General features: G+C 44.6%; 94 protein-coding genes, 4 tRNA genes and 2 pseudogenes (1 of these 100 running past the window's edge). 44 read left to right on the top strand and 56 right to left on the bottom strand.

Translation table 11 applies throughout. The features are described from left to right. From PBAL39_RS12760 to PBAL39_RS12780, 5 genes are all read right to left on the bottom strand, one after another. A partial coding sequence (locus PBAL39_RS12760; RefSeq protein ID WP_039866550.1) for a TraB/GumN family protein occupies positions 1 to 288 on the bottom strand: 288 nt, incomplete at its 3' end. Positions 289 to 431: 143 nt separating this feature from the next. Further along, positions 432 to 3497 (bottom strand): efflux RND transporter permease subunit, encoded by a 3066-nt coding sequence (locus PBAL39_RS12765; protein ID WP_008242053.1) that lies wholly within the window; start codon positions 3495 to 3497, stop codon positions 432 to 434. A gap of 17 nt (positions 3498 to 3514) precedes the next feature. Next, positions 3515 to 4549: an efflux RND transporter periplasmic adaptor subunit gene (locus PBAL39_RS12770; RefSeq protein WP_039866551.1), complete on the bottom strand. Its 1035-nt coding sequence runs from the start codon at positions 4547 to 4549 to the stop codon at positions 3515 to 3517. An 18-nt stretch (positions 4550 to 4567) separates the two neighbouring features. Then, positions 4568 to 5905, bottom strand: a complete 1338-nt coding sequence (locus PBAL39_RS12775; protein ID WP_008242055.1) for a TolC family protein — start codon at positions 5903 to 5905, stop codon at positions 4568 to 4570. A 183-nt stretch (positions 5906 to 6088) separates the two neighbouring features. Next, positions 6089 to 6703, bottom strand: a complete 615-nt coding sequence (locus PBAL39_RS12780) for a TetR/AcrR family transcriptional regulator (RefSeq protein WP_008242057.1) — start codon at positions 6701 to 6703, stop codon at positions 6089 to 6091. Between the two features lie 384 nt (positions 6704 to 7087). Between PBAL39_RS12780 and PBAL39_RS12785 the strand changes: the two genes are divergently transcribed. The 3 genes from PBAL39_RS12785 (at position 7088) to PBAL39_RS12795 (ending at position 10085) form a co-directional block, all read left to right on the top strand. Continuing rightward, positions 7088 to 7525 carry an AraC family transcriptional regulator gene (locus tag PBAL39_RS12785; protein ID WP_008242060.1) on the top strand — a complete coding sequence of 146 codons (438 nt, stop codon included), beginning with the start codon at positions 7088 to 7090 and terminating at the stop codon, positions 7523 to 7525. Between the two features lie 99 nt (positions 7526 to 7624). Beyond that, positions 7625 to 8386 (top strand): SDR family NAD(P)-dependent oxidoreductase, encoded by a 762-nt coding sequence (locus PBAL39_RS12790; protein ID WP_008242062.1) that lies wholly within the window; start codon positions 7625 to 7627, stop codon positions 8384 to 8386. 244 nt (positions 8387 to 8630) lie between these two features. Beyond that, the gene (locus PBAL39_RS12795) at positions 8631 to 10085 is read left to right on the top strand and encodes an RtcB family protein (protein WP_039866552.1); all 1455 of its coding nucleotides are present in this window, start codon (positions 8631 to 8633) and stop codon (positions 10083 to 10085) included. Between the two features lie 126 nt (positions 10086 to 10211). Here PBAL39_RS12795 and PBAL39_RS12800 read toward each other — a convergent pair whose 3' ends face one another. After that, positions 10212 to 11132 (bottom strand): AraC family transcriptional regulator, encoded by a 921-nt coding sequence (locus PBAL39_RS12800; RefSeq protein WP_008242066.1) that lies wholly within the window; start codon positions 11130 to 11132, stop codon positions 10212 to 10214. A 96-nt stretch (positions 11133 to 11228) separates the two neighbouring features. Then, complete coding sequence (locus PBAL39_RS12805) at positions 11229 to 11741, bottom strand: hypothetical protein (RefSeq protein ID WP_008242067.1); 513 nt, start codon at positions 11739 to 11741, stop codon at positions 11229 to 11231. 321 nt (positions 11742 to 12062) lie between these two features. Here PBAL39_RS12805 and PBAL39_RS12810 point away from each other — a divergent pair, with 321 nt between their 5' ends. From PBAL39_RS12810 to PBAL39_RS12820, 3 genes are all read left to right on the top strand, one after another. Beyond that, entirely contained in the window at positions 12063 to 12440 is a 378-nt protein-coding gene (locus PBAL39_RS12810) for a nuclear transport factor 2 family protein (RefSeq protein WP_008242068.1), read from the top strand. A gap of 70 nt (positions 12441 to 12510) precedes the next feature. Further along, complete coding sequence (locus PBAL39_RS12815; protein WP_008242069.1) at positions 12511 to 14253, top strand: ABC transporter ATP-binding protein; 1743 nt, start codon at positions 12511 to 12513, stop codon at positions 14251 to 14253. Positions 14254 to 14287: 34 nt separating this feature from the next. Next, on the top strand, positions 14288 to 15862 hold the full coding sequence (locus PBAL39_RS12820; protein ID WP_008242070.1) for a Na+/H+ antiporter: 1575 nt from the start codon (positions 14288 to 14290) through the stop codon (positions 15860 to 15862). Between the two features lie 36 nt (positions 15863 to 15898). Here the strand turns inward: PBAL39_RS12820 and PBAL39_RS12825 are convergent, their stop codons facing one another. Next, a complete protein-coding gene (locus PBAL39_RS12825; RefSeq protein ID WP_008242071.1) occupies positions 15899 to 17032 on the bottom strand; it encodes an SGNH/GDSL hydrolase family protein in 1134 nt (377 codons plus the stop codon). Positions 17033 to 17145: 113 nt separating this feature from the next. Then, positions 17146 to 18033 (bottom strand): SDR family NAD(P)-dependent oxidoreductase, encoded by an 888-nt coding sequence (locus tag PBAL39_RS12830; protein WP_008242072.1) that lies wholly within the window; start codon positions 18031 to 18033, stop codon positions 17146 to 17148. A gap of 237 nt (positions 18034 to 18270) precedes the next feature. Here PBAL39_RS12830 and PBAL39_RS12835 point away from each other — a divergent pair, with 237 nt between their 5' ends. After that, entirely contained in the window at positions 18271 to 18822 is a 552-nt protein-coding gene (locus tag PBAL39_RS12835; protein ID WP_039866553.1) for a hypothetical protein, read from the top strand. A 35-nt stretch (positions 18823 to 18857) separates the two neighbouring features. On the opposite strand, the gene rnhA is transcribed toward PBAL39_RS12835, so the two are convergent. Beyond that, positions 18858 to 19331 (bottom strand): ribonuclease HI, encoded by a 474-nt coding sequence (rnhA, locus tag PBAL39_RS12840; RefSeq protein ID WP_008242086.1) that lies wholly within the window; start codon positions 19329 to 19331, stop codon positions 18858 to 18860. Between the two features lie 177 nt (positions 19332 to 19508). Between rnhA and PBAL39_RS12845 the strand changes: the two genes are divergently transcribed. From PBAL39_RS12845 to PBAL39_RS12855, 3 genes are all read left to right on the top strand, one after another. Further along, positions 19509 to 19584, top strand: a tRNA-His gene (locus PBAL39_RS12845). A 416-nt stretch (positions 19585 to 20000) separates the two neighbouring features. Then, complete coding sequence (locus tag PBAL39_RS12850) at positions 20001 to 20531, top strand: hypothetical protein (RefSeq protein ID WP_008242087.1); 531 nt, start codon at positions 20001 to 20003, stop codon at positions 20529 to 20531. Between the two features lie 60 nt (positions 20532 to 20591). Beyond that, positions 20592 to 22766, top strand: a complete 2175-nt coding sequence (locus PBAL39_RS12855; protein ID WP_008242089.1) for a TIM-barrel domain-containing protein — start codon at positions 20592 to 20594, stop codon at positions 22764 to 22766. 60 nt (positions 22767 to 22826) lie between these two features. On the opposite strand, the gene fbp is transcribed toward PBAL39_RS12855, so the two are convergent. The 5 genes from fbp to PBAL39_RS12880 all read right to left on the bottom strand — a co-directional run bounded on the left by fbp (position 22827) and on the right by PBAL39_RS12880 (position 26984). Continuing rightward, positions 22827 to 23882: a class 1 fructose-bisphosphatase gene (gene fbp / locus PBAL39_RS12860; RefSeq protein ID WP_008242093.1), complete on the bottom strand. Its 1056-nt coding sequence runs from the start codon at positions 23880 to 23882 to the stop codon at positions 22827 to 22829. Between the two features lie 22 nt (positions 23883 to 23904). Continuing rightward, positions 23905 to 24396: a metallophosphoesterase gene (locus PBAL39_RS12865; RefSeq protein ID WP_008242095.1), complete on the bottom strand. Its 492-nt coding sequence runs from the start codon at positions 24394 to 24396 to the stop codon at positions 23905 to 23907. Between the two features lie 241 nt (positions 24397 to 24637). Next, the gene (locus PBAL39_RS12870) at positions 24638 to 25291 is read right to left on the bottom strand and encodes a tRNA1(Val) (adenine(37)-N6)-methyltransferase (RefSeq protein ID WP_232282948.1); all 654 of its coding nucleotides are present in this window, start codon (positions 25289 to 25291) and stop codon (positions 24638 to 24640) included. A 65-nt stretch (positions 25292 to 25356) separates the two neighbouring features. Next, on the bottom strand, positions 25357 to 25971 hold the full coding sequence (locus PBAL39_RS12875) for a hypothetical protein (protein ID WP_008242098.1): 615 nt from the start codon (positions 25969 to 25971) through the stop codon (positions 25357 to 25359). 167 nt (positions 25972 to 26138) lie between these two features. Continuing rightward, a complete protein-coding gene (locus PBAL39_RS12880) occupies positions 26139 to 26984 on the bottom strand; it encodes an energy transducer TonB (protein WP_008242101.1) in 846 nt (281 codons plus the stop codon). 261 nt (positions 26985 to 27245) lie between these two features. On the opposite strand from PBAL39_RS12880, the gene PBAL39_RS12885 reads away from it, so the two are divergent. From PBAL39_RS12885 to PBAL39_RS12895, 3 genes are all read left to right on the top strand, one after another. Then, positions 27246 to 29432, top strand: coding sequence for a glutamine synthetase III (locus PBAL39_RS12885; RefSeq protein ID WP_008242103.1), 2187 nt, complete (start codon positions 27246 to 27248; stop codon positions 29430 to 29432). Between the two features lie 133 nt (positions 29433 to 29565). Next, on the top strand, positions 29566 to 30747 hold the full coding sequence (locus PBAL39_RS12890; protein WP_008242104.1) for an AIR synthase related protein: 1182 nt from the start codon (positions 29566 to 29568) through the stop codon (positions 30745 to 30747). Between the two features lie 650 nt (positions 30748 to 31397). Then, positions 31398 to 32618: an ROK family transcriptional regulator gene (locus tag PBAL39_RS12895; RefSeq protein WP_008242116.1), complete on the top strand. Its 1221-nt coding sequence runs from the start codon at positions 31398 to 31400 to the stop codon at positions 32616 to 32618. 30 nt (positions 32619 to 32648) lie between these two features. Here the strand turns inward: PBAL39_RS12895 and PBAL39_RS12900 are convergent, their stop codons facing one another. Further along, on the bottom strand, positions 32649 to 33869 hold the full coding sequence (locus tag PBAL39_RS12900; protein ID WP_008242118.1) for an MFS transporter: 1221 nt from the start codon (positions 33867 to 33869) through the stop codon (positions 32649 to 32651). Positions 33870 to 33974: 105 nt separating this feature from the next. Between PBAL39_RS12900 and PBAL39_RS12905 the strand changes: the two genes are divergently transcribed. Then, positions 33975 to 34847 (top strand): LysR substrate-binding domain-containing protein, encoded by an 873-nt coding sequence (locus PBAL39_RS12905; protein ID WP_008242120.1) that lies wholly within the window; start codon positions 33975 to 33977, stop codon positions 34845 to 34847. A 20-nt stretch (positions 34848 to 34867) separates the two neighbouring features. Here PBAL39_RS12905 and PBAL39_RS12910 read toward each other — a convergent pair whose 3' ends face one another. Both PBAL39_RS12910 and PBAL39_RS12915 read right to left on the bottom strand, forming a co-directional pair. Next, on the bottom strand, positions 34868 to 36247 hold the full coding sequence (locus tag PBAL39_RS12910) for an MBL fold metallo-hydrolase (RefSeq protein WP_008242123.1): 1380 nt from the start codon (positions 36245 to 36247) through the stop codon (positions 34868 to 34870). Between the two features lie 266 nt (positions 36248 to 36513). Beyond that, positions 36514 to 39654 (bottom strand): carboxypeptidase regulatory-like domain-containing protein, encoded by a 3141-nt coding sequence (locus PBAL39_RS12915; RefSeq protein WP_008242124.1) that lies wholly within the window; start codon positions 39652 to 39654, stop codon positions 36514 to 36516. A 319-nt stretch (positions 39655 to 39973) separates the two neighbouring features. Between PBAL39_RS12915 and lpdA the strand changes: the two genes are divergently transcribed. From lpdA to PBAL39_RS12935, 4 genes are all read left to right on the top strand, one after another. Then, positions 39974 to 41362, top strand: coding sequence for a dihydrolipoyl dehydrogenase (gene lpdA / locus PBAL39_RS12920; RefSeq protein WP_008242126.1), 1389 nt, complete (start codon positions 39974 to 39976; stop codon positions 41360 to 41362). 108 nt (positions 41363 to 41470) lie between these two features. Further along, positions 41471 to 42310 carry an MBL fold metallo-hydrolase gene (locus PBAL39_RS12925; protein WP_008242127.1) on the top strand — a complete coding sequence of 280 codons (840 nt, stop codon included), beginning with the start codon at positions 41471 to 41473 and terminating at the stop codon, positions 42308 to 42310. A 546-nt stretch (positions 42311 to 42856) separates the two neighbouring features. Beyond that, on the top strand, positions 42857 to 43717 hold the full coding sequence (locus PBAL39_RS12930) for an RNA polymerase sigma factor RpoD/SigA (RefSeq protein WP_008242129.1): 861 nt from the start codon (positions 42857 to 42859) through the stop codon (positions 43715 to 43717). 107 nt (positions 43718 to 43824) lie between these two features. Further along, complete coding sequence (locus tag PBAL39_RS12935) at positions 43825 to 45273, top strand: glyceraldehyde-3-phosphate dehydrogenase (protein ID WP_008242130.1); 1449 nt, start codon at positions 43825 to 43827, stop codon at positions 45271 to 45273. Between the two features lie 87 nt (positions 45274 to 45360). Here the strand turns inward: PBAL39_RS12935 and PBAL39_RS12940 are convergent, their stop codons facing one another. Further along, entirely contained in the window at positions 45361 to 46344 is a 984-nt protein-coding gene (locus PBAL39_RS12940; protein WP_008242133.1) for an aldo/keto reductase, read from the bottom strand. A 183-nt stretch (positions 46345 to 46527) separates the two neighbouring features. Between PBAL39_RS12940 and PBAL39_RS12945 the strand changes: the two genes are divergently transcribed. Then, positions 46528 to 47469 (top strand): M20/M25/M40 family metallo-hydrolase, encoded by a 942-nt coding sequence (locus PBAL39_RS12945; protein WP_008242135.1) that lies wholly within the window; start codon positions 46528 to 46530, stop codon positions 47467 to 47469. 2 nt (positions 47470 to 47471) lie between these two features. Here the strand turns inward: PBAL39_RS12945 and PBAL39_RS24680 are convergent, their stop codons facing one another. Genes PBAL39_RS24680 through PBAL39_RS12965 form a run of 4 tightly spaced genes read right to left on the bottom strand, consistent with a single transcriptional unit; the run spans position 47472 to position 50915 of the window. Further along, a complete protein-coding gene (locus PBAL39_RS24680) occupies positions 47472 to 49082 on the bottom strand; it encodes a S41 family peptidase (protein WP_008242136.1) in 1611 nt (536 codons plus the stop codon). A gap of 36 nt (positions 49083 to 49118) precedes the next feature. Then, complete coding sequence (locus tag PBAL39_RS12955) at positions 49119 to 49727, bottom strand: HAD family hydrolase (protein WP_008242138.1); 609 nt, start codon at positions 49725 to 49727, stop codon at positions 49119 to 49121. A gap of 26 nt (positions 49728 to 49753) precedes the next feature. Continuing rightward, positions 49754 to 50251 carry a hypothetical protein gene (locus tag PBAL39_RS12960; protein WP_008242139.1) on the bottom strand — a complete coding sequence of 166 codons (498 nt, stop codon included), beginning with the start codon at positions 50249 to 50251 and terminating at the stop codon, positions 49754 to 49756. A 13-nt stretch (positions 50252 to 50264) separates the two neighbouring features. Further along, complete coding sequence (locus PBAL39_RS12965) at positions 50265 to 50915, bottom strand: ABC transporter ATP-binding protein (protein ID WP_008242141.1); 651 nt, start codon at positions 50913 to 50915, stop codon at positions 50265 to 50267. Positions 50916 to 50980: 65 nt separating this feature from the next. Here PBAL39_RS12965 and sucC point away from each other — a divergent pair, with 65 nt between their 5' ends. After that, positions 50981 to 52171 (top strand): ADP-forming succinate--CoA ligase subunit beta, encoded by a 1191-nt coding sequence (gene sucC / locus PBAL39_RS12970; RefSeq protein WP_008242143.1) that lies wholly within the window; start codon positions 50981 to 50983, stop codon positions 52169 to 52171. 532 nt (positions 52172 to 52703) lie between these two features. Here the strand turns inward: sucC and PBAL39_RS12975 are convergent. Beyond that, the gene (locus PBAL39_RS12975) at positions 52704 to 53990 is read right to left on the bottom strand and encodes a sensor histidine kinase KdpD (protein ID WP_157274016.1); all 1287 of its coding nucleotides are present in this window, start codon (positions 53988 to 53990) and stop codon (positions 52704 to 52706) included. A 185-nt stretch (positions 53991 to 54175) separates the two neighbouring features. Between PBAL39_RS12975 and asnS the strand changes: the two genes are divergently transcribed. After that, positions 54176 to 55624 carry an asparagine--tRNA ligase gene (asnS, locus tag PBAL39_RS12980; RefSeq protein WP_008242148.1) on the top strand — a complete coding sequence of 483 codons (1449 nt, stop codon included), beginning with the start codon at positions 54176 to 54178 and terminating at the stop codon, positions 55622 to 55624. 302 nt (positions 55625 to 55926) lie between these two features. Here the strand turns inward: asnS and PBAL39_RS12985 are convergent, their stop codons facing one another. Next, complete coding sequence (locus tag PBAL39_RS12985) at positions 55927 to 57600, bottom strand: FMN-binding glutamate synthase family protein (RefSeq protein ID WP_039866554.1); 1674 nt, start codon at positions 57598 to 57600, stop codon at positions 55927 to 55929. 79 nt (positions 57601 to 57679) lie between these two features. On the opposite strand from PBAL39_RS12985, the gene PBAL39_RS12990 reads away from it, so the two are divergent. After that, positions 57680 to 58300 (top strand): L-threonylcarbamoyladenylate synthase, encoded by a 621-nt coding sequence (locus PBAL39_RS12990; protein WP_039866556.1) that lies wholly within the window; start codon positions 57680 to 57682, stop codon positions 58298 to 58300. Between the two features lie 84 nt (positions 58301 to 58384). Here PBAL39_RS12990 and trpA read toward each other — a convergent pair whose 3' ends face one another. The 7 genes from trpA to recR all read right to left on the bottom strand — a co-directional run bounded on the left by trpA (position 58385) and on the right by recR (position 64757). Further along, on the bottom strand, positions 58385 to 59152 hold the full coding sequence (gene trpA, locus PBAL39_RS12995; RefSeq protein ID WP_008242151.1) for a tryptophan synthase subunit alpha: 768 nt from the start codon (positions 59150 to 59152) through the stop codon (positions 58385 to 58387). Positions 59153 to 59160: 8 nt separating this feature from the next. Continuing rightward, the gene (gene trpB / locus PBAL39_RS13000) at positions 59161 to 60345 is read right to left on the bottom strand and encodes a tryptophan synthase subunit beta (RefSeq protein ID WP_039866557.1); all 1185 of its coding nucleotides are present in this window, start codon (positions 60343 to 60345) and stop codon (positions 59161 to 59163) included. 27 nt (positions 60346 to 60372) lie between these two features. Further along, complete coding sequence (locus tag PBAL39_RS13005) at positions 60373 to 61092, bottom strand: phosphoribosylanthranilate isomerase (protein ID WP_232282949.1); 720 nt, start codon at positions 61090 to 61092, stop codon at positions 60373 to 60375. A 46-nt stretch (positions 61093 to 61138) separates the two neighbouring features. Further along, on the bottom strand, positions 61139 to 62128 hold the full coding sequence (trpD, locus tag PBAL39_RS13010; protein WP_008242154.1) for an anthranilate phosphoribosyltransferase: 990 nt from the start codon (positions 62126 to 62128) through the stop codon (positions 61139 to 61141). A 193-nt stretch (positions 62129 to 62321) separates the two neighbouring features. Then, a complete protein-coding gene (locus PBAL39_RS13015) occupies positions 62322 to 63182 on the bottom strand; it encodes an alpha/beta hydrolase (RefSeq protein WP_008242155.1) in 861 nt (286 codons plus the stop codon). A 135-nt stretch (positions 63183 to 63317) separates the two neighbouring features. Further along, complete coding sequence (locus PBAL39_RS13020) at positions 63318 to 64133, bottom strand: SDR family oxidoreductase (protein ID WP_008242159.1); 816 nt, start codon at positions 64131 to 64133, stop codon at positions 63318 to 63320. A 6-nt stretch (positions 64134 to 64139) separates the two neighbouring features. Further along, positions 64140 to 64757 (bottom strand): recombination mediator RecR, encoded by a 618-nt coding sequence (gene recR / locus PBAL39_RS13025; RefSeq protein ID WP_008242161.1) that lies wholly within the window; start codon positions 64755 to 64757, stop codon positions 64140 to 64142. Positions 64758 to 64840: 83 nt separating this feature from the next. Here recR and PBAL39_RS13030 point away from each other — a divergent pair, with 83 nt between their 5' ends. Beyond that, the gene (locus PBAL39_RS13030; protein WP_008242162.1) at positions 64841 to 66319 is read left to right on the top strand and encodes a sodium:solute symporter; all 1479 of its coding nucleotides are present in this window, start codon (positions 64841 to 64843) and stop codon (positions 66317 to 66319) included. Between the two features lie 190 nt (positions 66320 to 66509). On the opposite strand, the gene PBAL39_RS13035 is transcribed toward PBAL39_RS13030, so the two are convergent. From PBAL39_RS13035 to PBAL39_RS13045, 3 genes are all read right to left on the bottom strand, one after another. Further along, positions 66510 to 66594: transfer RNA gene (locus PBAL39_RS13035), tRNA-Leu, on the bottom strand. A 49-nt stretch (positions 66595 to 66643) separates the two neighbouring features. After that, positions 66644 to 66716 (bottom strand) — tRNA-Gly (locus PBAL39_RS13040). 131 nt (positions 66717 to 66847) lie between these two features. Then, complete coding sequence (locus PBAL39_RS13045; RefSeq protein ID WP_008242164.1) at positions 66848 to 67405, bottom strand: regulatory protein RecX; 558 nt, start codon at positions 67403 to 67405, stop codon at positions 66848 to 66850. A 47-nt stretch (positions 67406 to 67452) separates the two neighbouring features. Here PBAL39_RS13045 and PBAL39_RS13050 point away from each other — a divergent pair, with 47 nt between their 5' ends. Continuing rightward, positions 67453 to 69927 carry a bifunctional UDP-N-acetylmuramoyl-tripeptide:D-alanyl-D-alanine ligase/alanine racemase gene (locus PBAL39_RS13050; RefSeq protein ID WP_008242165.1) on the top strand — a complete coding sequence of 825 codons (2475 nt, stop codon included), beginning with the start codon at positions 67453 to 67455 and terminating at the stop codon, positions 69925 to 69927. A gap of 9 nt (positions 69928 to 69936) precedes the next feature. Continuing rightward, positions 69937 to 70527 carry a DUF502 domain-containing protein gene (locus tag PBAL39_RS13055; protein WP_008242166.1) on the top strand — a complete coding sequence of 197 codons (591 nt, stop codon included), beginning with the start codon at positions 69937 to 69939 and terminating at the stop codon, positions 70525 to 70527. A 7-nt stretch (positions 70528 to 70534) separates the two neighbouring features. Here the strand turns inward: PBAL39_RS13055 and PBAL39_RS13060 are convergent, their stop codons facing one another. From PBAL39_RS13060 to PBAL39_RS13075, 4 genes are all read right to left on the bottom strand, one after another. Beyond that, positions 70535 to 71257 (bottom strand): LytTR family DNA-binding domain-containing protein, encoded by a 723-nt coding sequence (locus tag PBAL39_RS13060; protein WP_008242167.1) that lies wholly within the window; start codon positions 71255 to 71257, stop codon positions 70535 to 70537. Between the two features lie 107 nt (positions 71258 to 71364). Beyond that, complete coding sequence (locus PBAL39_RS13065; protein ID WP_008242168.1) at positions 71365 to 72018, bottom strand: hypothetical protein; 654 nt, start codon at positions 72016 to 72018, stop codon at positions 71365 to 71367. Between the two features lie 86 nt (positions 72019 to 72104). Further along, complete coding sequence (locus PBAL39_RS13070; protein WP_008242169.1) at positions 72105 to 72860, bottom strand: hypothetical protein; 756 nt, start codon at positions 72858 to 72860, stop codon at positions 72105 to 72107. Between the two features lie 78 nt (positions 72861 to 72938). Beyond that, positions 72939 to 73688, bottom strand: coding sequence for a hypothetical protein (locus PBAL39_RS13075; RefSeq protein ID WP_039866560.1), 750 nt, complete (start codon positions 73686 to 73688; stop codon positions 72939 to 72941). A gap of 305 nt (positions 73689 to 73993) precedes the next feature. Between PBAL39_RS13075 and PBAL39_RS13080 the strand changes: the two genes are divergently transcribed. Further along, entirely contained in the window at positions 73994 to 76258 is a 2265-nt protein-coding gene (locus tag PBAL39_RS13080; protein WP_008242171.1) for a tetratricopeptide repeat protein, read from the top strand. On the opposite strand, the gene PBAL39_RS13085 is transcribed toward PBAL39_RS13080, so the two are convergent. The 4 genes from PBAL39_RS13085 to PBAL39_RS13100 form a co-directional block, all read right to left on the bottom strand. Further along, positions 76245 to 76913 carry a DNA-3-methyladenine glycosylase gene (locus tag PBAL39_RS13085; RefSeq protein ID WP_008242172.1) on the bottom strand — a complete coding sequence of 223 codons (669 nt, stop codon included), beginning with the start codon at positions 76911 to 76913 and terminating at the stop codon, positions 76245 to 76247. The genes PBAL39_RS13080 and PBAL39_RS13085 overlap by 14 nt on opposite strands. A 112-nt stretch (positions 76914 to 77025) precedes the next feature. Further along, positions 77026 to 77760: a TIGR00730 family Rossman fold protein gene (locus PBAL39_RS13090; RefSeq protein WP_008242174.1), complete on the bottom strand. Its 735-nt coding sequence runs from the start codon at positions 77758 to 77760 to the stop codon at positions 77026 to 77028. Positions 77761 to 78052: 292 nt separating this feature from the next. Further along, positions 78053 to 79159 (bottom strand): NADH:flavin oxidoreductase, encoded by a 1107-nt coding sequence (locus PBAL39_RS13095; RefSeq protein WP_008242180.1) that lies wholly within the window; start codon positions 79157 to 79159, stop codon positions 78053 to 78055. A gap of 128 nt (positions 79160 to 79287) precedes the next feature. Continuing rightward, complete coding sequence (locus PBAL39_RS13100; RefSeq protein WP_008242181.1) at positions 79288 to 79587, bottom strand: helix-turn-helix transcriptional regulator; 300 nt, start codon at positions 79585 to 79587, stop codon at positions 79288 to 79290. A 200-nt stretch (positions 79588 to 79787) separates the two neighbouring features. Here PBAL39_RS13100 and PBAL39_RS13105 point away from each other — a divergent pair. The 10 genes from PBAL39_RS13105 (at position 79788) to PBAL39_RS13150 (ending at position 88771) form a co-directional block, all read left to right on the top strand. Further along, positions 79788 to 79860 (top strand) — tRNA-Gly (locus tag PBAL39_RS13105). 106 nt (positions 79861 to 79966) lie between these two features. Continuing rightward, complete coding sequence (locus PBAL39_RS13110) at positions 79967 to 80779, top strand: methyltransferase, TIGR04325 family (protein WP_008242185.1); 813 nt, start codon at positions 79967 to 79969, stop codon at positions 80777 to 80779. An 11-nt stretch (positions 80780 to 80790) separates the two neighbouring features. Next, on the top strand, positions 80791 to 81798 hold the full coding sequence (locus tag PBAL39_RS13115; protein ID WP_050784344.1) for a hypothetical protein: 1008 nt from the start codon (positions 80791 to 80793) through the stop codon (positions 81796 to 81798). After that, the gene (locus tag PBAL39_RS13120; RefSeq protein WP_008242190.1) at positions 81782 to 82165 is read left to right on the top strand and encodes an FdtA/QdtA family cupin domain-containing protein; all 384 of its coding nucleotides are present in this window, start codon (positions 81782 to 81784) and stop codon (positions 82163 to 82165) included. Before PBAL39_RS13115 ends, PBAL39_RS13120 begins: the two co-directional genes overlap by 17 nt. A 28-nt stretch (positions 82166 to 82193) precedes the next feature. Then, positions 82194 to 83240: a DegT/DnrJ/EryC1/StrS aminotransferase family protein gene (locus PBAL39_RS13125; RefSeq protein ID WP_232282950.1), complete on the top strand. Its 1047-nt coding sequence runs from the start codon at positions 82194 to 82196 to the stop codon at positions 83238 to 83240. 87 nt (positions 83241 to 83327) lie between these two features. Next, entirely contained in the window at positions 83328 to 83777 is a 450-nt protein-coding gene (locus PBAL39_RS13130) for a hypothetical protein (RefSeq protein ID WP_157274018.1), read from the top strand. 1 nt (position 83778) lies between these two features. Continuing rightward, complete coding sequence (locus PBAL39_RS13135; RefSeq protein WP_008242193.1) at positions 83779 to 84363, top strand: RNA polymerase sigma factor; 585 nt, start codon at positions 83779 to 83781, stop codon at positions 84361 to 84363. Positions 84364 to 84371: 8 nt separating this feature from the next. After that, positions 84372 to 85394, top strand: coding sequence for a FecR family protein (locus PBAL39_RS13140; RefSeq protein ID WP_008242194.1), 1023 nt, complete (start codon positions 84372 to 84374; stop codon positions 85392 to 85394). After that, positions 85300 to 87936: a TonB-dependent receptor gene (locus PBAL39_RS13145; RefSeq protein ID WP_232282951.1), complete on the top strand. Its 2637-nt coding sequence runs from the start codon at positions 85300 to 85302 to the stop codon at positions 87934 to 87936. The genes PBAL39_RS13140 and PBAL39_RS13145 overlap by 95 nt, the downstream gene beginning before the upstream one ends. A gap of 28 nt (positions 87937 to 87964) precedes the next feature. Next, entirely contained in the window at positions 87965 to 88771 is an 807-nt protein-coding gene (locus PBAL39_RS13150) for a hypothetical protein (protein ID WP_232282952.1), read from the top strand. A gap of 87 nt (positions 88772 to 88858) precedes the next feature. On the opposite strand, the gene hxlA is transcribed toward PBAL39_RS13150, so the two are convergent. Both hxlA and hxlB read right to left on the bottom strand, forming a co-directional pair. Beyond that, on the bottom strand, positions 88859 to 89491 hold the full coding sequence (gene hxlA / locus PBAL39_RS13155; RefSeq protein ID WP_008242198.1) for a 3-hexulose-6-phosphate synthase: 633 nt from the start codon (positions 89489 to 89491) through the stop codon (positions 88859 to 88861). A gap of 54 nt (positions 89492 to 89545) precedes the next feature. Continuing rightward, on the bottom strand, positions 89546 to 90130 hold the full coding sequence (gene hxlB / locus PBAL39_RS13160; protein ID WP_008242201.1) for a 6-phospho-3-hexuloisomerase: 585 nt from the start codon (positions 90128 to 90130) through the stop codon (positions 89546 to 89548). Positions 90131 to 90335: 205 nt separating this feature from the next. Between hxlB and PBAL39_RS13165 the strand changes: the two genes are divergently transcribed. From PBAL39_RS13165 to PBAL39_RS13200, 8 genes and pseudogenes are all read left to right on the top strand, one after another. Then, positions 90336 to 91196, top strand: a complete 861-nt coding sequence (locus tag PBAL39_RS13165) for an AraC family transcriptional regulator (RefSeq protein ID WP_008242203.1) — start codon at positions 90336 to 90338, stop codon at positions 91194 to 91196. Positions 91197 to 91343: 147 nt separating this feature from the next. Beyond that, a pseudogene (gene sufB, locus PBAL39_RS13170) lies at positions 91344 to 92788 on the top strand (Fe-S cluster assembly protein SufB). Between the two features lie 30 nt (positions 92789 to 92818). Then, positions 92819 to 93580: a Fe-S cluster assembly ATPase SufC gene (gene sufC / locus PBAL39_RS13175; protein ID WP_008242208.1), complete on the top strand. Its 762-nt coding sequence runs from the start codon at positions 92819 to 92821 to the stop codon at positions 93578 to 93580. A gap of 24 nt (positions 93581 to 93604) precedes the next feature. Then, positions 93605 to 94912 (top strand): Fe-S cluster assembly protein SufD, encoded by a 1308-nt coding sequence (gene sufD, locus PBAL39_RS13180; protein WP_008242209.1) that lies wholly within the window; start codon positions 93605 to 93607, stop codon positions 94910 to 94912. A gap of 1 nt (position 94913) precedes the next feature. Then, a complete protein-coding gene (locus PBAL39_RS13185) occupies positions 94914 to 96131 on the top strand; it encodes a cysteine desulfurase (RefSeq protein ID WP_008242212.1) in 1218 nt (405 codons plus the stop codon). Then, entirely contained in the window at positions 96131 to 96571 is a 441-nt protein-coding gene (locus tag PBAL39_RS13190; RefSeq protein WP_008242213.1) for a SufE family protein, read from the top strand. The genes PBAL39_RS13185 and PBAL39_RS13190 overlap by 1 nt, the downstream gene beginning before the upstream one ends. Positions 96572 to 96637: 66 nt before the next feature. Continuing rightward, positions 96638 to 96955, top strand: coding sequence for an iron-sulfur cluster assembly protein (locus tag PBAL39_RS13195; RefSeq protein ID WP_008242215.1), 318 nt, complete (start codon positions 96638 to 96640; stop codon positions 96953 to 96955). 12 nt (positions 96956 to 96967) lie between these two features. After that, the gene (locus tag PBAL39_RS13200; RefSeq protein ID WP_008242218.1) at positions 96968 to 97438 is read left to right on the top strand and encodes an Rrf2 family transcriptional regulator; all 471 of its coding nucleotides are present in this window, start codon (positions 96968 to 96970) and stop codon (positions 97436 to 97438) included. Between the two features lie 11 nt (positions 97439 to 97449). On the opposite strand, the gene PBAL39_RS13205 is transcribed toward PBAL39_RS13200, so the two are convergent. From PBAL39_RS13205 to PBAL39_RS13255, 11 genes and pseudogenes are all read right to left on the bottom strand, one after another. Next, complete coding sequence (locus PBAL39_RS13205) at positions 97450 to 97833, bottom strand: VOC family protein (RefSeq protein ID WP_008242220.1); 384 nt, start codon at positions 97831 to 97833, stop codon at positions 97450 to 97452. A 4-nt stretch (positions 97834 to 97837) separates the two neighbouring features. After that, a complete protein-coding gene (locus PBAL39_RS13210) occupies positions 97838 to 98860 on the bottom strand; it encodes a YCF48-related protein (protein WP_008242222.1) in 1023 nt (340 codons plus the stop codon). Next, positions 98861 to 99298 carry a DUF2147 domain-containing protein gene (locus tag PBAL39_RS13215; RefSeq protein ID WP_008242224.1) on the bottom strand — a complete coding sequence of 146 codons (438 nt, stop codon included), beginning with the start codon at positions 99296 to 99298 and terminating at the stop codon, positions 98861 to 98863. A gap of 64 nt (positions 99299 to 99362) precedes the next feature. Beyond that, positions 99363 to 101101, bottom strand: a pseudogene (locus PBAL39_RS13220) (sensor histidine kinase). A gap of 135 nt (positions 101102 to 101236) precedes the next feature. Then, positions 101237 to 103042, bottom strand: a complete 1806-nt coding sequence (locus PBAL39_RS13225) for a RagB/SusD family nutrient uptake outer membrane protein (protein WP_008242230.1) — start codon at positions 103040 to 103042, stop codon at positions 101237 to 101239. 5 nt (positions 103043 to 103047) lie between these two features. After that, positions 103048 to 106416: a TonB-dependent receptor gene (locus tag PBAL39_RS13230; protein ID WP_198139819.1), complete on the bottom strand. Its 3369-nt coding sequence runs from the start codon at positions 106414 to 106416 to the stop codon at positions 103048 to 103050. Positions 106417 to 106656: 240 nt separating this feature from the next. Further along, entirely contained in the window at positions 106657 to 107778 is a 1122-nt protein-coding gene (locus tag PBAL39_RS13235) for a FecR family protein (RefSeq protein WP_008242235.1), read from the bottom strand. Positions 107779 to 107918: 140 nt separating this feature from the next. Then, positions 107919 to 108497: an RNA polymerase sigma factor gene (locus PBAL39_RS13240; protein WP_008242239.1), complete on the bottom strand. Its 579-nt coding sequence runs from the start codon at positions 108495 to 108497 to the stop codon at positions 107919 to 107921. 125 nt (positions 108498 to 108622) lie between these two features. After that, positions 108623 to 113473: a chemotaxis protein CheB gene (locus PBAL39_RS24685; RefSeq protein WP_008242241.1), complete on the bottom strand. Its 4851-nt coding sequence runs from the start codon at positions 113471 to 113473 to the stop codon at positions 108623 to 108625. Positions 113474 to 113482: 9 nt separating this feature from the next. Further along, positions 113483 to 115012, bottom strand: coding sequence for a GAF domain-containing protein (locus tag PBAL39_RS13250; RefSeq protein WP_008242243.1), 1530 nt, complete (start codon positions 115010 to 115012; stop codon positions 113483 to 113485). 216 nt (positions 115013 to 115228) lie between these two features. After that, on the bottom strand, positions 115229 to 115343 hold the 3' portion of the coding sequence (locus PBAL39_RS13255; protein WP_008242245.1) for a GNAT family N-acetyltransferase. It continues 344 nt past the right edge of the window; the window shows 115 of its 459 coding nt (coding positions 345–459); its start codon lies beyond the right edge, outside the window; the stop codon is at positions 115229 to 115231.

Raw genomic sequence — 115343 nt, forward strand, 5'->3', positions numbered from 1 at the left:
CACACCATATACCGGCTGCAGAAGAAGCTTACTGATCTGTGTTATCGCAAAAGCGGAACTGGTTTCCATGGCAATCAGCACAGAGTCGCTGAAATTAAAAGCACGTCTGTCTTTTACATGCATGGAGCCAAAGAGGTAGGAGCTTTTTTTTAGGCCATTTCCGCTGATCTCCCACAACAGATTATAAGGTTTCTTATCCTGGGCAGTGCCAGTAAGGTGTAAAGCGGCAAATATCAGTAAGAATGCGTAGTGTGTCCAGCCTCGGCTGGAGAAAAGAGAGAGATTCATCGGGCGTAAAATTTAGGCATATTATGCAGGCGCTAAGATAGAATTATTTTACAGCTCAGTCCCAGATAAACATAAAAAGGAACATGAATATATGTTCCTTTTTAAATTTGCATGGTGCTCCGCAACCTAACGAGTTGCTTTCACTATCCCGCCTCTTCCGGAAGGGGTACAACTGCCGGTGGCAACAGTTTGTACATCACCGGAGTAACCAGCCTTGACAATAACGTCGAACTGATCAGTCCGCCAATCAGTACCAGTGCCAGCGGCGAATACAGTTCACTATATTCGATAACGAGTGGCAACAACCCTCCGATTGCCGTCAGCGATGTCAGCAAAATAGGCACAAACCGGATTTCTCCAGCCTCAATGATCGCTTCTTCAATGCTCCTTCCCTGCTGCCGCAGCTGATTGGTAAAATCAACCACCAACAATGAGTTTTTAACCTCAATTCCCACCAGTGCAATGAAACCTATCGTTGCGGTGAAGGATAAAGTCTCTCCGGCAAGAAACAACATGATCAGTCCGCCGACAATCCCCAGAGGGATCACTGACAACACAATGAGAATGCTCTTAAAGGTTTTAAATTCCAGGATCAGCACCCCAAGAAATCCGAAGACGGTAACAATGAGGATGATCCCGAGATTGCCAAAACTTTCCTCCTGACTTTCTTTCTCTCCTGCCACCTTAAAAGAAAAACCTTTGGGAAAATTAAAGCTGTTGAGCTGTGCCGTGATGGACTCATTCAGTCGCTGCACATTGTAGCCAGGCTTTACGAATGCGGATATCGTGACGTAACGGTCTTTATCATAGTGTCTGATCTGGTTCGGAGAGCTTTCAAACCCTATATCTGCCACACTCTTGAAAGGGATGGCCCTGCCGTTTGCGGCAGGTACATAAAGGTGATCAAACATCTGTTCATCCTGGATCTTTCCCGGGCGGGCAATGGATACATTCACATTGTAGTTATCGGCTTTGCCGACATCTTCTCTATAAGTAGCGACATTCAGACCAGCGGCGCCGAGACGCACCGCCATGTCGATATCTCCCGAGGCAATGCCCAGCAGACCCGCTTTTTCCCTGTTGATGTTTACTTTTAGGTCTGTAGGTTTTACCAGCAGCGGATTGTTGACATAAATGGTACCATCTACTTTCCCAATCATTGCAGCGATGTCAAAAGCAGTTTTCCGGAGGGCGATAAGGTCATCAGAATAGATGCGGTAGGCCAGCGGTGCCTCCACCGGCGGCCCCTGTTCAAAATCCTTCACCCTGATGGTGGCGCCGGGATATCCCTCAAGATCTTTTCTCAGCCGTTCGATCACCGCTACTTTCTCTCTTGTTTTCAACCCTGCCACCTGCACGAATACCTGCGCATAGTTCTCACTTTCATTGTGAGGGACCACATTGTAATAAATCCGCGGGTTACCCTTGCCCACATTACTGGCAAAAGAACTGATTTCCGGAACCTTCTTCAGCACAGACTCCACATAACGTGTGACCTTATCTGTAGCCGCAATATTGGTACCCTCAGGGGTTTCAATCTCCACCAGGAACATCGGTTTTTCAGATTTCGGAAAAAGGCTGCTGCCAATTACCGGCACCAGGGCCAGGGAGGCCAGGAAGATCCCCCCAATGACCAGCAGGGTCACCAATGGTTTGCCCAGCGCTAATGCCAGCACTTTTCCATACGTCGTATGAATGCCTTTTTTCATTGCCCGAAGCAGGAAGTTTCCCTCTTCACTCTGATGAGGCTTCAGAATGATGCTTGCCAGAAAAGGAACTACAGTCAGCGACACAACCATGGAAGCCAGGATGGTCGTGATTACCGATAAAGGAAGACTTCGGATGAAATCTCCCGCCCCTTCAGGAAGAAATACGATGGGTAAAAAGGCAAAAATCAACAATACCGTGCAGCCTACCACCGCAATACCGATCTGCGAAGTGGCCTTAATGGAGGCTTCCAGCTTCCCGTATCCCATCCGGAGATACCTTTCAATATTTTCCACGACCACGATGCTGTCGTCGACCAGGATGCCCAGTGCGACAATCATGCCGACAATACTGAGCTGGTTGATGTTGTAACCAAGGACATTCATGAGGGTCAGCCCGATGGCCAGCGACAATGGGATAGAGATCATCACTACGACAGAGGCGCGGGTGCCCAGGGGAAGCAGGGTGACGAGCACCAGCAGGATGGCGATGCCAAAGTCCCTCGTGAAGTGTGAAAGCCTGACATCCACGCTTTGTGCCTGGTCAAAAACCTTGATCAGATCGATGTTCGCAGGGAGATCCTTTTTAAAATCTTCAATCACGGGCGCAATCTTGTCCTGCACACTGATGATGTTTTCCTTATCTTTCAGACTTGCATTCACAAAACTACAGCGATAGCCGTTCAGGCGTGTGAGGTGCGTTTCCTCTTCATAACCGAGACGGACATCCGCAACGTCCTTGAGGTAAACAATTTTGCCGGCACCAGAATACACCACCGTATTGCGCACTTCTTCAATGTTGGTGAAGTTACCACTGGTTTTCACATTCAGCTTCTTATCGCCGATGCTGATGCTACCCCCCGGGATGTTTACATTTTCACTGCGCAGGGCATTGATCACCTGGTTCTGTGTGAGCTGCTGCTGAGCAATCTTCTCCAGGTTCAGTCGCACGTTGACCTGGTGCTCCGGCAGACCAACATAGTCTACTTTTTTTAATGCAGGAATCTTTTCAATCTTTTCTTTTAGCGCCTTTGAGTATTTCTTTAATACCCCGTAAGACGCATTTTCACTGACCAGGGCATATTGATAAATACTCACATCAGATGGGCTGAACTTCTCTATCCTGATGTCGGCAATATCTTCAGGAAGTGCGGTTTTAAGGGCATTGATCTCCCGAACCACTTCCTGGTATTTATCGTCAGGATCCGAAGCATATTTATAAATGATCTGTATGACCGCCAGGCCGTTGCTGATGTCGGTGGTGATGTGCTTGATGTCATCAAGCTCATGTATTTTCTTTTCAATAGGGTCTACCACCAGCTGCTCCATGTCTTTCGGGTTGGTACCGGGATAAACGACGACCACGGAAAACTGGGGTGAATGTACTTCGGGGTCTTCACTACGGGGCATGGTAAACAAGGAATAAAGCCCAAGGGCAAAAACCGCAACAAATACAATCAGCGTAAACTGGTAATTTTTAACTGCGAATTCAGGTAATTTCATCTCTGCAGGTCTTTAAGTTATTTAACAATTCTGAGGCTTGACCCTTCACTGAGGTAAGCTGAGCCTTCCCTGATGACCCGGTCCTGTGAGCTGATCCCTGAGGAGATAAAAGCTTTGCCATCTTTCATATAGGCGACCCTTACGGTCTTTTTTGCAGCCTTCTGATTCACCGCGGTAAATACAAAGGCACTATCGTTATTGCCTTCCACAATGGCATCCATTGGTACAGATAGCAGTTCTGTTTTTCCAGAAGGGAAGATTTTCACTTTCGCAAAGAGACCAGATACCAGTTTCACACCTTCCGGCTCCAGCCTGATCTCCACCTGGTAGAGGCCCGACCCGGCATCACTGCCCTGGGCAATAGACTTCACCTTACCACGGACCGTCTGCGGAAGAACATCAAAATGAAGCTCAGCATTTTCATTCCCATGGATCCTGCTGCGTTCCTTGTCGGTAATGCCACATTTGATCACCCAGTCTTTGCTGGCAATGCTGCTGATGTAAAGAACAGGTGTTCCACCGGTAACCTGCTCGCCTTCATTCGCCAGTTTCTTCAATACCACTCCATCCGTATTGGCAATGATACTGGATTGGGTCGTGTTGAACCGGGCAATGTCGTATTGTTTCTTTGCGATGTCCAGGGCCGTCTGACTATTTTCCAACTGTTCACGCGTACTCACACTGTCGCGGTACAGGTTGGCAATACGCTGGGCATCTCTTCTAGCCTTCTGGTACTGTGCTTCCGCCTGTCCCAGGTTGGCGTTCACTTCGGTCATGTTCAGCAGTGCCAGCACCTGACCGCGGCGCACATGGTCGCCTTCTTTCACTTTGATCGCATTGATGATACCACCTGTTTTAAAGGATAGGTTGCTCTGTTGCTCAGAGGAAAGCAGCCCAGAGCTCTGGATGGCTTCCGTTTCCTGAAGTTCATCCGCAGAAATCAGTTTTACAGGAATGGTGGTATCCGTTTTCTTTACAGGTTCTGGCTGATGACAACCTACTGTAGCCATACACGTAGAAATCAGGACGGCGTAGTATTGAATATGTTTCATTTTCGAGGTATTTTAAGGTTAATATTGATAGCTGGCATTGGCGCGTTCCAGCTCTGTCTGCCGGGTTTGCACATTGAGGTAAGCGATGCTTTGCTTCTGCTGATCGTTGATGAGCCTGGTCTGCGCGTCGAGCAGCTCCAGGTAAAGTGCCTGTCCTTCCTTATAGAGGCGCTGCTGGTCTTTGAAATATTGTTCAGACAGAGACACCTGACTTTGTGCAGCAGAAAAGGCCTGATTAGCAGCCTCCAGCCTGTTTTTCGCTGTCAGCACTTCCATCTGCAGCTGTTGTTCTACCTGCTCCAGTTGTGTATGTGCAGACCTGAGCTCCAGCTGTGCCTGCTGAATTTTATTGTTGTTGCGGTTTCCGGAAAAGATGTTCCAGGACAGGGTGACTCCAAAAAGATAATAGGGTGTTTCTCCATTCACTTTTATAAAATCCCCCTGCGAGCCAAGATCCAGGAAAGTGGAAAGTTTCGGCAGCATATTGGATTTGGTCATACGCAGGGAAAGCTCATTGAGCTGAGTGGCAGAGGCCATGGCAGCAAGCTCTTCACGTTGTCCTCCCGCAGTCGTGTCTTTCACAAGCGGTTGCTGAAAATCTGCTTCAATGGCTGCGTCCAATGGCCTGTTTAGCAGGAAATTGAAGTAGGCCGCAGCGTTGAGCGAAGTTGCCTTCGCATCGCCAAGCTGCGCCTGTAGACCTGCAACTTCGTTTTCTGCGCGACTGACGACGGTCCTGATGGCTTTGCCATTTTTTACCATGGATTGGTTGATGCGCAGGTTTTCATTCGCGAGCAACAGTCCGTTTTCCAGGATCTTCAATGACTGTAAAGATTGCTGATAGCCGTAATAGCCCAGTTTCACCTGCTTGACCAACTCTCTTTTATACACGCTGAGCTGTGCCTGCTGATAACTGATCTGCTCCTTTTTAATCCGGCTGTTGTAAATCACCTCTGCATTGTAAAGCGGCATGGTGGTGTGCAGCTTGGCATCGTAATAATTGGTAGGGTTAAAAGCCTGACTGACATTCTTTACCTGTGGAAAGCGGGAGGAATTGGTGAGGTTGTTCAGGGTGCTGTACACCGGGTTCAGCAAATCGCCGATAGGGATTTCTATTTTACGACCTCCGCCGGAAGTAACATAAGAGGTATTGAACTCCACCTCAGGCAGGAAAAGGCCTTTAGCTTCTTTCAGCGCATAGAGGCTTTTCTGCAGCGCGAAGTCCTGCTGCTTCAGGCCAAGATTGTTGCTGATGGCTTCCGCGATATATTTGTCGAGCGGCTCTTGTGCCTTCAGGTCTCCTGGTAGCCATAAAGCCAGAAGAAGACAGCAAAAGATGGTTAAGTTTGTTTTCATTACATATTGATTTACTGTGGTCTACAATTTATTTGAGTATGGAAGAGCAGGTTTAATTATTCGACGTTCATAAACTAAACACTGTTCATATAGATGGGTGATTTTGCGTATTGTTACATGTTCCACTTTAAAAAATGATTGATGGTTTTTTAATAAACACTGTTCATGTCAGTGTAATTTTTTTTAGTGTGCCAGGTTTTTGATAAAATAATTCATGGCGTGTTTGAGGATCTCTCCATCACTATCTGAACCTATGCCCATAGATTTAAACCGTTCGCGGATATGCAGCGAAACCAATCCATGCGCAAACGACCAAACAGTAACTGCAATGACATTGACGTCTCCAGGCACGATCAGCTTCTGGTCAAGGCATTCCTGTACCGTATTCAGCAGAAACTGGAAGGCGTGGTCACCTGCATCCCATTTATCGTGACAGGCAATCTGACCAAGCGGCGCTCTCATGATGAACATAAGGTCATAATAATCTGGATTATTAAGGGCGAAATTGATGTAGGTACTGCCCAAGGCATGCAGGCGCTCTAAGGAGTTAGCGATTTCAAGGAGGGGCTGAAACTCCTGATGAAGTAATGCAAATCCCTGCTCATGGATAATAAAAAAGATTTCATCTTTCTCTTTAAAATAAAGATAAATGGTTGCCGGGCTGTATTCGATATCATCGGCAATATTGCGGATAGAAGTTTTATCATAACCCTGCTCTAAAAACAGTTTGGTAGCCGATGCGATGATCAACTTCTGCCTATCCAGCTTGTCCCGTTCTTTTCTGTCTTTAATTGCCATAATTTTATAACACCGCAAATATACTAAACACTGTTCATAAAAATCAAATATTATTCAATATTTAAATAATGGATCAAGTGTGATGCTAATGTTATGTTAACCAGCCTATCATTAATCCTGCCTCAGTCAGCTGCTGGTGGAAATCCTTGAAGTTAATTGCGGTTGTTTTAATTGGCGTTAGTTATTGTCCTCAATGTGCGAAGGTCATAAATACCATTTCATAAATGACCTGAGGGTGTTTAAGTTTTTGGTAAAAGATTGATATTTTTGATTGATAGAATACATTACCGCAGCGCGGACTGAAAATTATTGCAGCCTTAACAGCATACATAGATCAGCATAGCGCAGCATGAAAACACTATTGCAGCAAAGACAGCATACATTATGGCAGCAAAGATTCCCAAGAAAATACTCGCCAGGCAGCATGAAATCACTGGTATTTTTTTAGCAGAGGTCGATAAACACCTATCTGACATTGTCAACCAGCGTGCTACGGAGATGTTTGAGATCCGGGACATTGCAAACCTGATGTTTATACATCCGACACACCTGAGCAATACCATCAAACTGGCTACAGGAAACTCACCATGTTTTTTCTTTGAGGAAAAGATCCTTGACATTGCCAAAGCAATGCTGGAAAAGAACGACAGGTCAATCAGTTCCATAGCGATGCTGCTGACCTATGATCCTTCCAACTTCACGAAATTTTTCAAACGTTTTACCGGAATGACACCAAAACAATACCGGGAGGCTGCCTTGGGACCTGTCACTCAGCAGGGAAGCGTCGCCTTAAATAAAAATACTGTACTACTCACCATTTAACAGGAAGCTATCACCATTTTCCGGAACCTTTCAACGCTACTTTTGTATTGTTAATTCAACAATAGAATGTGTTTTAAACATTCCATAAACTTTAAACATATGAAAAGTAGTCACATTGCATTAGTAACAGGCGGAAGCCGCGGACTCGGTAAAGACATGGCTTTAAACCTTGCAAAAAAAGGGCTGGATGTCATCTTAACTTATAACAACGAAAAAGAAGCAGCACTTCAGGTATCGGAGGCCATCGAGGCCCTTGGCCAGAAGGCGGCTGTAATTCAGTTAAATGTGGGCGAAGCAAAATCTTTCGACAGCTTCTTCCTGAACCTTAAAAACACCCTTACAGAAACCTTTCAGGCAGCGCACATCAATTTTCTGATCAACAATGCAGGTATAGGGCTGGAATCTCATTTTGAAAAAACATCCGAGGAAGATTTTGATACCTTAATGAATATCCATTTCAAGGGTGCTTTTTTTCTTACCCAAAAGGCATTGCCTTTTCTTGCTGACGGGGGTGGGATTGTAAACATCTCCACAGGCTTATCTCGTTTCGCCTTCCCTGGCTATGCTGCCTATGCATCTATGAAGGGGGCGATCGAAGTGCTGACAAAATATCAGGCAAAAGAACTTGGGGAAAGAAGGATCCGTGTGAACGTAGTGGCTCCCGGTGCTATCGAAACAGATTTCCGCGGTGGCGCAATACGCGATAATGCTGCTGCAAACAAAGCCGTTGCGTCGATGACAGCGTTAGGAAGAGTCGGACTGCCAGAAGACATTGGCGGCGTAGTGGCCTTCCTTTGTACTGATGAAGCCCGATGGATCAACGCACAGCGCATCGAAATATCAGGCGGTATGATGTTGTAATAAGGCAACATCACATTGTTTCCATGCGGTGTACCGCTGCAACAGAAATTGAATCATGTCCTACCAGAAAAAGGCATTCCTGAATAGTTCAGGAATGCCTTTTATCGATGCGAAGCAGGAAAGCCTCAGGAGGTCATTCTGAAGGCAAATAAGCAAGACGACGAATAATTTTCTTTTTTTTTCACTGCGCAGATAGACTGCGCAAAGGCTATATTTCTTTGTATCATTAAATAATATAATGATTATGGAAAAGCTAAAAGTAAGCAACACTGAATTAAGGGCATTGGGCGTCAATGACGATGAAATGCTGGAGCGCTTTAGCCGGGTAGCCAATGGCCTGCTGAAACACGAAGTAATGGGTAAGCAAGAAATCCTGTCCAATCTGGAAGCCCTGATTGACGATCCCATGCCTTACGCGATGAAAAAGGGAGGCAAATTCAAAAATATTGCCGAAACCATCATTCAAATGCGAAGTGAGGGAAGATTTATTAAACAACCCCGCAGCATTTATGCCTTAAAACAGGAGATTGCTGATTTCCCGGTATACGGAATTGAAAATATTGAGGTCGGCGCTTTGTCTCAAATGAAAACTGCAGTGAAACTACCGATATCTGTGGCTGGGGCGCTGATGCCGGATGCCCACCAAGGTTACGGCTTGCCTATTGGGGGTGTGCTTGCCACTACCGCAAACACCATTATCCCCTTTGCTGTGGGCGTGGATATTGCCTGCCGGATGTGTCTGAGCATCTTTGAACTGCCTGCAACTACGGTGGATGATGATAAGAATAAGCTCAAAGGGATGCTGATGGACCATACCTATTTTGGGATGGGTTGTAGCACAAAAAGCTATTTTGACAGTTCTTTGTTCGACAGCAAGACCTGGAGTGAGACCAAGGTGATCCGGAGCCTTAAGGACAAGGCATATGCACAATTAGGTACCTCCGGTACAGGGAACCACTTTGTAGAATGGGGAGAGCTGACTATTGCTGAGGGTGCATTGGAGGGCGTTCCTGCGGGTGCATATCTTGCATTGCTGTCTCATTCCGGATCACGTGGTTTCGGCGGGAACATTGCCGACCATTATTCAAGGATTGCCATGAACAAAACCCGGCTGCCGGCAGAGGCGAAACACCTGGCATGGCTGGATCTTGATAAAGAGGAAGGGCAGGAATACTGGATTGCCATGAACCTTGCCGGAGAATATGCTTCCTCGAATCACCATGAAATCCATAACAAAATTGCAAGAGCCTTGGGGATACAACCGATGGTCCGCATTGAGAACCATCACAATTTTGCATGGAAGGAACAACTTGCCGACGGCACAGAAGTAATGGTACACCGTAAAGGGGCCACCCCTGCCGGAGCAGGTGTCCTGGGTATTATTCCAGGCAGCATGAGTACTCCGGGATTTGTAGTGCGTGGTAAAGGAAATGAGACATCCATCAACTCAGCTGCACATGGTGCCGGCCGACTGATGAGCAGAAGTGCCGCATTCCGGACGATTGATAAAGATCTGGTGGCCGCAAACCTGATAGAGAAACGGATCACGTTGATTGGCTCAGACCTGGACGAAGCCCCGATGGTGTATAAGGATATTCATACCGTCATGGCAGCTCAGGAGGATCTGGTTGAGGTCCTTGCAGCATTTCAGCCGAGAATTGTGAGGATGGCGGATCCAAAAGAGAAACCTGAAGATTAAGCGATGATAGCTTAGAAGTCCTGATGTTCCTGCAAAATATAAGCGCCCTTCATCCTGATGACATTCAGAACCAAGGGCGCTTTTAGGTGATGTGATGTACCGGCTTTCTATAGTTAATTCCAATCATCAACTGAACATTGTACGAAATTTCAAAGGTGAAATGTTGGTCTTGTTTTTGAAAAGTTTGTTGAAGGACTGCGGATATTCAAATCCGAGCTGATAAGCAACCTCACTCACCGAAAGTGTCGTTGTGGAGAGTATTTCTTTGGCTTTTTCGATCAGTTTGTTATGAATGTGTTGCTGTGTGTTCATTCCTGTAAGTGAGCGCAGCATTGCGCTTAAATAATTTGGCGATACATTAAGCTGCTCGGAAACATATTGTACAGTCGGCAGCCCTTTCTCCTGCAACAATGACCCTTCAAAATATTCAGAAAGCAGGTCTTCCATCTTTACCAGCAGGTCGTGATGCATGACCTTTCGAGTGATAAACTGCCGGTTATAAAAGCGGTTAGCATAGTTTAACAGGACCTCGATATGAGAAATGATGACATCCTGACTAAAAGGATCAATTGTTGAGTGGTATTCTTCTTCAATGTGATGGAGTACACCTTCAATCATACCCTCCTCTTTTTTTGAAAGATAGAGGGCTTCTGTTACACTGTAGGAGAAAAACTCGTAGTTTTTAATGCTTTTTGCAATTGGATAGCCCCTCAGAAAATCAGGATGGAAAAGGAGCATATAACCTTCCAGAGCTTTATCATCGGCTACGCTTCGGTAACACAGCTGGCCAGGGGCGATGAACGACAATACGCCTTCATCAAAATCCAGATAGTTCTGTCCGTATTTTATTTTTCCTTTAAAGTCTTTTTTGATACAGATCATAAAGAAGTTCAGCAGAAAACCTCCGGCAAATACCTGATCATCATAATCTATCTTATTAAAATCTACAATGCTCACCATGGGATGCTGAGGTTCAGGAATGTGCAGTATCCGGTGCAGTTCAGAAATGGATTGTACGGTAAGCGGCAGATGGTTTGTCTTTTTCATGGTGATGCAGGAAATAAATTGAGGAATATTCAACAATGAAAATTATCCATATCAACCGGTATTGTATCCAAAACAGTAAGTGAAAATGCCCGGGGATCAGAGGTCGCCCAGCTCAATCGTCTGGTTTCGGTCGGCCCCTGCGGGGCGCCAGTAAAGTGTGCCCTGAAGTTTGGCAGGTATAAAATAACCGATCCGGAGCTGTGTAGTTTTGCCGGATTTCAGCAGTTCCGGAGTTGGAGGCTGCTTACCCGCAGTCACCAGCTGTGCCTGATCAAATACCATGTCTTTTTTGCCATCATTGACCAGCAATTCACCATAAGTGATACTCCTGTTTTCCGCACCCGTGTTTTTGAATGTTGCAGTAATGACAATCAGCATTTTCCCGGCACTATCTACCCTGGCCATATCCGTTGCCGTAACCTCAAAAAATGAAGTTGCGAGCGTAGTACCAATCGGAGTCCGGATTGCAATCTGCTTCTGAAGATAGGCCTCTGCTGTGGGGTTGGTCTGATCATCGCCACTGAAAACAACAATGACCGCCAGTATGCAACCTATAATTGCGACAGCATAAAGAAGTCCTTTAACGACAGATGATGTTGATTTTTTCATGAGTGACGAAAATAAAGATGCAGGTACACAAAGATAAATATAAACAGCTGACTGACAACAACCATAATATGGTAAAAATAGTTATGCGCTCATTGACATTGGCTATTCGGGCAATCTGAATGATCCATCACGCGCGTTAAGCGTTTCAGGCCCGGGCGAGTGTGGACACACAGGAAAATAGGCTACAAATTTATACCACATCATTTTCCGCAAGAATATCTTGCAGGTCCGGACAGAATAAATTACCATTTGATAAACTTTCGGTCAACCGGATTGTTTAAATTTACTGAGCATCAACCTATAACATTAACAGCTTTTGTGATGACCAAAATTAACGTACTTACTGATTGCGGCAACTCACCTAAAAATACCTTTATCAGGGATTTCAACATCGCCTTTGCTGCAGGGGATCTTGCCAAACTCAGCGCAATGGTAAGCGACGACGTCACCTGGGAAATTATCGGAGAACATATTTATTCCGGGAAGCATACATTTATCGCCGCCGTTGAAAAGATGAAATGTCAGGAGTTACTTGAGTTTACTCTTGATACCGCCGTTAGCCATGGGACAACGGCCTCAGCAAGCGGCAGTATGGTGATAAAAAACGGCATCCAGTTTCTTTTTTCTGACGTATATGAATTTTCCTCAGTAAAGGGAGATCAGATAAAAGTGATCAAATCATACGTAATCAGTGCTTAAAATAGATCAAATACCTTTCAAAACCATTCTACGTCTCTTGCGTTTATAAATCAGGCACATTTACACCTCCATGAAGATCCTTTTAAAATACCTTGCACCGCACAGATGGCTTATTGTGACGTCACTTCTTCTTGCAGCATCGGCACAACTGCTGAGTTTACTGGATCCGGTTATTTTCGGAAAGATCATTGATGACTATTCAACAAATAAACACCAGCTCAGCGAACGGGAACTTATATCGCAGGTCTCCTATTGGTTACTGATTGCACTCAGTATCGCACTTGTTGCACGGTTATGTAAGTCGGTACAAGAGTTCATCACCAGAAAGGCCGTGGCAAGATTTGGGATGAACATATTTAATGATGGACTGAAACAAACATTACGCCTTTCTTTCCAGGAGTTCGAAGAGAGCCGCAGTGGCACAACACTTTCTGTATTGCAAAAGGTGAAAACAGATGCTGAGCGTTTTATCAATGCCTTTATCAATATTCTTTTTTCCTCTCTTGTTGGTGTCGGTTTTTTATTATGGTATAGCCTCAATAAAAATTGGCTGCTCGTACCTGTATTTTTTGTGGGTGTTCTTGTTTTAGGCTCTCTTACTGGTCTTGTCTCGAAAAGGATCAAGGCAATTCAGCGCTCCATCAACCGTCAGGCGGACCAGCAGGCGGGTGTCATCACTGAAAGTCTGCGCAATATAGAGCTGGTCAAAAGCCTTGGACTCACCTTTGCCGAAATCAGGAGGCTGAACAAGCAGACGCTCAAAATATTTGACCTGGAGATGGTGAAGGCCAGGAAAGTCAGCATGCTCTCTTTTTTACAAGGAAACATGCTCAACCTGCTTAAACAATCTGTATTGTTCATATTACTGTGGCTCATTTTCCGAAAGGTATTGAGTACTGGAGAACTTATCGCCATGCAGTTTATCTCTACCGCGATCTTTACACCCCTTCAGGATCTTGGCAACATGATCATTCTTTACCGGGAGGCCGATGCCTCACTGAAAACTTTCGACAGGCTGATGCAAAAACCCATAGAAACACGTCCCGAGAACTCTATAGAGCTGGACGATCTTGAGAAACTGGAATTCCAACAGGTAATCTTCAGACATAAAACAGCGGGATACAATGCCATCGACGGCATTTCCTTTCAAGTTCAGCGTGGCCAGACGGTGGCTTTTGTGGGGCCTTCAGGCTCAGGTAAATCGACCCTTGTCAAGCTACTCGTCGGCCTGTACCTTCCTGGTGGTGGTGACATTTTCTTCAACGGCACAAGCTCGACCCGTATCCGCTACAATCCCTTGCGCCGGCAAATAGGTTTTGTAACCCAGGATACCCAGTTGTATGCAGGAACGATCAGAGACAACATGTTATTTGTAAAACCCACAGCCACTGAGGCCGACATCATCGAAGCCCTTAGAAAAGCCTCAGCTACAGGACTTATATCAAAAGCTGAAAAAGGAATTGATACTGTGCTTGGTGAAAACGGAATGAAACTCTCCGGAGGAGAAAAACAGCGGATATCCATTGCCCGTGCACTACTTCGAGACCCCAGGTTGCTGATCTTTGATGAGGCCACCTCTGCCCTCGACTCCCTAACGGAAGAAGAAATCTCAGGGACCATACGTGAAATCTCTGCCCGAAGAGATCAGATGACGATATTAATTGCCCACAGGCTATCCACTGTCATGCATGCTGACAACATCTATGTGCTGGAGAAAGGAAAAATTTCAGAAATGGGCAGTCATGAAGAACTTCTGAAAAAGAAAGGATTATACTATTCTATGTGGCGCCAGCAAATCGGGGAGCGCAGATAAATTCATAACTTAGTATTCTAAATTCCCGAATTTCATGCTCGAATACTTCCCATTCTATCTGGGGCTGATCGTTACCATTCTATTGCTGATCATGCTCGCGAACAAAATAAAGGTAGCCTATCCTGTACTGCTCGTACTTGCCGGGCTGGCCATCAGCTTCATACCCGGAATCCCTACGGTACACATCGATCCGGAACTCCTCTTCATCATCTTCCTGCCGCCCTTGCTTTATGAAGCCTCCTGGGCCATCTCCTGGAAAGAATTGTGGAAATGGCGGCGCATCATCGGCAGCTTTGCTTTTGTTGTTGTTTTCCTCAGTGCGCTATCTGTCGCCTTTGTAGCCAACCATTTTATTCCCGGCTTTTCACTGGCATTGGGATTTCTGCTTGGAGGCATCGTTTCTCCTCCCGATGCGGTGAGTGCAGGTGCCATATTAAGATTTGTAAAAGTACCAAAACGCATGTCGTCCATTCTGGAAGGAGAAAGTCTGCTGAATGATGCTTCTTCTCTAATTATCTTCAGGTTTGCAGCAATTGCCGTGGCTACAGGACAGTTTATATGGACTGATGCAGCATTGAGCTTTTCCTGGATGCTTATTGGGGGCGTTGGCATTGGCCTTGCCATCGGGATGATTTTCATGAAGCTGCATAAATACCTGCCCACAGACACAAATATTGATACCGCCCTGAGCATCATTACCCCCTACCTGATGTACATTGCTGCAGAAGAAGCCCACACTTCAGGTGTATTGGCTGTGGTAAGCGGTGGATTGTTGCTTTCCAACAAAAGGCATCACTTCCTCAGCAGCGGCTCAAGGCTCCGTGGTGTGAACGTTTGGGAAAGCTTGGTATTCATTCTGAATGGACTAGTGTTTACACTGATTGGCCTGGACTTACCCGAAATCACCTCTAGCCTGGGGCCGGTAAGCATTACATCCGCAATCGGATATGGCCTGCTGATCTCGGCAGTGCTGATTGTCGGCAGGATACTGGCGGCATACGGAGCAGTTGTTGTGACGCTGATTGCACGAAATTTCATCAGCGTTGCCGACACAAGGAACCCGGGCATTAAGGTTCCTTTTATACTCGGCTGGACAGGCATGCGCGGCGTTGTATCTCTTGCTGCTGCCTTGTCCATCCCTGTTCAGTTGACTGACGGCACCGCGTTTCCGCAACGCAACCTGATCCTCTTCATCACCTTCATTGTCATCCTTGTCACCTTGCTGCTGCAGGGCCTGACTTTACCTTACCTCATCAAAAAAATCGGACTGCCTGATGTCGACAATATCCTCCCGGAAGAAGAAGCGGATGGACTGATCAGAAAACAGATGGCGGAACATGGATTACTGCACCTGCGTACAAATTATGCGGCTCAACTCAGTGCCCAGCCTTTTCTGCAGCAAGTTGCCAGTAAATGGGAAAATACGGGGCAACTGGTAGATGAAACCGATATGGCACGGGAATCCAAAGCTGTATACCTCGACCTGCTCGACCACCAGCGACAATGGCTCCTCAACAAGAATAAACAAGAAGAAAGCCTGGATGAGGACATCATCAGGAAACACCTCAAGTACCTGGATCTGGAAGAAGAAAAACTGCGTTTTACCTGAACATCACTACACGGTTGCCTGAAACTGATAACGCCACTATTGGTCGGAATCCTGCCCCAGCAACCGCTGAAAAAAGGGCTTAAGCTCATCGGCAAGCACAAGGTGATCTGCAACACTCGGGTGCCCGGTACAGCCATGGGCATCCATAGGCTCAAAAAAGAATGTCCGCACCGCGGGATCATCGGGGTAAAGCGCATCTACTTGTGCCTTTACTGCCCGGAGGCATTCCTGTAACAACTCCCTGGAGTCGCCTTTGATCATCGGACTGCTCAACAATACCAGTTGTGCTTTCGGATATTTTTTTTTGATAAGTTTGACAAAATCCACATATGCTGAGGTAAAGATCTTCTTGTTAAAGGGATCACGTGGCGTTTTTCCATCACCGTTACTGAGATCATTTGTTCCCAGGGCAATGCTGACAATCCGGGGGCTATAGGTATTGAAGTTCCATTTTGTTGTATTGCGCTCCTGAAAGTCAATATTTTCATATACTTGAGGCATTGAGGGGGATGGCTTGTTCCAGGTGCGGTAGATACCAATGCCACTTACACTGCTCAGGAAGTAGTTAACTCCCAGCGCCCTGGCCAGACGTGGGCCATAAGCCATATATGCATTGTGCTGGTCGTGGTAATCACCAGTACCACAAGGAACATCCGTAGTATCTGATGCAGCGCCACAGGTAATGCTGTTGCCAATAAATTCAATAACAGGCAACGTTCCGGCTTCAAGCGCCCTAACTCCCTGAGCTGCGACCTTCGAGACCACTACTGCACCGGTATGCGCTTCGGTTGCTTTATAAATCCAAATCTGATGTTCACCTGGCCCGGCAGCATCGATCAGCACCGGACCAGGATCATTACCATTGATTCGGATTCTCTTTTGATAAACCCCGTCCAGCTCATATTGAATGTAGTTGTGGCCTTTCACATCATTTAAAGAGAGATACAGTGCACACTGGCTTCCTTTGAACTTCAAACCAAAGTGCATGGCAGAACTGATCATCTCCAATCTGCCCTTCTCATCATAAGCGTATCTGCCAAAAGGCTTTAATTTAGTTGCATATAAAGTATCCGTTTTAAGGAACCGTTGCGGATTGCCGCTACGTATTGCAAATCCTGAAGACTGTGAACCGAATAGAATGGTAAAAACTAGAAGAATACTGACTTTCATGATGATGGAACAATGGTTATTTTTGTTCCAAGATAGCAAACAAAGATATGCCTGTTTGCGATCGTCGGAAAACTATCATAAAAAGATTAAAAAGTATATGCTTTGAGGCAGCATTACTTTCGTTTCGGCTTATCCGTATACGATTTGCCTGCGGCGGTATTCAAAAAATCTTCCGCCTCTGCATGATCAGTGGACAAACTGACTTCCAGCCATTCTTCCATTTCAGCATCTCTGGAGGCGTTTGCACTTTTCAATATGCCAATGGCTTCACTTCCCAGTACAAGATGTGTCGGTGGCGCAGGATGGGCCGCCAGTATAACCATTACTTCGGCCGCCTTTTCAGGATCACCAACAGGTATAAATTTCCCGCTCTTAAATAGATCTGTTCGCTGATTCACCATGTCATAACCCTCGATCTCCTTTGCGTAAGTCATGGATGCACCAGCCCAGTCTGTACGGAAGCCTCCAGGCTCTACACTGGTTACAAAGATTCCCAGTGGAGCTACTTCCTTCGCCAGGGCCTCTGTAAATCCTCCAAGTCCAAACTTGGCCGCCTGATACATTGTCAGTCCCGCATTTCCTACCCTTCCACCCACAGAACTGATCTGCAAAATCCTGCCTGCAGCCTGTTTACGCATGTAAGGTAAGACAGCCCTAGTCAGCGCTATGGGGGCATAAAGATTAGTTTCCAGCTGACTGCGCACCTGATCATGTGTGTATGCCTCGGCAGCCCCGATGATACCAAATCCTGCGTTGTTGACCAGCACGTCAATTCTTCCAAAATGTTCTATGGCAACAGAAACCGATTGGTAAACCTGCTCATGATCCGTAACGTCCAATCCGATTGGCAGAATCTGCTCAGGAAACTGTGTAACAAGATCATCTAATTGTCTGACGTCCCTCGCTGTTGCGGCAACACTATCGCCATTTTTTAGTACTGCAGTGGTAAGGCTGCGTCCTAAGCCCCGTCCACTACCTGTAATGAACCATATCTTTTTCATCGTCGTATTTTTAAGTTGAAACAAAGATATGCTCAGTACAGCGCGGAATGCTTTGTTGAGAAGTTCAAAGTAATTTGTCAGGAAGCTCAGGCCGGCTTGCTACTTAGAATTTGAAAAAACTAGCATCTGAATTTACGACTAATGGTGGTCATCTCTGTAATATTCTGATTAGAAAACTATATGATGATTTTATTATTGTATTTATTTGTAAATTAAGCACTTAAACACATATCAAATATGAACCTTTTATTAACCTCTATGTTGGCTTTAGCGCTCGGCAGCCAGCTCCCCGCCTCAGCGGCAAGTACAGACACTACAATCCCGGGTAACTTTGATCAAAGTTCGTTATCAGACACCACGAAAAAAGCCATGTCTGCAAAAGACTGGAAAAAGATGGAAAAGGAAATCAAGAAGAGTATGCCAAAGGACATGGCTAAAATCATGATCAAACAGCTAAAATCCGTTGACCCCAATAAAATGGGTGATTTCAAGGTGAAGTCAGGAAATGCTGCGCTTACGAATTACGACCTGAGCTCTTCAGATATGGAAGAAGCTTTTGACAAATCCGAATATAGGGAAGAGCGAAAGGACATCATTGACGATTTCAAAAGCGAATCTTTTGACAGTGGTTCGGAACGAAGAGAAGCCAGAAAAGAAATGAAGCAGGAATTGCGCGAACTCAGAAAAGAATTTAAGAGAGAACAAAAAGATACGAAAAAAGAAAGCAAACAAGACCAGAGGGAAATGAAGCGCGATCTTAAGGAGGCAATGCGGGACATGAAAGGATGATCATTGCCCTCCCAGCCTATTAACGATAAAAGTGATTAGAGGAGTCTCTGGCTATTTTTCTCCGCTTCAAAAGGAGCATCAATCGCCAGGGCTGCTTTATTTTTTGATGCTGCCACGGCAAGCACGTCACACCGCTCATTTTCGGGATGGGCATTGTGTCCTTTGATCCAGGTAAACCTGACCTGATGTAATTTATAAACCTCTAGGAAACGGAGCCAGAGGTCTTTATTTTTTTTGTCTTTAAAGCCCTTTTTCACCCAGCCAAATACCCATTTCTTTTCAACAGAATCCACTACATATTTCGAATCAGAAAAGATCATTACTTCCTGTCCAGGTGTTTTTAAGGCATTCAGCCCAACGATCACCGCCAACAGCTCCATACGGTTATTGGTGGTCATTCTAAAACCTCCACTCAGTTCTTTGTAATGGTTTCCTGAACGCAAAATCACGCCATATCCACCAGGACCTGGGTTTCCACTAGCTGCACCGTCGGTATAAATTTCAATCATAACTGAGACAAATCTATGTTTTTAAGCTTTAAAAGCAATTTATGTAAGGCAATTTAAATTTTATTCAAAATTCAATTCGCTGAATTTTAATTGATTAAAAGAAATTTGCATTTTGGAGGTTAAAAATATTTGCGGGGAATGATTTAAATCGTACTTTTGTGGCGTTGCAAAACATACGGTGGTTTTAGCTCAGTTGGTTAGAGCATCGGTTTGTGGTACCGAGGGTCGTGGGTTCGAGCCCCATATTCCACCCGTATTTTGAAAGCAGTCTGAAAAGACTGCTTTTTTTTGTTTTCGGGAAAATTATTAAAAATGAATTTTGATATTTATATATCATGCTTAGCATTAAGTTCAACACTTGGTATCATTGTGCTCTCAACATCTCTCCATCCCTATCCAAATACTACCACTTCGCAATGCTATTACTTCAGACTGATATAGATTAGCTTTTTACATTTCAATAGACCTTCCAAAAATATTATACAGAAGCCGACAACAAGTCTTCCCGTCATTAAAACGATCAACCTCTACACCTGGTTGTCGTTATGATTTCCATATGGGCTTAGGCAAGCTGAATAGAACAGTGATAAAACGCATCTTTTATCACGCTCATTATGAGTACTAAAACAAAAACCCAGTACTCTCCGTTTACTAATTAATCATTTGCAGATGGAATTAAAAAAAGCGCTAAAAGCAATATTTTTTGCGATGGCAATGTTCTGGCAACTTGCTTGCCTCGTACAGAAAAAAATGGACTTAGCACAAATCAACTTTTCTGAAGATATAAAAGAGTTAATCGATAATATGCCCGACCTTCATCAAGGAAAATTGGGTAACAGGCAAGATATGACCTCTTACGGTTTCGACAACGATGGTAGATTTACTTTTACCGGATTGGTTCCATCACACATAGAGTTGATATCCTGGAATGGTAAATTAGTGAGCTATGCTTTCAAGATCAGATCCTTCGCTGACCAGCAAAAAATTGAAAACTTTTTTAAGGTGAAGTATAAGAATGCCAATCTTCAAACCTCAAAATTCATAAACATTTACCAGTACAAGGACGATAAGATTACTGCAGAACTAAGGACAGTCATTGAAGAAAAATTCCAAGACGGTGCCAGCGGGTATTTTGATGTGAAGAGCATAGATTTTTCGAAAGCATTTGAAGAAAAATACCCAATTTTAATTCAGAATTGAGATGGCAATCATTTTTTTTACCATCCATAAGTTCGATGTTTATAAAAAAAGTATGCGCTTATGTCTAAAATTGCCAGGTTTCTGAGTCTGATCACAATTTTATTATTGTTCCACCCTTTATTTACTGAGGCACAGCCTGTCGCCATTGCCCGTTCCGGAATGGTAGGCAAATCCATTGCACAGTTTGTACCCGAGGGGTTTGACGCGAACAAGACACCATCTCTCATCCTCAAGAGCACGCCAGTCATAAGTGGGCGCCTGCCATCCCACTGGAAGATTTATCCTGAGTTCTCGGTAACCGAAGGGAAAGCAAGTGCGATCATACATCTTAAAGGTAAGGTTAGCCTATACGGAGGTGGGGAGGTAACGGGTACGCTTCTGAGGAATGGGCAGACCATCAGGCTATGGAATACGGACAGCGGGGCTTATGGCGTTGATGGTGGTTCGCGTCTTTACCAGTCCCACCCATGGGTGATGGGCTTACGGGAGGATGGAACTGCCTTCGGGGTAATTTTTGATAGCTTCTGGAAGGCCGAGCTACGTACAGATGATGACAAGATTGAATTCAATACTGAAGGAGCACTTTTCAATGTATATGTGATCGACCGCAATTCGCCCCAGGAAGTATTGCAAGGTCTTGCAGAGCTGATCGGTACTATAGACTTGCCACCGCGCTGGTCACTTGGTTACCAGCAATGTCGGTTTTCCTATGGTACTGAACAGCGGGTAAGAGAAATTGCGAGTACCTTCAGGGCGAAGCAACTCCCCTGCGATGTCATCTGGATGGACATCGACTATATGGACGGCTATCGGGTGTTCACCTTCAACAAAGCTACTTTCCCTAACCCGAAACAGTTAAATGCAGACCTCCATGCAAAGGGTTTTCGTTCTGTATTTATGATTGACCCAGGCGTAAAAGTAGATGCCGGTTATGATGTCTATAACTCTGGAACAAAGCAGGATGTTTGGTTGAAGGATCCTTCCGGAAAGGAATACCATGGCAAGGTATGGCCGGGCGACTGTGCCTTTCCTGATTTCACCATGCCCCGTACTCAACAGTGGTGGGCAGATTTATACAAACCCTTTCTTGCCAATGATATTGATGGAGTTTGGAACGACATGAACGAACCAGCGGTGAACGACAATGAACTGCCTGAGGCAATGCGACTGGGGACCATTCCTTACGACATCCCCCATCGCGGTGGAGCCAACCTTCCTGCCGGCCCCCATCTGCTTTATCACAATGCTTACGGCAGACTCATGGTAGAAGCAACAAGAAAAGGTGTCCTGGCAGCAAAACCGGATAAACGACCCTTTGTCCTTACCCGCTCCAACCTGCTGGGCGGCCAGCGTTATGCTGCAACATGGACCGGCGACAACTATGCTGATGAAAAATTCATGAAGGTTACCCTGCCCATGTCGGTGACACTCGGTCTTTCGGGGCAGCCATTCAGCGGCCCTGATATCGGTGGTTTTCTGGGAAATACAAGTCCGGATTTATGGGGACAGTGGATTGGTTTTGGTGTCTTCCTGCCTTTTGCACGTGGACACGCCTGTGCAGGGACTAATGATAAAGAACCCTGGGCCTTTGGGCCTGAGCTGGAGAGAACGTCGAAGATTGCACTTGAACGCCGATATCGCCTGTTGCCGTATCTATACACTTTATTCTACAATGCACACAAGACAGGATTACCGGTCATGTGTCCTGCATTTTTTGACGATCCAGGAAATACTGCGCTTAGAAGTGAAGAGCAGATCTTTCTATTGGGCAAAAACCTGCTGGTTGTTCCAGCCTTTGCCAAAAGCCCCAACTTACCTACCGGTATCTGGGAAACACTGAACCTGGTTGATGGTGACCAATCTGACCGGTATCAGGCAAAATTACTGGTAAAAGGCGGAGGCATTGTTCCCGCAGGTGAAATTATCCAGAACACGACCGAAGAGTCATTAAGACAACTCACCTTATACATTTGCCTGGATGCCAAAGGTAAGGCTGGAGGGGAACTGTACTGGGATGCCGGTGAGGGCTGGGATTTCAAAAAGAACGGTTTTAAACTGCTGAATTTTCAAGCCAGCAGGAGCAAAAACCTGGTTAGCGTCTCTGTCAAATCTGCATTGGGCAATTATGATCTTAGTCCGGAAATCCGCAAGGTTAAAGCCATTGTCCTGCATCAGGGAAAACAGTATGAAGGTATTGGCAGCCTTAAAGATGGTGTTCAGGTGAATATGCATTAATAAGTCAAGCTATCCAGTCAAAGTATTTAGAGGGCGTCTTCTAACACCCTCTGAAATTCTTCAAGCTTGAAACACTTTACCCACGACAGCGCCATAATGTTTGTCCTGCTCTGACGAATATTCTGCCATCATGCCCTCTGCCATGGTCACCATTTCCCTGGAGCCGATAAATATGGAGCTGCGTTCATGTAGTTCTGACGGTTCGATTTCCATGATCCTTCTGAAGCCATCGGATGCAATGCCACCAGCCTGTTCCACAATAAACGCCATTGGATTACACTCATAGAGCAGTCGCAGTTTTCCATTCGGTGAGCTAGCGGTAGTTGGATAGATGTAAATCCCCCCTTTGATGAGGTTCCGATGGATGTCGGCCACCATAGATCCAATGTAACGGGAGGTATAAGGCCTGTTTGTTCTTTCATCATGTACCTGCACATATTTAAGGTATTTCTTTACACCTTCCGGAAAATGCACATAGTTACCCTCATTGAGCGAATAGATATTCCCATGTTCAGGAATTTTCATGTTTGGGTGAGAAAGACAAAATTCTCCAATTGATGGATCAAGGGTGAAGCCATTTACGCCCTTACCTGTAGTATACACCAGCATGGTGGACGAGCCATAGATGACATAGCCTGCTGCCACCTGCTCCGTGCCTTTTTGCAGAACATCGGAAAGCACCGCCTCTCCTTCTGTCGATTTTCTTCTATAGATTGAGAATATGGTTCCCACCGCTACGTTGCAATCGATGTTTGACGAACCATCCAGCGGATCAATACAGACGATGTATTTGGCGTTTTTAGAAACCGGGGAATCTATCCTGACGAACTCGTCTTCCTCTTCTGTTGCCACAATACAACACTCCCCACCACTGGTCAGGGCACTGATAAACTGAAGGTTTGCAAACACATCCAGCTTCTTCTGCCCTTCTCCCTGGATGTTTACTGTTCCTGCCTCCCCGAGAATGTCCACAAGCCCCGCCTTGTTCACCTCCCTGTTGACGATTTTTGATGCAATTCCAATGTCTCTGAGCAGCCTCGAAAGCTCTCCTTTTGCATATGGAAAATCTGCCTGTTTCTCAATGATAAACTGGCCTAATGTTTTGATACCTGACATACTACTTAGTGTACTTAATACGTTATCTATTGCCTATTTCTATGGCTTCTAAGGTATGTATTTTTTCTTCTGAAACACAAAATCTGATCAATGTTTTCACCCGATGCCAGCCGGAATTACCCGCCGAACCGGGATTTATATGCAGACAATTGATTTTTTTATCAAATAAAACTTTAAGGATATGGGAATGTCCGGAGATGAACAACATCGGGGGCTTAGTGTATATTTCACGCTTTACCTCCGGCGCATAACGGCCCGGGTATCCGCCTATATGTGTCATCCATACATCTACATTTTCACAGTGAAAACGAAGGTGTTCCGGGAAAGCACTTCTGATGGTTTTGTCGTCGATATTACCATATACGCCTTTTAATGGTTTAAAGGCTGCCAGCTGATCAGCCACCCCGGGACCGAAGTCGCCGGCATGCCAGATTTCATCACAGCCATCAAAATGTTTAAAAACAGCATCGTCCAGGAAACCATGCGTATCAGAAATGAGCCCTATTTTTTTCAAGATGTCAAGTATATATAAGGTACAAAGTTAGCCATTCCTGAACTGGTAAACCAGCATTGCAAGCAATCCCATTTGATTCGATTGATGAGATACTCCTTTCAAATAGCCGCTCACCTGTCCATTGAAAGAATAATGCATATCTGATTTCAGAGCGTTTGGGCGAGAGCAGAATGTTTGTTACAGGCAAGAGTAAAATATCCCATAAAAAAGACATTCATTCCTTAAGACGGACACGAATGCACTAAAAAGCCAGGAAGAAATCTTTTAAAAGGGATCGGTAGGCATCTGTATATACGCCCTGGGATTGATAGATGTAAAAAGTCTCTTTTTTGATTGATGAGAGATGAGGAGAAAGACACAGGATGCGTCTGATAACTGGTTTAGATTCATCAGAACAAACATCTATCTGATGGCGGAGAAACAAATTGAAACTGGCAGCAGAATTCAGCATCCAATCTGCCTGTTTCACAGGCAAAATTAACCAGAAGACACCATCAGAAGCTAATAATTCTGCAGCTTTCGTCAGTAATCCATCAAAAAACTGCTCATCGGCATGCCTGGCAATTCCTTTTCTGACTTCCGGGTTTTTAAGGTCATTGACAAAAAAAGGAGGATTGGAAACAATGAGGTCATAAGGATGAGTACTTTCATAGTCCATAATTGAAGTATGATGAGCTGTTGTACGCGATGAAAAGTCTGACGACCGGAAGTTCAGCCCTGCTCGTTCAGCAGCAACGCCATCAATCTCAACAGCATCTACCTGAGCCAATGGAAAACGCTGGGCGAGCATGAGTGCAATCACACCTGTACCCGTACCGATATCCAATATTCTTCCGGAATCCATATTAGCCGTAGCAACCGCAGCCAGCAATACTCCGTCTGTATTGATTTTCATGGCACAACCAGACTGATCTACTCCGAATTTTTTAAATCTAAAGACATTACCCATATCACAATCTGCTAAAAGAAATGAGTAATACCATTGTAGCCGGCATTGAATACCTCAAAAAGATGGAATAGCTGCAGAAGGTTCTTTTCATCACCAAAATCTTCTACATCGTCCACCACGCTAAGCAGCGTATCCATGTTCCAGCGCTCTTCATACAACTCCGCATCCATTTCAGCACCTTCCTGTATGTACAGCTGCGCGGCGGAATACATGACAAATCTTAAATTGAGGTACATATAATGAATGCCGTGTACAATGTTCTCATAACCATCCTCTTCCCAGTTGCTGATAAAATTATTGAAAATATGAGAAGCCAGTTTGTTTGCGTCGTCATCATTCATGACTTCAAAATCGTCCATTGAATTGATCATCAGGTAAGTGGCGATGGTCTCATCTATTGCTTTCACGGATTTCATCAGCATCTTCACCAAGGGATCTTCTGACGCCTCCAGCAGGTCGAACTCCACCCCGGTAAAGGTCTCAGGATCCACTGTACCTTTGAGGTCGGTCATCTCCTTTTCCAGGATGACCATCATGCCATACTTGCAGATCTCAAACGAGCTGAAGCTCATGAGTTGTGCAATAGCAGCCCGAAGGGTATGATCGGAAAAATGTTGGAATGCCATACAGCGAATTTGTGATAATTATCCAAATTAGCCTAATTATTTGACAACATTTATTGCAGCCGTTGCACCTGATATTGCAACTTACAATACCTCAGTGCCTTCGAAAAACAAAAAAGCCCCGATCCTGAACACATCAGAATGGGGCAGAACAGATCAAAACTACCTCCCTACTGTGGCATCGCGAAACCAATGGGAATCGTATACCGCACCCGCACAGCCTGATCATTTTGCCGTCCTGGTTTCCACTTTGGTGATTTAGCAATTACACGGGCGGCCTCCTCATCGCAACCTGCACCAATCCCATTCACCACGGTAACATTGGAAACCGATCCATCTCTTTCTACCACAAAGCTGATCAGCACCTTTCCCTGTACGCCTTTTTCCTGTGCCTGATATGGATACCTTAAATTGCGCTGGATAAACTTGGCCCAGGCTTTCATTCCTCCATCAAACTCAGGATAGACCTCTACGCCACTACTATTATATATAGTATTGTCTACCGTCGTTCCATTACCTGTGCCAGTGCCTACCGCACCATTGCCATCACCTGTTATCGGCAGCGACTGCAGATTTGTCTCCTTGCCTTCCTGTGTCACTGGCCCAACAATGGCGTTGTCGAGGTCCTTCAGCATGGGAGGCTCTGCAGTGGTGTGCTCAACCACTACCACTTTCGACGGGATTTTCACCATTTTCAGTTTTTCTTTCGGCGCTTCAGCTTTTGCGGCGGCAGGCTCTTCTTCTTTTTTCAGCGGGAGGTCAATCGGCGGAGGCAATGGCGCAATCTCTACAGGCCCCTGATCAAATATTGCGACAACTTCATGAGGTTTCAGTTTCTGATAAATCATTGGTACCACAAATGACGATATGAACAAAGCTGAAGCAATCCACAAAGCTTTCATCTGAATGTTACCAGACTCTGCCCTTAACAGATAAGCGCCATAGTTTTTATTTCTTCCTTTGAATACAAGGTCGAGCCACTCAGCCTTGTAAAGATTTGATGAATTGTTCAGCATATTTTTTTAGGTTTTATTTCTCTCATGATGTGAGCAATCCATCAATTCCATAAACAAAATCGTGTTCATATTCACATTAAACCCTTATTGTCGAAAATACACCAAGATCAGCGAAAGGTCATTTACCTGACACTCATCACAAAATGTTTTAAAAACCTCAAATATTTCTTTGATTATTTATTGACATTCGTATTTTTACAAACAATTCGGGACCAATTCCAAACGAAACTTATATTTTTGACCAAATTATTAATCAAATAAATGAAAAGCTTAAGGACAATTGCATTAAAAGAGGCGCAATCAAGAATTTCACCAGAAGTAAAGTCTCCTTCGACTAAGATTTCTGACTTTTTTGGCGCTAATGTTTTTGATAAGAGAAAAATGAAAGATTTCTTATCTAAGGAAGTTTATGAAAAATTAGTGTCATCAATTGATCAAGGTGAGCTGATTAACCATGAAGATGCCAACCACATTGCTACGGCAATGAAAAGCTGGGCAATGGGTAAAGGTGCTACACACTATACACACTGGTTCCAGCCTCTGACTGGCTCAACTGCCGAAAAACATGATTCATTCTTCGAACCAAGCAGCGACGGTGCAATTGAAAAATTTGCCGGCAGCGCACTTGTTCAGCAAGAGCCTGATGCATCAAGCTTCCCTAATGGTGGTATCCGCAACACTTTCGAGGCACGCGGTTATACTGCATGGGACCCTTCATCTCCAGCTTTCATCATGGAAAGCAAAGCAGGTAAAACCCTTTGCATCCCTACAGTATTTGTTTCTTACACAGGTGAAGCCCTGGATTATAAAGCTCCTTTATTAAAAGCCCTTTCTGCTCTTGATAAAGCTGCTGTTGATGTTTGTCAGTATTTCGACAAAAGCATCTCTAAAGTAAATGCATCCCTTGGTATCGAGCAGGAATATTTCCTGGTTGACCTTGCTTTATACAATGCACGTCCGGATCTTGCTTTAACAGGCCGTACCTTATTTGGTCACATGTCTGCTAAAGGTCAGCAACTGGAAGACCACTATTTCGGATCAATCCCTGAGCGTGTTTTCACTTACATGGTGGATTTCGAAAATGAAGCCCTTAAGCTTGGTATTCCTTTAAAAACCCGTCACAATGAGGTTGCTCCTTCTCAATTTGAGTGTGCTCCTATCTATGAAGAAATCAACCTTGCAATTGACCACAATCAATTGTTGATGGACTTAATGGAGAAAGTTGCCCTGAGACACAACTTCAAAGTGTTGTTACATGAGAAACCTTATGCAGGCATCAACGGTTCTGGTAAACACAACAACTGGTCGTTGATCACTGATACTGGTAAAAACTTATTGTCTCCAGGAAAAACACCTAAAAACAACCTGATGTTCTTAACGTTCTTCGTTAACACCATCAAAGCTGTTCATGAGCATGCTGACTTATTAAGAGCAAGTATTGCTTCTGTGAGCAACGATCACCGTCTTGGTGCAAACGAGGCTCCACCAGCAATCATCTCTATCTTCTTAGGTTCTCAGCTTGCTGAAGTTCTTGATGAGATCGAATCTTCAAGAAGCATCATCAAAAAAGTAAAAAGCGAAGATTCACTATGGTTAGGTATCCCTAAGATCCCTCAGATCCTGTTGGACAACACCGACCGTAACCGTACTTCTCCTTTCGCATTCACAGGTAACAAATTTGAATTGAGAGCGGTAGGTTCTTCTGCCAACTCTTCTGCGCCTATGACCGTGTTGAACACGATCATGGCTGATCAATTGAACAAATTCAAAGTTGAGGTTGATAAGCTGATCAAAAAAGGTGAGAAAAAAGATGTTGCCCTGTTAACAATCATCAAAAAATACCTTAAAGAATCTAAAGACATCCGTTTTGAAGGAAATGGTTATAGCCAGGAGTGGGAAGATGAAGCAGCTAAACGCGGTTTGTCAAACATCAAAACTACCCCTAAAGCACTTGATGCTTACGTAACTGAGAAGTCTACAGAGCTTTTTGTAAACAATAACATCTTCAGCAAACGCGAGCTGCATGCACGTCATGAAATCCTATTGGAAAGCTATTACAAAAAACTTCAGATCGAAGCAAGGGTAATGGGCGAAGTAACCAACAGCATGATCATCCCTGCAACCATCGCTTACCAAAACACTTTAATCACAAATGCTAAAGGTCTTAAAGATCTTGGTGTAGCTAAAGAATCTCTGGATGCTCCTGTTAGCATCATTAACAAAGTTTCTGAGCACCTTGGTATCCTGAAAACCAACATCGATGCGATGCTGGAAGAACGTAAGAAAACAAATACCATCGAAGATACACGTGAAAAAGCGATCAGCTACGATGAGAACGTAAAATCTTACTTCGACAACATTCGCTACCATACTGACAAACTGGAGCAGATCGTAGACGACAGCGTTTGGCCTCTGCCTAAGTTCAGAGAGTTATTATTCTTGAAATAACCTAAACCAAAATAACCATGTTAAGTCAATAACCCTTCAATTCATTTTGAAGGGTTATTTTTTTGCAGTTCCCCCTGTAATTTTTTTCCCTTAACGCTTTAACATTCGGGGGTTTCCCTATCTTTGCAGCAACATGAGTGATAACAGGTACAACCAACGTGGCGTTTCTGCGTCGAAAGAAGATGTGCACCAGGCCATCAAGAATATAGATAAAGGTATTTTTCCGCAAGCCTTCTGTAAAATCATCCCCGACATCCTGGGCAATGATGAAAATTTCTGCGACATCATGCATGCCGATGGCGCCGGAACAAAGTCATCTCTTGCCTACGTGTACTGGAAAGAAACAGGCGATATCTCCGTATGGAAAGGAATCGCCCAGGATGCTATCATCATGAACATCGACGACCTGATCTGCGTGGGTGCTACCGACAATATCCTCCTGTCTTCAACGATCGGACGTAATAAAAACCTGATCCCCGGAGAAGTGATTGCAGCCGTCATCAATGGTACTGAAGAAATTCTGGCTGAACTTCGTGACCTTGGCATTTCCATCTACTCCACAGGTGGCGAAACTGCTGATGTTGGCGACCTTGTTCGTACCATCATCGTAGATTCTACAGTAACCTGCCGCATTGAACGTGATAAGATCATCAGTAATGATCAGATCCAGGCTGGTGATGTCATCGTTGGCCTCTCCTCTTCTGGTCAGGCAACTTATGAAACTGAATACAATGGTGGCATGGGCTCTAACGGGCTGACTTCTGCCAGGCATGATGTATTTGATAAATCAGTTGCAGACAGCTATCCGGAAAGCTTCGATCCTTCAGTTCCTTACGACCTCGTATTTTCAGGTGGTAAGAAATTGACAGATACTGTCCGCATAGATGAAAATACTGAAATCACCGTGGGTAAGCTGGTGCTTTCTCCGACACGCACTTATGCGCCTGTGATCAAGCAAATCCTGGAAGGCTTCAGAAGCCAGATTCATGGTATTGTTCACTGCAGCGGTGGTGCGCAGACCAAGGTGCTTCACTTCGTTAATGATGATGTGCATATTATCAAAAATAACCTCTTCCCTGTTCCACCATTGTTTCAATTGATACAGGAACAGTCTGGTACAGATTGGAAAGAAATGTATAAGGTATTCAACATGGGACACAGAATGGAGCTGTATGTCCCTGAAGCGATTGCCCAGGAGATCATTGCAATTTCTAAAAGCTTTAACATCGATGCCCAAATTATTGGACGTGTAGAGGCTGCTGCTCAGAAGCAAGTGACAATTGAAAGCGAAAAAGGTACTTTTGTGTATAATTAAAAGCATTGATTACAAATTATTTAAGCCTGTGTCTATTCAGATACAGGCTTTTTTGTTTTTCTCTTAAAAAGAAAGCCATTCTATTCAAGGCTGGAATCCTTTGCCCTGAAGTAGGGCAAAATATTCCTAGGCCTTTCACAGAAGGCATTCTTTTTTTGAACACCATTCATTAGCAAATTGCCGTTTTACCGGGGCTGGTTTAATTTACAAAGCAGGCCTAGTTTAGTGTGCAAAGAATGTGTAATTACATCAGACGAGGCGTTAACGATTATTTGAAGAGTGGTTTAGGTCATAATTAAGCGAAAAATGCCATTGAACGATTTAATAAGACATACTGTCGATGCACACCGTTTAATGCGTTTCAGTCGACAGATTGTGAGACTTCCTGGTCAAGGTAACGGTAACTCGCAGCCTTTTACGCATTTTCTTAATCATCCTTGTTGGCGATCTTTGGCATCCATTTTTTTACGCTAAAACAAGATGGAACAACCGGCATTTTTTTCCTGAAGAATGGCAGTAAGAAAGGATCATCTCATTTTTTCTGTTACCTTTGAAAAACAGCCCGCTTTTCGCATCGGAACAGGCAACTTTATTATTTTTTTTAAGAAGTAAATATTAAGAATTAACCTCAACGCTTACCAGGAACTCCAATGAGAACTACCTTTTTTGATGACCACGATAAGAACATCACCGGTGTTGCTTACAAGAATATACACATTAAAAAAACCATCATCCTCTATTTTGCAGATAAGGGAAACACGACAATTACAGAATTGTGTAAAGAACTTAATTTAAGTGTTCCTAAAGTGACCACACTGGTCCTTGATCTTATTGCTGACGGACTGGTAAAAGATTTCGGAAAGACAGGTTCTACTGGAGGGCGCAGGCCCAACATATACGGACTTGCGCCTGATTCGGTATTTTTTCTAGGTGTCGATGTAAAATATAACCACATCAACATTGGCCTTACTGACCTTCGTAAGAAACTGATCAGGATCTCCAAAGGGGTGCCGTATGACTTACAGAACAGCGAGGCTTCTTTAAAAGAACTTTGCCGGCTGATCCTCAACTTCATCAAGGAAACTGGCGTCCCCAAAGAAAAGATCCTGGGCATCGGACTCAATATGTCGGGCCGCATCAACTACCTTACGGGATATAGCTACAACTTTTTTCACTTTAATGAGGAGCCACTTAATAAAGTGATAGAAAACGAACTCGGACTAAAAACCTATCTGGAGAACGACTCCAGGGCAATGGCTTACGGTGAGTTCAATTCGGGTGCAGTGGAGGATGAGAAAAATGTACTGTTCCTTAATTTGGACTATGGTCTGGGAATGGGCATGATGATCAATAAGGAAATATATTACGGCAAATCGGGCTTTTCTGGAGAACTAGGGCACATTCCGCTGTTTAACAATGAACTCATCTGCAGATGTGGTAAAAAAGGATGTCTGGAGACAGAAGCCTCAGGTATGGCCATGGTAAGAATGTTTAAAGAGAGTATCAGCAATGGTTCCTCCAGTTCATTAAAAAAAGGCCCAAATGATGAAATTCAAATGGAGGAGATCATTGACGCCGCCAATAACGACGATGTGTTATGTATAGAACTGATGGAAAAGATAGGTTATAATCTGGGCCGTGGCATCGCGCTACTTATTAATATTTTTAATCCTGAGCTGATCATCTTAGGGGGAGCACTAGCCACAACCGGCGAATACCTGCATCTTCCAATAAAAAGTGCATTGAATAAATTGTCACTAAGCCTGGCTAATAATGATACTCAAATCAGGATTTCCAGTCTTGGGGAAGATGCAGGTGTAATAGGCGCCTGCCTGCTTGCCAGAAAAAGGTTATTGGAAGATACGCTATAGCAACTATATTGGCCGACTACCTTCGTTACATCATATACTCACCGCTTTTTCCTGAGTGTGCCTGCTCCTGTAGAAAACAAAGGCGGCCGTTGCAGTGATGGCAATTAAACCTTCGATAAAAATTGCTGGTCTTGGCCCGATGGCATGCGCAGCCCAGCCAATCAACAGACTACCTACCGGAATAATTCCTTGATAAGCCATTACATAATAGCTGATGGCCCGTCCACGCATTTCAGGAATTGCATGTGTCTGAATATAGGTATTGATTGCTGAGGTCTGTGCCATCATCCCTACCCCTGTCAGTGTCATAAACAACAGCGCAACCGGTAGCTGGGGAGCATAAGCCAGCAGCAGTAAGCTACCCCCAAAGACACCTCCTGCAATCATGATCAGCTTCATCAATGTGTTGCTGTTTTTAAGGTTTGCGAGATAGATGGCACTAACGATAGACCCAAGGCCGGCAGCGCTTTCAAACCAGCTGAAGGTACGCGCATCACCGTTGAAGATGTCTTTGGCAAAAATTGGCATCAGTGTATTGAAAGGGATGACGAAGAGGCTGCTGATGGCAATCATGATAATCAGACTACTCAGGTCTTTGTCGCCGGATACATATCTAAAACCTTCCTGCAATTCTGTCCAGATGCTTTTCTCTGATTTCTCAATGATGCTCACGTTCAGTTTCATCATGAACAAACAGATCAGCACGGGAATATAACTCAGGAAGTTACCAATAAAACAGAAGTCGGTACCAAATGCACTTAGGATGATCCCGGCTACTGCGGGCCCTGCAATACGTGCAAAGTTGGCCATTGTGGAGTTCAATGCGATTGCATTTGGCAAATCCTCCTTCTTATCTACCATTTCGATCATCAGCGACTGCCTGCAGGTTACGTCGAAGGCATTGATGATCCCCTGTATCAAACTGAGCAGGATAATGAGCAGGATATTATTGAAACCAAAAAATATGATCCCTGCTAATGCACCCGCCTGTACCATCGAGGCAATCTGAGTGATCACCAGAATATGATACCTGTTGTGTCTGTCGACCAAACTTCCGGCATAAGGTGAAAGAAACAATGAAGGGATCAGACTCACAAAACCAACTACTCCCAGTAACACGGCAGAACCTGTCAGCTGGTACACCAGCCAGCTTACCGCTGTCTTCTGCATCCAGGTGCCCACCAGGGAGATAGACTGTCCGTAAAAAAAGAGTTTGAAGTTTCTTGACTTGAGTGATCTGAATAATGCCATTTGTTATTGATATAGGTATCGATGTGATGGTACAAATGTCGGCATTAGCCGTATATTTGTAAAATTGATAGTTTTAATGATATTGATTAGTTTAAACGATTGATTATGGAATTCAGACAGCTGAACTATTTTATAAAGGCGGCCGAATTACTCCACTTTACGGAGGCCGCAGCAGCGTCTTTTGTCACACAATCGACGCTTTCGCAGCAAATCAAACAGCTGGAAGAGGAATTGGGAATGTTGTTGTTTGACAGGATTGGAAAACAGGTACGGCTTACAGAGGCCGGTAAGTTATTTCTCAGTCATGCAAGGCAGATTATGTTGGATATCAAGAAGTCTAAGCAGGCCATTTTTGAGCTCAATAACCTCATCAACGGAGAACTTAAGATTGGCGTAACTTACGCGTTCAGTTCCCTGCTCCTGCCGGCCCTTCGTCCTTTTTCAAAAAAATACCCAGGCATCATGATCCATATTGAATATGGCATTGCCGGCGAGCTGGAGACCAAGCTGCGCAGGGCAGACCTGGACTTCATCCTGGCCTTCCATGAGCAGTCTCCGAATGAAGATCTGGAGATGCAGCATTTGTTTTCCTCGCGTATCAAAATGGTCGTGGCAAAGAAAAATCCGCTGGCACAGATGAGTAAAATTTCCATCAAAGAATTAGGCCAGGTAGAGATGATTTTGCCAAACAAGGGCTTCAGCTCCAGGGACCTGATTGATGAGATTTTCAAAAAGAATAAAATTAATCCGCAGATCAAGATTGAAATGAATGATACCCACTCGTTACTCTCACTTGTTGAAACCGGCAATTGGGTGACCATCATTAATGAAAAGGCTATTGGAAACTGGAAAAACCTGGTAGCAGTGCCGATCAGCGGGAAAGAGCTATACAAACAAGCTTATATATTATGGCAGAAGGATGTATTCAGAAAAAAATCTGCAACTCTTTTTATCGAAGAGTTGCTGAAAATTATGTAGAGGGATAATTAAGGGTATACTTAGCGGATCACGACGTTATGCAGGTTTTCTACAGGAGCTACCCTGCGGTAATCGAGAATGGATTCACCAAAATCATACACCTGTATCTGGTTGCCGACCAGCGCATTAACAATGCTGCTTCCCGCAGCACTGCGATACCCGCCTGCACAATGTATGGCAACTGGTTTTGTTAATGGAATCTCCCCGATCCTTTCTCTAAGCGCTGCGAGTGGAATATGAAGTACATCCGAAAATATCGGATTGTCTCTCACTTCAGTCTCATTCCTGACGTCTACGATCGTAAAATCATCAGGATGATACCTAAACTGCAACAGTGGCATTTCAAGGATTTTCGCTGGTCCCTTTATCGCCACAAAAGCCGCTTGTATATAGGCTTCATAACCGATGCTTGCGCTGCGGCTAATGAGTTCATCCAGCTCTTCCGGGGTACTTGCAGCAAGATAAAAACGTTCTCCAGGATTGACGACACTCCCCAGCCAGGTTTCAAACTTCATCCCGTTCATGATGTTGACCGAATTTGGAAGATGTCCCTTCTTAAACTCCTTTTCCGGACGCGTGTCAACAATGAGTACTTCTGGATCAAGCTCAGGAGGTTGCTGCATCACCGAGATCTTGTCCAGCTGGTCTTCATATTCTGAAGCACCAATTCTGTTGAGCTCCACATCGAAGCCGAAGTATTTGGGCACAAATGGCTGGTCAGTATTTAGCTCTTTTACAAACTGTGCTTCGTCCATTGGCTGAAGTGCCCAGTTCATGATTCTTTCCCTTCCAATGGTGCTTAGGTTATCATGGCTCAACGCTCGTCCGCACAAGCTGCCGGAACCGTGTGCAGGATAGACCAGCACTTCGTCTTCCAGTGCCATCAGCTTTTCACGAAGTGAATAGTACATCTGGGCCGCCAACTCATCTCTTTTTGCGGTGAGATTGCCTACAGACTCTCTCAGATCCGGTCGTCCGCAATCGCCTATAAACAAGGTATCGCCGGTAAATACAGCTTTATCATTGCCATTTTGTTCAAGAATAATACAGATACTGTCGGGTGAATGTCCAGGGGTGTGTATACTTTTCAATTTGAGTTCGCCAAGGACAATTTCGGCACCTTCATCAAAAGGTGTTTGAGGATAACTCACCCCTGTAAGTGTATGGGAATAGATTTTTGCACTGGTGGTCATGTGGATCTCCAGATGGCTGCTGACAAAATCTGCATGCGGATGGGTTTCTATCACCCCAACAATGGTGGCGCCATGTTTTGCTGCGAAGTCATAATAAGGTTGTGGATTGCGTGCGGGATCAATCAGGATCACCTTTTTCTCACTATTGCTTAAGATCGCATAGCTGTAATGCGACAGGTATTTATCTTCAAATTGTTCTATGATCATTAGGATGGTTTTAAAATGCTCAGATTTATTTAACAGATATCACATATTGAGTAAATCCATTATACAAATCTGAGCATTCAAGAAATCTTAATTAATGACCAAGGTCACACTTAGCTAAATCTGACATATACATACATATAGTTTCATCAAACCTTGCGATTTTCAGGTCATATTTAAGAAAAGCAGACCTCCGGCAGTGGAAAACACCAAAACAAAAAAGCCTTGCTTCCTAAGAAACAAGGCTTTAATATCGAAATTATAATATTCTAATTGAAGATGTACCTTACACCAAACTGAGCAGCCCAGCGGGAAGGAATTTGATCCACTCCATAAGCAGTGCCACTTGTAGGTGCTCTGAAAGTATAACCACCTCCGCCTGCACTGTTGTAACCAATTAAAGAACTGGCATTATTGCTTAAGAAATAAGCCCTACCCCAATCTTTGTTTAACAATGCGCCCACGTTAAAGATGTCAACTGACAATTGGATTTTGTTAGAAGTACCTTTAATCATGCCACCTAAATCCTGGATGAATTTTAAGTCGAATGAATGTTGCCAAGGTAGACGGGCACCATTTCTTTTAGCATATTGACCTCTGATGGTACTTAGATAAGAATCGCCCTCAATGTAAGCATTTAAGGCAGTCCATTGATCAGCAGCAGTAATTAGAGGAGTTGGATTAGCTCCTGTTGTAACAGCAGGAATATCTACCAATTTGATATCAGCAGCACTTATTGGTACAAAAAGTAAGTCGTTTCCATTTGAACCATCACCGTTCAAGTCACCATTATACAAATAAGTGAAAGGACTTCCAGATCTTCCTGCGTAGAACACAGCAATTGAAGTACCGAACAGCTTATTCTTGCCATAATGAATACCATAGTTTAAGCTACCAACAATGCGGTGTCTTGTATCAAAAGTTGAATAAGCAAGAGGTGTATTGTTAGGGTCTAAAACGATCTGGTTAAACTGCCAGTTAGATACTGCAGTAGAGCTTGTTCCACTATTTACGTCTTTAGCCTCACCATAAGTATACGCTACCATAGCACCCAAACCGTTTGCAAAAGATTTTTGCAACTGAGCTGTTAAGCTGTAGGCAGATCCGTTATTGCTGTTTTCAAGTAAAATTGCATTGGTAACTTTAGAATTAACTTTACCACCGTAAGTAGGCCTGTTATCCTGACCACCAGACAATGCAGGATTAAGAGTACCTGTTACGCCAGCAATATTGATGTCTTTGTAAGTAATGTTGTTTAGCGTTTTGCTGTAGATAGCCTCTAAAGTTGCTGAGATACCGGCAAAAAGTTTAATATCACCAGCAAAGTTAGACCTGAATACTTGAGGAAGTCTGAAGTTTGGATCAATTAAGTTCAACTGATAATTACCAGGAGTACCTACCGAAGACTGAAGATTAGGATCAGGCTGGAATCCACCTGGAATTGCCGCGGCACTTGTCAGCCTTACCTCGCCAGTTAACAAACCGTTGTTAGAAAATTGGTTAGACAACCATACAAATGGAACACGACCTGTGAAAATTCCCGTTCCACCACGTAATTGAAGTGTTTTATTTCCAAATACATCATAGTTAAATCCAATTCTTGGAGAAACCAAAGGTCTGCTTTTAGGAGTGATGTCAGTTCTGTAACCAAAAGATGAAACGGCAACTGGATTAGCTAAAGGCGTATCGAAGAACAAAGGAACATCAACACGTAGACCAGCTGTAAATCTCAGTTCTGGAGTTACCTGAATATCATCCTGTCCATAGAATCCAAGTTGAGCAGCACCAAATTTCGCTTCCCCAGGATTGTCACCGATAGGGAAAATTACTTCTAATCTAGATGGTCTATTAGCCTCAAAATCAGCTAAGCTATTGAATTGCCAGTAACCATATCTGTTGTTTACGAAAAGGTTTCTGAATTTATAGAACTCATTGTGTGTACCTACAGTGAATGTATGGTTACCTGCAAAAATCTTAAAGTTGTCGGTTACCTCAAAGATATCCTGATCTAATTGATTCGCAGTACTACTACGCTCTGAACCGAAAGCAACTGTGTTTCCAGAAGCGTTAAAGTTCCTGATTTCTACATGAGGAAATAATGAACCTGATGTAGATCTCGCATCTCTTACTCTTGAATAACCCAATAATAAGTTGTTAGACAAACTTTCAGAAATTGTGCTTCTTAACTCTAACACAGAGATGTTCTGCTCACTATTATTTCTACCACCATTGTTGCCAAAACGAAACGCCGAAGAAGAGCGGGATAGTACATCATCATAAGCTTTGATATAGTTATGACGCAACATCAATTGATTCTTCGAATTAATGTTCCAGTCTAACCTGGCGAAAATTTTATCATTTTGTGTCTCGGCATCAGTACCAGCACTTGAACCTACGTCATAACCATATGTATTTCTTACATAAGTAGACAGTGCATCAGCCTGCGCAACCGTTAAAACTGCTCCAGGATCACCGGCATTATTAATGGTGGGTTGTTTTTTCCTTCCCATCTCGCCGTTTACGAAGAAGAACAATTTATCTTTAACAATAGGTCCACCTACTCTGAATCCATACTGGTAATCTGTAAAATCAGCTGATTTCAACCCATTTGGAGTTTTACCTACAGTGGATTGGTTACGCCCAAAACCATAAATAGAGCCTTCAACTCTGTTCGTACCTGAGCGGGTGATTGCATTTACGCCAGCACCGGTGAAGTTACCATAAGTAACATCATAAGGAGCTAACACGACTTGAATCTCCTGAATTGCATCCAAAGAAATTGGCTGAGTATTCGCACCGCTTCCTGGAGTGATCGCAGAACTTGAAGCAGCAAAAACGTCATTATTTACAGCTCCATCAATTGTGATGCTGTTAAATCTTTGGTTAGCACCGCCGAAAGAGTTACCATTAGCCTGTGGTGTAACACGATAGAAATCAGACAATGAACGATTCAATGTAGGTAAAGTTTCCAATTGTTCTTTACTGATGCTGGTAGACGCACCATTCTTTTTACTATTGAATATTGCATCACGTGTACCAACAACCTGCACCTGCTCCAGAGTTACGCCCTCATCTTTCAATACAATGTTCAATGAAAAAGGCTCGCCTAATTTCAAAGTGATGTTATCAAATTCCTGAGGCTGGAAACCTACGAATGTGACGACAACTTTGTAAGTTCCACCAACACGCATGTTTGCGATGTTAAAACGACCTTCAGCGTTCGTTCCTGCCGTATAGGTTGTTCCTGTTGAGATTTGCGTTGCTTTAACGCTGGCACCAGGTAGCGGGCCTTTTGCATCTCTGACTGAGCCTGTCATACTGGAAGTCGTTACCTGTGCATAAGCACCAGATAATGAACCAACAAAGGCAAAGACAATTACTACGATTTTTAATAGTAAAGATTTCTTCATACTTTTTTATGTAAGTTTTTATTGTTTTTGATATTTAATTTTAAAATATCGCCACAAAAATAAATATTAATTTGTGTCCGGGAACGTTTCCAATGTTAAATAATTATTAAATACGTCATTTCTTTTCAACATTTAACACCAGATTGAAATATCTAACTTACAGTTTACCAGTAATTTGAAATCAGTCTAAACAGCCCTTTCCTTCATCCCAATGTAACATAATGATGAAAACAGTAATTGGAAAATCATAGAAGCTTTATTAATGAACATTTTTTTTAATTTTGGCAATTACTATAAGACTAATTTCCTTTAATAAGATATGAACTACGATGTAATTGTAATAGGCAGCGGTCCTGGTGGATATGTAGCTGCAATCAGAGCTTCTCAGCTAGGTTTAAAAACAGCAGTGATAGAACGTGAGTCTTTAGGCGGCATCTGCCTGAACTGGGGTTGTATCCCGACAAAAGCTTTGTTAAAAAGTGCGCAGGTTTTTGAATACATCAACCACGCTGCTGAATACGGCATCAAGACTGCTGAAGCAGAAGCAGATTTTGCGGCAGTCATCAAACGTAGTCGCGGTGTTGCCGACGGAATGAGCAAAGGTGTTCAGTTCTTAATGAAAAAGAACAAGATTGATGTCATCATGGGTACTGCCAAAGTGAAATCTGGAAGTAAGGTCGAAGTTAAAGGTGCTGATGGCTCACAAAAAGAATATACAGCCACCAGCATCATTGTCGCCACTGGCGGCAGGTCAAGAGAATTGCCTAACCTCAAACAGGATGGTAAAAAAGTGATTGGTTACAGACAGGCAATGGTATTGCCGGAGCAACCTAAATCTATGGTTGTTGTCGGATCAGGCGCCATCGGTGTAGAGTTCGCCTACTTCTATGCTACTTTAGGCACTAAAGTAACAGTGGTTGAATTCATGGACAATATCGTTCCTGTGGAAGATGAAGACATCTCAAAACAACTGTTACGCAGCTTCAAAAAAGCAGGCATCGAAGTGATGACTTCTTCGAGCGTGGAATCTGTAGATACCAGCGGTGCAGGCTGCAAAGTGCAGGTAAAAACAGCTTCGGGAATGCAGACTATTGAATGTGACATCGTCCTTTCTGCTGCTGGTGTAGTAGCCAACATCGAAAATATCGGTCTGGAAGAAACAGGCATCAAAACTGAAAAAGGTAAAGTAGTGGTAGATCAGTTTTACAATACGTCCGTAAAAGGATACTATGCAATCGGTGACATCGTTGGCGGACAGTCCCTGGCTCACGTTGCTTCAGCAGAAGGCATCATCTGCGTGGAGAAAATTGCAGGACACCACCCTGAGCCTTTAGATTACAACAACATTCCTGGATGTACTTACTGTACTCCTGAGATCGCTTCGGTAGGTTACACTGAAAAAGCAGCCAAGGCGGCAGGCTATGAGTTGAAGATCGGAAAGTTTCCATTCTCGGCATCTGGTAAAGCAAGTGCTGCAGGTGCTAAAGACGGATTCATCAAAATGATCTATGACGCCAAATATGGTGAGTTACTGGGCGCACACATGATTGGTGCAAACGTAACCGAAATGATCGCTGAAATCGTTGTTGCCCGTAAATTGGAAACTACTGGTCATGAAATCCTGAAAGCGGTTCACCCACACCCGACCATGAGCGAAGCCATTATGGAGGCTACAGCTGATGCTTACGGCGAGGTTATCCACTTATAATTTATATACTTTCTGTATTGCAGAAAGTATCTATTTCGAAAAACCTGTTGAATCTCTTCAACAGGTTTTTTTATACATTTACCTTTTTCAAACCCAATTTTCAAGAAGATGAATTTACATACGATCGATACCGGATTTTTCAAGTTGGATGGTGGTGCCATGTTTGGTGTAGTACCTAAAACCATCTGGCAAAAAACAACCCCCGCAGATGAGAACAACCTATGCACCTGGGCCATGCGCTGTCTACTGATAGAAGACGGTGACCGGTTGATCCTTATCGATAATGGAATTGGAGGCAAACAGGATGCAAAGTTCATGGGTCACTACTACCTGCACGGTGATGCTACACTGGACTCCTCTCTTGCGGCAAAAGGTTTCTCGAGAGATGACATCACCGACGTATTTCTCACACACCTGCACTTTGATCACTGTGGCGGCTCTATCGTGCGCAAGAACGGCCTTCTACAACCTGCATTCAAAAATGCGCTATTCTGGAGCAATGAGAAACATTGGGACTGGGCCATACATCCGAATGCAAGGGAGAAAGCTTCTTTTCTTAAAGAAAACATCATGCCGATCCAGGAAAGTGGCCAACTTCGTTTTATACCGGATCAGGAAGGGGTACACTTCCGCGAAGACATCAACATCAGGTTCGCTTATGGTCATACAGACGCAATGATGCTTCCTCAAATCCAGTACAAAGGAAAAACCATCGTTTATATGGCTGACCTACTCCCTTCTGTCGCGCACATCCCTCTACCCTATGTAATGGGTTATGACATGTTCCCTATGCAAACCCTGAAGGAAAAACAGGCCTTCCTGGAAGAAGCAGCAGAAAAAGAATACATCCTTTACCTGGAACATGATGCAGTGCATGAATGCTGTACTGTTAAGCAAACAGAAAAAGGAGTCAGGCTCGACCAGACCTTCGACCTAGCCCATTTATAAAGCAGATCGTTAAAATTTGTAAGGTTAGAACCGGGCTTGAAGGTGCACTTGAAACACAAGCAGGAGTAAGTACGGCCCACTAATACTGCATTATGCAGATCATAAAGCACTGAACTAAACACCTAGAGAGCCATGTAAATACTGCTGAGTTTCCGGAAAACTGAAAAAATAAATGCCTGTCAATCTTTCCGGAAGCGTTTTGACTTCCTACTGACTACAATTATCGGACGCTATTATAGTCATAAAAACGGGACGAACCTGTCAGTCCCAAAATCCTACAAAAATAAGACAAATCATTTTTTTACTTAAACTTCTTGTGATTGTGATTAATATTCAGCATTATATATTGTTTTACAACAAATTTATTCGTAGCAGCAAAGGTGCTTTAAAGCACTGACAAAAGTGTTTTGGAATAATTTTTGCTACTCTGACATTGTATAAATAACAGATGTAAAGTGTAACGTTTTCAGGAATTTATGTATATAAATTGCCTTTAAATTCTTACTTTTGCACGTTCAACACATAAAAGAGTACCAAAGTATATAAATGAGACAACTCAAAATCACGCAATCAATTACCAACCGCGAAAGTCAGTCCCTGGATAAATACCTTCACGAAATTGGTAAAGTCGATTTAATCACCGCAGAGGAAGAAGTAATACTAGCAAGGAAAATACGCGAGGGAGATCAGGCAGCATTAGAACGTTTAACTAAAACCAACTTGCGCTTTGTCGTCTCTGTGGCGAAACAATATCAGAATCAAGGACTGACATTGGGTGATTTGATCAACGAGGGTAACCTGGGTCTGATTAAGGCAGCCAAACGCTTTGATGAGACTAAAGGTTTCAAATTTATATCCTACGCAGTATGGTGGATCCGTCAGTCTATTCTTCAGGCCATCGCAGAGCAAAGCCGTATCGTTCGTTTACCTTTGAACCAGGTAGGCTCACTCAGCAAAATCAGTAAGGCCTTTTCTAAACTGGAGCAGGAATATGAACGTGAGCCTTCTCCGGAAGAACTGGCAGATATCCTGGAAACTACGGTAGACAAGATCTCTGACACACTGAGCAACTCTGGCCGTCACGTATCCATGGATGCACCATTTGTTCAAGGTGAGGAAAACACCTTATTGGATGTATTGGAAAATCACGAACCAAATACGGATAGCAGCCTGATCAACGAATCTTTATCTGAGGAGATCAAACGTTCCCTGTCTACATTGACTGAACGTGAGCGTGAAATTATTGTACTCTTCTTCGGACTGAGCACCAATCACCCACTCTCCCTGGAAGAAATCGGCGAGAAATTTAACCTGACACGCGAACGTGTACGCCAGATTAAAGATAAGGCACTGCAACGTCTGCGCCATACCTCAAGAAGCAAAATCTTAAAATCATACCTTGGATAAACATCAATTCCAGCCCCGGGTTTCCGGAGACAAATTATAATTAAAAAGATTGGGTACTCACCCAATCTTTTTTACTTTTGTGGCATTCTAACCAAAATATCCTTAGTATGTTACAGAAATACCAATCCGAGTTTCAAAGCTGGATTGAAAAAGAAAAAAAAGCCATTGAATTGATCAATGTGGTGGGACAGCTTTGGTTCGACCGGTCAATTGAACTCGTGCTCTTCCGTAAACCTTTATTTGACATTGGCAGCAGCGAGATCCTCGCCCACCACCAGTATGCCAAGGAAGTCAGCGGCAAAGACATCGGGATCTATGAAACACTCGAAATTGCCACCACCATCGCCAAATGTAACCTCGCCCCTTCAAGGGTAGATATCGGCAGGCTCACCTCTGAATGGCTGGAAGAATACCACAACTTCCCTACCCTGCAGGATTTCGTCATCACCAAACTGGGTAACCACATCGGCAAAGATAAAATCAGTCTGAACCCTAAAGATGTGGTCTTGTTTGGCTTCGGAAGAATCGGCAGAATTGCAGCAAGGGAGCTCATCCTCCAAGCTGGTAAAGGCGAACAACTCCGTCTCCGGGCAATCGTTACCAGGAGTTACAGTGATGAAGAACTGATCAAAAGAGCAGAACTCCTGCGCACCGATTCTATCCACGGCCCCTTTAACGGTACCATCACTGAGGATTTTGAAAATAAAGCACTCATCATTAACGGTCAGACGATCTATTTTATTCTTGCAGAAAACCCCGAAGAAGTCGACTATACTGCATATGATATTAATGATGCATTGCTCATCGACAACACAGGCATCTTCCGCGACCGTGAGGGCCTTAGCAAACACCTAAAGGCAAAAGGAATTAGCAAAGTACTGCTGACAGCCCCTGCTAAAGGCGACATCCCCAATGTTGTGGCAGGCATCAATGACATAGACATTGACTTCAGTAATGCCGACGTCATTTCAAATGCCTCCTGCACCACCAATGCCATTGTGCCTGTACTTAAATTGATGGACGATGCTTTTGGCATCGAAAAAGGACACATTGAAACCGTGCATTCTTATACCAACGACCAGAACCTGCTGGATAATTATCATAAGAAATACCGGAGGGGAAGGGCTGCAGCACTTAACCTTGTGATTACGGAAACCGGTGCTGACAAAGCCGTGGCCAAGGTCATCCCGCATCTTGGAGGCAAATTAACTGGAAATGCAGTTCGTGTACCTACGCCGAACGTGTCACTGGCCATCTTAAACCTTTCTTTAAATACAGTAACCTCCAAAGAAGAAGTGTCAGAAATGTTGAGGAATGCTTCTCTTTTCGGCGATCTGTCTGAGCAAATTGAATATTCCATTTCCAATGAACTGGTGAGCTCCGACCTCATCGGCAACAGTCACGCTTCCATTATTGATGGCCCTGCAACCATTATCTCCAGAGACCAAAAGTCTGTCGTCCTTTACACCTGGTACGACAATGAATACGGCTACACCAGGCAGGTCATCCGGGTAGCAAAAAAGCTGGCTGGTGTGGTACGGCTGACTTATTATTAAGCTGTCCAATAAAATATCATAAAGAGGCCGGCAAAATAATAATCCTACCGGCCTTTTTTAATGTCATGCATCAATGAAAGCTGAACATTAAAACTGCGAAAGTTTTGGTTTGCTTTCTACAATATCTTCTATACGCAGCAGCAACTCAGTTGTCAGCAAAGGCAGGACCTCCAACGCTGTCAGATTTTCCTTCAATTGTTCTGGTTTTGAAGCGCCCAGTATCACTGTACTTACATGAGGATTCGTCAGACACCAGGCAAGGGATAACTTTGCCAATGGCACATTCAATTCATCTGCAATTTTCTGAAGCGCTGCAGCCTTTTTCAATTTATCGTCCGTTAGCAGTGCATCTTTCAACCACTCATTACCTTTCACATCAAGACGGGTATCCTTCGCTTTACCGGAGGTATATTTCCCAGATAAAACTCCTGAAGCGAGCGGCGACCAGATGGTGATGCCTAGTCCATATTCATTTAACAATAACAAGTAATCATTTTCAACCTTATTGCGCTCAAAAAGGTTGTACTGTGGCTGCTCCATCGTCGGGCCTATCAAATGATATTGTTTGGCGACGCGGATAGCTTCCATAATTTCGACCGCACTCCATTCAGAGGTTCCCCAATAGAGAATCTTTCCTTGCTGTAAAAGTGTATTCATCGCCCATACGGTTTCCTCTATTGGTGTATTTTTATCAGGACGATGGCAAAAGTAAAGATCCAGGTAATCTACCTGCAACCGTTTTAACGCCGCATTACAGGCCTCAATAATATGTTTACGCGACAACCCAATCCGGTTGGGGCCTTTCTGTGCGGTTCCGAAAAACACTTTACTGGACACGACAAACGACTCACGTTCCCATTTTTTTGCTTTGAGGATTTTCCCCATTACTTCTTCCGATTTCCCCTCTGCATAACCTTCCGCGTTATCAAAAAAATTCACTCCTGCATCATAAGCCAAACCCATTAATTCATCTGCAGTTTTGTCGCTGATTTGTGCACCAAAGGTCAGCCAGCTACCCAGCGAAAGGGAACTCAGCTGTATGCCTGATTTCCCAAGTCTTCTATATTCCATAAGTTATGATTATTGATTTTCATCTATTATGAATTGATTCCAACATAAATTAATCCAACAAAGCCTGCATCGCACAGACTGGAGAAGTTTTGACACAGACATGTGATAAAGACAGCGTATGATAAATACCAACGAGATGAATATATTCAATATATTTACGTTATCTATTAAAATCCACCTGATATGAAATCTTACCTGGCCCTCCCCCTCGCCCTGATGTTAGGCTGCAGTTCTGTAAAAAATGAAACAACGGCACAGACCGACCATAAACTACTGAAAGATGTGGAAATACTTTCATCTGATGCCTACGAAGGTCGAAAAACCGGCACTAAGGGCGCAGAGATGAGCAGGGCTTACCTTAGCAAAAGATTCGAGGAAATTGGCTTAAAACCCATTTCTGTATTGGGTGGATATGAGCAGCTGTTTTCTTTCAACAATAGCGCGGGCGAAAAAGTATATGGCAAAAATATGCTGGCTTATATCCCGGGCAAAAGTGAAGAAATCATTGTAATTTCTGCACATTATGATCACATTGGCATCATCAACAATGAGGTGTATAATGGAGCTGACGACAATGCATCAGGCGTGGCTGGCCTACTTAAAATTGCCGCTCATTTCAAAAAACAGCAACCCAATCACAGCATCATCATTGCCGCGTTCGACGCAGAAGAAATGGGTCTTCGCGGATCCAAAGCTTTTATTGCAGATCCTGCCGTCCCACTTACAAAAATCAGACTGAACATCAACATGGACATGATCAGTCATAATGATAAAAACGAGCTTTATGCCTGTGGCACGTTTAAAAACCCGGGACTCAAAAAGTACTTCATTTTCAACAATAACCGGATAAAAGTGCTTTTCGGACATGATGACCCCGCCACAGGGCACGAAGACTGGACCAACCAAAGCGACCAGGGTTCATTCAATGCCGTTAATATCCCTTTTATTTACTTTGGCGTGGAGGACCATAAAGACTATCACAAAGCTACAGACGAATATAAAAACATCAATGAAACCTTCTTCAACGATGCTGTATCTGCCATATTGCAGGTGGCCAGCAACATTGATAAAGAGAGGGATATCCAACAGATTTTCCGGGAAAAGTTACAAATGAAAAAACAATAAGACTAGTTCCTGATGTTGTGCCTGGTTTCGATCATTCCCTTGAAACTACGATCCTCAGACACGCCCTCAAGTACTTTACTCGACGCAGCTTTAGATTTTATCCCTGAAATACTCATCAATGCATTTTTTGAAACCACACCTGTCGCTCTTGAGCCTGGTGCCAACACTTTAATTGCGGCCGCCAGGTATTCATCTGACGGATTTCCAAAATCAAAATCACCATAATCGTAGCCCGCATCTACATCCGGGGTAAAACCACTATAATAGTTACCCTCACCAAGGGAATTTTTCACTTCAAACATCGCATACAACACATCGTATCTGTTTTCTATACGTATCGGAAAAAATCCTACTGGTTTCCCATAAGTCTGCTCTCCTACCAGCTTCACGTTCATCTTTGGCTTCAGGCTATTGATCAACATTTCGCTGGACGAAGCAGTACCGCCACTTACGATAAATACCACATTCTGAACCGTTGTTAACCCAGCCACCTTTTTAAACGGCCGCGTATTTCCGGTTACTGAATAGTCAATATCAGCAAAAGTCAACATTTTACCGTTCTCATATTGAATGACATCATTGGCATCTGTAAAGGGCTGATGCGAAAGGATGGTTGCATCAGTAGATTTCCTGTTTTTGAGTTTGTTATTGTAATGCTCAACATACATCGTCCCGGTAGTACCTTCCGGGGCGATTAAATTCGCGAGGTGCTCGGCTGTACTGATATACCCACCACCATTGTACCGCAGGTCAACAATCAGGTCAGTAACGTTTTTGACTTTAAAATCGTTAAAGATATTGGTTAGCTCCTCTTCAGAGTTCTCCGCATTTGAAAAACGGGCATAAGCCACATAACCGATAGTTTTGCCACTTACGGTAAGCACATTCGTTTTATAGATCGGACTGCTCTTATAAGAAGTTTTATTGAGTGTTACTTTGAAACTACTTCCATCGGTACGCACCCCTTCAAGATACAAAGTGTTCGGATCTCCATAGATGGTAGAATTGATTACCGTACGTTCTCTATCAAAATCACCTCCAATAGCGGTAGTGTTGATCTTTGTGATGTAAGCACCGCGCGTTAATCCATTTCGGTCTGCAGGAGAGTTCTGGCTCACGGCTAGTATAAACAGCTTATAGGTGATATTGTCCTCAGTGACCGGACTTATGGCGTAGATACCTACATCATTTCCATTACCTTCCAGATCCACAGATGCCCGGGTCAAAGGAACGGCACCTGTAGCTGCAGGATTTCGGTCACGGATGTCTTCTATATAGGAATACTTGGTGGAATTACTGGCACTCAGGTAATCCGCAGAACCACTGACTTTTGCAATATTGATCAGGTTGGTCTCATAATTTAAAATGTCGGTTCCCGCTTTGGTAAACTGCCGTGGATTATAGGCATCATAGCTCGGCAATGATTCATTCCAGAAGTAAACTTCCTTAGCATATAGGAACAGTGAATCGTTGGTCAGCGCTACACGATCGGTAGTACTGGTCTGCGTTGTATTTTCCGCATCTGGAGTGGACTTATTCTTTTTACAGGAAGTCAGGGAAACAGTCACACTTAACGCCAGGGAGAGCATGACAAAACGATTTATACTTTTCATTTACAATAAATTACGATGATATTAACGCATTAATGGTTACAATAGTTTATCAACGCTAAAAAAATCGATCCCCGCTGATCCAGCGCAAATGCGGTCGTTTTCAGTGTGGCCAATCAGCACTACTTCTTCGGGCCTGAAATTATGCTTTTCCATGATCAATTCCAAGCCTTTGGGATCTGGTTTTGGAGCGGACTCTTCCGCAAAATAAACCACCAGGTTCTTTTCCAGTCCATTCCATTCGACCTGTCTTATTTTATTCAACTGCATCTGTGGGTGACCATCAGCAAATAGAAAAAGTTGTTTTGCCTGTCCGACAATTTCCTGCAGCAGGTTCAGCACACCTTTATATATCAGGAGTTTCAAAGGCAAGCGTGCATTCTGCAGTAGTAGGTCAAAGTTCAGCTTATATTTTAGGGGGATATCAAACTTTTCAGCGGTACGTTCAAAGATACCCTCCGCTCCCTCTTCCAGATAAGCAGACTGCATGAAGGCCACGATTTCCGCGGCGTTGATCTGCTCGCCATATTCGATGAACTGGGCAAAAAGATAATATACCTGCAACAGGTAGTCTTTTTCGGGATACAGCACATTGTCGAGATCAAAGACAAATGCCCGCTTCTCACTTAGTATAGATTGAAAATCCATGATGGTATTTTTGGATGATGCGATTTTTAATCGCCGATAGTATACAATACAGGGCGGATCCCTGTTGAGGTTTCCAGCAGGTGAAAAACACCATTCAGCCGTTCGGAATGTTCAATAACGGGAACCTTCCCTGCCTGAGCAGCATACAAGAGCTGTCCCTCCTGATATACTGCCCATGCAGCTACAGTTTGTGTTCCTTCCTGCAGCAATTCCGGCAGAACAGACATCTCCGGTAAAAGCACGCGAATGCCAAATTCTTCAAAGAGCACCATCGACCTGGATACAGCCGCAACTTCAAAATAATGGATGGGTATCAGTAGCTCTACCTGGCGATCCAGGCAGACATTCAGCAGCTGATGTGCGGTAATGTCATCGTTCCGTTCTCCAAACGAGATCATGGTATACGCGGCTGAAGCAAAAGAGGGTACGTCTCCGTAGTCGCCTAAAATGACCTGATCCTGAGAAAAAGCCTTAATGAGCTTAAATGCGGCTGCAGACTTGCCTCCGGTAATTAGTATTTTCATTGGGTACTATATATTATATGATGAGGCCATCCTTCATTGTCACCACACGATCGCTGATCTGAGCCAGGTCTTCATTATGTGTGACGATGATAAATGTCTGTTTAAAGTTGTCGCGAAGGGTTATAAAAAACTCATGGAGTGCATTTGCATTTGCAGAGTCCAGATTTCCCGACGGTTCATCAGCAAGGATGATGGAAGGGCTGTTGATCAGTGCTCTTGCGACAGCAATCCGCTGCTGTTCACCGCCGGACAATTCGTTAGGTTTATGCATCGCACGGTCTTTCAATCCGAGCAAATCGAGCAATTCCAACGCCCGCAGTTCAGCCTGTCTCTTGCTTGTCTTGGCAATGAATGCCGGAATACAAATATTTTCTAACGCTGTAAACTCGGGAAGTAAATGGTGGAATTGGAACACAAATCCAATATTTTTGTTACGAAAGACACTTAATAATTCTCCTGACAGTTTACTGACTTTCGTCCCATTTAGCTCCACGATGCCCTCATCGGGCTTGTCTAAAGTACCCAAAATATGTAGTAAAGTGCTCTTACCGGCACCTGAGGCACCTATAATACTCACGACCTCCCCTTTCTGGACTTCAAAATCGACTCCCTTAAGGATGGGTAAACTCCCATAAGCCTTCTTAATACCTGTTGCTTTCAGCATAAATGCAAACTTACTGTTTTTAAAACCAATCTGAAATTGTAGATTTGGACAAAATATTTCAGCAAATGAATATCCACGAATACCAAGGTAAAGAAATTCTGAAAAGTTTCGGTGTAGCTGTGCAAGAAGGCATTGTTGCCGAAACTGTTGACCAGGCTGTAGAAGCAGCAAAAAAAATGAAAACTGACTTCAATTCTGATTGGGTTGTGATCAAAGCACAGATCCACGCAGGAGGTAGAGGTAAAGGCGGCGGCGTAAAGCTGGCGAAGAACCTGGATGAAGTCAAGGAAAGAGCAACCGCTATTTTAGGTATGCAATTGGTGACGCCACAGACAGGACCAGAAGGAAAAAAGGTTAACAAAGTATTGGTAGCACAGGACGTTTACTATCCTGGTGCATCCGAAACGAAAGAGTTCTATGTGAGTGTACTTTTAAACCGTGCAAACGGCCGTAACATCATCATGTATTCTACCGAAGGTGGAATGGACATTGAGGAAGTTGCAGAGAAAACACCTCATTTGATATTTAAAGAAGAGATCGATCCTAAGGTAGGCCTTCAAGGCTTCCAGGCACGTAAAGTAGCCTTTAACCTTGGACTGAGCGGCGCAGCTTTCAAAGAGATGGTAAAATTTGTTACCGCACTTTACAAGGCTTACGACAGTACAGATTCTTCGATGTTCGAAATCAACCCTGTATTGAAAACTTCTGATGACAAAATCATCGCTGTTGATGCTAAGGTGGATTTAGATGAAAATGCACTTTACCGTCATCCGGACTACGCAGCGATGCGCGACAAACTGGAAGAAGATCCTACAGATGTAGAAGCAAGTGAATCCAACCTTAACTATGTTAAACTAGACGGAAACGTTGGTTGCATGGTAAACGGTGCAGGTCTTGCAATGGCCACCATGGACATCATCAAAATTGCAGGTGGTGAGCCGGCTAACTTCCTGGACGTTGGGGGTACAGCAAATGCACAAACTGTAAAAGCTGGCTTCAACATCATCCTTAAAGATCCTAACGTAAAAGCAATCCTCATCAATATCTTCGGTGGTATTGTTCGTTGTGACCGCGTTGCGCAAGGTGTAATTGATGCCTACAAAGAGATCGGTAATATCCCTGTTCCAATCATTTGTCGTCTTCAGGGTACCAACGCTGCTGAAGCAAAACAACTGATCGATGATTCAGGATTAAAGGTATATTCTGCCATTGCATTGAAAGATGCGGCTAACCTGGTTACTGAGGTACTGGCGTAGTATCAATTTTCTTAAAGAAAAGGGCCAATTGTTCAAACAATTGGCCCTTTTTATTTTCAATCCATCCCAGATAAAACTCGTCATTCCATTATTGCCCGACAGTTATTAAAAGACATAAAAAAAGCAGCCTCCGATCATCCAATCGGAGGCTGCTTTAACCAAATATAAATTAAACGAGCAATACAAATATAGAGTTAAAAACCAAAAAACACAATTTATTTTTGATAAAATTCAACATAAAGCAATAAATAACGATAGATAATTCAAAAAACCATACTTAAAATACATAAAACAACAATAAAACGACTTATAAATCACATAAAAACACATAAAACACGTAAAAACAAGCAATTAAAACTAAAAAACAATATAATTTCATAATAAAAACAAAATAAATCGACAAAAAAACCAATAAATACAAAAAAAAGACCAAAAAAAAACCAATATACCCATCGCAACTGATGAATAGTAAGGTCATGCTAATTACTGGAGATACAATAAATATGACGGAAGATAGCAGAACTTGGAGGGTTTAGACACCTTCTAGGCGAAACGCCACTTGAAAGACAGATCCGGTACCCGAACGGCTCTCATACCAAATGGAACCTCCCTGCTGTTCTGTAAACTCTTTACATAGCAGCAATCCGAGGCCTATGCCTTTTTCATTATTGGTACCATAAGTCGCAGATGCCTTGAGGTTAAACAAAGTCTCCTGTTTATCCTTGGCGATGCCGATTCCGTTATCGGAAATCACAATCACCCCATTGGATTCCCTGTACCTGGTAGAGATGACCACCTCTCCTCCTTCTGGTGTAAATTTCAAAGCGTTAGAGACCAGATTCCGCACCACCAGGTGCAACATATCATGATCAGCCATAATATTAAGCTGTCCTGCGGTTAATATGGCCAGCCGAATGCCCTTCTTAGCGGCGATAGACTTTTCCACCTTGAGCCAGTCCCTTAGGGTAGCATTGACATCCATGGGTTTCAATTTGATGCTCATACCGTTAAGCTGAGCTTTAGACCACGACAAGAGGTTCATCAGCATCTCAGAAGTATCACGGGTGATCTGCAGCAACTGACCTTCAATCAGTTGTTTTTCTTCTTCTTCCAGGCCGATTCCGTTCAGAATTTCCAGATAACCTTGAATGGAACTCAAAGGCATCCTTACATCGTGTGCAACAATCGAAAACAAGCGGTCTTTTTCACTGTTTGAGGCCTCCAGCTCTGACTTCTGCAGTAAAATCTGTTCATTCTGCTCCCGAATAGCTTCATTGCGTTTTTCTACAGAAAGGCGCTCATGCTCATAATTTTTTCTCAGATAACTGATGGAGAGAAAGATCAGTACAATGGTCACAAAGTAAGTCATGGCAAAATCAATGGCCCTGGTAGGCACATCTACATACAACATCGGGACCAGATGCGGATATTTCAGCTCTATAAATATCAATGATAAGACGACTACAATATTCAAAGGAACCCAGATGATGTATTGTTTTTTCGGGATGATGGTGATCATCACAAATATCGAAAGTGCAAACAGCAGTGCATTAGGTCCATTGATACCTGAATTGTAGAAGTAATTATAAATGAAGGCCACATTATTGCCTATGCAAAACCAGGTAATGGCCGGCTGGGGCTTCCTTCTGATCTTCGAGTAATAATAGAGCACAAGGATCACAGCTGAAGACACCAGGCAAAGCCAGCCAAGTTCTGCCAAACCAATTGCAAAATTATAGGGTGCCTGCAATAAAAAGGCAATAAACGTAAACACACACACCGTATTGAATATGCGTTCTTCGAGCGTGAACTTATCCACTTCGCCTATTAATTTTTTCCAGATTGAAAGCTGTTTACCTGTTACCACCGTTATAGCATGAATTGGAATAACAAACTTAACATAATCCGGCGCATAAAAAAAAGAATATACATCCGATATAAGGTATATTTAGCTATTAATTATTCCAATAAATCGCTATTTTTGAGCCGCTCCACGATAAAATCATGATAAAAAGAGAAAAAATAAAAAGCCTGCTGGAGACCGAAGAGTTCAACAGAGCAGTTAGAGTTATGGGTTGGGTACGGACTTTCCGCAACAACCAGTTTATCGCTATAAATGATGGTTCCTGCATGGGTAACATCCAGATTGTTGTTGATTTTAATCAAACTCCTGAGGAACTATTGAAAAGAATCACTACCGGCGCAGCCATTGCGGTTACCGGCGAGATCGTTGAATCTGTAGGTAAAGGCCAGCGTGTTGACATTAAAGCAACGGAGATTGAGATCCTTGGCGACAGTGATCCAGAGAAATTCCCTTTGCAGCCAAAAAAACACAGCCTGGAATTTCTGCGTGAGATTGCACACCTGCGTTTCCGCACGAATACTTTCAATGCAGTATTTAAGATCCGTCATGCCCTGGCCTTTGCCATCCATAAATTTTACAACGAAAGAGGTTTTGTATACATGCATACTCCGGTGATCACGGCATCAGATGCCGAGGGTGCTGGTGAAATGTTCAAAGTTACTACACTTGACTTCGACAACCCGCCACGTACTGACGATGGAAAAGTAGACTTCTCTGAGGATTTCTTCGCCAGAGCTACCAACCTCACCGTATCCGGACAACTGGAGGGCGAGCTGGCCGCTATGGCTTTTGGCCAGATTTACACCTTCGGACCTACCTTCAGGGCTGAAAATTCAAACACCACAAGGCACCTGGCAGAATTCTGGATGATTGAGCCGGAAATAGCATTTGCCGACCTGGAAGACAACATGCAACTGGCAGAAGACATGATGAAGTTTGTAATCAGCTATGCATTGGAAAACTGTAAGGAAGAGATTGACTTCCTCAACAACAGGTTACTGGAAGAAGAAAAATCAAAACCTCAAAATGAGCGTAGTGAGCTTTCCCTAATTGAAAAACTTAACTTCTGCCTGGACAACGACTTTGAGCGCCTGACTTATACAGAGGCTATTGCTATTTTAAGATCATCAAAACCGAATCAAAAGAAACAGTTTAAATACCTGATTGACGAATGGGGAGCAGACTTGCAATCTGAACACGAGCGTTACCTGGTAGAAAAACACTTTAAAAAACCAGTGATCCTGACAGATTACCCTGCGGACATCAAATCATTCTACATGCGTCAGAACGAACCTGATTCCCAAGGTAGAAAAACCGTTGCCGCGATGGACATTCTGTTCCCTGGTATTGGCGAAATGATTGGCGGTTCGCAGCGTGAAGAGCGTCTTGACAAGCTGACTACAAGAATGGAGGAGCTGAACATCCCTCAGGACGAGCTGTGGTGGTATCTGGATACCAGAAGATTCGGATCGGCACCACACGCCGGATTCGGACTAGGCTTCGAGCGTTTAATCCTGTTTGTTACCGGCATGACCAACATCAGAGATGTTATTGCCTTCCCGCGTTTCCCTAGAAACGCAGAGTTTTAATCATTTCAGCAGGATAATGCAAAAAAACTTACCCTATTCAACGAGGCTGCATAAATAACAAATGTAGCCTCGTTTCATTCTATATCGTAACAGCGCTTTCAACATCACCAAAAACACCAAACCTGTTATAATAAAAACAGACAATAACCTCAAACTCTTTTTATTGTTTGCGGAGAGAAAATGCTCGGTCAGAAAAACACAAGTTCCTTTGAAGACCTGCAAATGTTCGCCCCTTCAGCGAAAATTTGAGGATGAAAAGGAACTTGTGTTTTTTTAGTATAAGAACTTTAGAACGGAGTCGTTTATATCTGGGTTGAAGAAGCACCACTACCCAGCTGGTCACTAAAAGAATTCGCATGGGCATAGTCAATCAACGAAACTTTATAATCCGTAGGCACAAAGCTTTTAGCCGTACTCAATGCCATACCGAGCTCGAATCGCAGCGGATAAGGTGTATGCAGCAAGCTTCCCTCAGGAATATAGGGAAAGCTCTCCATGTAAGACTGAGTCACGTTAGGCGCAACACGTCTATTGATATAAGCTCGGGTCAGCTGGTGCGGATGTTTCAAACCCGCTGCACCAAGCAGCTCAACAGCGCTGCCTACTGTCAGACGATGAAAGTTAAAAACCCTGACCTTCTTATCCTCCACGACGAGCCCTTTCATGAGGCTTTGATCCTGCGTAGCCACACCGGTCGGACAAGTATTGCTGTTACACTCCAAAGCCTGGATACATCCGAGGGCGAACATCATGCCGCGTGCAGAATTACAAAGATCTGCACCAAGAGCAATATTTTTAACGAGGTCAAAACCAGATGAGATTTTCCCTGAGGCAATAATCTTGACATGTTGTTTCAGGTTAAAGCCGCTGAGCACATCATACACAAAAGCTACTGCTTCCCGCAGAGGCATACCCACCGCATTCGAAAATTCTTGTGGTGCAGCACCCGTACCACCTTCACCACCATCAACAGTGACAAAGTCAACCGTATCGCCAGTTTCCGCCATGGCCTTACATATCGCAAAGAATTCACTCTTGCGACCTATGCAAAGCTTTATGCCTACAGGTTTTCCACCAGACAGTTGTCTTAACTTTTTCACGAAGGCTACCAGCTCCAGGGGAGTTGAGAATGCGGCATGCGCAGGTGGTGAGATCACATCGAACCCTTCCTTCACCAGCCTGATGCGGGCAATTTCGGGCGTCACCTTTTTGGCCGGAAGGATTCCCCCGTGACCAGGCTTGGCACCCTGAGAAAGCTTGATTTCAATCATCTTGACCTGTTCCGTGGCAGCGCGTTCCGCAAAAGCATCGAAGTTGAAACTACCATCATGATGCCTGCAGCCAAAATACCCAGTACCAATCTGCCAGATGAGGTCGCCTCCGGGGTTGGCGTGGTAATCGCTGATACCACCTTCACCTGTATTATGGGCAAAGCCACCTAACTTAGCACCTCCATTGAGTGCCAGGATTGCATTCTGACTTAAGGAACCGAAGCTCATGGCAGAGATATTATAAATACTTGCAGCGTATGGTTTTGTACATTCCGGGCCACCAACCAGGACACGTGGATTCTCATCCAGCTCATGGTGACTGATGGCAGCGATGCTGTGGCTGAGCCATTCATAACCATTTTCATAGACGTCTAGCTGAGTACCAAAAGGGATGGTATCATTCTCCCGTTTCGCACGCTGATAGATGAGTGAGCGGTTCAACCTACTGAAAGGTTTACCGTTGGTGTCACTTTCCACAAAGTACTGATAAACCTTAGGCCTGAGGTCCTCCATAAAATAACGCAGGCGCCCTACTACAGGATAATTTCTGACGATACTATGTTTAGGCTGATACAGGTCATAGATACCCAGAAGCACCACGGGGCCTGTAAATATAAATGCCCAGATAAATGGAGGCCAGGCCAGGCTGATCATGACTGTTGCAGTCACCAAAAACGCAGCAATTGCAATAAATGCTTTTCTCATAGGTATTAAATTAATAAAAAAGATCACAAAGAGAGCAATAATTCAGCTAATTCAGATCAAAGATTTTGTAATTTTACATATGCTTATCAAAATTTACCCTGAGAATCCGAACCCAAAAGCAATTGAACAGGCTGTTGAGGTATTAAAAAAAGGAGGAATCATCATCTATCCTACTGATACCGTGTATGGTCTGGGCTGCGACATTACAAATCAGAAAGCGATCGAGCGCATCTGCAGGATTCGGGGCATCAAGCCTGAAAAAGCAAACTTCTCCTTTGTATGCTCCGATTTAAGGCACATTTCCGACTACATCAAGCCAATAGACACAACCACTTTCCGTGTGTTGAAAAAAGCACTTCCAGGCCCATTTACCTTTATCCTGAATGCGAACAACAACGTGCCCAAGCTACTCAGCTCCAACAAAAAGACTGTAGGTATCAGGGTACCCGATAACGACATTGCACGGGAGATTGTACGTTTACTAGGCAACCCAATCCTGTCGACCTCCATTAAGGATGATGATGAGGTAATTGAATATTCTACCGATCCGGAGTTAATACATGAGAAATACGAAGATCGTGTAGATCTGGTGATTGATGGCGGTTATGGTGATAATGAGCCATCTACAGTTGTCGATTGTACCTCCGGCGAATTTGAAGTTATCCGTGAGGGTAAGGGAATACTGGATGACTACCTCTAACCACCCGGCAACGAGATACCCGCCATCATCCTGAATAAATTACAGTATAACGACGGGTAGTAAATCACATTGAGTAGTGCTGAGTCAGCCCCTGATCTTTTCTACGAAACGGTGGACACTTCCTTTTAGGTCTTGTGGATCCAGACTTTTCACAAAAGCGCTACCGATGATACCACCGTTAGCAAACTTACAGGCTTTATCGAATGTTTCCCCGCTGCTGATGCCAAAGCCGATCATCGTTGGATGGTCAAGCTTCATTGCAGCGATTCTGGAAAAGTACGCCTCCGTCTGGTCAGACACCTGCAGGTTCTGCCCCGTCGTAGCCGATGAGGACAACAGGTAGATGAAGCCGGTAGTCAGTCCGTCAATTTTGCGGATGCGTTCATCAGAAGTCTGTGGCGTCACCAGAAAGATATTAGTCAACCCATGTTTTTTAAAAACGTCCATATAAAGCTCCTCATACTCTACCATTGGCAGGTCTGGAACAATGCAGCCATCCACGCCGACCTCAGCGCAGGATTTACAGAAATTGTCGACCCCATACTGCAGCATTGGGTTCACATACCCCATCAGCAATACCGGAATGTTAACTGTCTTACGCAGTTCCTTTAACTGACCAAAAAGCAGCTGAAGAGTCATCCCTGCATCAAGGGCCTCCTTACTGCTTGCCTGGATCACCGGTCCGTCCGCAACAGGGTCAGAATATGGGAAACCTATTTCCAGCAAGTCTGCACCGGCAAGCTCCAGTTCTTCTGCAATCTTCAGCGTATCGTTAAGACCGGGATAACCGGCAGTATAATAAATGGATAATATGTTCTTTTTTTCCTGGAATAACTTATTTATTCTGTTCATTGTAGCTGTTATAAATCAAAATATTTCATGTAGGTATCCATGTCTTTATCACCCCTTCCGGAAAGACATACCACTACATTTTCATGGCTTGTAAATTTCATTTTCTCCAAATAGGCAAGTGCATGGGCGCTTTCAATTGCCGGAATGATGCCTTCAAGCTGCGTAAGCAGTAGCCCTGCCTGCAGCGATTCATCATCAGTTACGGAGACATACTCGCCACGTCCACTTTTAAAAAGGTGAGCATGCTGGGGTCCGATACCCGGGTAGTCCAGTCCGGCGGAAACAGAGTAAGGCTCTACCACCTGTCCATCCGGGGTCTGCATCAGGATACTTCTGCTACCATGCAACACACCCTCTTTACCAAGCGCTGTTGTCGCCGCAGAATGACCACTATCCACCCCTTTTCCAGCAGCTTCCACCGCTACTAGCTTCACTTTTTCATCGGCCAGAAAATGATAAAACATCCCCATGGCATTACTTCCACCACCTACGCAGGCCAGTACATAGTCCGGTTGATCACTTCCCGTCTGTTCCAGCAATTGTTTTTTCGTTTCTTCAGAAATGATGGACTGGAAGATGGCCACCATGTCAGGGTACGGGTGTGGTCCTACCACTGAACCAATGATGTAGTGTGTATCCACGGGGTTATTAATCCAGTCGCGCATGGCTTCATTCGTCGCATCTTTCAGCGTTTTACTACCTGAAGTGGCTGGGACCACCTTAGCACCGAGCATCTTCATTCTCGCTACGTTTGGTGCCTGTCTTTTGATGTCGATCTCCCCCATATATACTACACATTCCAAACCGCGCAAGGCACATACCGTGGCTGTAGCTACACCATGCTGGCCGGCACCGGTTTCGGCAATGATCCGCTTTTTGCCCAGTCGCTCTGCAAGCAGAATCTGACCGATGGTATTGTTGATCTTATGCGCACCGGTATGGTTCAGGTCTTCTCTTTTCAGAAAGATATTTGCATTGTATTTCTGGGACAATCTTTTCGCAAGATACAATGGCGAAGGCCTGCCTACATAGTCTTTGAGCAGCTCATGAAATTCCTTTTGAAAATTCTCATCGGCGATAATTTTCAGGTAGCTGTTCCTTAGTTCTTCCACATTTGGATAAAGCATTTCGGGGATATATGCCCCTCCGAAATCACCATAATATCCTTTTTCATTCACAAAATAACTCATCATCTCTTTTTTTAAATTATTGTACAGGAATCAGCCCTGTAACTTATTGTGATCAAGCCTGCTTTTAAAGACCTTCAGTTTATTTACATCTTTTAGTCCGGGGGCAGTCTCGAACTTACTGTTCACATCTATTGCTGCAAGCCTTGGGTCATTAATCTCCAATATGGCAGCTGCACTGTCCAGGTCCAGTCCACCGCTTAAAAAGTAGGGGGCGCTGAGTTTGTAGCTATCCAGTAATGACCATTCAAACTTTCTCCCTGAACCACCATGATCCGGTGTCTGGGTGTCAAAAAGAAAAAAATCAACCAGACCTTCGTAAACGTCCAGCGTACTGAAGTCAAATTGTTCATCAATACCAAACGCCTTGATGATGACAACTTCAGGCCTCAATGCTCCTGCTCCTGCTCCTGCTCCTGCTCCTGCTCCTGCTCCTAAGCCAACATTTTTTTGTAGCAACTGTTTCAGTGCATCGCAAAAATCAGCACTTTCACGGCCATGCAGCTGGATGGCATCAAGCTTATATTTTGCTTGTGTTGTCAATATCTGCTCCAGCGTTTCATCGACAAAAACACCAGTTTTCTGTATTTTCGAAGGTAATCCCCTCAGTACCATCGGATCAAGATTGCCGACATCCCGTTTTGATGCAGGATAGAAGATGAATCCCATGTAATCAGGATGCAGTGCTGCCACCTCTGAGATGTTCATGGGCACTCTCATTCCGCATATCTTTAGTTTTACTTTGTCCATCATTCTGGTACCTTGTTTTGTTTTGAGCTCTTTGTTGTTGTCAACTTCTTTAGACTGTCAGCAGTTTTTTGAAGCTATTCAATGCCCTTTTATTTATCAGTGATTCTTCAGCCTCATAAAAACAATCGGCGAAGGATTTTGAGGCATCAATGGTTTGAATGGCCAGTGCAGCATTACAAAGCACCACATTTACCTGTGCTTCTTCCCCTTCTCCATTTAGCACATTCATGAAAATTTTTGCAGAAGACTCTACCGTATCTCCACCCTTGATCAGTTGCTCATCAATCTCCTCAAATCCAAGATCTATAATTTTCGTCAGCGCTTCACCATTTTTGCTGAAAGTCTTGAAATCACAGGTCATCGATACTTCGTCAAAGCCATCCACAGCATGCAGGATCGTATAGTTTTTATCTGTTTCCTGATATAGGTAAGCATAAAGTCGCGCGAGTTCCAGGCTAAAAACACCAACGATCTGATTTTTCGGCTGTGCAGGGTTCACCATTGGACCAAGCATATTAAAAAACGTCTTCACCCCCAGCTCTTTACGTATTGGAGCAACCGTTTTCATTGCCGGGTTGAACAAAGGGGCATGGAGAAAGCAGATCCCCGCATGATCCAGACTGCGTTTCAGCAAGTCCTGATCATTGGTAAAGCTATACCCGAGGTATTCCATGACATTCGACGATCCGCAACCGGATGAAACACCGTAATTACCATGTTTGGCCACCTTATGTCCGGCACCGGCCACGACAAAAGAAGCCAGCGTAGAAATGTTGAACGTATCCTTACCATCTCCACCTGTCCCGCATAGATCTACAAGCTCATAGCTGGATAAATCTACCTTTATGCAGAGGTCGAGCATAGCATCCCTGAAGCCCTGCAATTCAGCTACAGTGATATTGCGCATACCATAGGCCGTGATAAATGCGGCAATCTGCGAGGTATTGAATTCACCCAACGCAATTGAAGTGAGTATTTTCTGAGCTTCAGCCCTGCTGAAGCTTTTGTTTTCGAATAGGTGGTTAAGTATTTTCTTCATGGGTATAAAACAAAAAAGGTTGCCCTAAGCAACCCTCAAAATATTTTTATGTAAGATAAAACGTTCAAACAGGGGGTTACACTACGCTATTGCGTTGTGCCACCACCAAAGATTAAGTCCGTTTTGTTGTATCATTCTAAAGCAAATATGGAATTGTTTTCGCAAAGCAGCAAATGTTTCCTAAAAAAAATTTCTATCCATTGTTTTTAAGGAAATCAATGATCTCTCCATAAAGCTGATTTCTGCTGAAAACCATCTGACTGATCATACCTACATGTTTTTTCCTTTTGATCTCGCGCAGGGTTACAGGAACATCATTAGTTTTCAATAGATTGGCCATCCTCTTCGACTGGATCTGTATCGCCGGATAAGTCCGATCTCCATAAAAAATGAGGTGAGGATTCTTCACATTTTCGATATAGTGTAATGGAGAGCCCAATATCCAGGTTGCAGGGTCATTGCTGAATGTACGCAAGAAGTTGTAGTAATTATCATCCTGTTCCGCATGACTCATGTACTCCCCCATATCCAGGCCAAAGGCATCATTGAGCACTACCCCCTTAATGTCGCCATGAAAACCTACCGCTTTTAAATATTGCGGATCAGCATTGATCAGCTCAGCGAGATGTGCTCCTGCAGAATGCCCCATTAAAAAAATACGATCTGGATTTCCTCCATACTTCGCGATGTTTGCAGATACCCATTTTACCGCTGCTGCGCAGTCAGCGGCCATCTGTTTATATTGTTGCTCCGGGGCGAGGCCGTAGTTGATGATGACCGTTACCACACCTTTCTTTGCCAGGTTCCTGCCAAGCCACCAATAAGTTTCCTTTTTACCGCTGCTCCAGGATCCGCCGTGAATAAAGATGAGTACATCTGCCTGATCTCTCCCGTCAATGGACGTTACCGACTTTGATAAATCCTGATGATAAATATTGAGCTGCCGGCGCGAATCATTCATCGCATCTGTATAGGCAATATTCTTAGACACCCGTACCTGTGCAGATACAGACAGTACAGAAATGGAAAACAACAGCATCATCAATATCTTCATTGAACAACAACATTTACCTTTCAACGCAATTATACATATTAACGCACTGACGCAGATGACCACACTGATACAGATTACCATACTGATCACCTACGAGGCTGATCTAGATTATCGCACGGACATAGATCAGTACATTTACTTGATCAGCGCATTCTTTTCTTTAGTGAAATGATTGAAGACCAATGTATCTGCCAGGCCCGGGAGCAATTTATTCAACCATACGGTCAGCTTTCCCTGGCCAGTCATGATGAGTGTGCGTTTCCTGGCCGCCACTCCATTCACGATATTTTCAGCAACAGCTTCAGCGGTCATCATTTTCCCTTCTTCCATACTCGATTCTCCGTGTGCATGACCATCTTTGGCCAGCGCTGTCACGCGGATGTTGGAGGCAGTAAAGCCAGGGCAGGCCACCATCACATGAACGCCTGTTTTCAGGAGCTCCGTACGTAAAGCTTCCATAAATCCATTCATAGCAAACTTGGAAGCCGAATAGCCTGTGCGTCCCGGTAGTCCACGATAACCGGCAATAGAAGATACGCCAATGATGCTGCCTTTGGTTTTCAAAATCTCGGGCAGCGCATATTTTGTACAGTAAACCGCCCCCCAGAAGTTCACGTCCATTAGATTTCTAAGTACAGACAGGTCAAGTTCATCAAACAGTGCACGCATGGAAAGGCCTGCATTATTCACGAGGATATCAATTTGATTAAAAGTTACCATTGCCTGTTTCACGATCAGCTCACAATCAGCTTCGTTGCTGACATCAGCCTGAACCGCTACTGCCCGGATTTGGTATTTTTTTTCCAGCTCTGCCGTAAGTTCGCAGAGGGCCACATATTGTCGGGCCGCCAACACCAGGTTAGCTCCACGTTTGGCGAATTCTTCAGCACAGGCTTTACCGATACCAGAAGAAGCACCGGTAATGATGACCACTTTATTTTTAAAATCCATTATGGGTTATTTTATTAACGAGTTTTCATAAGGCACTCTGGTGACGATCGACCTGCCTAAGGTAATTTCATCTGCATATTCCAGCTCGCCTCCAAAGGCAATACCACGGGCGATGGTGGTAATGGGAATCTGAAAATCCTTCAGTCGCTTATAGAGATAAAATAAGGTCGTGTCCCCCTCCATCGTTGCACTGAGTGCAAGAATAACTTCCTTCACCGGCGTAGTAGCAACACGCTGCACGAGCGAATCGATATACAGGTCCGAGGGACCTACACCATCCATGGGTGAAATCAGACCACCAAGCACATGGTATACCCCAAAATACTGAGATGTGTTTTCGACCGCCATCACATCTCTGGTGTCCTCAACCACACATATAATCTCTTTGTTTCTTTTTGAAGAAGCACAGATTTCACAGATCTCCTGATCAGAAATATTATGGCAGGTACTGCAATGTTTGATCTCCTGTCTCAACCGGATGATGGTGTTTCCGAAATTGGTAACTTCCTCCTGTTCCTTACCCAAAAGGTGCAAGACAAGCCGTAGTGCTGTTTTTTGCCCTACGCCGGGAAGTCTGGAGAATTCATTGACGGCGTCTTCCAGAAGTTTAGAAGAAAAGTTCATTTTACAAATTTAACTTTATCTTCCGTTATTTGATTTTTAAAAATTGATTTTCTTACATTAGAAACTTAATCTTCAGCACCACTATGAGTCCGATCATCCTGTTGTCTTTCCTTTTGGGTTACTTTGCAATTCTTGTCGGCGTATCTTTTTATACCTCGCGCAACAATTCAGATAATGCTTCTTTTTTCATTGCCAATAAAAACTCGAAATGGTATCTCGTAGCATTTGGTATGATTGGGACTGCCCTTTCGGGTGTCACGTTCATCTCCGTACCGGGCGCAGTAGGAAAAAGCGATTTCAGTTACTTCCAGTTTATCCTGGGTAATGCAGTAGGGTTCATTATCATTGCCACAGTATTACTGCCCTTATATTACCGGCTGAACATCATATCCATTTACACTTACCTTGAGCGCCGTTTAGGCTTCTGGAGTTATAAAACAGGAGCGGTAATTTTCTTGATTTCCAGAACAATAGGCTCTGCTTTCAGGCTATACCTTGTTGCCATCGTCCTGCAGAAGTTCATCTTCGACGCCTGGAATATACCCTTCTGGCTGACGATCGTCATCTGCCTTGTGCTCATCTGGCTATATACACATAAAGGAGGACTGAAAACCATCATCATCACCGACACCTTGCAAACGGTTTTCCTTTTATTATCCGTTGTCTTATCCATTTATTTCATTGCCAAATCATTACAACTGGATGTTGCCGGAACATTTGAAGCTGTCAAAACCAGCAGTTATTCAAAAATCTTCTTCTGGGAAGACTTCCTTGGCAGCAAACAGCATTTCATTAAGCAATTTCTGGGCGGCATCTTTGTGACGATAGCTATGACAGGTTTGGATCAGGACCTGATGCAGAAAAACCTAAGCATGAAAACGATTGGCGAAGCGCAAAAAAACATGTTCACTTTTACGGCTGTGTTTGTGGTGATGAACATCTTTTTTCTCAGCGTAGGTGCCCTGCTTTACCTGTTTGCCACCAATAACGGGATTGATGTAACCGCGCTGGCCACCCCCGATCACCTATATCCCGAAATCGCGCTGAACCACCTGAATGTCATTCCGGGTATCATATTTATGCTGGGTCTAACCGCAGCGACCTTTGCGACTACAGATTCTGCCCTTACGGCATTAACAACTTCTTTTTGTGTCGACTTTCTTCATTTTGACAAACATACAGACCAAAATGACCCCAGGCTGGTCAATAAACGGCACCTCGTACATGTCGGTTTCTCTGTCCTGATGGTGCTGGTCATCATGGTTTTTAAAATCATCAATGACGACTCTGTCGTGAATGCGATCTTTAAAGCTGCCGGTTACACTTACGGCCCGCTTGTTGGCCTTTTTGCCTTCGGAATGTTTACTAAACGGGGCGTGACAGACAAACTGGTACCTTACCTGTGCCTGCTTTCCCCGGTATTGTGTTATGTCGTGGATACGCATTCTGTTGCCTGGTTCAACTACGCACTGGGTTTCGAGCTGATTATCCTCAATGGGTTGATTACCTTCCTGCTTTTGTGGATTACCGGAAAAAATACGGACCTGCAGACTAAGTTTTAATGTCAGAAAACTATAAAGGTTCATGATACAAACGTTGACCAGCAAATAAGAATAACTCAGAAAAAAAGAAGCCCTACTGTCTTTAATGTCTAATAATACTTTTATAATTTTAAGTTTGTGGTAAATCTACAGCATTCAAACAAAAAAAGCCTTCCATTTCCGGAAGGCTTTCATTTCGATTCATTTTGAGTACTCAGAGCGGGAATCGAACCCGCACGACTTTTAAGGTCACAGGATTTTAAGTCCTGCGTGTCTACCAGTTCCACCATCTGAGCAGGTGTATCACCAATTTTAAACAGCTTTTGCAGAAGCCAAGCCATTTAGAGCGAAAGACGAGATTCGAACTCGCGACCCCGACCTTGGCAAGGTCGTGCTCTACCAACTGAGCTACTTTCGCATGTTTTAAACTAACATCCTCCGATGTTTCCATTTGGTAAGCTGACGTGACACCCGCTTGTTCCGTTTGGGAATGCAAATATAGACAGATTTATATTGCTATCAAGTTTTTTTTCACAAAAAAATCGACACCTAGTATAAGTTGTTGGATTTCAATACCTCGGCGATCAAATTATTTTCAAACCCCTTCCCCATAAGGTATGTAATGAGCTTATTTCGCCTTTTGTATGGATCATTTTCTTTAAGCAAACGGTCTTTTTTTTCTGCGGCTTCGAGAATTACACGCAGGTAAGCGTCATAATCTATGGTGTTCAGTGCTTTCGTGATCATTTTTTCAGGTACCTTTTTTAATTTCAGCCCCTGCTTGATCTTCACCTTCCCCCATTTCTTAATATTGAACTTTCCTGAGACATAAGCTGCCGCAAAACGCTCTTCATTCAGGAAGTTGGTACTGATGAGTTCCGAAATCAATTCTTCAACCTCATTGCTCCATAAGCCCCATTCATAAAGCTTGTCGCGGATCTCCTGCTGCGAACGCTCCTGATAGGCGCAGTAATGCTCTGCCTTTGCCAGGGCGGTCTTCCTGTCCAGCTTAACCTGCTTTTTTTCTGATTGATCTGATGTTTCCAATATGATGTAATTATACGGATGATATGTAATGATATGGGTGATCCTGTTGCAATAATACATATTCATTAGCAACTGACGGTAACAAAGAATTTGTTTAATTTTGAACCATGAGTACTGTTACCTATACCATTCGCCGGATCTCCGAAATTATCCACGCAAGACCATCCGTTACCAATGAAAGCCTCATCATCAGCAGGCTGGTGATTGACAGCAGGAGCATGATCGATCCTGAAAATTCGCTCTTCTTTGCGCTGAGTGCAAAACGAGACGGGCATGAGTATATTCCTGATGCTTATGCACATGGCATCAGAAACTTCGTGATCAGTCGCACGGAATTCCTTGCAGATCAAAAAGCTGGCGATTATGCCGATGCCAACTTCCTGCTGGTAGATGACGTATTAAAAGCGCTGCAGGAGCTAGCCGTATTTAACCGTCGTCAGTATGACACCCCCGTCATGGCCATTACCGGCAGCAATGGTAAGACCATTGTGAAGGAATGGTTATACCAGTTGCTGGCGGCAGACTTCAACATTGTGCGTAGCCCCAGGAGTTTCAACTCTCAGATCGGCGTTCCCCTGTCCGTATGGGACCTCACTGAGGAACATACGCTGGCCATTTTCGAGGCTGGCATCTCCAAGGGAGAAGAAATGGATGCACTGGCCGCCATCATCTACCCTACCGTTGGTATCCTCACCAACGTTGGTGAGGCCCATGCGGAAGGATTCTCTTCTCAGAAAGAAAAACTGCTGGAAAAGCTCAAACTGTTCAAAGAAGCTGATGTATTCATTTATTCACCAGAGTACACTCAGGGAATCCCTAAAAAAGACCTACCCGGAAATACGAAATTTTCCTGGAGCCTGACGGAAAGTGCAGATTTGCAGATCTCCTTCATTGAACCTATCGACGATAAAAATTACATACGTGCCATCTTCAAAGGTGAAGAAATAGAATGCCTCATTCCTTTCAGCGACCGGGCATCCGTGGAAAACGGCATCATCTGCTGGGCAACCCTGCTGTCTATGGGTTACAGCCCTGAGGATGCCGACTCACGCCTGGAGAAGCTTAACCGCGTAGGTATGCGCCTGGAGCTGAAACATGGCATCAATCAATGTTCGGTGATTGACGACTCCTATAGCGCTGACATCTCATCGCTGGCCATCGCGCTCGATTTCCTGAACCTGCAGAACCAGCATCCGAAGAAAACGCTCATTCTGTCCGACCTTTATGAAACAGGCAGGAAAGATGAAGAATTATATACGGAAATTGCTGCCTTACTGAAACAGAAACAAATCAACAGACTCATTGGCGTTGGTCCCAACATCTCGGCCTCGGCCAGCCAGTTTAAGCTGGAAAGCTCCTTTTACAGCAGTACACAGGATTTCATCGATCAGTTCCCGGCCATCCACTTCAACGACGAAACCATACTGCTGAAGGGTGCCAGGCGTTTCGAGTTTGAGCGCATCAGCAAACTGATCACTCAGAAAACGCACGATACCGTTCTGGAGATCGATCTGAATGCCCTTAGCGGCAATCTTCAGTTTTACCGCAGCAAGCTGAAACCAGGCGTTAAGATTATGGCGATGGTTAAGGCCTTTTCATACGGCAGCGGCAGCTTTGAAATTGCAAATGTTCTACAATATCACAAAGTAGATTACCTGGCTGTTGCTTTTACGGATGAAGGGGTTGCCTTGCGCAAAGGGGGCATCACCATGCCCATTATGGTCATGAGCCCCGAGCCTTCCGCCTTTGAGGCCATTGTCAGGTATAAGCTGGAGCCGGAAATATATAACACCGACATCCTGAATAAATTCCTCAATTTCCTATCCGATACCGAACAGCAGTATCCCGTGCACATCAAGATAGACACCGGCATGCACCGTTTAGGCTTTGAAGAGATAGACATTCCCGATTTATTGATGGCACTGAACAGCAACCAAAAGATCAGGGTACAGTCTTCATTTTCTCATCTTGTAGGCAGCGAAGATATAATGCACGACGAGTTTACCAGACATCAGCTGTCCAGGTTTACCGCAATGGCGGACACCATCAGGGAAGGCCTGGGTTACGATTTCATCCGGCACATCTCCAACACCTCCGGGATCTCCAGACACCCTGATGCACAGCTTGATATGGTAAGGATCGGCATTGGCATGTATGGCTACGATGGCGGCATCGCACAGAGTAAGGGACTGCAACCTGTGGCGATACTCAAGACGACCATCACACAGATCAAACACATCAAACCCAATGAAACCATAGGATACGGACGTAAAGGGATCCTGCCTGAAGGAGGTACCACGGCAACGGTAAAAATAGGTTATGCCGATGGTTACGACCGCCGTTTTGGCCATGGCGTCGGCAAAATGCTTATCAAGGGTGCCCTAGTACCAACGGTAGGTGTGATCTGTATGGACATGTGTATGCTTGATGTGACCGGCCTCGACGTCCAGAATGGAGATGAAGTGATCGTATTCAACGGACAGCTCAGCATTGCAGACCTTGCTCAGCAAATTGGCACCATTCCCTATGAGATCTTAACAAATATTTCACAACGCGTCAAACGCGTCTATTTTTATGAGTAATTTTGCAGCATGAACAGAATCGGGAGGGCATTTTTAAATTATTTGATCAAAGGACTTTTAGTTATACTACCTATTGCGTTAAGCATCTTCATCGTGATATGGGCGGTAACTACGGTAGACAGCTGGCTGAATGTCAACAACATACTTGGGGTAGACCCTAAAACCGGTGCCAGCAGAAATATCCCCGGATTGGGTCTTGCACTTGTTCTGGGCATCATCTTCGTGACCGGTGTATTTGTGACCTATTTCGTGACAGAACCCATGTATACCTGGTTTGAGAAGACCATGGACAAACTCCCTGTCGTCAAATTCATCTATTCTTCTATCAAAGACCTTACAGAAGCTTTTGTTGGTGACGACAAAAAGTTCAACCACCCCGTCCTTGTAGAGGTGGAGGGCGACATGAAGCGTATTGGCTTCCTTACGCAAAGTGACCTGACCGCCATCGGGCTACCCGGAGAAGCGGTAGTCTATTTCCCGTTTTCCTACTCCTTCGCCGGACAGATTTATGTGGTAAAAAATGAAAAGATCAAAGCCCTGAACATGACTGCAGCCGATGCTATGAAACTGGTGGTATCAGGAGGGGTAACGCATTTTTAGGTAAAGCCTAAAATAGTTTCTGCAACAGCAGCTCCTTTCGTTGTGGCGAAACTTCGACTTCTGTGCCGTCGTTGAATTCAAGTGTTCCCCCGTCACCTTTGCGGTATTTCACCACATAGCTCAGGTTGACAATCACCGAGCGATTGATGCGGATGAAAAATTCATCAGTTAAAAGTGACTCATACTCCTTCAGCGTCTTGGAGACGATGATTTTTTTGTTGTCTGTCAGCAAAAACACGCTATAATTACTCATGGCTTCTACCCTGATGATGTTCGATTTATCAATGATATATACACCCTCAGCGGTAGGCAACGTAAGCCGCTTATTGGAAACCTTCACAGACTTCAGGTCTTTGGAAGCCGCTTTGGAAGATACCCTCCTATACAGGCGGCTGATGGCGGTCTGCAACTCCTCCTCGTCGACAGGTTTCATCAGGTAGTCGACAGCACTGAGGCGCAATGCCTCCAGCGTATAACTATCATAGGCCGTGGTAAAAATCACTTCAAAATCAAAACTGCCCAGTCGCTCCAAAAACTGAAAGCCATTCATTCCAGGCATTTCCACATCAAGAAACAGCACATCCGGGGCAAGCCCTGCTATGGCATCAAGCGCTTTCGCCGGCTCGTTAAAAACACCGACCACCTGAAGTTCCTCTTCAAAAGATTCGAGCTTATGATGCAGCAGCTTGCTACCCCTGATTTCATCGTCTAGTATTACTGCTTTTAACATCTGTGGATGATTAATGATAAAGATGGTTATTATTTACTGCCGGTCAACTACTTAAGTGATTGGCCTTTTAAAATTGCATAAATGAACTGACATTTCGCAGGCCAAATCTAAAATGTATATTTAATGCCGACACCTCCGTTCTCAGCACTAAACCCGGCGCCATTGAATAGAATCACCGGTTGCCAGTCGGCACTTATAGCTATCGGCAACCCTGCAAACTGATATTCAAGACCCAACGCCCCTACTGCTCCAAAAACAGTTGTAGCATTGACCTGATCATTGTCAAATGAGAAGTACTCAAAATGACCCCCTCCTCCGAGATACCACCGCAAACCCGCAACACCCGCCACAGGCCGTTGGTATTCATAAAGAACAGTGGCACTCAACTGTGTACCCAATCCTCCAAAGCCGTGATAATTAAAAATGCCTTCCAGCGCACTGTTATGTTTGATAAAATGCTTGGCCGTAAGTGACAACCCATACAGAAATTTAATACCTAGAGCCGTGTTGTAGGGAGCTTCATTGGTTAACGTTGCCTCCCGCTTGCCGCCTGCAGGAACCTTACCAGACACCTGTTTTCGAGCATTCTGATTTCTCGATATCGCCTTTGGCGTTGTTGTTTCCGACGCGACAGTTTTTGAAGGAGCTGTTTTCGATGCCGCTGTCTTTTTTACGGCTGTTACTTTCTTTTTAGTCTGTGCATTCATGCCAAAAATGCTGATCATTGTTATACACAATAAAATATTTAGTGTCTTTTTCATATTGACTTTGTTACTATTTGATTTAACCTGACATTGTTAAATGTGAATCTTGCGTACATCATTCATAAATGACTTACGATTCTGTTTTATTGTCTGACAGCCTGGTAAATGGTATTGTTTCTCTCTACAAGCAAGAGGGGCGTTCCAGAATCTTTCCAGCTGGGAACAAAGGCACCGATAAAGTCTTCACCCGCCTTAAAGCCGGCATTAGAAATTCCATAAAAAGGAATAGAAACTTCTGGAGCAATGGCCATTATGGGTAGCATCTGATTGATCGGGGGTGGATAGTATTTTGTACCAATCTGTCTGGTTTTCACATCCCAATCGATCTTCCCGGTAGCACTGAATTCAAATGCAAGTGTTCCGGATTTGTATTTTGAGTTTTCATAAGCAGGTGCTGCAGGTTGATTACCCAGAACCGCGTATTCTATGCCTTGGGAGGCATCGGACTTATCCGTAAAGCTGTAGGATTTCAGGCTAAGTTTTCCGGCAACATCTTTTTCGAACACAAAATTATAAACCGTGTTCCCGGTACCATCAACATCAAAATTCAGACTGGATTTATCGATGTTTACGTTGCCAGTGCGCAGATAACCTTGCCGGTGCAAGTTGATCTTCACAGTGTTCCCCTCTTTACTGAAGTAGAACACAGCCAACTTACGCTCATCAGCTTTCCGGCTTGCTACAATATAATAGGGGATCAAGTCTTCCTGTATGACGGTCACAGCAGGATCATTCGGCTCATCAGCAGCCAATTTGTCTTTTTTACAGGCACTAAAAGTAATGACGAGCATAAACAAGCCCATCATGATGTTTTTCATTTTCATAGTTTTAGGTTTCATATTGCAAATGATAGAGAATTGATTGATTTTTAAGTGTTTAATGGATCATTTTTCGCAATGACAAAGGGTATGTGATCATCAACTGAGCCAGCTCAGCATTTTTGCATACATTTTATCGGTCCAGCTGCCACCACAATGGGTGTTACAGGTGTTGTCGGTCACACCTTCACTTTTTGCTTTGACCGGAGAATTGGCAGGGATCTGATCGTAAAGACCCTTCCCATAATATTCACCTTCGTTATTTCCGCTGCAATTGATGGCATAAACGGGAATCTTAAAGTTCTGGGCATTCCAGGCGCCGCTCCCACCACAGGCAGCCAAAACACCTTTACAATAACTGAGGGTGGCGTTAGCGGAGATGTCAGAAAACAGCATATAAGAAGCAAAAGAGAAACCACCGACAACAGACTTGGTCTTGTCCACACCATACTTACCGGAGATGGCTACAATACATCTATCATAGTCTTCGCCAATCATCCTGGCACTGGTATTCCAGCTTTCCGCATTTGCATTGCCTGGTGTCTTGCGGTATTGCACGATGGCAGCTATATAACCACCATCCGCAGCCTTGCGGCAAAGGTCTGTTTCCGCCGCACCATCCAGACTACCTGCTAATGGATTGTTTTCATTATTACCGCTACCAATCACCAGAATCCCCTTAAATACTGTCGCGTCTTTATTTCTAAAGAGCCTGTAAGTGATGCCATTTTCGGTTTCAGTACTTTCCTTCAGGTTTCCGTTGATCTGCTCTTCGGTGTTTTTGTTGTCCTTACTGCAAGAGCTGCAAAGGGCCAGAAGACAGGCCATGATAAAAATTGATGTTCTCATTTTTTTTATTTTAGGGTGATTGAAAACTTTATTTCGTTTTGCTGACACAATATTATAGGCCAGTGGCCAAGGTTTTTCCGACAATGATTGGAAGACAGGCTTGACTGAGCGAAGGATCCTCTGGACCGAGTAAATAAATTCATCTGAAGCGTACCACAAAAAGTCAGTACCAAGATGTACAGATGGATAGCATTACAGCAGCCGAAAGATTGACAACACAAAAATGGCGATGGTGACTGAGTGAACCAGTAGCCTGAATTAGTGAAGGCCAACCTTTCAAGGCAAATAATTGTTAATTTAAGGGAATGAAAATCAACCTGCGCATTCCCCTCTTAATGATGCTTATTGCGGGCTTCTCCATGATAGGGAGCGACAGGCTCATGGCCCAGCAATCCAAGCTAGACTCTTTGGAGGGTGTTGTTGCACGATATGTTCCCAACGATAACAAAAAAGCCAGTGATCTTTTTTTGCTGGCAGCAGGTTATATCTATTCCAATCCAAAGAAGAGCCTGGTCTTCGCAGATCAGATCCTTTCGTTTGAAAAGAACATCACCGGCGTTGGCATCGTATCCAGTTCTTACCGCCTGAAAGGATTGATTTTAACTATGTTAGCCAGATTTACAGAAGCGCTATCAGCCTTCAACACCGCCCTCGTGAGAGACAGAAATACCGGTAATGCCTATGGCGAGGCAGGAGACCTGTCGGGCATTGCAAACATCCATCTGTACCAGTCAAATCTACCTCAGGCACTAAATTTCTACCAGCAGTCGACCAGAATTTTAAAAAACATCCCTGAGAGCGATCCGAAAAATTATAACGATAGAAAAAGAGATGAGGCCGCAATATATGGAAATATCGGACTGGTGTATCTGGAAACGAAGGAATACGCCAAAGCCATCGAACATTTTGAAAAATCTATTGCAGCCCATCAGAAGTTAAAGAACAACCTCGGCATTATCCCCGCACTAAGCAATATCGGCAATATATACAACAAACAGCATGATTATAAAAAGGCCATAATTTATGCTGACAGTGCCACAAAAATGGCTCAGGTATTGGGAGATCGCATCAGCTACGCCAGAGAGACAGGTAACCTGTCGGGTTATTATAGCAATACTGGCAGGTACGACCGGGCGCTCAGCTATGGCCTGAAAGCGATTGCTTTGAATAAAGAACTGGGCAACACAAAAAGTATTGGTTTTAATATGCAGAATGTCTCGGAAGCATATCTAAAGAAAAACGATCTTGCACAAGCAAAAAGATATGCACTCGGTGCATTGAAAATAGGCAAGGATCTGAAAATGCCGGAAATCCAAAGAGATGCAAGCGATGGCTTGAGTAAGGTGTATGAAAAGTTGGCCATGCCCGATAGCGCCCTGTTCTACTATAAAAGTTTTGCCATGCTGAAGGATAGCATCAGCAACAGTCGTAAGCGCGATGAAATTGCCAGACTGAGTATTCAATATGAGTTTGATAAAAAAGAGACAGACTACCAGCAGCAACAGGTATTGAATGAAGAACAGCTGAAACAGCAACGGCTTCAACTGGCCTTAAATGCAGAACAGCTCAATGCCAGCATCCGCCTCAGAAGTTTACAGCAGGCCCAGCTGCAAAATGAAAAGCTCCAAAAAGAGGAAAAACAGAAACTACTGCTGATTGCAGAAAACAATGGAAAACTGCAATCAGTCAAAGTGAAGCAGCTCTCACAGCTGCAGATGCTCAATAAACTGGAGCTGAAACAGCTCTGGCTCTATGCAATCATCGTCGTAATCATTCTGATTTCCATATTGTTACTGGTATACAATAAATACCGAATCAGACAGATCCGGCTCAGGGGCACCTTGCAACAACAACAATCCGAGCAACTAAACAGGGAGCTGAGTTACCAGAATCAACTATCAGAAAGCGAACTGAAAGCCATCCGCTCCCAAATGAACCCACATTTCATCTTCAACGTGCTCAACTCCATCGAGTCTTACATCATGGACAACGACAGAAAAGTTGCTTCCCGGCTGATTCAGAAATTCGCTGCACTTAGTAGGCTCATTCTCGAAAATTCGACCAAGAGCCTGGTTACCGCAGACCGGGAGTGGAAGGCCATCAGGTTATATACGGAACTGGAGGCGATTCGTTATGACCAGATTTTCAGCCATGAATTTATTCTGGACGAAAGCATAGAACTCAGGGAGCTCCTGCTGCCACCGATGCTGATCCAGCCTTTAATAGAGAATGCCATACTTCATGGTTTGATTGTAGCACCAAAAAAAGATGCACACCTGAGCGTAAGTTTGAAAAAAGAACAAACCGGCATATGTGTAACGATCGTGGACAATGGAGTGGGACTGTCCTTTCGGCAAAAGCCAAAAAGCATATTTCTGAAAGGTATTAAAGAACAGTCTATGGGGCTGGAATCTATTAAAGAGCGGATTGAAATGATTAACCGACAGCATCCTTCAAATGTCGCCAGCTTTAGCATTGAGGAAGGTGCTGGTGGCATCGGTACTGTTGCAGTCATCTGCCTGCCCGTAATCACTGAATCGGAAAGTAGTCAGAACATCAATCAGGATTAACATTCCTTAATGGCTTTCCGGCGGTTTTGGATGACCTTCTTGACAAATAATAGTGCCATAAAATCATCGTTGCCACAGTCCGGTATGGTTGCCAGTTCATCGCAATCCTTTCCAGTACTTCTTTGTGTGTCCCTACAGGTAAATCTTTCAGTTGCTTCAGCGCATTCACAGCTGCAAGGTCTCCGGAAGGAAATACATCTGCCCGCTGTAGTACAAACATCAGATACACATCAATCGTCCAGTTCCCCACGCCCTTCAGCTGGTTCAACAAGATGCGGATTTCGCGATCCGGCAGTCGTGGCATCAGGTCCAGATCAATACTTCCGTGCAGGATCGATGTAGCCAGGTGTCTGACATAGATACTTTTCTGCCGACTGAGATAACAGGCTTTTAGCTCCTCATCAGTGAGTTGTAATAAAACCCCGGGAGTCACTTCTTTTAATCTGTCCCTCAGCTTATTCAATGCTGCCAATGCAGAAGCAAGGGAGACCTGCTGCTCCAGTATGATGTGGACGAGTGATTCAAAAGTATTTGACCTCTTCCACATTGGTGGATAACCGTAGGTCCGGATCACCGACCTGAGATCTGCATCAGTTGCTGCAAGTTCATCACAGATCTGGTGGAAGTTATCATGTGAGAAAATATTGACTATCATTTTACCGTAATTCTCTGATCCTCGGTTACCCGACTATTTAATCAACGACTGTTAATGGCTTATCAAAAAAAGCCTCTTCGGCTGAAATCTGCCGCATAAACAATCGATCACCCTATACCTTTTCCTCACCGAGCAGCCACATTGGCTTAGCAGGCTCTTTCAATTTAGGAAGATTTTTTTCCGCCGCATATTTATTGATGTGTTCCACGACTTCTTCCACGGAATCAGTGAACAGGATGAGGTCAAGGTCAACTGAGCTAATGGTCTGATTTTCTGCCATCACCCTAATGTGCTCAATGATGGCATGATGAAACTCCTTGCCCACTACAACAATGGGAAAACGTTCCACCTTTTTTGTCTGCACCAATGTAACCGTTTCAAAAAATTCATCAAGCGTTCCGAAACCTCCGGGTAACACCACAAAAGCAAAAGAATACTTTCTTAACAGCTCTTTACGAACAAAGAAATATTCAATGTTGACAAACTTATCGAGGTAGGGGTTTTCATGTTGCTCAAAAGGCAATACGATATTACAACCAATGGAGAGTCCACCACCCTCTTTGGCACCTCTGTTGGCAGCTTCCATGATACCAGGTCCACCGCCAGTCATGATAGCAAAACCATGTTGCGCTAGTTCTTTAGAGATCTCCCTAGCCAGCTCATAATAAGGATGGTCTTCCTTAAAACGTGCAGAGCCGAAGACCGTCACACAGGGACCTATAAAATGCAGTGTACGAAACCCTTTCACGAATTGCATCACCACACCAAAAACATACTTCATTTCTTTCCATCGCGCACGGGGGCCTTCCAGAAACTTCTTTTCTTCTCTACTAAAAGGATTACTCATAAATATTGCTCGTATAATTCATATCAGCGACCCACTCTTTTGCAATTATCATCAAACAGAAAAATCGGGTCAGCTACAATTATCGCAAACAATTTCCAATCCAAAAGACAAAAATGAAGACAATTGATTACAATTTACATACAGATGAGCCCCGCCCGGAATGCATTGCGCGCCATTAGAAAAGATACTACGCTCCATCGGCAAAGATGGAGCTTAACGAAAAAAGCCGGGCAATCATTTTTTTTGATGATCGGCCCCGGCCTTTTCTTTTGATATCAGAGCGGCAAGTAAATTAATCGATCACCAGGGTTCCCAGTGCTTCTTTGGTGAAACCTTTCAGTTCAGCGCTACGACCTTCTCTAATCTTCTGCGTCCAGAAAGGATCGGCAAGCAGCGGACGTCCTACACCCACGAGATCAAAATCACCGCGGTCCATGCGACGCATCAGTTCATCAAGAGAACTTGGCGCAGAACTTTCCCCGGCAAATGCTGCCATAAAATCACCATTCAGGCCTACAGAACCTACTGTAATTGTTGCTTTTCCAGTTATCTTTTTCGCCCATCCTGCAAAGTTCAGGTCAGAACCTTCAAATTCAGGTTCCCAGAAACGACGCTGCGAGCAATGGAAAATATCCACACCTGCATCAGCCATTGGCTTTAACCAGGCTTCCATCTCCTCAGGGTTTGCTGCCATCTTATAATTGTAGTCTGAAGGCTTCCACTGCGACAACCTAATGATGATGGCAAAGTCCTTACCTACCTGACGACGCACTTCTTTGATCACCTCAATTGCAAAACGGCTCCGCTCCGCCAGCGTTTTTCCTCCGTAAATGTCATTGCGGTTATTGGTACCATCCCAGAAAAACTGATCAATCAGGTAACCATGTGCACCATGAAGCTCCACACAGTCAAAACCAAGCCGTTGAGCGTCTGCTGCTGCCTTTCCATAAGCAATGATGGCATCTGTAATATCGGCTTCATTCATTGCCTTTCCATTTTCATGACCTGGTCTATTGAATGCTGAAGGCCCCTCGAAAGGAACCTCAGGAAGCCATCCGGAATGATGATTGTCCATGATGCCCATATGCCAGATCTGTGGGCCCATGGCGCCACCAACAGCATGGACTCCATTGATTACCTGCTGCCAGCCGGCCAATGCTGCATCTCCATAAAAATGCGGTACATTTGCATCATTTGAAGCTGAAAGACGGTTGATCACCGTTCCCTCCGAAAGGATCAATCCTACCTCTCCCTCCGCACGTTTCTGGTAGTAGGCTGCTACATCAGCAGTCGGCACACCACTTGGTGAGAAGGACCGCGTCATTGGCGCCATCACAATCCTGTTTTTGATGTTCAGGGATTTCAAGGTAAAAGGCTTGAATAAATTATCAGTATTCATATCTATTGTTTTTTAATATCAGTTGAATGTTTAATTATCAGTTTGAACGTTTAAGTGCCATCGTGAATGTTAAGTACAAATCCAAATGTTTAAATCCAGTCCGAACGTACCCGTGTCGGTTTTAAAATCTAAATATCAGTTTGTATCAATTTGCTCAACTCTGCAAATGCAGCTTCATTTCTTTTGTAATAAGTCCACTGCCCCACTCTTGAGGCCGTAACCAGGCCGGCACGTTGTAAGGTTGAGAGGTATTCAGAGACCGTCGACTGTGTCAATCCTGCTTTCTGCTGGATCTGGCCTACACAAACTCCTGCCTCATAACCCGCATGCACCTGCTCGGGAAAGTTAAATTCAGGATCTTTTAACCAAGAGAGAATCTGGAGTCTGGTTTTATTAGAAAGGGCCTTAAATATTTCTACTTGTTCCATACGCCAAAGATATATCGGTTTTTCCCGATATTCCAATACATTAGTCAGAGATGACATTGTGATAGCAAGCAGATGACATTTTTTTGATTTGTGTATTGGATAAAATAAATTTTCTGATTGAATTTCAGTGTATTCCAGTAATTTTTAAAAAGAATGTTTTCAAAAATGAAAACTATATCTATCTTCGTACCGTCATCAACGCGAAAGTAGCTCAGTTGGTAGAGCACGACCTTGCCAAGGTCGGGGTCGCGAGTTCGAATCTCGTCTTTCGCTCAAAAAAAACCTTCATCATTCGATGAAGGTTTTTTTTTGTAAATATCTTCCGGATCATATAGGACTTTTTCCAAAGTCGGTTGTCTCCACAGCATAACCGACAACTATGTTCAAAGCTTTATTCTCGAAATCTTCAAAACAGAAACCAGCACCCTACGGGTGGTCTGGTGATTACCGCTCCTGGGAACAGGTAAAAGCCAAAACAGGTGGTTACGATGAGGGAGGTATCATCCGTCGGACGCGCGAAGCACTGCTGCAGGTAAAATCAGGTGCTGCCGTTTACGAAAGAGATGCGGTGCTTTTTGACGAAAAGATATACCCCCATGCATTAATTGCATTCCTGAAACACAGTGTCGCGCTAAAAAAACAACCTTTAAACATCGTCGACTTTGGTGGCTCCCTTGGCAGCACCTATTACCAGATCATTGAATTTCTTACCCCTGATGTCTGCGAAAGCTGGACAGTCGTTGAGCAGGAACATTATGTCAAAGTTGGAAAAGCCGACTTCGAGGATGGAAAGTTATGTTTCTCCTCCAGCATTGCGGACTGTGCCGCATCCCGCAGCATTGACTTCGTCCTGATTTCTGGCTCCCTGCAATATCTGGAAGCACCGTATATTTTCCTGGAGCAACTCCTCGCGTACAATTTTGATTTCCTTCTTTTCGACAGGACTGCTTTTCACCAGGCCGACACGGACCGTCTTACGCTGCAGACTGTTCCTCCGGAGATCTATGAAGCCTCCTACCCGGCCTGGTTCTTCGGCAGGACCAACTTTCTCAGTCGCTTCAAAGACAAATACAGGATGATCGCCGAGTTCCCAACTTATGTACCCGGAGAAGACCTCCTTTACATTGATGGACGGCCAGGTGGCAATGGCAAGGGATTCTATTTCATCAATACTGTAAAATACCCAAATTAACTCATTTGCATATGCTCAAATTCTGCACTTTATTTAATTCTACCTATTTGTCGCGTGGACTAGCGATGTACCACTCTCTGGAACAACATTGCGAAAGTTTCCATTTGTATATCATCGCCTTCGACAATTATTGCTATGATGCCCTCACACGTCTCCGATTGGTACAGGCCACCATCATCAGCCTCAACGAGTTTGAAAACCATCGGCTGCTTGCCATAAAAAAAGAACGGACTGCCGGAGAATATTGCTGGACCTGCGCCTCCTCCACCATTAAATATTGCATTGAAAAATACCAGCTCGACCATTGCACCTACGTAGATGCAGATCTCCTGTTTTTCAGTGACCCCTCAGTATTAATTGATGAGATGGGTAGCAAATCGGTACTCATCACCGAACACCGGTATACAACGTGTTACGACCAGTCGGCGACAAGCGGCATTTACTGCGTGCAATTCATGACCTTCAAAAACACCGGCGAAGGCATGGAAGTCCTGAATTGGTGGGTGGATGCCTGCATCAACTGGTGTTTCAATAGGTTCGAAGATGGTAAGTTTGGCGACCAGAAATACCTGGACGACTGGACCGGCAGGTTCGACTGCATTCATGTCCTTGAGCACCTTGGCGGTGGCGTGGCACCCTGGAACATCCAGCAATACCAGTTCAAATCCAAATCCAAAAAGATCAAAGGCGAAGAACTGAAAACCGGAAAAACTTTTGACCTGGTATTTTACCATTACCATGGTTTCCATTATATCCGGGACAACAGCTATACGCTGTCATGCGACATCTATAAGATTGACAGAAACCAGGTAAAGCACATATACAGACCATATTCCCATTTTTTGTCCAGAGCAGCACGTACCATTAATGCTTATCACAAGGGCCTGGCTACGCACGAGACGACAAACGACATTAGCTTTCTGCAAAGAAAACAGGGACGGCTCTTTATGTTTCTGCTCCGCGGATACTACAAAAATTTCTACACGAAAAACGCTTTACAATATGGCTTCCTTAGTTAACCTTAAAACATTTACGGACGACCGGGGCAACCTTACGGTCATTGAAAAGGTGCTTCCCTTCGACATCAAGAGAATATTTTACATCTACGGCGTCGACAAGTCGGAACGCGGAGGGCACCGCCATCATCAAACCATGCAGGCGGCAATCTGTATACGTGGTAAATGTACCATCTACAATGACAATGGCATCCTGCAGAACACATTTGAGCTGGACTCTCCCGACAAATGTCTGCTCATCCAACCTGAAGACTGGCATTCCATGTACAGCTTCAGCGAAGATGCCATCCTCATGGTCCTGGCCTCTGAATATTTTGAAGCAAACGATTACATCTATACACCCTACAGCTACGCCTATGATAGCTTATGAAAATCTGTACGCATTAAACCAGCCTTTTATGGAAGACTATCAGCGGAGTTTCTCCGATAGCCTCGAAAAAGGCTGGTTTATCCTAGGCAAGAAAGTAGAGCAATTCGAGGAGGAGTTTGCGGCATACTGTGGCGTTGCGGGCTGTGCCGGTCTTGCTTCTGGTCTTGATGCACTGGTGCTTGCGCTGCGTTATTTTGATTTTCCTGAAGGGTCTGAGGTCATCGTTCCTTCCAATACTTATATCGCCACCATCCTGGCCATCTACCACAATGGACTAGTCCCCGTTCTTGTAGAACCGGAGCTTAGCAGTTATAATATTGATCCGCTGAAGATTGAAGAGAAAATCAACAGCAATACCAAAGCAATACTGGTGGTACATCTGTATGGCAAAATGTGTGACATGGATCCGATTATGGCGACAGCAGCACAGCATAACCTGAAGGTCATCGAGGACTGTGCTCAGGCACATGGGGCGCTTTATAAGGGAAGAATGGCCGGAACTTTCGGCGACTTCGGTGCGTTCAGTTTTTATCCAACGAAAAACCTGGGGGCGCTGGGAGATGCAGGTGCACTGCTTGCAGCAGATCCCCAGAGGATCGAAAAAATCAAAGCCCTGCGGAACTATGGCTGTCACGAGAAATACCACAACAAATACATTGGCATCAATTCAAGGCTCGACGAGATTCAGGCAGGCTTTCTGTCTGTAAAGCTGCCCTTCCTAAATGACATTAACAACCATAAAAAGAAACTGGCAGAACGTTATCATGAGGGATTGATGTACGACTTTATCCGTCCGGTAATTCATGAAGATTACCAGGATGTAAACCACATTTATACCGTAAGACATCCCCAACGCGATGAACTCAGGGCTTATTTACTGGAAAACAACATCCGGACTGAGATACACTACCCTATTCCGCCGCATCAACAGGAAGCATTAAGCAACAGGCTGGAAGGCGATTACCCCATTTCCGAACTGATCCACCGGACTACATTGAGTTTACCACTCTCTTACAGCCATACAGTTGCAGACATCGATAAAGTCATTGAAATTATGAACAAATTTAAAAATTAACATATTATGTAGAATCTGTATTTTAGCTCCAAATTTAGTTCAGGGACTATAATGACGAGCAGTGAAGCAAAAAGAAACCTGTCAGCGATGAGCATCTTATGGATTCTCTTCATGATGACGGCATGCAGAAAGGAAATCGCTGCTGATGAAGCAAAAGTAAAACCTCCTGTAAGTGTGTACATCGTAACCGCAAGAATTGACAAAAAAGGAACGAACAGCGATTCTGAAGGGACTGCAATTTTAAAGGGCCGCTATGATGAAGAAACAAAAAAGATAGATTACCACATTCAGTATGCCAACATTTCTCCACAGCTGATCGCGCTGAGAAGCGGTCCCAAAGGGAGCAAAGGTACACTGGTAAAGGAAGTGTATAAAATTACCGAAGGACAGGAACTCCCTTCCGTAATCTCCGGATCTTTCTTTTTGACCCCACTTCAGGAGCGTGCATTGCTAAAAGGTTTGTGGTTTGCAACGGTCGGTGCCCGCAGTGTATCCCCCGAGATTTCAGGCACACTCACTTTAAAACAGCAGAAGTAGCATGGAAACCGAAGCAGCACTGATTAGGGCCATTGAGCTCCAGGATAAGCAGGCATTTGAGCTACTGTACAAAACACATTACAAACAGTTGTTTGCCGTTGCCTACCGTTACGTGGGAAAGTCTGAAAGCGCAGAAGAAGTAGTGCACGATGTATTTATCAATATATGGAACAAAGCAGCACAGATCAAGATACAGCATTCTATTAAAAGCTATTTGGTAAAAGCGGTGGTCAACACGTCATTGAACGTCATCAAGAAAGAAAAGCTCGCCGCAGGAAAAAGATTAAAATATATGGCTGAACAGACCACTTATGATCATGACGAAGGCAATCATGCCGCCGAGGAAGCACTGCTGGCTGGCCTGGAGTCTGCCTTAAACCTGCTGCCGGAAAAATGCAGAAACGTGATGTACCTGAGCCGTTTTGGCAAGCTGAAACAGGAGGAGATTGCGGATCAGCTGAACATATCTATAAAAACTGTAAAAAATCATCTGACCTATGGTTTTCAGAAGCTGCGCGAGCACCTGGAGCTGCATAAAACATCGATCACCCTGTTCCTGCTGCTTTTGACAAGAATTAAATTTTAAACCCGGAGATGATGAACGAATCTGAACTAAACGATGAATTGATCTGTAACCTCATTATTGAGGCCATTGATGGGACCATTGCGCCAGACGCACAAGTTCTACTTGAGCGCTGGAGGAAAAAATCAGCAGAAAATGAATCAACCTATCAGCAGTACCTGAACGTGCAGGTCAACCTGGATAAAATCAGCGAACGGCACAGCTACGCGGTGAACGACTCCTGGGAAGCGCTGGACAGAAAACTGAGTAAGTTTGACAAGATCCCTTTTGAAACACAGCGTTTTGAGGAGGCGCCTGTGACTCCTGCCAGGACGTCGTTCCTCTGGTTTAAAATTGCGGCCGCCATTATGGTCATCCTCTCGGCAGGTTATTATTTCATTGCCAGCAACCGTGGTTATGTGACAATCGACAGCGATAAAGATGGCATTACGGCCCTTACCCTTCCTGATGGAAGCGCAGTAAAACTCAATGCTGCAACCGCCGTGAGGTATCACAAAACCGAATTTAATGACGACAGACGACTGGAGCTCCTTCGCGGGGAGATCTTTATTGATGTTGCACACAAACAGCACAGCAGGTTTTCGGTAGACCTTGGAAAAGTAGAAGCCCTCGACATCGGCACCAGCTTCAACGTGTTCAGGAATACCCAGAAAATCGCCGTAGTGGTGGAAGAAGGGATAGTGGCTTTAAAAAAACGGTCTTCCAACGAGCAGATCCTACTTAAAAAGGGCCAACTGGGAACGTATAACATTCAAAAACAAGCATTAATGTCGTTGGTCAACAATGACCTCAACTACAAGGCCTGGTTGGACCATCACTTCCGTTTTACCGAGACACCACTCCATGAGGTGGTAGCCCAACTGGAAAAAGCGTACCATACCCGCATCCGCATTGCTGAACCTGAGCTGAAGGTAAGGAGACTGACCGCAGACATCGATTATGAGCAAATTGACAGCGTTCTGGCCGTCATTGCGGCCTCTTTTCAATGCCATGTCACTAAAGATCAGGAGACCTATGTTTTGTCCGACAGGTAAAACGTTCCTTTGCTTTTTCATCACCTGCCTGGTCCTCTTTTTTCTTCCAGGCATTGCCCATGCTCAGCACACAGACCAGCTGAACAGAGAGGTCAATATCCAGCTTCCCCCTTCAGACCTGATCAGGACACTGAACACGATCAGTCAGAAAAGTCAGCTTCGTTTTGCCTTCGACCCGGATCAGCTCCGCGGTAAGCAAACACCCGAGATCAGGCCCACCCTTACCACGTTAAAAAAATTACTCGACAAATTGCTGGTCGGCACGGGACTCGGTTATACGCTGGTAGGCAGTGACATTGTGATTGCGCCCCGAAAGCGAGAGCTCCGCGCCATACACGGGCACATCCTCGACCAGGCCACTGGAGGAAACCTGATGGGGGCAACCGTACAGGTCCCTTCCATAAAAGTGGGTATCACCACCAACCAATATGGTTTCTATTCGCTATCCATTCCTGAGGGCGATTATCAATTGCAGGTATCTTCAACAGGATACGAAACGCAGCTGATCCCAATACAGGTCAATGATGACCTTCAGCTGGAAATAGAACTCCCCGCCCTTAGCAGGCAGCTCGAAGAAGTTGTCATCAGCCAAAGTGCACTAACGCCCAACCCCATCCTGTTCAATGAGCAAAATATCTCCCCACAGCAGCTTCAAAACACTGCTTTTTATGCGGGAGAGACGGATGTGTTAAAGAAGATACAAATGGAAAGCGGGATCAAGAGTATCACTGAAGGGAGCTCCGGATTGTTTATCAGGGGAGGAAACACCGATCAGAACCTCATCTTGCTGGACGAAGCCATTGTCTATAATCCCTCCCACTTATACGGCCTGGTATCGATCTTTAATCCTGATGCCATCAATAATGTACAGGTATACAGGGATTATATGCCTGCCAATTTTGGTGGGCGACTTTCATCTGTCATCGTTAACCGCATGTCTGAGGGCAACAGCAAAAAGTATCAGCTAAGCGGCGGGGCCAGTCTGATGTCCGCAAGGCTGGCAGTGGAAGGTCCATTGGTAAAAAACAAGTCGTCCTTTATCCTTACCTACCGCCGCAGTCTGCTCGATGTTTTCCATAACAAGTTCAAGCTCTTCAACCCCAGTTCAGTGTATTACGATATCAACGCAAAACTGAATTACAAGCTGAACCAGAACAACACTTTATTCTACTCATTATACTCGGGAAAGGACAACTTGTTGTCGGCAGACAACTACTCCAATAACTGGGGAAACCTGACCTCCACCCTTCGCTGGAACCACATTTACAATTCCAGGTTGTTTGCAAATACTTCCGCCATCTTTAGCAACTATCGCAACCTGCTGGACCTGAATGCAGATACCATCTCCCAGAAAAGCCGATGGAATACAGCCGTGAAAGACATTACACTGAAGACCGACTATACTTATTACCACAATCCTTCCAACCAGATTAAATTCGGCCTCTCTGCAATCCTGCACCATTTTACACCCGGATCGATGTATCAGCAAAAAGGCTATGAGTTCAACATTGCCAACAGCAGGTCTTTGGAATCTACCGCCTACTACACCCAGCAGCTGTCCCTCAGCAAATCCCTTGAACTCAACTACGGCCTCCGGCTGAGCACCTTCATCAATGAACAGGAGCAGTTGAATGTATTCGATGAACATGGCAATCCGGTAAAGCAAACCAGGAAAAAGACCTTCATCAATCCTGAACCGCGGATCAACATCAGCTACCTCTCAGGAGCATTCCAGCGTTTCTTTGCCACTTATAACCTCAACTACCAATACCTGCAGCTGATACAGAACAGCACGCTTGCTTTTTCTTCATTGGAGCCATGGGTTCCGGCCTCTGCCAGCATCCACCCGCAGCGTTCCAATCATTTCTCTTTAGGGTACCGTTATGAGCCAGATTTGTTGCTCGTATCAGCAAATGCTTATTACAAGCGCCTGGACCACCAACTGGACCTTCCGGGCCATACACAGATCATCGGCAATCCCCATGTGGTCACGCAGCTCAGATCCGGAACTTCGGATGCCTATGGGATCGAGACCGAGTTTTCAAAAACTGCAGGAAAATACTCCGCCATACTATCCTATACTTATTCCAGGGTATACCGCAAAATTGCCGACATCAATTACGGTAATCGCTTTGTGGCCAACTACGACATTCCTCATGAGCTGAAGCTTTCCCTGCGTTACGATGCCAGTGCCAGGTTATCCTTCCAGTCATTCTTCACCTACGCTTCCGGGAGGCCACTGACCCTGCCTGTCGGTTATTATCAGCACGACGGGTTGAATGTCCCTATTTTTGAGGGCAGGAATACCTCGAGGTTCCCCGACTTCAGCAGACTGGACATCGCTGCGCAATACCAGTTTAATTCAAGGTTATCTGGCATACGCAACCTCCACAGCACACTTTCTATAGGTGTTTACAACCTGTATAACCGCAAAAATGCGTTATATTACCACCTGAATTCATCTACGTCAGAAAGAAGGGCAAACACCTTTGAATATGCGTTTGGCATTTACCCATGGATTGCTTACAGTTTCAAAATTTAACATGAAAAGCGGCTACTTTTTTTTAGTTATGATGCTGCTCATCGCCATGCAGACCTCCTGTAAAAAGGATGGGCAGAAAGACTCCTTTGACGGCCCGGTAAAAAAATATGAAATCGCGCTTGAGGGAGGCATAAACACCTTGATTCCCAGCCAATACATCAAACTAACGGTTCCGGCCCTGCACCCGGACTCCCTTCCACGACCAGTGAGAAATGCAAGTGTGGTGGTGAATGACGGAAAATCAAACCTGATCTTTAAAGAGACCTCACCAGGCATCTATTTGGGCACCAATAATAACGCCCCCAATTACAATGGTGCTTATACCCTCACCATCAAGTACAATGATAAAATCTACACTGCAGTAGATACCCTCCGGCAGGTGGTCAACATCGTGGATGACTTTCTGCCCCTTTCTACGAAAACAATGACGGATGGAATGATAAAACTCAGCATTCCAAAACATACTTTTGGCTACCTGAACCCCAATAAATGGTACATCTACTATGGTGACGTACCCCCATGGGACCTGGGCGACTTTAGTCAGTCGAAATATTACACCTACACCCACTTTTTGGGTTCACCAAACCCACTATACCCATTAAACAGCCTGAAGCGCGAGTACATCATGGACAAAAAGGCACCCATCACCATCTTCAAACAATCGCTTTCGGAGAGCTATGACAAATACCTGTATGGAGTGTTTCTGGAGACCGACTGGAATGGTCTATTTTCTGGTGTGCCGACCAACATTGAGGGCAACATCTCTGGCAATGCGCAGGGGTATTTTTCGGTGACCGATATCGACAGGCGCAGGTACAGCGCGGGAGATTTATAAACAGAACGGGCGTGAAACCAACAATGCCCGGACCAAAGATCCGGGCATCATGATGATCCATTGCGGGCTTAAATACTCCTACCTGGATTAAGCAGCGTCAATCGCTTCACGCAATGCCTTAGCTGCAGCAGCAGGATCTTCAGCGCCATAGATGGCAGCACCAGCAACCGCTACAATAGCGCCAGCTTTGATCACCTCAGCCACGTTATTGATGTTTACACCACCTGCAATAGATACCGGTACACCTGCACGTGCCGCCTCATCGATCAATACCTGGATAGAGTATCCTGCCGTCCACTGCTCATCAAGACCTGCATGCAGCTCTACAAATTGAGCACCAAGCTCGGTAACTTCCTGAGCACGCTTTACACGGTCGGCCACCCCAATGGTATCCACTACAACACCTTTACCATGCGCTTTACCAGCTTTGATGGCTCCAGCGATGGTCGCATTACCTGCAGCACCCAGGACAGTAACCAGGTCGGCCCCTGCCTTGAAAGCGATGTCTGCTTCCAGCTCGCCTGCATCCATAGTTTTTAAATCAGCAAAAACCAATTTATCAGGATGCGCATTTTTCATTGCCGTAACCACGGCAATACCTTCGTTTTTAATCAGGGGGGTACCCAGCTCAATGATGTCTATGTAAGGTGCAATTTTTGCAGCCAGCGCCAAAGCCTCTGCTGTTGTCAATAAATCTATTGCTACTTGTAATTTTGCCATAATGTTTATTCTAAAATATAATTGTTTGTATTATTCCTATTGATCTGCTCCCTGCTATTCCAGGTTGGCGTGCCGTTTCCACAGTGCCTCTGCAGGTGTTCCATATTCTTTCCAGATGGTCTGAAAAACAGCATCCATCAGCAGCAGCACCGCCTGCTCAAAGAGACTGCCGGCATACTGCCTGGAAATGTGACCTCCATGATCCTGCTTCTGTGCTGCCGGCAACACCACCGTCAATGCGGAAAGTGCTGAAAGTGCAGAATCGGAAGTTGTCGAAATCGCTAGCACTCTAGCGCCCGCCGCTGCTGCCTTCCCCGCTGCGGTGACAATGCTGCTGGTTGTTCCCGAGCCGGATGCTGCAATCAGGATATCGCCGGCTGTAATGGCAGGCGTGGTCGTCTCTCCTACTACAAAAACAGTTAATCCCAGGTGCATGAAACGCATCGCCGCAGCACGCATCGCCAGTCCTGTGCGCCCTGCCCCGGTAAGGAAGATGCGCTCCGTCTGCTGAAGGTAAGGGATCAGGAGCGCCAGTTGTTCGAAATCAATCGCCGACACCAGCTGCTGCTGCTCATTCAGGATCATCATCAGCTGTTCTTCCAGTACTGCAGGTCTATTTTTCAGGGTATCTACTTTCATCTTGATAAATAATGGTGGTCAAAGGTATCCCTCAAAAAGGGCCCAAACGTTATACATTATTCGCATTGTATGGGACTTTCCGGACATGATTAGCCAGAAGTACACGACAATTTCCGGATAGTCCAATGCGATAACTCAGGATACCGTATCTTTGAAGCCTGAATTCCCGCCAGCATACTCCAGGCAGGGCATTGAAAATTGATACATGGCAGCAGCACAGCATACACCCAGCTTAGAAAAATCATTAATCTACATCCGCAACCTTGAAAATTGTCCACCCGCGTATCTGAATGATCCGGGCAGGAAGGATTTCTTTGAGATTGTATGGCTGCAGGATGAGCTGCCACTCCATGCCGTCAGACCGGAAGAAACACAAGGCCGTGGCGACTGGATTTACCTTATCCCTCCCTACCGGGTGCACCAGCTCAATAAAGCCGGCAAGAATGGTATTCTGCTTTCCTTCAAAAGGGATTTTCTTGATGAAGCCGACAAAGAGTTCTACCTGGACATCTTTAAGATCTTCAACATTCAGGGGGAATTCTCCTGTCTGCCTCTTACTCCTGCAAATGCTGCAGAGCTTGCCAAGAGTTATCAGCTGCTAGAAGAAGAATATCAGTCAGAGAGCAATTTCCTCATTCTCAAAGCCATCCTCAGGGTATTCCTGCTGAAGCTCATCCGCATCAAAGAGCATGTGTTCACCAGCCAGGATGTTAATCAGAAACGTGTTTACGAATTTATGCTGCTCCTGGAAAAAAACTATCAGCAAGAACGTAATGCAGACTATTACGCGGCCGAGCTCGGCTTAAGTGCCAAAAGGCTCAACCAAGTCTTAAAAGAAAAACTCGACAAAACGGCCATGCAGCTGATACATGACCGCATCATTCTGGAAGCAAAAAGACAGATCATCCACAGCGAAAACACGCTGAAGGAAATTGCCTATGAACTGGGCTTTACCGACCGCCCGTATTTCAGCAGGTTCTTCAAAAAGCAAACCGGCCAGGCACCCGAAGATTTTCAAAAGATGGCCCGCCAGCACATCGAATCCAAATTCAACACGCTGGTCTGATCAAAACCCACTGTTACATACAAACTCCTGCTTCAGGAGGGGCAAATCTTACATTCCTCTGTTTATACTCTTTTGTATAAACAGTACACGAACCGTATCTTTGTATACCAAAGAATGCTATTCGACATAGCTTAAAGACGGATGATCATGAAAGAAGATTTGAATATACTAGAGCAAACCGCACAGAATGAATACAAGTACGGCTTTGTTACAGATATTGATACGGATGTTATTCCAAAAGGACTAAACGAGTCAGTAATTGAGCTGATATCGAAAAAAAGAACGAGCCGGAATGGATGCTGCAATGGCGCCTGAAGGCTTTTGCCCATTGGCTCAAACTTGAAGAACCCAAATGGCCTAACGTCACGTACCCTCCTATTAACTACCAGGACATTATTTATTACGCTGCTCCTAAGAAAAAAGAGCAGCTGAACAGCCTGGATGAGGTGGATCCTGAGCTGTTGCTTACGTTCGACAAACTGGGCATTTCCCTGAATGAGCAGAAAAGACTTACCGGCGTTGCCGTGGACGTGGTGATGGACAGTGTATCGATTGCGACTTCTTTTAAGGAGCAGCTCTCAGAGATTGGCGTGATTTTCTGTTCTATCAGTGAAGCCATACAAAAACATCCTGAGCTGGTAAAGAAATATTTAGGATCGGTGGTGCCGATGACCGACAACTATTTTTCGGCCCTGAACTCCGCAGTATTTACAGATGGTTCTTTCTGTTATATCCCTAAAGGGGTACGCTGCCCAATGGAGCTTTCTACCTACTTCCGTATCAATGCAGAGAACTCCGGTCAGTTTGAGCGGACGCTCATCATTGCTGAAGAAGAAAGTTATGTAAGTTACCTGGAAGGCTGTACCGCACCCATGCGTGATGAAAACCAGCTGCATGCCGCTGTGGTAGAGCTGGTGGCGATGCGTAAAGCAGAAATCAAATATTCTACGGTGCAGAACTGGTATCCTGGCGACAAAGAAGGTAAGGGTGGCATCTATAATTTTGTGACCAAGCGGGGCATCTGTGCCGGCGACCATGCCAAAATTTCCTGGACACAGGTAGAAACAGGATCTGCGGTAACCTGGAAATACCCCAGTGTGATCCTCAAAGGTGATTATTCGATCGGTGAGTTTTACTCCGTGGCTTTCACCAATAACTATCAGCAGGCAGATACAGGAACAAAAATGATCCACCTGGGTAAGAACACACGCAGCAGGATCGTGGCGAAGGGCATCTCCGCAGGTAAAAGCCAGAACAGCTACCGCGGCCTGGTCCGCGCCGGCAAAGGGGCGCTGAATGCCAGGAACTTCTCGCAGTGCGATTCGCTCCTGCTTGGCGATCAGTGTGGCGCTCATACCTTTCCTTACATCGAGGTCAAAAATAAAACAGCCATCATTGAACATGAGGCTACGACCTCAAAAATCGGTGAAGACCAGCTGTTTTACTGCAAACAACGTGGCATTGATGCGGAGACTGCTGTAGCGATGATCGTAAACGGCTTCGCTAAAGAAGTAATGAACCAGCTCCCTATGGAGTTCGCCATTGAAGCCCAAAAACTCCTTGCCATCAGCATGGAAGGAAGTGTGGGTTAATACCATTATTAGATTAAAATTTATCAAGACATGTTATCAATAAAAAATATACACGCCAATATTGACGGAAAACAGATTTTAAAAGGAATAAACCTGGAGATTAAAGCCGGGGAAGTGCATGCCATTATGGGCCCCAACGGTTCAGGCAAAAGCACCCTTTCTTCTGTCCTTGCCGGTAGGGAAGAATATGAAGTAACCGAAGGTGAAGTAAAGTTCCTGGGCAAAGACCTGCTGTCTCTTCCTGCTGAAGACCGTGCCCGTGAGGGTCTGTTCCTGGCTTTTCAGTATCCGGTTGAGATCCCTGGCGTCAGTACTACCAACTTCATCAAGGCTGCAGTCAATGAAAAACGTAAATACCTGGGCCAGGATCCACTAGATGCGGTTTCCTTCCTCAAAATGATGAAAGAAAAGATGGCCATGGTCGAGATCAACCAGTCGCTGTTGAGCCGCTCCATCAACGAAGGTTTCTCCGGTGGTGAAAAGAAAAGAAATGAAGTTTTCCAGATGGCCATGCTGGAGCCCAAACTGGCCATTCTTGATGAGACCGACTCAGGTCTTGACATTGATGCACTCCGCATCGTTGCCAATGGCATCAACAAACTAAGAAGCAGCGATCGTGCCATCCTCCTCATCACCCACTATCAGCGTTTACTGGATTATATACAGCCAGACTTTGTACACGTACTGTACAAAGGAAAGATCGTAAAGTCGGGCACCAAGGAGCTCGCCCTGGAGCTGGAAGAAAGAGGATATGATTTCATTACCGAAGCGGCCGATATGGCCAACCTGTAGAGGCTTCATTAAATTAGTAAGACAATGAATGCGACTTATTTTAAAGATCAGTTTCAGCAGCTTCAGACCGAAAATGATACTGTCCATTTGGCGGCATTGAGGGCTGGCAGCTTCGGAACTTTCGACCAGAAGGGATTCCCAACAACGAAACTCGAGGAGTGGAAATACACCAATATCAGTTCTCTTTTTGATAAAGAATACCAGATTTCTCCATTTACGGACAATCCTGCATCGCTTGCTGCTGCTATTGAAGAAATCCAGCTCCCCGAACATACCAATGCCAATGTTTTATACTTTGTGAATGGCAGGTATGAACCATCATTATCAATCATCCGGTCGACCATAGAAGAACTTCAGGTAATGCCACTTCTGCAGGCTGCCTCAGCGGGTTTTCAAGAGATCATCGATCAACACCTGGGGGAAAGCAGTGTCTATTTGAAAGATGGCATCCATGCCCTGAACACCTCCTTCATTACCGATGCGGTATTCATCCATGTTGCCGCAGGAAAAGAGCTGAGCCATCCGGTATACATTTACCACCTTGCAGATGCTCAGCATCAGGCAATTCTGACACAGCCGAGAAGTTTGGTCTATGTTTCCAAACGTGCGAAAATCCAGATTGCCGAAACCTTCCGGACCGTTGGTACCATGGACAGCTTCAGCAATGCGGTTATGGAAGTCGTAGTGGCACAAGATGCATTTCTGGAATATTATAAACTTCAGAATGATGCCGCCCATACCAGCCAGGTGAGCAGCACACACATCCACCAGACGGGTAAAAGCCATGTCCACACGGTTACCATCTCCCTGAACGGAGGCCTGTTGAGAAACAACCTCAACATGATCCTCGATGCGGAAGGCAACGAGACACACCTATACGGACTTTCCCTGCTGAAAGGAAAAACCCATGTGGACAACCATACGCTGATAGACAATAAACATCCGAACTGTTTCAGTAACCAGTTGTATAAAAATATTGCCGACGACGCTGCAACTGGCGTCTTCAGTGGCAGGATCATCGTTCAGCCGGATGCGCAGAAAACGAATGCCTACCAATCGAATAAAAACATCATCCTGTCCGATCAGGCAACCATCAATGCAAAACCTCAGCTGGAAATTTTTGCAGATGACGTTAAATGCTCACATGGATGTACCGTAGGACAACTAGATGAAGAAGCTTTATTCTACCTCAGGGCCCGTGGTATTTCCAGAGAACTGGCCGAAGTGCTTTTGCTTCAAGCCTTTGCAACGGACATAGTGGAGCAGGTAAAAATTGAGCCACTTCGTCAACATATTGACACACTGATCCAGCAACATTTATCTATTCAATAAGATGCTCATGACAGATTCCATCAGACAGCAGTTTCCGATACTGGAGCGAATGGTCAAAGGTAAACCATTGGTATACCTTGACAATGCAGCAACATCGCAAAAGCCACAGGTGGTGATCGATGCACTGACCGACTACTACAGCCGGTACAATGCCAACATTCACCGCGGCATACATACCCTGGCCGAAGAAGCCACTATGGCATATGAGGCAACGCGTGCAACAGTAAAGGACTTTATCGGGGCGGAAACTACAGAAGAGATCATATTTACCCGGGGAACAACCGAAGGCATTAACCTGGTAGCTTATACCTGGGGACGTAAACACATCAACGCAGGTGATGAGATCATCATCTCCGGTATGGAGCACCACTCCAACATCGTTCCCTGGCAGATCCTTTGTCAGGAAAAACAGGCGCTGCTGAAAGTGATCCCTGTAAATGATGCGGGTGCATTTGCGCTGGAGGACTTTACGGCCCTGCTCAGCCCGAGAACAAAACTCGTTTCCATTGTGCAGGTATCGAATGCCCTGGGCACGGTAAATCCGGTAAAGGAAATGATTGCTGCTGCACATCAGGCAGGAGCCCTCGTCCTCGTAGACGGTGCACAGTCGGCCGTACACCTGGACATCAACGTACAGGACCTTGACTGTGATTTCTTTGCCTTTTCGGGCCATAAGGTTTACGGTCCTACAGGCATCGGTGTACTCTACGGAAAAAAGGACTTATTGGAAGAGATGCCCGTGTTTCAGGGAGGCGGGGAGATGATCAAAGAAGTATCTTTTGAACAAACTACCTTCAATGAACTCCCTTATAAATATGAAGCTGGTACACCAAACATTGCAGACACTATTGCCCTCAAGGCAGCGTTGGATTACATCAGCAGCATCGGCAAACCGGCAATCCGCGCCCATGAAAATGAGCTACTGGAGTACGCCACCGCACAGCTGGAAAATATCCCGGGCCTGAGAATCATTGGAAAAGCAGCACACAAGGTCAGCCTGGTTTCTTTCGTGATTGATGGTGTCCATCCTCAGGATGCCGCCATCATCCTCGACAACCTGGGCATTGCTGTGAGAACGGGACACCATTGCACACAACCCCTGATGAAACGTTTTGGCATTCCCGGAACCATTCGTGCCTCTTTTGCCCTTTATAATACAAAGGCAGAAGTGGATGCGCTGGTGACCGGTATTTTGAAAACTATAAAAATGTTATCCTGATGAACCATCCGTCTATTGCTGAAATTGAAAAAGAGATTATCGAAGACTTCTCTTTATTTGACAACTGGGAAGACAAATATGAATACATCATTGACCTGGGTAAGAAATTAGCTCCGCTGGAGGAAGTCCATAAAATCGACGACAACAAGATCAAAGGCTGCCAGTCGACAGTCTGGCTTACCGCCAGTTATGAAGATGGCCGCGTCTATTTTAAGGCCGACAGTGATGCGGTGATTGTCAAGGGACTGGTGAGCATGCTCATCAAGGTGTTGTCGGGGCAGAAAGCTGATGACATCATCAACACCCAGCTGGACTTCATTGCCGAGATTGGCATGATGAGCCATCTGGCACAGACCCGGTCAAACGGGTTGTTGTCAATGATCAGGCAGATGAAAAACTATGCGCTAGCCTTCAAAACCATACAGACAGCAGGGCAGTAAAACACGCGTAGAATAGAAATAAACCGACGCCGAAAAGAAAAAGAAATCAGAAAAAACAACATCATAATGATGGACAAAGAAGTATTGAAACAAAAGGTCATCGACTGTCTGCAGACCATCTATGACCCCGAAATACCGGTCAGCATTTACGAGCTTGGCCTGATCTACGAGACGGAGATCCTTCCTCCGCTGAACAACGTGCAGATTGTCATGACGCTGACAGCTCCGGGATGCCCAGCAGCGCAGAGCATTCCTCTCGAAGTGGAGCAGAAGGTAAAGGAGATTGAGGGAGTGAATGAAGTTTCGGTAGTGGTCACCTGGGATCCGCCATGGAACAACGACATGATCTCAGAAACTGCAAGGTTTGAATTAGGAATGATGTAAGAAACAGACGTTATGAAAATCACAGCTCAGGAAGAGTATGGCTTGCGGATATTGCTGCGCATTGCGCGACAAGGAAAAGAAGGTTTGAGCATCGCCGCCATCAGTGAATCTGAGGGCTTGTCGACCGCCTATGTGGCAAAGCTCACACGTCTTCTCCGTATGGCCGGTTACATCAACAGTACTCCGGGTAATAAGGGCGGGTATAGCCTTGCCATGCCTGCGGCAGAAATTAACATCAACAAGGTATTAAAGGTATTGGGAGGAGCGCTGTTCAGTCAGCGTTTTTGCGAAGAATACCCGGGTGCAGTAAAACTCTGCACCAACTCTATTGATTGCTCTGTGCGCTCCCTGTGGCAGATGATCCAGCTGACTGTCGATCAGTTGCTCGACCAGGTGAGCCTAAAGGACCTGCTCAGTCCAGAGCAGCAGTCCAACTTTCTTCTGGAATCCATTCTAGAGGAGAAGCTGAAGTTAAAATTATAAAGACGGCGGATTTATTGTTCGTAGAACTCTATTGGCAGCTGATCCGGATCCTGAATGAAGGTGAATCTTTTGCCAGTAAACTCGTCAATACGTATGGGCTCCGAGACTACCCTTTTATCGTGGAGTTCCAGTACCACCCTGTCCAGGTCTCTCACCTCAAAAGCAAGGTGCCTTAAGCCAGCAGCTTCCGGCCTTGATGGCCGCTGAGGAGGGTTAGGAAAAGAAAACAGTTCTATAATATATTCGCCATTCAGCGCAAGGTCGAGCTTGTAGGAAGCCCGCTCCTGGCGGTAAACCTCCCGGATGACCGTCAGCCCTAGTACTTCTGTATAAAAGGCCTTTGACACCTGATAATCGCGACAAATGATGGCAATATGATGAACCTTCTGCATCATTGCATTACTCTGAAATAGATAGTTTATAAATTTGTCCTTTATTTCCCGCAAGAAGGATCAGCTTTCCATTTTTTGCTTTATTGATCACGTTGAAGTTCATGCTGGAAATGTTATACCAGTTGCGGCCTCCATCACTGGAAACGTCTGTGCCCGAGCTTCCGGTAGCAATCAGGGTTTTCTTATCTATATAAATGACACCGGAGCGGTAACCATCCACAGGTTTTGAAGGTTTGACCCATGTCTTCCCACCCGTACTTGTCAACAGCACATTATTTTCATTTTCTTTATCTTTCTGATAATCACCGCCAACTACCACTCCTGTAGTTTCATTTAGAAAAGCCATGGAGAAAGGTCCTGTGCTGCTTTTACCCTGCAGGATCGGACACTCGAAAACCTGCCAGGTCGCGCCGAAATTACTAGAATAGTAAATATTGGACACCGTACCGCCTGTGGCGATCCATACCCTCCCCTCGCCCATCGTTTCAATAGTGCTTCCGCTGGCCGCAAAACCTGCTTCACCCACCCCCATCTTCGCCGGCAGATTGCCAGAGATGTCACTCCAGTTATTGCCACCGTCGATGCTACGCAGCAGCTGCATTTTATCTTTGATGGGATCGCCGAACATGATGCCCCTGTTGTCGTCCCAAAAATCCATACCATCAAGAAAAATGGCCGTATCGGTATTTTTATAAGTTTCCTTCCAGGTCTTTCCCCCATCAACAGTGAGCAGTATATAAGCGGGAGCCCCGGCATTCATGACGATGGCCTTATCGGCACTAAACGCTTCAATATCCCTGAAGTCCAGCTTGTCGTGCCCTTCAGGTTTCATCCAGGCCCAGGTCTGGCCACCATCCAGCGTTTTTCCGATCTGACCATTGCTGCCACTCACCCAAGCAACCTGGTCAGACACGATACTGAGGCCGCGAAAGCTGGCATTGGACTCCGCATTGAGCGGTGTAAGGCTATAAGTTGTCTGACCGAAAACGGCCATGGGTAATAATAAAATACAATAAATCAGTTTCTTCATCTATTTTGCCTTTTTCCAGACATCTGTTCTTCCGATAAAGGAAACGCCGATGTAACCGCGTACATTCAGGTCGCCATTGCTCTTCAGGGCCATCGTGCAACTGTAAGTTTTTCCTGATTTGGGATCATAAATCTTACCATCTTCCCATTTGCCATCATCGTAAACAAAACCTGTCAACATCTCCATCCCCAGGATCGGTCTGCTCTTCAGGCTTGACTCCGGATTTTTAACATCTGTCTTTACATTTCCTTTTTCATCTTTCGGTGCTTTCAGCCACACAATCTTGCCAAAGAACTTATCGCTTTTTTTGTAAATCTCGATGTGCGCTTCACCAGAAGAATTGATCCATTTGCCAACGATGGCATCACTGTTTTGGGCAGTTGCTGCGAATGACATAGCAGTAAAAAGCAGCAGGAATGATAGGTATTTCATAATCATAGGTTTTTAGTGTTCTTCTAAGTTACTAAATCGCGATAGATAAAAAAACAAGTTTTTCAGCCCTTTAATTCTCCCCAATGGTATCATAAGGAATGTGAAATTTAAAATGACAACCTTTGCCAGTTTCACTTTCCACACTGATGTGTCCCTTCTGCAGGTTCACCAGCTGCTGGCAAATGTAGAGCCCAAGTCCGGTGCCCGACTTGCCTGCTCCCCTGTTTGCTGATAATATCGTGTGAAGAGTTTCGCTTGCTGATCTTTTGGTATACCAATACCGGTATCAATCACACTCACTTTCAACACCTCATTTGCACCATCAAAGGCCTGCAGTTCCACATCTACGAGCACCCCTCCCCGATCCGTATATTTCACCGCATTGCTGAGCAGGTTCATCATGATCTGCTTCAGGCGGAAAGGATCGCCTTTCACATACGCTTCCTGGTCGCCCTTATATTCCGCTTTGAGTGTAATGTTTTTCTTCTCTGCCATGAAAGCCATGGCGGCGATTGCCTCTTTTATTTCCACTACCGGCTGAAAAGAAACGATGTTCAGTGCACCATCTTTCTGACTGTCAATTTTACTCACATCCAACACATCGTTAACGGTCCCCATGAGCATGCCCGAAGCTACGTTAATGGACTCCAGTTTTTTCTTCTGATCGTCAGTAAGCGAGGAGCGGTTCAGTAAAAATATGGTACCCGTGATCGTCGTCAACGGATTTCGGATCTCATGACTCATGATGGCCAGCATTTCCGACTTCTGCTCGGCAAGGGCCACAGCACGCTCGTTCTCCAGGATGTAACGCTCTTCAGCACGCCCGGCCTTGCGGATGTAAATGATGAGCAACACAATGAACACGAGCACCATCACAATTGCGATGCCCGTAAAATTATTCATATCGCTTACGGCAGCCTGATACTGATCCAAAATTTCTGTCCTGGTTTTCTCCCACTCTACTACGTGTGCATCTTTCAGTTCCTGCACCAGCTGGTGCAACTGGATCACCAGGTTCAGGTTTGCAGAGATCAGTTGCTGGTTAGATTTGGCCAGCCGGCTGTTCTCCTCATTTAACTTCTTGAGGAACTGCTGCTGCGACAAAGTCTGCTTACGATACTGAACACGGCTGATGGAATCACGGATTTGCTGCTCACGATTGACAGTCACCACTTTAACAGAAGCTTTTTTGTCCTGTTTATTGGTGATGGCATCCTGTATTCTTTTAAAGAGGCCCTTTTTCGCTTCCGGCTGATCATTTATTTCTGTAACCGTAGTATCCGCGCGCGAAACAGGTTTCTGCCTGCTGATCGATCCATAACTGGAAATCAGTTTTTCCGAAGGATTACCACTGATGTTCTTAACTGTTGTAATCTGAAGTAAGGAATCAAAACTGTGCTTCAGCGCAAACACCTCATTAGAAATGTGCAGCTTTACGTCGAAGGATTTGCCCAGCTTGCGCTGGTTGACAGACAGGGAATTGCTGTCCAGGTTATACCGTTTAAGGATGTTTTCAATTTTACTGAATGTGCCGCTGAGTTTGCTTTTGTAGTCGGCCAGCTTTTCAGTATGTCCGTATAAAATGGCCTGCTGAAAATCATTTTCAGCACCGTTGAGGTCCAGCAGGATGTTGCTGATCTCCTGTGTTTGTGACTGGTCTCTTAATTTTCCACTCAGCCCCTCCAGCTTCTGGAACATGGAATGTCTCAGCAGCAAAGCACCGGCGGCAATCAGAAAAGTAAAAATGAGAAATAGGGTAAATAGTTTACGGAGATAATTTGAAGCTTCTCCCGTTTTATTGATGATCATATTTTTTAATAAATACCTGGTGTATGGTAAAACGCAAATTTACCAATAATCATACCGTAAAAGAATAAAATAAAAAACCCGGCTCCCTGTTTTCAGGGAAAGCCGGGTCGGGGCATCAATTTCTGGTACTAGGGGTTACCAGCCAGTATTCTGAACAATTATCGGAACTTTCTGAATTTCACCATTTGGTATTGGCCACAGGTAGTGTTTTTTCTCGAACACCCTTGACTCAATCTGAATGACGTTATAAAATCCATTGGCGACAGTCTGCATGGTACTGAGTCCTAACAAGCTGCGGTCGGTAGTCTCTGCAATTTTCCATCTCCTGGTATCGAAATAGCGGTGGGACTCAAAAGCAAGCTCTACCCTTCTCTCTCTGCGGATGGCATCACGTAGGTCTGCAGGAACAGGCAGCATTCCAACACCAGAACCATACTGAGGAATACCAGCGCGCTCCCTGATTCTGTTCAAGTAAATCAGCACGTCAGGATCCGAAGGATTGGCTTCATATAATGCCTCTACATAATCCAAGTAAATTTCTGCAAGACGGATCACCACATTTGTTCTGCCAGTTGCCTGCCAGCCACTCGTAGATAGGTTTTTACGCTGCGTATATCCTGTAGAGGAGTAATCATCATTACCGATACCACCTCTTCCAGCATTGCCATCATAAGCAAAATTCGTCACGATCGTCGAATTTGGATTGATCCATTTCCGATTGGTATAGGTGATCCCCACGTAGAAACGAGGCTCCCTGTTGACATACATATTGCTTACCGATCTTTCCTGATTATCATCAGGAGCCTGGAAATTCGTAAATCCTGTCCTGGAATATCCGGATCCAGTGGCATCCGTTGGTAATCCAGAAGCCATAAAATAAGCTTCCACCATCTGCTGAGATGCCGCACGGAAAGAACCGCCCTTATCGCCACCACTACCATTATTATGGTTTGGCGCCATATCATACTGTATGTAACTGATGTTCGCATTTCCACGGGCGAAGATGATTTCAGAGTTCCAGTCGGTCAGCATCACGTCCCTGCAGGAAAGGAAAGCAGTCTGGAATGGATTCGCACCCGGTTTTGTAAACAGGGTAAAGCTAGGGTAAGCAGTAATAAAAGCTTTCGCAGCATCTGCCGCTCTTCTCCACTTCGCCGGACTTACAGTCTGGCTGATGAGTTGTGTACCATCCTGATTCTTAAGATCAGCATAATCAGTGTTGCCGTTAAATAGCGGGCTTGCAGCCGTAAGTAACGTCTGGATTTTGTAAGCCTGCAATACCGCTTTATTCACATGCCCATAATCGTCATTATTCTGAGGTAAAGCCGGCAGTCCCTCTGCAGCAGCGTCAAGTTCAGCAACGATGAAATCTACACAGGCATCAAAATTACTTCTCGGCTTGCTGATGGTCGGGATAGGTGCATCCGGCTGACTTGGCAGATTGTCTAATAACACAATTGGTCCGTATTGACGCAGCAAGTGGTAGTAGTAAATGGCCCTGATTCCTCTTGCTTCATTTTTATAGCGGTTCACGTAGTCTATACCGCCGATATTACAATCGGTACATTTATCTACATTGGCCATAAAATTACTCGCAGCCTGGATGCCTCTGTAGTAGTTCTGCCAGAAAGTATTTACTGTACCCGTTGTGGCATCCCAACCACCGGTATTGATGTTATTGGCGAAGTTACCGCCGTTATAGTTACCCTCATCCGATGCACCTGTCCATGGACCGGCATTGGAAGACCCTACCGCACGTTGAACCGTTTCATCCGGCAAAGTAGAATACACATTTGCCAGGAGTCTGTCGACAGTAGATTTTGTAGCAAAAGACTCGTCGAAGGTCAGCCTGTCGTCAGGCACCTGATCGAGAAATTTCTTACAACCATAGTTGCTAACTGTTAATAAGGTTGCGATTGTATATAGATATATTTTCTTCATTTTGATTAAAAGTTAGCGGTGAAACCTAAAGAGTAAGTAGAGATCAACGGATATTTGGTACCATTAGCGGACGCTATTTCCGGGTCCCAAAGTTTGAAATCTGAGAAGGTAAGCACATTGTAACCTGTGAAATAAACCCTCATCCTTTTGATGCCTGCCTTTGGAATACCTTTGTTCAGCGTATAACCAAAGTCAAGGTTTTTCAAACGTAAAAAGCTGATGTCACGTTTCCACCAGGTGCTGGTTTGGAAATTATTATTGTTCACACCATAAGACAACCTTGGAAACATCGCATCCTGACGTGGATTCTCAACCGTCCAGCGATCTGTTGCAGCAGCATGAAGGTTTGTTTGTCCAGAACCGGTAAAAGGGTTGATCGCATCACCACTCAGGATGATGTCCGCATTGTGCTGTCCCTGGAAGAATGCACCGAGGTCAAAGCCTCTGTAGCGCGCTGCAAATCCGAAACCATACATTGCTGAAGGCACATCACCACGACCAATAATGGTCCTGTCAAACGCATCAATCGTTCCGTCACCGTTAAGGTCTTTGTATTTAATGTCACCAGGCAACAGCGTCCCGAATTGTGTCGGGCTATTGTTGATCTCCTCCTGCGAGGTAAACAATCCTTCGGCGATGTATCCTACACGTGTGCTCGCCAGGATATTACTTCCTCTGAGCTCCATCCATGGATACCTTGTGGGTGCCTGATCGTTTTCAATGATTTGATCTTTGTTATAAGTATAATTTGCCCTGAAGGTAATGTCAAAATCAGGACTAAATTTAGCAAAGTATTCCAGAGTACCGTCGATACCCTTGTTTTTCGTTTCACCTAAGTTTCCTGAAGGGTTAGAAACCAAACCAATATAATTCGGCACCAATCCCCTTTCCAGGAAGATTCCGGTTCTGTGTTCTTTAAACAAATCCACAATAACCGACAAGGTGTTGTTTAGCGTCTTCACTTCGAATCCTAAGTCCTGCTTACGCGTTTCAGACCAGGTAATGTCTACTCCATAAGCGGTAACATTCATTCCGGCAAGTCCAACATTTCTGGTCTGGCCGAATGTATACCCCGGAATGTTGGAATCTCCAACTTTCGTCAGGTAATAAAACCTGTTGGCTTCGTTGTCGGTATAGCCAGAAGTACTTCCACCACTTCCTACAATACCATCAGAATAACGGAACTTGATCAACTGAAAGGTATTTTTCAGTGGCTCAAAGAATTTCTCATTAGACACAATCCAGCCTAAACCAAATGCAGGGAAGAAACCATAACGCTGGTCTGGTGCAAAGTTCTCAGATCCATTGTACCCGATATTGAATTCGGCAAAATACCTGTTGTCATAAGCATAAGTTGCGCGACCTGCCACCCCTTGTAACCTGTAAGGAATGGAAAGGGTAAAGTTACTTGCAAAGGCATTGGTATTGTCGTTCTGGTTATACAACAATAAACCAGAAACTGCATGTTTTCCAAAATCACGCTGATAATTCAAAGCGAGCTCCGCATACAACTTCTTGTCGCCGCCATTTGACCTCGTATACCCCAGGAAATTCTGACCGGTAAAAGTCTGGTTGTATTTATAACTACCATCCGCATTGTAAGGGTCATTAGGATTGATATAATAGGTACTCTCTCTTTTTATACGGTCAATGTTATTACTCGTATTGATATCAAAAGAAAACATTCCTGTTGCGTTCAATCCCGGAGTGATGACCTTCAGGTCCTGAGTTAACCTTAAGTTGGAGAACAGTTGGGTATTGAAGGTGGTTCTATATCCTCGTCTGGTCACATCAGCATAAGGATTTCTCTGATCACCCTGACCACTGATTCCTGGGATAGATCCATTTGGATTAGTCACAGGAAAAGAAACCGGATTAATCTGGAAAGCCTGGTTGAATACCCCCTGAGCATTCTCAGGACCAGGATAGTTTCCTTGTCCAAGGATACCTTTCAGGCCCAGGTCCATTTTTGTAGTACCTGTAATGTCCCAGTTCAGGTTTGTACTTACATTGTAACGCGAAAATTTCTGTGTAGAATTGAAGCTCTGGCTGTCGTCAGTTTTGAACAATCCAGTCTCATCATAGTAACCCAGGGAAACATAATATCTGGCATTCGTTACCCCTCCGGAAAGATTTGCCGTTGCCGTGCGGTTCTGTCCGAAATTACGGAACACCGCATCAATCCAGTCAACATTTGGATAAAGAACATTATTTTCATTTGACGCAGTCCTGTTGATGGTCTCTGCGCTATACCTTGGAGAGAAAGTCCCTGATGTTCCTGATCTCACAAACTCAGTCAGCCCAGCTTCATTGGCGAGGTTCATATAGTCCACACCATCAATCAATTCTGGCTTTTTCGTAAAGGTTGTGATACCCTGAAAATAGTCTACATTGATCTGAGGGCTGCCCACCTTACCTCTTTTGGTTTCTACAAGGATTACTCCATTGGCACCCCTGATGCCATACACAGCTGTAGCAGCAGCATCTTTTAGAATCGTGAACGATTCAATGTCATAAGCACTTAATCCATTAATTGGACGGCCCGGAACACCATCAACGATGATCAAAGGGTTACGGTCGCCACCAATATTGGAGATGCCACGGATCCAGATATCCGCCTGATCAGAACCAGGCTCACCGTTCCTGTTTACAGCAATCAGCCCCGGCAGGCGTCCTGCAAGCATGGAGCTAATGTTGGCCACGGGCTGTTTCAGTTCCGATGCCTTAACAGAAGACTGCGCACCAACAAGACTTTCTTTCTTTTGTGTACCAAAAGCAACTACCGCAATCTCTACCTCATCAAGGGCATTACCTGAAGGTTTCAACTGAACATTGAGTGTCTTTTGACTGCCTACTGTAATTTCAAGAGGCTCATAACCAATATAACTGATGATCAAAACCGTTTGTTCATTTGGAACAGTAATGCTGAAGGCACCATTCACATCTGCAGAAGCAGCGGTAGAAGCACCTTTCACCTTAACACCTGCACCGGGAAGCGGCTGGCCTGTTTCATCCTTCACAATACCGCGAATCAGGATATCTGCTGCTGCTGCTCCGGGAGACATTGTAGCCCTGTCTCTTTCTCGAACCACAATGGTATTGTTATCAACGTAGTAGGTCAGTGGCTGATCTTCAAAACACTTGTCGAGCACCGTCTCCAGTGGTTCATTTTTAAGATTGATATTAATCGTTTTAGCTTTTTTTATGACGTCGTATCTATAGACAAAATCAAAACCTGTCTGGCGTTTGATTTCTTTAAATACCTCTGTCAGGGAGATGCCTTTCCTGGTCAGGGAAATGTTCTGCCCACTTGCCGCCATTGAGGCTTGCAGGAAGACACCGGTTAGTAAGATAAAAGTAAGGTTTATTCTCATAAGCCATTTGGTTTGGTTTGGTTTTCTGAGAACGTCAATCCCGCCGTATGGAACAGGCTGATTTTTAGCATGACGGGTCAGGTCATACCCTTTTCTAGAGTAATTTTTATACATTTGTTTGGGTTTGTTAGTTTGGTGATTGTTTGACTCAATACGAAATAAGGAAACCTAAAATCCTGAATGGGGGCGCGCCAACGCTCCCTTTCTTTTTTTAGTTATCCCTTTATGGTAAGTAAAGTTTTATGGCATAACTAAAACCCTCCTTCCTTCTATTTTAAAATGAACTCCTCTGGTCATCTCCAGTGCGCGAAGCACTTCATATAGGTTTTTATTCCTTGATATAGATCCGCCGAACTGTAATTCGGCAATCGTTCCTTCATAACTCAGGTCCACATCGTACCAGCGACTGATCTGACGCATAATGGTGCGTAGGGAAGCACCCTCAAATACAAAATCACCATTTTTCCAGGCCATCGTCTGATAAATATCAGCTGAAAATATATTCACCATGCTACTGGTGACAACCGCCTGTTCACCTGGGTTCAGCACCTTAGTATCCTTCTCCGTATCAACAATTACACGTCCTTCAATCAGCGTGGTTTTTACTGTTGGTTCATCGGCATAAGCGTTCACGTTGAAATGAGTTCCGAGTACTTTGACTTCCTGTTTGTCGGTTTTCACGACAAAAGGATGGTCTTTATCCTTCGACACTTCAAAATAGGCCTCACCTTTCAGCATCACCTGACGTGTTTTCGACAGGGCAAAGCTGGCAGGATAAGTCAGTGTGGAAGCTGAATTCAGCCAAACCTTCGTCCCATCGGGCAGACGTAACTGATATTGACCGCCTTTAGGCGTCTCGAATGTATTGAATGAGGGCTTGTCGGAAGCACCTTGTTCCAATGCAGTATATACCAGCTCACCGTCTGCAGTTTTGGTGATGCTGATTCCAGATTGTCTGGCAATCTCCCCATTGCTGGCATCAGTAAGTGCAATCCGGTTTCCATCTGCCAGTGTCAGGTAGGCTTTATTGCTACCCGGTGTGATCCCGTTTTTCACCACCGCCTCTTCTATGCTCAATGGTTTTTGAAAAGAAGGATAGAAATAAATGCCCAATGTTAGCGCGATAAGGACAGATGCAGCTACGAAAATCCTCAGCCACAATTTCTTCTGAACGGATGCAGGCTCTTCCCGAAGGCCAAGAAATACCGTTTCCAAATCTTTGGAGCGTTCCTCAATCTCCAGTTCAGCAGGGCCTTCAGCTTCATAATGCAGATACCAGCTTTCCAGAAGCGCCAATTGCTCCTCTGTAGCGGTACCGTTTTTATAATGATCCAGAATTTGTTTGATCTCTTCTTTTTCCATGCGTTCTAATAGTAAGACAAGGGAATGAATACCATAGAGGTATCGGAAGATCAAAAAAAATTAACATTTTTTAACAAAACATTGCTGGCAACAGATTTGACCCATAAAAAGGAAATACTTTACCGTTGAAAAAGAACAGATTACCGATAGAAAAGAAAGAAAACATATACAAAAAGCCCAAGTTTCACCCGCAATACCCGTAATGTATTGGTCATTTGCTTTTTTATGGTTTGCTCCGACGTCCCCAGCTGCTCGGCAATCTCTTTATGGGTAAGGTGAGATTTCCTGCTGAGTTCAAAAACAAGTCTCATGCGTGGTGGTAGGGCGGCGATTTCTTTTTCAATTAGCTGTTTCAGCTGATTCTCACGGGCGCGGTAATCCGTCACTACAGGTTCTTCTTCAGCAAACTGATGAATGGAATTGATGTATTTTGTCTGTACTTCTTTACGGACAATCTGATTCAGAATATGGTTACGGACACTGGTGTACAGATATCCCGCCAGGTTGGTCTCCAGGCTAAGTTGCTCACGCTTTGCCCAAAGCATGGCAAATACTTCCTGAATGGCATCCTGCGCTTCTTCCCTATTCCTTGTTTTATTCCAGGCATGGTTATGCAGCACAAACTTATAACGGTGATAAATCTCAGTGTACGCAGTTCTGTCACCCAACTTCAATAAGACTGTCAGCTCGGCATCTGAAAGTGTACTGTACTCTAACATTATTTAATTGTCCCGGATAAATTATTGAAGCGTATACAATATTAACCATATTTTTCCCAAAAAGAATGAAAAGTGTGCAACAATCACCTTTCTTCAACCTAAATTTTGAAAATCGGGAGAAATATCTAACCGTTTGTCTGCGCTACATGAACCTGTTCATCAGGTTGTTTCAGCGGGATATTAAACCAAAATTCCGAGCCTTTGTTTTCTTCACTGTTGACTCCGATTGTACCGCCATGGCGTTCCACAATCTCCGAAGAAATATACAGTCCGAGACCAAGTCCAGAGAACATCACAGAAGATTCCTGCACACGGAAGAAACGGTCAAACACGTATTTAGCCTTATCCGAAGGAATGCCGATACCAAAATCACGGACAGCAACTCTGAGCATATCACCCTCTATTTCACTCGATATCAACACCTTGCCAGCCTCCGGTGAATATTTTATGGCATTCGATAGGAAGTTACGCACGACCTGTTCAATACGGTGCCTGTCTGCATACGCATCCACATCCACATACTGCTCAATGACCACCTCATGTTTTTCAGTATTCTGGAGATCATCCACACACTCTTCAATCAGTGTTTTTACATTAAACGTACTGAAATTGAACTGCATTTTTCCAGCCTGGATTTTGGTCACATCCAGCAGGTCATCAACAAGAAGGGTCAAGTTGCCGATCTGGCGGTTTGCTTTATTGATCAATCCAAGCACCTGTAGGTCGGACTTGTTCCGCTCGGCCACCTTCAGTGCAATCTGAAGGAAACCTTTCATACTGGTAATAGGTGTTTTCAATTCATGACTTGCGATGCTCATAAACTCATCTTTTTTCATCATGAGTTCCTTCGTTGCCTTCTGGCCTTTCACCAGTTCTGTCACGTCGAAACCAAAAAAGGCAATTCCATCCACCACGCCCTGATCGTTGTATACAGGGGTATAAATAAAATCAAACCAGCAGTCCTGATGTTCCCCTGATTCCGGATCTATCCGTTCCAGCAGGAAAGATTTCCCAATATGTGGCACGCCCGTTTTAAACACCTCTTCTTCTACCTCGTTGATACTTTCACCGGAAAGGCCAATCTTTACCTCGTGTGAAGATTTGCCAATATATTCATGGTCACCAAAAAATTCCCTGAAAGCATTGTTGACAAATTCATATACCAGGTTTTCCGTCCTGCGGATGGTGATCATCGCCGGCGCATTTTTGAAAATGCCATAAAACTCATCCTGCTGCTTTTTGATCAGCTTCTGAAGTTCCATACGTCGCTGTTCATTTTCTTTCTGTTCAGTAATATTGATGATGTAGGTAACGACCTCATTGGAGTCTTCGGCATCCAGCAGTGCAGAACCAATCAACACAGAAATCGAACGACCATCTCTATGGATGTATTTTTTCTCGAATGGCGGGCATACGCCATGCTCCTCAATCTGGCGCACAGCAGCCTGTCCAACTTCCATATATTCTTCAGGAGTAATCTGCTGCCAGCTGACCTGCTGATTTTCAATCTCTTCCCGTGTATAACCGATCATATTTACAAAGGCCTCATTGGCCGTCAGGATTTTCCCACTATACAGGTCTGAGAACAACATGCCAATTACATTGGAGTCAAAAACTTTCCTGAATTTGCGCTCGCTGCTGCTCAGCTTCTGTTCTGTATCAATCAGCCTGGTAATGTCGATCATGGAACCGACCATTCTGTATGGGGTCTGGTAATCATCATGCAGGATCGTCCCGCGATCAAGGATAGCGGCATACTCCCCATTGGATTTCAAGAACCGGTATTCTTCGGACCATTGTTTCTCATTTTGATTGATCGCAGCGAAGACGCTGTCCTTTACCCGCTTACGGTCATCAGGATGTATTTTATCAAACCAGAAGCCGATGTTGCTGGTCTCTTCGCTTCTTGAGTATCCAAACATGGAATCCATGTTATCACTCCTCCACATGGTATTGTCCACCAGGCTCCAGTCCCATATGGTGTCATTAGTTGCACGGGCCACTTCATTAAAGCGGTCTTCGCTGGCAGAGAGCTGCTGGGTACGTGCCCTCACTTTCTCCTCGAGTTCAGAATTAAGCGTTTTCAGTGTCTCACGGGCAACAATCAGCTCATTATAGTTTTTCTTAAGCCGCTGATCCGCAGCCTTGCGCTCCGTAATATCTGTGAGTGTGGCTGCAAATCCGTCAGACATCTTCACCGCCACCAGCTGATACCAGCGTTTGCTGCTATTCTGGAACTCGGTCTGCAATGATGTTCCCTTTTCTACTACATTCACATATTTCGCAAACAGATTCCCTTCAGTGAGCTCCGGCAACTGCTTCACCAACATGGTATTGCTCAGCTGCTCCCTGGTTTTATGCAGGAAGTCCAGGGCTACATCATTAAAAGAAACACATTTGAAATCTGTGATAAAATGATCCTGGTTGCGAACGGCCGTAAAAGCCAGTACTGCATTGAGACTGGCATTGAAAACACCGGTGATGATGTTGTTCAGCTCCGTAATGTGCGAGATGTCCACGAAGGTAATCACCACTCCATCGGTCTTTTTGTCCCTGCGTACGTAAGGCATGATGCGCATCAAACTGCGGTTGCCATTTTTCAACTGCACTTCTTTTTCCACCAGATGACCCGTCAGCAATACCGAACGGATGTCGCCAGTCAGGTTTTCGGCCTTGATGTTATTAGAAATGTGCTCAATAGAACGGCCGATATCCGCATCAATCAGGTTCACCATACTGATGGCTGCCGGATTGAACTTACGAATGTACAGGCTGGCATCCAGGAAAACCTGACCAATGTCGGTACTCCTGAAATAGTTGTCCAGGTCATCATTCAACTCCACGAGTTCCCTGATTTTCACCTGATGTTCCGTATTCAGGGTATGGAGTTCCTCATTCAACGACTGCAGCTCTTCATTGCTGGACTGTAGTTCTTCATTTGCGGATAACAGCTCTTCATTGCTGGACTGTAGCTCCTCATTGGTAGTTTCCATCTCCTCCACCGCCATCTGAAGGTTACTGCGGGTTTCGTTCAGCTCCGCCTCAAGCTCAAAAACATATTCATTCTGATGATCATTAGCTAGCATAGACATCACCAGGTCTTCCTTATCAGGAAGGGCCTCAACCGTACTTTCGCTGAACACAATCATGGTGTAGCCGCTTGAATTTCGGCCCTCCGGTGGTTGTATGGAAATGTTCAGGAATATATCTTCTTCTTCTCTGTTAAAGCGGATTCTTTTAAGGTGTGTCTTTTTGTTTTCCTTCCAGGACTTTCTTAAGGCCGTATTCAGCATGATCGATACCTCCCGGGGTACCATCTTCAGTATGTTCAGCTGAATCTTTTGATCCGGCAGCGACAAAAACCGGCGGTAGTTGCCCACAGCCTCCTGAATGATATAGGATTTATCAATAAATACCCCTACAAAACCCAGGTCTTCCGTCACAAACTGACTAAAGGTCTTTTCGATGGAGCTTAATGAGGTTTCCGCAGCACCGTTTTTGTTCTTCTCCTGCTGCGCAAGTAAACGGCTACCGGTATTATACGTATGATAACTGGAATAATTGATCGATCCGGACTTCTGATAGAATTTCCATTTGCTGGAGATCTCACGGATGCCATCCCTCAGTGCCGAAGCCGTCTCACTCGAACCTAAAAAGAGATACCCTCCCTGGTTCAGTGAAAAATGAAAAGTGGAAAGGATCTTTTCCTGCAGCACACTATTCACATAGATCAGCATATTGCGACACGTCACCATGTCATTTTTGATGAATGGAGGTGATTTGATGACGTCATGTTTCGCAAACACCACCTGCTTCCGTACTTCAGGCATCACCCCGTAATATTTTCCTTCCTTGATGAAATATTTGCTGAACAAGGCAGCAGGGATCTCCTTGGCAATACTTTCCGGATATTGGTTGCGCGAAGCAATCTCGATACTTTTCTCGTCAATATCTGTTGCAAAAATCTTTACATCCAGCTTCTTGCCAAGCCGTTCCATACATTCATTCACCAGAATGGCAATGGAATAAGCCTCCTGACCGGTGCTGCAGGCACATACCCATATTTTGAGGATATCATTATCGGCCTTAGCGCGAATGATATCCGGAAGAATCTTATCTGCCAGGACTTCATAAGCCTGCTGGTCCCTGAAGAATTTCGTCACGCCAATCAGGAAGTCCTGTCCAAGTACCTTCACCTCCTCCCTGTGATCACTCAAAAAGCGTACGTAATCTTTCAGGTTCTTCAACCCATTCTCGTTCATGCGTCGACCGATACGACGGATGATGGTTGGTGTTTTATAGAGGTTAAAATCATTACCACTCTGCTCATGCACCATACCGAAGATCTCGTCCAGGAGCTGTTCATCCAGCTTGCCATTTTCAAGTACCTTTACAGGCTCCTCATTTACATAGTTGAAGAGCTCCTGGTGCATATTTTCGGCAGCCAAGATATAATCTGCATTTCCTGAAGCAATGGCACTGTTCGGCATTCCGTCAAACTTTGCTGTTGCCGGATCCTGTACGATGACCATTCCTCCACATTCCTTGATGCTATGGATGCCTTTTGTTCCATCTGTTCCTGTACCGGACAAGATGATGGCAATGGCTTTCTCCTTTTTATCCTCTGCAAGCGTATGTAGAAAAGTATCAATGGCCGTATTTGGTGCTTTGGTAAGCGATTTATCCGCGAGCTTCAGCTTACCCTTGCTCACGGTCATCAGTTTATTGTTAGGGATGATGTACACACAGTCCTGCTGGATCACCATGTCGTGCGCCGCTTCAAACACCTTCATGTGTGTATGTTTAGCCACCAGCTCCACCAGCAGACTTTTATAATCAGACGACAAGTGCTGGATCACAATAAATGAAAAACTAGCACTTTGAGGCATGTGGTCAAAGAACTCATGTATGGCCTCCAGCCCACCTGCAGATGCACCAATTGCTACTATATATTTATCTTTCAACTCGCCCCTCATCGTTGTATCCTAGTTGTATAATTGTTTGGTTCTAAATTCAAATAAAAAGCTGCGCAGTACTGCGGCAATCTCTAACTCTTCCGGTGTGAATGGTTTGGCATGACGCATCACGGTCTGCTTCCACAATTTAAACGAATTGCGGGGATGGTATTTTTTACCGTCATTCTCAAAGGTAATCGCTTCATTCGGATCCCCGCCCCAGTTGATGGTTTCCACAACTTCAGGCCTGAAACAAACGACGTAATCTCCTTTGGCACTGTCGATGGGAATGACAAGCATCCCGCTTCCAACGGCAGCAAAGGTTTTTGCATCATCATATATACCGCTGAGGTGATCGGTAGCAAACACATCATTGATGTCCTTACCTTCGAGCCAGAGCATCAGGTTATCGATGTCATCGACCAGAGGAACTTCACCTTTCGTCTCTATTCGTCCATTGAGGATGACCACGGAGCCAGTAGCATCAAAAAGATCGAGAATATCCGGACCGTCCTCCGTTATAATGCCCGCTATAATGTCATCAGACTCGTAGATGCGATCGGCTAATGCCGCTCTTTTATGTTGGAGTTCCGTCGCAAAATCATAAGCTTCTTTATCAAGAATGCTGGAGATCTTTGCAGAGATCACCGTAGAAAGCCATTCAAAAACTGAACAGACTTCATAATCCAGGTATTTCTCTTCAATATGGTGGCAGGAAATCAGCCCCCAAAGCTGTCCATTGCGGATGACCCTGAAAGACATCGAAGCCTTGATGTTCATATTTTTCATGTATTCCAGGTGCACCGCTACTACCCCCCTGAGGTTACAATCCGACAGGTCAATAAATGAATTTGTAATGGAATTCAAAACGGGGTACAAACGGATCGGCTGATAGTCACGGCTGGGAATTAGGCGATAGGGATTCTTAAGGTACAGTTGCCGCGCCTGCCTCGGTACATCAGATGCAGGAAAAGTCTGCCCGATATATTTTTCCAGACGGTCATCTTTCTCTTCCGCAATCACAGAACCATTCCAGTCCTTGTCAAACTGATACATGAGGATGCCATCAAAACCTGAGATCTTGCGCAGCTCATGGACAGCAACTTCGCAGACCTCTTTCACCGTCGCCGCCTGATCGATGGCCGCAATAATTTGTTTGACTTCCTGAAAAACATCCGCAAAAGACCTGTTGGTTTCTACTGTCGCTTTTTCCATTTCCAACAGCAAATAGTCTGCTTTAATATGCATCAAAGCATGAAACTGATCTTGGGATGCCTCAGTATTAAAGGAAAGACTAAAAGGGATTTTCTGCGTTACCCCCTTTTTCAGGAATTCCCTGATCTTTTCAAAATCTGTATCAATGATATATTCTGAGAAACTGGAATTGATAATCTCCTGAACGGGTTTTCCAGTGATGGCATCTGTATTCTCACTAGCCTGGATCACTTTAAGGTCCTCAATATCAAGTATGAGCAGATATCCGTAATCTTGTATTAAATTGATGTGCTGCAAAGGTAAACTTCCGCAAAAGTCAGAATCAAAGTTTTTTTTCTCAGCCATTTAGTCGTTTGAGGTTTATGCTCACAATTTTATTAATTCCTTAAAGGAGTAAGTGTTTGTTTGAGAAGGCGTTCTCGCTTTTTTTATCACCAAATAATGTACCAAAAAGACACTTCATTAAGGCAAGATTGCATCTTTCAGCATTTGGTTCGACTTGCTAAAATATACATTTAAAGACAACACGAGAAATGAACTGGCCCTGATCAGGTAAAAATTTCATGGCATATCCTTGGGTGGGGTCATTTTCATGACATATTTATCCAATCCCTTTGCAAAACCATTGGGGACGATGGCAATGGTATCAAAACCGAGGCCTTTATAAAACCCAGCT

This window comes from Pedobacter sp. BAL39 (assembly GCF_000170795.1).
Taxonomy (GTDB): domain Bacteria; phylum Bacteroidota; class Bacteroidia; order Sphingobacteriales; family Sphingobacteriaceae; genus Pedobacter.

Bases quoted from the DNA above. Each gene is read 5' to 3' on its own strand.
- PBAL39_RS12910 (WP_008242123.1), bottom strand. From the start codon at position 36,247: ATGATCATAGAACAATTTGAAGATAAATACCTGTCGCATTACAGCTAT.
- PBAL39_RS24680 (WP_008242136.1), bottom strand. From the start codon at position 49,082: ATGAAAAGTATAAATCGTTTTGTCATGCTCTCCCTGGCGTTAAGTGTG.
- PBAL39_RS12915 (WP_008242124.1), bottom strand. From the start codon at position 39,654: ATGAAGAAATCTTTACTATTAAAAATCGTAGTAATTGTCTTTGCCTTT.
- PBAL39_RS13085 (WP_008242172.1), bottom strand. From the start codon at position 76,913: ATGATAGTCAATATTTTCTCACATGATAACTTCCACCAGATCTGTGAT.
- PBAL39_RS13080 (WP_008242171.1), top strand. From the start codon at position 73,994: ATGAAAATCAACCTGCGCATTCCCCTCTTAATGATGCTTATTGCGGGC.
- PBAL39_RS12835 (WP_039866553.1), top strand. From the start codon at position 18,271: ATGAACCTTTTATTAACCTCTATGTTGGCTTTAGCGCTCGGCAGCCAG.
- PBAL39_RS13095 (WP_008242180.1), bottom strand. From the start codon at position 79,159: ATGAATACTGATAATTTATTCAAGCCTTTTACCTTGAAATCCCTGAAC.
- PBAL39_RS13130 (WP_157274018.1), top strand. From the start codon at position 83,328: ATGAGCATCTTATGGATTCTCTTCATGATGACGGCATGCAGAAAGGAA.
- PBAL39_RS12780 (WP_008242057.1), bottom strand. From the start codon at position 6,703: ATGGCAATTAAAGACAGAAAAGAACGGGACAAGCTGGATAGGCAGAAG.
- PBAL39_RS12900 (WP_008242118.1), bottom strand. From the start codon at position 33,869: ATGGCATTATTCAGATCACTCAAGTCAAGAAACTTCAAACTCTTTTTT.
- PBAL39_RS12775 (WP_008242055.1), bottom strand. From the start codon at position 5,905: ATGAAAACAAACTTAACCATCTTTTGCTGTCTTCTTCTGGCTTTATGG.
- PBAL39_RS12820 (WP_008242070.1), top strand. From the start codon at position 14,288: ATGCTCGAATACTTCCCATTCTATCTGGGGCTGATCGTTACCATTCTA.
- PBAL39_RS12790 (WP_008242062.1), top strand. From the start codon at position 7,625: ATGAAAAGTAGTCACATTGCATTAGTAACAGGCGGAAGCCGCGGACTC.
- trpA (WP_008242151.1), bottom strand. From the start codon at position 59,152: ATGAACAGAATAAATAAGTTATTCCAGGAAAAAAAGAACATATTATCC.
- PBAL39_RS13185 (WP_008242212.1), top strand. From the start codon at position 94,914: ATGCTCATGACAGATTCCATCAGACAGCAGTTTCCGATACTGGAGCGA.
- PBAL39_RS12795 (WP_039866552.1), top strand. From the start codon at position 8,631: ATGGAAAAGCTAAAAGTAAGCAACACTGAATTAAGGGCATTGGGCGTC.
- PBAL39_RS12765 (WP_008242053.1), bottom strand. From the start codon at position 3,497: ATGAAATTACCTGAATTCGCAGTTAAAAATTACCAGTTTACGCTGATT.
- PBAL39_RS13060 (WP_008242167.1), bottom strand. From the start codon at position 71,257: ATGTTAAAAGCAGTAATACTAGACGATGAAATCAGGGGTAGCAAGCTG.
- PBAL39_RS13090 (WP_008242174.1), bottom strand. From the start codon at position 77,760: ATGAGTAATCCTTTTAGTAGAGAAGAAAAGAAGTTTCTGGAAGGCCCC.
- PBAL39_RS13250 (WP_008242243.1), bottom strand. From the start codon at position 115,012: ATGGCTGAGAAAAAAAACTTTGATTCTGACTTTTGCGGAAGTTTACCT.
- hxlA (WP_008242198.1), bottom strand. From the start codon at position 89,491: ATGGCAAAATTACAAGTAGCAATAGATTTATTGACAACAGCAGAGGCT.
- PBAL39_RS12945 (WP_008242135.1), top strand. From the start codon at position 46,528: ATGAAATCTTACCTGGCCCTCCCCCTCGCCCTGATGTTAGGCTGCAGT.
- PBAL39_RS12895 (WP_008242116.1), top strand. From the start codon at position 31,398: ATGAGAACTACCTTTTTTGATGACCACGATAAGAACATCACCGGTGTT.
- PBAL39_RS12885 (WP_008242103.1), top strand. From the start codon at position 27,246: ATGAAAAGCTTAAGGACAATTGCATTAAAAGAGGCGCAATCAAGAATT.
- PBAL39_RS13200 (WP_008242218.1), top strand. From the start codon at position 96,968: ATGAAAATCACAGCTCAGGAAGAGTATGGCTTGCGGATATTGCTGCGC.
- PBAL39_RS12955 (WP_008242138.1), bottom strand. From the start codon at position 49,727: ATGGATTTTCAATCTATACTAAGTGAGAAGCGGGCATTTGTCTTTGAT.
- PBAL39_RS13070 (WP_008242169.1), bottom strand. From the start codon at position 72,860: ATGAAACCTAAAACTATGAAAATGAAAAACATCATGATGGGCTTGTTT.
- PBAL39_RS13015 (WP_008242155.1), bottom strand. From the start codon at position 63,182: ATGAAGATATTGATGATGCTGTTGTTTTCCATTTCTGTACTGTCTGTA.
- PBAL39_RS12810 (WP_008242068.1), top strand. From the start codon at position 12,063: ATGACCAAAATTAACGTACTTACTGATTGCGGCAACTCACCTAAAAAT.
- PBAL39_RS13135 (WP_008242193.1), top strand. From the start codon at position 83,779: ATGGAAACCGAAGCAGCACTGATTAGGGCCATTGAGCTCCAGGATAAG.
- PBAL39_RS12935 (WP_008242130.1), top strand. From the start codon at position 43,825: ATGTTACAGAAATACCAATCCGAGTTTCAAAGCTGGATTGAAAAAGAA.
- PBAL39_RS13075 (WP_039866560.1), bottom strand. From the start codon at position 73,688: ATGAGAACATCAATTTTTATCATGGCCTGTCTTCTGGCCCTTTGCAGC.
- PBAL39_RS12930 (WP_008242129.1), top strand. From the start codon at position 42,857: ATGAGACAACTCAAAATCACGCAATCAATTACCAACCGCGAAAGTCAG.
- PBAL39_RS13125 (WP_232282950.1), top strand. From the start codon at position 82,194: ATGGAAGACTATCAGCGGAGTTTCTCCGATAGCCTCGAAAAAGGCTGG.
- PBAL39_RS12875 (WP_008242098.1), bottom strand. From the start codon at position 25,971: ATGGCATTCCAACATTTTTCCGATCATACCCTTCGGGCTGCTATTGCA.
- PBAL39_RS12880 (WP_008242101.1), bottom strand. From the start codon at position 26,984: ATGCTGAACAATTCATCAAATCTTTACAAGGCTGAGTGGCTCGACCTT.
- PBAL39_RS13230 (WP_198139819.1), bottom strand. From the start codon at position 106,416: ATGAGAATAAACCTTACTTTTATCTTACTAACCGGTGTCTTCCTGCAA.
- rnhA (WP_008242086.1), bottom strand. From the start codon at position 19,331: ATGATTGAAATTTATACCGACGGTGCAGCTAGTGGAAACCCAGGTCCT.
- PBAL39_RS12855 (WP_008242089.1), top strand. From the start codon at position 20,592: ATGTCTAAAATTGCCAGGTTTCTGAGTCTGATCACAATTTTATTATTG.
- PBAL39_RS12990 (WP_039866556.1), top strand. From the start codon at position 57,680: ATGCTTATCAAAATTTACCCTGAGAATCCGAACCCAAAAGCAATTGAA.
- PBAL39_RS13055 (WP_008242166.1), top strand. From the start codon at position 69,937: ATGAACAGAATCGGGAGGGCATTTTTAAATTATTTGATCAAAGGACTT.
- PBAL39_RS13050 (WP_008242165.1), top strand. From the start codon at position 67,453: ATGAGTACTGTTACCTATACCATTCGCCGGATCTCCGAAATTATCCAC.
- PBAL39_RS13190 (WP_008242213.1), top strand. From the start codon at position 96,131: ATGAACCATCCGTCTATTGCTGAAATTGAAAAAGAGATTATCGAAGAC.
- PBAL39_RS13065 (WP_008242168.1), bottom strand. From the start codon at position 72,018: ATGAAAAAGACACTAAATATTTTATTGTGTATAACAATGATCAGCATT.
- PBAL39_RS13210 (WP_008242222.1), bottom strand. From the start codon at position 98,860: ATGAAGAAACTGATTTATTGTATTTTATTATTACCCATGGCCGTTTTC.
- PBAL39_RS13240 (WP_008242239.1), bottom strand. From the start codon at position 108,497: ATGTTAGAGTACAGTACACTTTCAGATGCCGAGCTGACAGTCTTATTG.
- sufD (WP_008242209.1), top strand. From the start codon at position 93,605: ATGAATGCGACTTATTTTAAAGATCAGTTTCAGCAGCTTCAGACCGAA.
- PBAL39_RS13030 (WP_008242162.1), top strand. From the start codon at position 64,841: ATGAGTCCGATCATCCTGTTGTCTTTCCTTTTGGGTTACTTTGCAATT.
- PBAL39_RS13110 (WP_008242185.1), top strand. From the start codon at position 79,967: ATGTTCAAAGCTTTATTCTCGAAATCTTCAAAACAGAAACCAGCACCC.
- PBAL39_RS13235 (WP_008242235.1), bottom strand. From the start codon at position 107,778: ATGGAAAAAGAAGAGATCAAACAAATTCTGGATCATTATAAAAACGGT.
- PBAL39_RS13215 (WP_008242224.1), bottom strand. From the start codon at position 99,298: ATGATTATGAAATACCTATCATTCCTGCTGCTTTTTACTGCTATGTCA.
- PBAL39_RS13115 (WP_050784344.1), top strand. From the start codon at position 80,791: ATGCTCAAATTCTGCACTTTATTTAATTCTACCTATTTGTCGCGTGGA.
- recR (WP_008242161.1), bottom strand. From the start codon at position 64,757: ATGAACTTTTCTTCTAAACTTCTGGAAGACGCCGTCAATGAATTCTCC.
- sucC (WP_008242143.1), top strand. From the start codon at position 50,981: ATGAATATCCACGAATACCAAGGTAAAGAAATTCTGAAAAGTTTCGGT.
- fbp (WP_008242093.1), bottom strand. From the start codon at position 23,882: ATGTCAGGTATCAAAACATTAGGCCAGTTTATCATTGAGAAACAGGCA.
- lpdA (WP_008242126.1), top strand. From the start codon at position 39,974: ATGAACTACGATGTAATTGTAATAGGCAGCGGTCCTGGTGGATATGTA.
- PBAL39_RS13020 (WP_008242159.1), bottom strand. From the start codon at position 64,133: ATGGATTTTAAAAATAAAGTGGTCATCATTACCGGTGCTTCTTCTGGT.
- PBAL39_RS12965 (WP_008242141.1), bottom strand. From the start codon at position 50,915: ATGCTGAAAGCAACAGGTATTAAGAAGGCTTATGGGAGTTTACCCATC.
- PBAL39_RS13205 (WP_008242220.1), bottom strand. From the start codon at position 97,833: ATGATGCAGAAGGTTCATCATATTGCCATCATTTGTCGCGATTATCAG.
- hxlB (WP_008242201.1), bottom strand. From the start codon at position 90,130: ATGAAAGTAGATACCCTGAAAAATAGACCTGCAGTACTGGAAGAACAG.
- PBAL39_RS12830 (WP_008242072.1), bottom strand. From the start codon at position 18,033: ATGAAAAAGATATGGTTCATTACAGGTAGTGGACGGGGCTTAGGACGC.
- PBAL39_RS12805 (WP_008242067.1), bottom strand. From the start codon at position 11,741: ATGAAAAAATCAACATCATCTGTCGTTAAAGGACTTCTTTATGCTGTC.
- sufC (WP_008242208.1), top strand. From the start codon at position 92,819: ATGTTATCAATAAAAAATATACACGCCAATATTGACGGAAAACAGATT.
- trpD (WP_008242154.1), bottom strand. From the start codon at position 62,128: ATGAAGAAAATACTTAACCACCTATTCGAAAACAAAAGCTTCAGCAGG.
- PBAL39_RS12870 (WP_232282948.1), bottom strand. From the start codon at position 25,291: ATGAAAATCAATACAGACGGAGTATTGCTGGCTGCGGTTGCTACGGCT.
- PBAL39_RS13195 (WP_008242215.1), top strand. From the start codon at position 96,638: ATGATGGACAAAGAAGTATTGAAACAAAAGGTCATCGACTGTCTGCAG.
- PBAL39_RS12905 (WP_008242120.1), top strand. From the start codon at position 33,975: ATGGAATTCAGACAGCTGAACTATTTTATAAAGGCGGCCGAATTACTC.
- PBAL39_RS12960 (WP_008242139.1), bottom strand. From the start codon at position 50,251: ATGAAAATACTAATTACCGGAGGCAAGTCTGCAGCCGCATTTAAGCTC.
- PBAL39_RS12890 (WP_008242104.1), top strand. From the start codon at position 29,566: ATGAGTGATAACAGGTACAACCAACGTGGCGTTTCTGCGTCGAAAGAA.
- PBAL39_RS13005 (WP_232282949.1), bottom strand. From the start codon at position 61,092: ATGATGGACAAAGTAAAACTAAAGATATGCGGAATGAGAGTGCCCATG.
- PBAL39_RS12925 (WP_008242127.1), top strand. From the start codon at position 41,471: ATGAATTTACATACGATCGATACCGGATTTTTCAAGTTGGATGGTGGT.
- PBAL39_RS24685 (WP_008242241.1), bottom strand. From the start codon at position 113,473: ATGAGGGGCGAGTTGAAAGATAAATATATAGTAGCAATTGGTGCATCT.
- PBAL39_RS13225 (WP_008242230.1), bottom strand. From the start codon at position 103,042: ATGAAGAAAATATATCTATATACAATCGCAACCTTATTAACAGTTAGC.
- PBAL39_RS12825 (WP_008242071.1), bottom strand. From the start codon at position 17,032: ATGAAAGTCAGTATTCTTCTAGTTTTTACCATTCTATTCGGTTCACAG.
- PBAL39_RS12770 (WP_039866551.1), bottom strand. From the start codon at position 4,549: ATGAAACATATTCAATACTACGCCGTCCTGATTTCTACGTGTATGGCT.
- PBAL39_RS13120 (WP_008242190.1), top strand. From the start codon at position 81,782: ATGGCTTCCTTAGTTAACCTTAAAACATTTACGGACGACCGGGGCAAC.
- PBAL39_RS13145 (WP_232282951.1), top strand. From the start codon at position 85,300: ATGAGCAAATTGACAGCGTTCTGGCCGTCATTGCGGCCTCTTTTCAAT.
- PBAL39_RS12940 (WP_008242133.1), bottom strand. From the start codon at position 46,344: ATGGAATATAGAAGACTTGGGAAATCAGGCATACAGCTGAGTTCCCTT.
- PBAL39_RS12785 (WP_008242060.1), top strand. From the start codon at position 7,088: ATGGCAGCAAAGATTCCCAAGAAAATACTCGCCAGGCAGCATGAAATC.
- PBAL39_RS13140 (WP_008242194.1), top strand. From the start codon at position 84,372: ATGATGAACGAATCTGAACTAAACGATGAATTGATCTGTAACCTCATT.
- PBAL39_RS12815 (WP_008242069.1), top strand. From the start codon at position 12,511: ATGAAGATCCTTTTAAAATACCTTGCACCGCACAGATGGCTTATTGTG.
- PBAL39_RS13045 (WP_008242164.1), bottom strand. From the start codon at position 67,405: ATGTATTATTGCAACAGGATCACCCATATCATTACATATCATCCGTAT.
- PBAL39_RS12800 (WP_008242066.1), bottom strand. From the start codon at position 11,132: ATGAAAAAGACAAACCATCTGCCGCTTACCGTACAATCCATTTCTGAA.
- PBAL39_RS12850 (WP_008242087.1), top strand. From the start codon at position 20,001: ATGGAATTAAAAAAAGCGCTAAAAGCAATATTTTTTGCGATGGCAATG.
- trpB (WP_039866557.1), bottom strand. From the start codon at position 60,345: ATGATGAGTTATTTTGTGAATGAAAAAGGATATTATGGTGATTTCGGA.
- asnS (WP_008242148.1), top strand. From the start codon at position 54,176: ATGATAAAAAGAGAAAAAATAAAAAGCCTGCTGGAGACCGAAGAGTTC.
- PBAL39_RS13100 (WP_008242181.1), bottom strand. From the start codon at position 79,587: ATGGAACAAGTAGAAATATTTAAGGCCCTTTCTAATAAAACCAGACTC.
- PBAL39_RS13150 (WP_232282952.1), top strand. From the start codon at position 87,965: ATGATGCTGCTCATCGCCATGCAGACCTCCTGTAAAAAGGATGGGCAG.
- PBAL39_RS13165 (WP_008242203.1), top strand. From the start codon at position 90,336: ATGGCAGCAGCACAGCATACACCCAGCTTAGAAAAATCATTAATCTAC.
- PBAL39_RS12985 (WP_039866554.1), bottom strand. From the start codon at position 57,600: ATGAGAAAAGCATTTATTGCAATTGCTGCGTTTTTGGTGACTGCAACA.